Origin of the sequence: Kocuria sabuli, from assembly GCF_040981185.1 — a bacterium.
GTDB lineage: Bacteria > Actinomycetota > Actinomycetes > Actinomycetales > Micrococcaceae > Kocuria > Kocuria sabuli.
On the sequence record NZ_JAVHZE010000011.1, the window covers coordinates 1 to 114330 of the forward strand.

General features: G+C 73.7%; 100 protein-coding genes, 4 tRNA genes and 1 pseudogene (1 of these 105 only partly in view). 69 read left to right on the forward strand and 36 right to left on the reverse strand.

The genetic code is table 11. The annotated features are described in order from the left end of the window. Window positions 1-427: 427 nt before the first annotated feature. A complete protein-coding gene (locus RE027_RS11560) occupies window positions 428-1897 on the reverse strand; it encodes an APC family permease (RefSeq protein WP_368808420.1) in 1470 nt (489 codons plus the stop codon). Window positions 1898-2113: 216 nt separating this feature from the next. Between RE027_RS11560 and RE027_RS11565 the strand changes: the two genes are divergently transcribed. From RE027_RS11565 to RE027_RS11580, 4 genes are all read left to right on the forward strand, one after another. Next, entirely contained in the window at window positions 2114-3811 is a 1698-nt protein-coding gene (locus RE027_RS11565; protein WP_368808421.1) for a dihydroxyacetone kinase family protein, read from the forward strand. Window positions 3812-3904: 93 nt separating this feature from the next. Further along, a complete protein-coding gene (locus RE027_RS11570; protein WP_368808422.1) occupies window positions 3905-4240 on the forward strand; it encodes a rhodanese-like domain-containing protein in 336 nt (111 codons plus the stop codon). After that, entirely contained in the window at window positions 4237-5214 is a 978-nt protein-coding gene (pheA, locus tag RE027_RS11575) for a prephenate dehydratase (RefSeq protein ID WP_368808423.1), read from the forward strand. The genes RE027_RS11570 and pheA overlap by 4 nt, the downstream gene beginning before the upstream one ends. Window positions 5215-5357: 143 nt before the next feature. Further along, complete coding sequence (locus RE027_RS11580) at window positions 5358-5678, forward strand: hypothetical protein (protein WP_368808424.1); 321 nt, start codon at window positions 5358-5360, stop codon at window positions 5676-5678. Window positions 5679-5796: 118 nt separating this feature from the next. Here the strand turns inward: RE027_RS11580 and RE027_RS11585 are convergent, their stop codons facing one another. Further along, window positions 5797-6738, reverse strand: a complete 942-nt coding sequence (locus RE027_RS11585) for a diacylglycerol/lipid kinase family protein (protein ID WP_368808425.1) — start codon at window positions 6736-6738, stop codon at window positions 5797-5799. Between the two features lie 140 nt (window positions 6739-6878). On the opposite strand from RE027_RS11585, the gene serS reads away from it, so the two are divergent. The 6 genes from serS (at window position 6879) to RE027_RS11615 (ending at window position 13121) form a co-directional block, all read left to right on the forward strand. Beyond that, window positions 6879-8183, forward strand: coding sequence for a serine--tRNA ligase (gene serS / locus RE027_RS11590; protein ID WP_368808426.1), 1305 nt, complete (start codon window positions 6879-6881; stop codon window positions 8181-8183). A 74-nt stretch (window positions 8184-8257) separates the two neighbouring features. Next, a complete protein-coding gene (locus RE027_RS11595; RefSeq protein ID WP_368808427.1) occupies window positions 8258-9259 on the forward strand; it encodes an HAD family hydrolase in 1002 nt (333 codons plus the stop codon). Window positions 9260-9459: 200 nt separating this feature from the next. Continuing rightward, complete coding sequence (locus RE027_RS11600) at window positions 9460-10101, forward strand: ABC transporter permease (protein WP_368808428.1); 642 nt, start codon at window positions 9460-9462, stop codon at window positions 10099-10101. Then, window positions 10094-11338 carry an ABC transporter ATP-binding protein gene (locus RE027_RS11605; protein ID WP_368808429.1) on the forward strand — a complete coding sequence of 415 codons (1245 nt, stop codon included), beginning with the start codon at window positions 10094-10096 and terminating at the stop codon, window positions 11336-11338. The genes RE027_RS11600 and RE027_RS11605 overlap by 8 nt, the downstream gene beginning before the upstream one ends. After that, the gene (locus tag RE027_RS11610; protein ID WP_368808430.1) at window positions 11335-12144 is read left to right on the forward strand and encodes an ABC transporter permease; all 810 of its coding nucleotides are present in this window, start codon (window positions 11335-11337) and stop codon (window positions 12142-12144) included. The genes RE027_RS11605 and RE027_RS11610 overlap by 4 nt, the downstream gene beginning before the upstream one ends. Beyond that, the gene (locus RE027_RS11615) at window positions 12141-13121 is read left to right on the forward strand and encodes a glycine betaine ABC transporter substrate-binding protein (RefSeq protein ID WP_368808431.1); all 981 of its coding nucleotides are present in this window, start codon (window positions 12141-12143) and stop codon (window positions 13119-13121) included. The genes RE027_RS11610 and RE027_RS11615 overlap by 4 nt, the downstream gene beginning before the upstream one ends. Here the strand turns inward: RE027_RS11615 and RE027_RS11620 are convergent. The 4 genes from RE027_RS11620 to RE027_RS11635 form a co-directional block, all read right to left on the reverse strand. After that, window positions 13079-13729 (reverse strand): hypothetical protein, encoded by a 651-nt coding sequence (locus RE027_RS11620; protein ID WP_368808432.1) that lies wholly within the window; start codon window positions 13727-13729, stop codon window positions 13079-13081. The genes RE027_RS11615 and RE027_RS11620 overlap by 43 nt on opposite strands. A gap of 53 nt (window positions 13730-13782) precedes the next feature. Next, a complete protein-coding gene (locus RE027_RS11625; protein ID WP_368808433.1) occupies window positions 13783-14454 on the reverse strand; it encodes a hypothetical protein in 672 nt (223 codons plus the stop codon). Further along, window positions 14451-18080, reverse strand: coding sequence for a TM0106 family RecB-like putative nuclease (locus RE027_RS11630; protein ID WP_368808434.1), 3630 nt, complete (start codon window positions 18078-18080; stop codon window positions 14451-14453). The genes RE027_RS11625 and RE027_RS11630 overlap by 4 nt, the downstream gene beginning before the upstream one ends. A 423-nt stretch (window positions 18081-18503) precedes the next feature. Further along, window positions 18504-19031, reverse strand: a complete 528-nt coding sequence (locus tag RE027_RS11635; protein ID WP_368808435.1) for an inorganic diphosphatase — start codon at window positions 19029-19031, stop codon at window positions 18504-18506. A 212-nt stretch (window positions 19032-19243) separates the two neighbouring features. Here RE027_RS11635 and dacB point away from each other — a divergent pair, with 212 nt between their 5' ends. The 20 genes from dacB to RE027_RS11735 all read left to right on the forward strand — a co-directional run bounded on the left by dacB (window position 19244) and on the right by RE027_RS11735 (window position 39650). Then, complete coding sequence (gene dacB / locus RE027_RS11640) at window positions 19244-20695, forward strand: D-alanyl-D-alanine carboxypeptidase/D-alanyl-D-alanine endopeptidase (RefSeq protein WP_368808436.1); 1452 nt, start codon at window positions 19244-19246, stop codon at window positions 20693-20695. A gap of 46 nt (window positions 20696-20741) precedes the next feature. Further along, entirely contained in the window at window positions 20742-21899 is a 1158-nt protein-coding gene (locus RE027_RS11645; RefSeq protein ID WP_368808437.1) for a zinc-dependent metalloprotease, read from the forward strand. Between the two features lie 163 nt (window positions 21900-22062). Next, window positions 22063-22542, forward strand: coding sequence for a DNA-binding protein (locus tag RE027_RS11650; protein WP_368808438.1), 480 nt, complete (start codon window positions 22063-22065; stop codon window positions 22540-22542). Next, window positions 22539-23669 (forward strand): tRNA lysidine(34) synthetase TilS, encoded by a 1131-nt coding sequence (gene tilS, locus RE027_RS11655; protein WP_368808439.1) that lies wholly within the window; start codon window positions 22539-22541, stop codon window positions 23667-23669. Before RE027_RS11650 ends, tilS begins: the two co-directional genes overlap by 4 nt. Further along, a complete protein-coding gene (gene hpt, locus RE027_RS11660; protein ID WP_368808440.1) occupies window positions 23659-24210 on the forward strand; it encodes a hypoxanthine phosphoribosyltransferase in 552 nt (183 codons plus the stop codon). Before tilS ends, hpt begins: the two co-directional genes overlap by 11 nt. Window positions 24211-24414: 204 nt before the next feature. After that, window positions 24415-26526 (forward strand): ATP-dependent zinc metalloprotease FtsH, encoded by a 2112-nt coding sequence (ftsH, locus tag RE027_RS11665; protein WP_368808441.1) that lies wholly within the window; start codon window positions 24415-24417, stop codon window positions 26524-26526. 10 nt (window positions 26527-26536) lie between these two features. Beyond that, complete coding sequence (gene folE / locus RE027_RS11670; protein ID WP_368808442.1) at window positions 26537-27274, forward strand: GTP cyclohydrolase I FolE; 738 nt, start codon at window positions 26537-26539, stop codon at window positions 27272-27274. 4 nt (window positions 27275-27278) lie between these two features. Continuing rightward, window positions 27279-28220, forward strand: coding sequence for a dihydropteroate synthase (gene folP / locus RE027_RS11675; protein WP_368808443.1), 942 nt, complete (start codon window positions 27279-27281; stop codon window positions 28218-28220). After that, on the forward strand, window positions 28217-28678 hold the full coding sequence (folB, locus tag RE027_RS11680) for a dihydroneopterin aldolase (RefSeq protein WP_368808444.1): 462 nt from the start codon (window positions 28217-28219) through the stop codon (window positions 28676-28678). Before folP ends, folB begins: the two co-directional genes overlap by 4 nt. Before the next feature lies 1 nt (window position 28679). Next, complete coding sequence (gene folK, locus RE027_RS11685; RefSeq protein ID WP_368808445.1) at window positions 28680-29207, forward strand: 2-amino-4-hydroxy-6-hydroxymethyldihydropteridine diphosphokinase; 528 nt, start codon at window positions 28680-28682, stop codon at window positions 29205-29207. Window positions 29208-29219: 12 nt separating this feature from the next. Next, on the forward strand, window positions 29220-29789 hold the full coding sequence (locus RE027_RS11690) for a DUF3180 domain-containing protein (RefSeq protein WP_368808446.1): 570 nt from the start codon (window positions 29220-29222) through the stop codon (window positions 29787-29789). Window positions 29790-29799: 10 nt separating this feature from the next. Continuing rightward, the gene (locus RE027_RS11695; RefSeq protein WP_368808519.1) at window positions 29800-30312 is read left to right on the forward strand and encodes a PH domain-containing protein; all 513 of its coding nucleotides are present in this window, start codon (window positions 29800-29802) and stop codon (window positions 30310-30312) included. Continuing rightward, the gene (locus RE027_RS11700) at window positions 30309-31811 is read left to right on the forward strand and encodes a PH domain-containing protein (protein ID WP_368808447.1); all 1503 of its coding nucleotides are present in this window, start codon (window positions 30309-30311) and stop codon (window positions 31809-31811) included. The genes RE027_RS11695 and RE027_RS11700 overlap by 4 nt, the downstream gene beginning before the upstream one ends. After that, on the forward strand, window positions 31808-32728 hold the full coding sequence (locus tag RE027_RS11705; protein WP_368808448.1) for a Rossmann-like and DUF2520 domain-containing protein: 921 nt from the start codon (window positions 31808-31810) through the stop codon (window positions 32726-32728). Before RE027_RS11700 ends, RE027_RS11705 begins: the two co-directional genes overlap by 4 nt. Next, window positions 32725-33585, forward strand: a complete 861-nt coding sequence (panC, locus tag RE027_RS11710) for a pantoate--beta-alanine ligase (RefSeq protein ID WP_368808449.1) — start codon at window positions 32725-32727, stop codon at window positions 33583-33585. The genes RE027_RS11705 and panC overlap by 4 nt, the downstream gene beginning before the upstream one ends. A gap of 60 nt (window positions 33586-33645) precedes the next feature. Beyond that, the gene (lysS, locus tag RE027_RS11715; RefSeq protein ID WP_368808450.1) at window positions 33646-35172 is read left to right on the forward strand and encodes a lysine--tRNA ligase; all 1527 of its coding nucleotides are present in this window, start codon (window positions 33646-33648) and stop codon (window positions 35170-35172) included. 54 nt (window positions 35173-35226) lie between these two features. Next, entirely contained in the window at window positions 35227-35442 is a 216-nt protein-coding gene (locus tag RE027_RS11720) for a hypothetical protein (protein WP_368808451.1), read from the forward strand. Window positions 35443-35744: 302 nt separating this feature from the next. Continuing rightward, window positions 35745-36089 carry a histone-like nucleoid-structuring protein Lsr2 gene (locus RE027_RS11725; protein WP_368808452.1) on the forward strand — a complete coding sequence of 115 codons (345 nt, stop codon included), beginning with the start codon at window positions 35745-35747 and terminating at the stop codon, window positions 36087-36089. Window positions 36090-36425: 336 nt separating this feature from the next. After that, window positions 36426-38990, forward strand: a complete 2565-nt coding sequence (locus RE027_RS11730) for an ATP-dependent Clp protease ATP-binding subunit (RefSeq protein ID WP_368808453.1) — start codon at window positions 36426-36428, stop codon at window positions 38988-38990. 132 nt (window positions 38991-39122) lie between these two features. Then, window positions 39123-39650, forward strand: a complete 528-nt coding sequence (locus RE027_RS11735) for an amino-acid N-acetyltransferase (protein ID WP_368808454.1) — start codon at window positions 39123-39125, stop codon at window positions 39648-39650. Here the strand turns inward: RE027_RS11735 and RE027_RS11740 are convergent. Next, a complete protein-coding gene (locus RE027_RS11740; RefSeq protein WP_368808455.1) occupies window positions 39634-40635 on the reverse strand; it encodes an iron-sulfur binding domain-containing protein in 1002 nt (333 codons plus the stop codon). The genes RE027_RS11735 and RE027_RS11740 overlap by 17 nt on opposite strands. Window positions 40636-40660: 25 nt before the next feature. Here RE027_RS11740 and RE027_RS11745 point away from each other — a divergent pair, with 25 nt between their 5' ends. After that, window positions 40661-41395, forward strand: a complete 735-nt coding sequence (locus RE027_RS11745; protein ID WP_368808456.1) for a hypothetical protein — start codon at window positions 40661-40663, stop codon at window positions 41393-41395. Between the two features lie 16 nt (window positions 41396-41411). On the opposite strand, the gene disA is transcribed toward RE027_RS11745, so the two are convergent. From disA to RE027_RS11760, 3 genes are all read right to left on the reverse strand, one after another. After that, window positions 41412-42488, reverse strand: coding sequence for a DNA integrity scanning diadenylate cyclase DisA (gene disA, locus RE027_RS11750; protein ID WP_368808457.1), 1077 nt, complete (start codon window positions 42486-42488; stop codon window positions 41412-41414). A 7-nt stretch (window positions 42489-42495) separates the two neighbouring features. Beyond that, window positions 42496-43923: a DNA repair protein RadA gene (gene radA, locus RE027_RS11755; RefSeq protein WP_368808458.1), complete on the reverse strand. Its 1428-nt coding sequence runs from the start codon at window positions 43921-43923 to the stop codon at window positions 42496-42498. Between the two features lie 89 nt (window positions 43924-44012). After that, complete coding sequence (locus RE027_RS11760; protein ID WP_368808459.1) at window positions 44013-44387, reverse strand: ArsR/SmtB family transcription factor; 375 nt, start codon at window positions 44385-44387, stop codon at window positions 44013-44015. 84 nt (window positions 44388-44471) lie between these two features. Between RE027_RS11760 and arsB the strand changes: the two genes are divergently transcribed. The 4 genes and pseudogenes from arsB to RE027_RS11780 all read left to right on the forward strand — a co-directional run bounded on the left by arsB (window position 44472) and on the right by RE027_RS11780 (window position 47864). Further along, window positions 44472-45566, forward strand: coding sequence for an ACR3 family arsenite efflux transporter (gene arsB / locus RE027_RS11765; protein ID WP_368808460.1), 1095 nt, complete (start codon window positions 44472-44474; stop codon window positions 45564-45566). 38 nt (window positions 45567-45604) lie between these two features. Continuing rightward, window positions 45605-46003, forward strand: a pseudogene (locus tag RE027_RS11770) (arsenate-mycothiol transferase ArsC); the annotation flags it as partial. 90 nt (window positions 46004-46093) lie between these two features. Beyond that, window positions 46094-46477: an arsenate reductase ArsC gene (locus tag RE027_RS11775; protein WP_438612434.1), complete on the forward strand. Its 384-nt coding sequence runs from the start codon at window positions 46094-46096 to the stop codon at window positions 46475-46477. Then, a complete protein-coding gene (locus tag RE027_RS11780) occupies window positions 46470-47864 on the forward strand; it encodes an FAD-dependent oxidoreductase (protein ID WP_368808461.1) in 1395 nt (464 codons plus the stop codon). Before RE027_RS11775 ends, RE027_RS11780 begins: the two co-directional genes overlap by 8 nt. Window positions 47865-47928: 64 nt before the next feature. Here RE027_RS11780 and RE027_RS11785 read toward each other — a convergent pair whose 3' ends face one another. Then, the gene (locus RE027_RS11785; protein ID WP_368808462.1) at window positions 47929-49077 is read right to left on the reverse strand and encodes an FUSC family protein; all 1149 of its coding nucleotides are present in this window, start codon (window positions 49075-49077) and stop codon (window positions 47929-47931) included. A 307-nt stretch (window positions 49078-49384) separates the two neighbouring features. Here RE027_RS11785 and pstS point away from each other — a divergent pair, with 307 nt between their 5' ends. From pstS to pstB, 4 genes are all read left to right on the forward strand, one after another. Continuing rightward, window positions 49385-50497 (forward strand): phosphate ABC transporter substrate-binding protein PstS, encoded by a 1113-nt coding sequence (gene pstS / locus RE027_RS11790; protein WP_368808463.1) that lies wholly within the window; start codon window positions 49385-49387, stop codon window positions 50495-50497. A gap of 172 nt (window positions 50498-50669) precedes the next feature. Continuing rightward, window positions 50670-51626 (forward strand): phosphate ABC transporter permease subunit PstC, encoded by a 957-nt coding sequence (gene pstC, locus RE027_RS11795; RefSeq protein WP_368808464.1) that lies wholly within the window; start codon window positions 50670-50672, stop codon window positions 51624-51626. Continuing rightward, the gene (gene pstA, locus RE027_RS11800) at window positions 51626-52759 is read left to right on the forward strand and encodes a phosphate ABC transporter permease PstA (RefSeq protein WP_368808465.1); all 1134 of its coding nucleotides are present in this window, start codon (window positions 51626-51628) and stop codon (window positions 52757-52759) included. The genes pstC and pstA overlap by 1 nt, the downstream gene beginning before the upstream one ends. A 45-nt stretch (window positions 52760-52804) precedes the next feature. After that, window positions 52805-53584 (forward strand): phosphate ABC transporter ATP-binding protein PstB, encoded by a 780-nt coding sequence (pstB, locus tag RE027_RS11805; RefSeq protein WP_368808466.1) that lies wholly within the window; start codon window positions 52805-52807, stop codon window positions 53582-53584. A gap of 110 nt (window positions 53585-53694) precedes the next feature. Here the strand turns inward: pstB and RE027_RS11810 are convergent, their stop codons facing one another. The 4 genes from RE027_RS11810 to glsA form a co-directional block, all read right to left on the reverse strand. Further along, complete coding sequence (locus RE027_RS11810; RefSeq protein WP_368808467.1) at window positions 53695-54708, reverse strand: inorganic phosphate transporter; 1014 nt, start codon at window positions 54706-54708, stop codon at window positions 53695-53697. Window positions 54709-54714: 6 nt separating this feature from the next. Next, window positions 54715-55329, reverse strand: coding sequence for a DUF47 domain-containing protein (locus RE027_RS11815; RefSeq protein WP_368808468.1), 615 nt, complete (start codon window positions 55327-55329; stop codon window positions 54715-54717). A gap of 284 nt (window positions 55330-55613) precedes the next feature. Continuing rightward, window positions 55614-56258, reverse strand: a complete 645-nt coding sequence (locus tag RE027_RS11820; RefSeq protein WP_368808469.1) for a hypothetical protein — start codon at window positions 56256-56258, stop codon at window positions 55614-55616. Between the two features lie 43 nt (window positions 56259-56301). Beyond that, complete coding sequence (glsA, locus tag RE027_RS11825) at window positions 56302-58173, reverse strand: glutaminase A (RefSeq protein ID WP_368808470.1); 1872 nt, start codon at window positions 58171-58173, stop codon at window positions 56302-56304. A gap of 178 nt (window positions 58174-58351) precedes the next feature. Between glsA and RE027_RS11830 the strand changes: the two genes are divergently transcribed. Further along, window positions 58352-58424 (forward strand) — tRNA-Lys (locus tag RE027_RS11830). A gap of 410 nt (window positions 58425-58834) precedes the next feature. Here the strand turns inward: RE027_RS11830 and RE027_RS11835 are convergent. Beyond that, window positions 58835-59116: a hypothetical protein gene (locus RE027_RS11835; protein WP_368808471.1), complete on the reverse strand. Its 282-nt coding sequence runs from the start codon at window positions 59114-59116 to the stop codon at window positions 58835-58837. Window positions 59117-59375: 259 nt separating this feature from the next. After that, on the reverse strand, window positions 59376-59639 hold the full coding sequence (locus RE027_RS11840) for a hypothetical protein (protein ID WP_368808472.1): 264 nt from the start codon (window positions 59637-59639) through the stop codon (window positions 59376-59378). 156 nt (window positions 59640-59795) lie between these two features. Between RE027_RS11840 and RE027_RS11845 the strand changes: the two genes are divergently transcribed. Further along, window positions 59796-60020: a hypothetical protein gene (locus RE027_RS11845; protein WP_368808473.1), complete on the forward strand. Its 225-nt coding sequence runs from the start codon at window positions 59796-59798 to the stop codon at window positions 60018-60020. A gap of 65 nt (window positions 60021-60085) precedes the next feature. Next, window positions 60086-61378 (forward strand): DUF2254 domain-containing protein, encoded by a 1293-nt coding sequence (locus RE027_RS11850; protein ID WP_368808474.1) that lies wholly within the window; start codon window positions 60086-60088, stop codon window positions 61376-61378. 5 nt (window positions 61379-61383) lie between these two features. Here the strand turns inward: RE027_RS11850 and RE027_RS11855 are convergent, their stop codons facing one another. Continuing rightward, window positions 61384-62910, reverse strand: coding sequence for an MFS transporter (locus RE027_RS11855; protein ID WP_368808475.1), 1527 nt, complete (start codon window positions 62908-62910; stop codon window positions 61384-61386). A 140-nt stretch (window positions 62911-63050) separates the two neighbouring features. Here RE027_RS11855 and RE027_RS11860 point away from each other — a divergent pair, with 140 nt between their 5' ends. The 4 genes from RE027_RS11860 (at window position 63051) to RE027_RS11875 (ending at window position 70937) form a co-directional block, all read left to right on the forward strand. Beyond that, on the forward strand, window positions 63051-64850 hold the full coding sequence (locus RE027_RS11860; RefSeq protein WP_368808476.1) for an AMP-binding protein: 1800 nt from the start codon (window positions 63051-63053) through the stop codon (window positions 64848-64850). Between the two features lie 620 nt (window positions 64851-65470). Further along, window positions 65471-67654 carry a RecQ family ATP-dependent DNA helicase gene (locus tag RE027_RS11865; RefSeq protein ID WP_368808477.1) on the forward strand — a complete coding sequence of 728 codons (2184 nt, stop codon included), beginning with the start codon at window positions 65471-65473 and terminating at the stop codon, window positions 67652-67654. 54 nt (window positions 67655-67708) lie between these two features. Further along, the gene (locus RE027_RS11870) at window positions 67709-68797 is read left to right on the forward strand and encodes a glycosyltransferase (protein ID WP_368808478.1); all 1089 of its coding nucleotides are present in this window, start codon (window positions 67709-67711) and stop codon (window positions 68795-68797) included. Between the two features lie 49 nt (window positions 68798-68846). Then, window positions 68847-70937 carry an acyltransferase family protein gene (locus tag RE027_RS11875; protein WP_368808479.1) on the forward strand — a complete coding sequence of 697 codons (2091 nt, stop codon included), beginning with the start codon at window positions 68847-68849 and terminating at the stop codon, window positions 70935-70937. Window positions 70938-70953: 16 nt separating this feature from the next. Here the strand turns inward: RE027_RS11875 and RE027_RS11880 are convergent, their stop codons facing one another. Then, window positions 70954-72414, reverse strand: coding sequence for a lipopolysaccharide biosynthesis protein (locus tag RE027_RS11880; protein ID WP_368808480.1), 1461 nt, complete (start codon window positions 72412-72414; stop codon window positions 70954-70956). A 190-nt stretch (window positions 72415-72604) separates the two neighbouring features. On the opposite strand from RE027_RS11880, the gene RE027_RS11885 reads away from it, so the two are divergent. The 4 genes from RE027_RS11885 to RE027_RS11900 all read left to right on the forward strand — a co-directional run bounded on the left by RE027_RS11885 (window position 72605) and on the right by RE027_RS11900 (window position 74891). Beyond that, window positions 72605-73711, forward strand: a complete 1107-nt coding sequence (locus RE027_RS11885) for a glycosyltransferase (protein ID WP_368808481.1) — start codon at window positions 72605-72607, stop codon at window positions 73709-73711. A 63-nt stretch (window positions 73712-73774) separates the two neighbouring features. Then, window positions 73775-73863: transfer RNA gene (locus RE027_RS11890), tRNA-Ser, on the forward strand. A gap of 188 nt (window positions 73864-74051) precedes the next feature. Then, window positions 74052-74468, forward strand: coding sequence for a spore germination protein GerW family protein (locus RE027_RS11895; RefSeq protein WP_368808482.1), 417 nt, complete (start codon window positions 74052-74054; stop codon window positions 74466-74468). A gap of 12 nt (window positions 74469-74480) precedes the next feature. After that, on the forward strand, window positions 74481-74891 hold the full coding sequence (locus tag RE027_RS11900) for a phage holin family protein (protein WP_368808483.1): 411 nt from the start codon (window positions 74481-74483) through the stop codon (window positions 74889-74891). Between the two features lie 12 nt (window positions 74892-74903). Here the strand turns inward: RE027_RS11900 and RE027_RS11905 are convergent, their stop codons facing one another. Next, complete coding sequence (locus tag RE027_RS11905; protein WP_368808484.1) at window positions 74904-77021, reverse strand: prolyl oligopeptidase family serine peptidase; 2118 nt, start codon at window positions 77019-77021, stop codon at window positions 74904-74906. A gap of 63 nt (window positions 77022-77084) precedes the next feature. Between RE027_RS11905 and RE027_RS11910 the strand changes: the two genes are divergently transcribed. Continuing rightward, window positions 77085-79049: an FAD/NAD(P)-binding protein gene (locus RE027_RS11910; protein WP_368808485.1), complete on the forward strand. Its 1965-nt coding sequence runs from the start codon at window positions 77085-77087 to the stop codon at window positions 79047-79049. 105 nt (window positions 79050-79154) lie between these two features. Here the strand turns inward: RE027_RS11910 and RE027_RS11915 are convergent, their stop codons facing one another. The 3 genes from RE027_RS11915 to RE027_RS11925 all read right to left on the reverse strand — a co-directional run bounded on the left by RE027_RS11915 (window position 79155) and on the right by RE027_RS11925 (window position 84330). Further along, window positions 79155-81800, reverse strand: a complete 2646-nt coding sequence (locus RE027_RS11915; protein ID WP_368808486.1) for an ExeM/NucH family extracellular endonuclease — start codon at window positions 81798-81800, stop codon at window positions 79155-79157. 44 nt (window positions 81801-81844) lie between these two features. Beyond that, the gene (locus RE027_RS11920; RefSeq protein WP_368808487.1) at window positions 81845-84070 is read right to left on the reverse strand and encodes a 5'-nucleotidase C-terminal domain-containing protein; all 2226 of its coding nucleotides are present in this window, start codon (window positions 84068-84070) and stop codon (window positions 81845-81847) included. A gap of 172 nt (window positions 84071-84242) precedes the next feature. Beyond that, window positions 84243-84330 (reverse strand) — tRNA-Ser (locus RE027_RS11925). Between the two features lie 99 nt (window positions 84331-84429). Between RE027_RS11925 and RE027_RS11930 the strand changes: the two genes are divergently transcribed. From RE027_RS11930 to RE027_RS11945, 4 genes are all read left to right on the forward strand, one after another. Then, window positions 84430-85866, forward strand: coding sequence for a cryptochrome/photolyase family protein (locus tag RE027_RS11930; protein WP_368808488.1), 1437 nt, complete (start codon window positions 84430-84432; stop codon window positions 85864-85866). A gap of 185 nt (window positions 85867-86051) precedes the next feature. Then, complete coding sequence (locus tag RE027_RS11935; RefSeq protein ID WP_368808489.1) at window positions 86052-87035, forward strand: NAD(P)H-quinone oxidoreductase; 984 nt, start codon at window positions 86052-86054, stop codon at window positions 87033-87035. Between the two features lie 135 nt (window positions 87036-87170). Beyond that, the gene (locus tag RE027_RS11940; RefSeq protein WP_368808490.1) at window positions 87171-87635 is read left to right on the forward strand and encodes a hypothetical protein; all 465 of its coding nucleotides are present in this window, start codon (window positions 87171-87173) and stop codon (window positions 87633-87635) included. A gap of 120 nt (window positions 87636-87755) precedes the next feature. Continuing rightward, window positions 87756-88085, forward strand: coding sequence for a hypothetical protein (locus tag RE027_RS11945; protein ID WP_368808491.1), 330 nt, complete (start codon window positions 87756-87758; stop codon window positions 88083-88085). Window positions 88086-88110: 25 nt separating this feature from the next. Here the strand turns inward: RE027_RS11945 and RE027_RS11950 are convergent, their stop codons facing one another. The 5 genes from RE027_RS11950 to RE027_RS11970 form a co-directional block, all read right to left on the reverse strand. Continuing rightward, window positions 88111-88692: a glycosyltransferase family 2 protein gene (locus tag RE027_RS11950; RefSeq protein ID WP_368808492.1), complete on the reverse strand. Its 582-nt coding sequence runs from the start codon at window positions 88690-88692 to the stop codon at window positions 88111-88113. 208 nt (window positions 88693-88900) lie between these two features. Beyond that, window positions 88901-89332, reverse strand: a complete 432-nt coding sequence (locus tag RE027_RS11955) for an ATP-binding protein (protein ID WP_368808493.1) — start codon at window positions 89330-89332, stop codon at window positions 88901-88903. Beyond that, the gene (locus RE027_RS11960) at window positions 89325-89657 is read right to left on the reverse strand and encodes an STAS domain-containing protein (protein WP_368808494.1); all 333 of its coding nucleotides are present in this window, start codon (window positions 89655-89657) and stop codon (window positions 89325-89327) included. Before RE027_RS11960 ends, RE027_RS11955 begins: the two co-directional genes overlap by 8 nt. Continuing rightward, window positions 89641-91596 carry a glycosyltransferase family 2 protein gene (locus RE027_RS11965; protein ID WP_368808495.1) on the reverse strand — a complete coding sequence of 652 codons (1956 nt, stop codon included), beginning with the start codon at window positions 91594-91596 and terminating at the stop codon, window positions 89641-89643. Before RE027_RS11965 ends, RE027_RS11960 begins: the two co-directional genes overlap by 17 nt. Further along, entirely contained in the window at window positions 91593-92717 is a 1125-nt protein-coding gene (locus RE027_RS11970; RefSeq protein WP_368808496.1) for a PP2C family protein-serine/threonine phosphatase, read from the reverse strand. The genes RE027_RS11965 and RE027_RS11970 overlap by 4 nt, the downstream gene beginning before the upstream one ends. An 88-nt stretch (window positions 92718-92805) precedes the next feature. Here RE027_RS11970 and RE027_RS11975 point away from each other — a divergent pair, with 88 nt between their 5' ends. Then, window positions 92806-94614, forward strand: coding sequence for a sensor histidine kinase (locus RE027_RS11975; protein WP_368808521.1), 1809 nt, complete (start codon window positions 92806-92808; stop codon window positions 94612-94614). A 758-nt stretch (window positions 94615-95372) separates the two neighbouring features. Here RE027_RS11975 and RE027_RS11980 read toward each other — a convergent pair. Further along, complete coding sequence (locus RE027_RS11980; protein ID WP_368808497.1) at window positions 95373-96023, reverse strand: hypothetical protein; 651 nt, start codon at window positions 96021-96023, stop codon at window positions 95373-95375. 520 nt (window positions 96024-96543) lie between these two features. After that, a tRNA-Thr gene (locus RE027_RS11985) sits at window positions 96544-96619 on the reverse strand. A gap of 221 nt (window positions 96620-96840) precedes the next feature. On the opposite strand from RE027_RS11985, the gene RE027_RS11990 reads away from it, so the two are divergent. Together RE027_RS11990 and RE027_RS11995 are read left to right on the forward strand one after the other, a co-directional pair. After that, a complete protein-coding gene (locus RE027_RS11990; RefSeq protein WP_368808498.1) occupies window positions 96841-97548 on the forward strand; it encodes an HAD-IA family hydrolase in 708 nt (235 codons plus the stop codon). Window positions 97549-97677: 129 nt separating this feature from the next. After that, window positions 97678-98316: a hypothetical protein gene (locus RE027_RS11995; protein WP_368808499.1), complete on the forward strand. Its 639-nt coding sequence runs from the start codon at window positions 97678-97680 to the stop codon at window positions 98314-98316. Window positions 98317-98340: 24 nt separating this feature from the next. Here RE027_RS11995 and RE027_RS12000 read toward each other — a convergent pair whose 3' ends face one another. From RE027_RS12000 to tmk, 4 genes are read right to left on the reverse strand one after another with little or no spacing between them, the layout of a single operon-like run. After that, complete coding sequence (locus RE027_RS12000; protein WP_368808500.1) at window positions 98341-98919, reverse strand: HutD family protein; 579 nt, start codon at window positions 98917-98919, stop codon at window positions 98341-98343. Window positions 98920-98950: 31 nt separating this feature from the next. Next, complete coding sequence (locus RE027_RS12005; RefSeq protein WP_368808501.1) at window positions 98951-100531, reverse strand: alpha/beta hydrolase; 1581 nt, start codon at window positions 100529-100531, stop codon at window positions 98951-98953. A 32-nt stretch (window positions 100532-100563) separates the two neighbouring features. Next, entirely contained in the window at window positions 100564-101703 is a 1140-nt protein-coding gene (locus RE027_RS12010) for a DNA polymerase III subunit delta' (RefSeq protein ID WP_368808502.1), read from the reverse strand. Then, on the reverse strand, window positions 101700-102401 hold the full coding sequence (gene tmk / locus RE027_RS12015) for a dTMP kinase (protein WP_368808503.1): 702 nt from the start codon (window positions 102399-102401) through the stop codon (window positions 101700-101702). Before tmk ends, RE027_RS12010 begins: the two co-directional genes overlap by 4 nt. 82 nt (window positions 102402-102483) lie before the next feature. On the opposite strand from tmk, the gene RE027_RS12020 reads away from it, so the two are divergent. Genes RE027_RS12020 through RE027_RS12030 form a run of 3 tightly spaced genes read left to right on the forward strand, consistent with a single transcriptional unit; the run spans window position 102484 to window position 104793 of the window. Then, window positions 102484-103653 (forward strand): trans-sulfuration enzyme family protein, encoded by a 1170-nt coding sequence (locus RE027_RS12020; RefSeq protein WP_368808504.1) that lies wholly within the window; start codon window positions 102484-102486, stop codon window positions 103651-103653. 10 nt (window positions 103654-103663) lie between these two features. Beyond that, a complete protein-coding gene (locus tag RE027_RS12025) occupies window positions 103664-103978 on the forward strand; it encodes a DUF2516 family protein (protein ID WP_368808505.1) in 315 nt (104 codons plus the stop codon). Between the two features lie 56 nt (window positions 103979-104034). Then, window positions 104035-104793 (forward strand): phosphoglyceromutase, encoded by a 759-nt coding sequence (locus RE027_RS12030; RefSeq protein ID WP_368808506.1) that lies wholly within the window; start codon window positions 104035-104037, stop codon window positions 104791-104793. Window positions 104794-104911: 118 nt separating this feature from the next. Here the strand turns inward: RE027_RS12030 and phoU are convergent, their stop codons facing one another. Beyond that, on the reverse strand, window positions 104912-105610 hold the full coding sequence (gene phoU / locus RE027_RS12035; RefSeq protein WP_368808507.1) for a phosphate signaling complex protein PhoU: 699 nt from the start codon (window positions 105608-105610) through the stop codon (window positions 104912-104914). Window positions 105611-105828: 218 nt separating this feature from the next. On the opposite strand from phoU, the gene RE027_RS12040 reads away from it, so the two are divergent. Beyond that, window positions 105829-107097 carry a sensor histidine kinase gene (locus tag RE027_RS12040; protein ID WP_368808508.1) on the forward strand — a complete coding sequence of 423 codons (1269 nt, stop codon included), beginning with the start codon at window positions 105829-105831 and terminating at the stop codon, window positions 107095-107097. Then, window positions 107094-107774 (forward strand): winged helix-turn-helix domain-containing protein, encoded by a 681-nt coding sequence (locus RE027_RS12045; protein ID WP_368808509.1) that lies wholly within the window; start codon window positions 107094-107096, stop codon window positions 107772-107774. The genes RE027_RS12040 and RE027_RS12045 overlap by 4 nt, the downstream gene beginning before the upstream one ends. 69 nt (window positions 107775-107843) lie before the next feature. Here RE027_RS12045 and RE027_RS12050 read toward each other — a convergent pair whose 3' ends face one another. After that, a complete protein-coding gene (locus RE027_RS12050) occupies window positions 107844-108473 on the reverse strand; it encodes a hypothetical protein (RefSeq protein WP_368808510.1) in 630 nt (209 codons plus the stop codon). A 154-nt stretch (window positions 108474-108627) separates the two neighbouring features. Here RE027_RS12050 and RE027_RS12055 point away from each other — a divergent pair, with 154 nt between their 5' ends. The 6 genes in view from RE027_RS12055 to glgX are tightly spaced (at most 35 nt apart) and all read left to right on the forward strand, a layout consistent with a single transcriptional unit that may run on beyond the window. Further along, a complete protein-coding gene (locus RE027_RS12055; protein ID WP_017831963.1) occupies window positions 108628-109110 on the forward strand; it encodes a CarD family transcriptional regulator in 483 nt (160 codons plus the stop codon). Between the two features lie 7 nt (window positions 109111-109117). After that, window positions 109118-109936, forward strand: a complete 819-nt coding sequence (gene ispD / locus RE027_RS12060; protein WP_368808511.1) for a 2-C-methyl-D-erythritol 4-phosphate cytidylyltransferase — start codon at window positions 109118-109120, stop codon at window positions 109934-109936. Between the two features lie 4 nt (window positions 109937-109940). After that, window positions 109941-110432 carry a 2-C-methyl-D-erythritol 2,4-cyclodiphosphate synthase gene (ispF, locus tag RE027_RS12065; RefSeq protein ID WP_368808512.1) on the forward strand — a complete coding sequence of 164 codons (492 nt, stop codon included), beginning with the start codon at window positions 109941-109943 and terminating at the stop codon, window positions 110430-110432. Between the two features lie 35 nt (window positions 110433-110467). Continuing rightward, window positions 110468-111898, forward strand: a complete 1431-nt coding sequence (gene cysS, locus RE027_RS12070; RefSeq protein WP_368808513.1) for a cysteine--tRNA ligase — start codon at window positions 110468-110470, stop codon at window positions 111896-111898. 35 nt (window positions 111899-111933) lie between these two features. Next, window positions 111934-112911, forward strand: coding sequence for a 23S rRNA (guanosine(2251)-2'-O)-methyltransferase RlmB (rlmB, locus tag RE027_RS12075; RefSeq protein ID WP_368808514.1), 978 nt, complete (start codon window positions 111934-111936; stop codon window positions 112909-112911). Continuing rightward, window positions 112898-114330, forward strand: the 5' portion of a protein-coding gene (gene glgX, locus RE027_RS12080) for a glycogen debranching protein GlgX (RefSeq protein ID WP_368808515.1). The gene runs 790 nt beyond the window's last position; only the first 1433 of its 2223 coding nucleotides appear in the window; it begins with the start codon at window positions 112898-112900; the stop codon falls past the right edge of the window. The genes rlmB and glgX overlap by 14 nt, the downstream gene beginning before the upstream one ends.

Sequence of the window (114330 nt, forward strand, 5' to 3'; positions counted from 1 at the left end):
CACGCACCGTCGATCAGCAACCCGGTGGGGGTGGCGGCCAGCACCGCGGCGATGCGGTCCTGGACGGAAGGAGAAGTGGGGGCCTGGTCCGTGATGCTCATGTGTTCTGCCTCTCTGTTCGACGCCGGCCGGGGCACCGGGCGCCGGTGCCCGCTTCGGTGCGTCAACGGGGTGGTCGGACGGGCGGGCGACAGCTCTGGGCCCGCCCGTCCATGGTACGAGTGCGGGTGACGGACGCCACGCGGGCGACGTCACGGTGCGACGCCAGGCTAGGCCCCGGGTGTTGCCGGGAGATGACCGGTGGTACCCCGACAGGCCCAGAGTAGCCCTCCGCCCGGAAGGCAGAGTGCTGAAATTTCCCCTTCGGAATGGGCGGAGTGCACAGGTGCCCGGACCGCTGGGGGCAGCGGCCCGGGCCGTGCAGGGCTCAGGCGGAGCCGCGCCGCCGCTCGACCTCGGCGACGAGGCGGTGCTCGGCGTCGGCGCCGGGTCGGATCCCGGTGGGGATGCGCAGCAGGAAGACCAGCCCGAGCAGCCACCACAGCCCGAAGATGGTCCAGGCGGGCGCACTGAGGAAGGCGGGCATCCCGGGCAGGTACAGGCTGATGAGCCCGAGGCACAGGACCACCGAGAGCACGCCGATCGCTGTGCCGCCGCCGGCGCGGCCGCCGATCCGGAAGGGGCGCGCCATGTCCGGCTCGCGCCGGCGCAGGAGCACGAAGACCACGGAGACCAGCGCGTAGGCGATCACGATCGACGGCGAGCCGGAGTCCACCAGCCAGCCGAGCATCTCGGCGCCGAAGAACGGGGCCACGAAGGAGAGGGCGCCCACGAACAGCAGGGCGTTGGCCGGCGTGCCGTACCTGGGGTGCAGCCGGCCGAACCACCGGGGCACCATGCGGGAGTTGCCGAGCGCCCACAGCAGCCGGGACGCGCCCATGAGCAGGGAGTTCCAGGAGGTGAGGATGCCCGCGAGGCCTCCCGCGATGAGGAGGTTGGCCACGACCGGGCTGCCGAAGACGGAGCCCATGGCGTCGGCCACGGCGATGTCCGCGACGGCCAGGTCCTGGGCGGACATCGACGCGGAGGTGGTCAGGACGACCATGACGTACCAGGCGGCCGCGAGCAGGACGGAGACGATGATGGTCCCGCCGAGCTGCTTGGCCGGCAGGTGCATCTCCTCCGAGACCTGGGGGATGACGTCGAAGCCCACGAAGAGGAACGGGACGGTGACGAGCACCAGGAAGAAGCCGGCGGCACCGGGCGTGAAGAAGGGCTCCATGGTGGCCGCGGAACCCTGCGTGAACGCGCCGAAGAGCATCATCAGACCCACCACGAGCAGGAAGAGGATGACGAAGATCTGCACCACGGAGGCGTGCTTGACCCCCCGGATGTTGATCCCGGTGATCACGACCGCGGCGAGGGAGCCCACGAGCGCCCAGGTCAGGTTGACCTCGAAACCGGCCACCGTCCACAGCGGGATCTGGCTCAGGCCCGGGAAGAGGTACTGCGCGGTGCGTGGCACGGCCACGGCCTCGAAGGCCACGATGGTGATGTACCCGCCCGTGATGGCCCAGGAGCCGACGAAGGCCCAGCGGGCCCCCATGCCGCGCAGCAGGTAGTTGTGCTCCCCGCCCGCGTACGGCATGGCCGAGACGAGCTCGCCGTAGACGAGGCCGACGACGGACATGATCAGCCCACCGGCCACGAGGGCCAGCACGGCGCCCATGGTGCCGGCCTCGGCGAGCCAGTCGCCGGTGAGGATGACCCAGCCGAAGCCGATCATCGCGCCGAAGCCGAGGGCGATGGCGTCCAGGCGGCCGAGGACCTTCTTGAAGCCGTGGTCCTCGCGGTCCGGGACGAGCGGCGTCGCGCCCCGGGATTCGTTGGTGCTCATGGGGGTGGTTCCTTCTGTGGAGGACACCGGGGTGGGTGTCCGGTGCGGAGCGCCGCGCGGGGGTCCGGCGGCGACGGGACAATCTATACAGGCATTGTTTCGCGTCCGTGAGCTGTCCTCCGGCGGCCGCACGGTCGGCAGGGCGCCATTGGCTGCGCGCCCCATCCGTGATCTGCTGGTGCCGGGCAGCCACCGTCCCGCGACCGAAGGACCGCCATGCGCAAGCTGATCAACGACCCCGCCGACGTGGTCGAGGACCTCATTTCCGGGCTCACCGCCCGCAACCGCGAACTCGCCCGGGTGACCGGCCGGCCCGTCGTCGTGCGGGCGCGGCGGGCGGACGGGAAGGTGGCCCTGGTCTCGGGCGGGGGCTCCGGGCACGAGCCGGCCCACGCCGGCTTCGTGGGCCGCGGCATGCTCGACGCCGCCGTGTGCGGGCCGGTGTTCACCTCCCCGTCGGTGGACGCCGTGCAGGCGGCGCTGCAGGCGGTCGGCGAGGACCGGGACGTGCTGCTCGTCGTGAAGAACTACACCGGGGACCGCCTGAACTTCGGGCTGGCCGCGGAGACCGCGCAGGCCGCCGGGCGGACGGTGGCCACGGTCGTCGTGGCCGACGACGTCGCCCTGGGTGACACCGCCGGCGCGGGCCGGCGCGGGATCGGCGGCACGGTGCTCGTGCACAAGATCGCCGGTGCCGCCGCCGAGGCCGGCCGTGGCGTCGCCGAGATCCAGCGCCTGCTCGAGGCGTTCCTGCCGGGCATGGGCACCATGGGCCTCGCCCTGGGCCCGAGCCTCGCCCCCGGGGCCCACGCCCCCAACTTCGACCTCGGCGACGACGAGGTCGAGTGGGGACTGGGCATCCACGGCGAACCCGGCCGGGAGCGCGGCACCGCCGCGTCCGCCCGGCACGTCGCCTCCCGGCTGGTCGACGCCGTCGTGACCGACCGGGGATTGGTCGAGGGGGACCCCGTCGTCGTGCTGGTCAACGGGCTGGGAGCCACGCCGCCGCTGGAGCTGGAGATCCTCGCCGGGGAGGTGCTCGCGGCGGCCCGGGGGCACGGGCTCGACGTTCGCCTGTGCTGGGCCGGGACCCTGCTGACCAGCCTCGACATGCCCGGCGCCTCGGTCACCCTGGCCCGGGTGGACGAGGAGCTGCTGGATCTGCTGGGCGCCGGCACCGACGCCCCGGGCTGGGTGTCGCCCACCGTCCCCGCCGGCTCCCCGCAGGAGATCCCGGTGGACCTGCCCGACCCCCTGGCCGAGCTGACCGGCCCCGAGCCGGTGGACCCCGCGGTGCTCGACGCGCTGTTCCGCGCGGTGGACGCGGTCGGGGAGGCGGAGCCGCGGCTGACCGAGCTCGACCGGAAGGTCGGTGACGGGGACCTGGGCACCAACCTCGCCCGGGGCGCGCAGGCGCTGCGGGCGCACCGGGAGCAGCTCGGCAGCGCCCCGGACCTGCACACCTGGTTCCGGGCGGTCGCCCAGGTCCTGCAGCACGAGGTCGGGGGCACCTCTGGGCCGCTCTACTCCCTGTTCGTCCTGGCCCTCGGCGAGGCCTTCGCCCCCGGGGAGCGGCAGGCCCGGCCCAAGGTCCTCGCCGCCGGGTTCCAGGACGCCGTGGCCCGCCTGCAGGAGCTCGGCGGCGCCCGGGTGGGGGACTCCACCATGATGGACGCCCTCGTCCCCGCCGCGGAGGTCCTGTCCGGGACCGCCGCCGGGGAGCTCGATCCGCACCGGCTCGTGCCCCGGCTCCTGGCCCGGGCCGCGGAGGGGACGGAGGCGACCACCGGGGTGGTCGCCGGACTGGGCCGCTCCAGCTACGTGGGGAAGCGGGCGGTCGGCACCCCGGACCCCGGCGCCGTGGCCGTCACCGTATGGCTCGAGGCCGTCCTGCGGCCGTGGTCGGGCGGCTGAGCCGCGGCCCGTCCCGGTGCCCCGTGCCCGTGGCCGTGCCCTGGGACTAGGCTGGTCACCGCAGACCCGACCCGCAACGAGAGGACCCGGACGATGGACAACCTGGACAACCTGCCCAGCGCCTCGGTGGAGGAGATCCCCGAGGACGCGCGCATCCTGGACGTGCGCGAGGACTCGGAGTGGGAGGCCGGGCACATCGCCGGCGCCCAGCACATCCCGCTGCGCCAGCTCCCCGAGCGCTACGGCGAGGTCCCCGCGGACGAGGACGTGTACGTGATCTGCCGCTCGGGCGGGCGCTCCCTGAAGGCCACCGCCTACCTCCAGCAGTACGGCTTCGACCCGGTCAACGTCCTGGGCGGCATGGGGGCGTGGATGGACGCCGAGAAGCCCATGGTGTCCGAGACGGGCGAGACGCCGACCGTCCGTTGAGGTACGCCTACCTGGGTCCCGCCGGCACCTTCACGGAGGCCGCGCTGCTCGGCGTGGAGGGTGCCCGGCAGGCCGAGCGCCGCCCGGTGTCCTCCGTGCCCGTGGCGCTCGCGGCCGTCCGGGCCGGTGAGGTCGACGCGGCCATGGTCCCCATCGAGAACTCCGTGGAGGGCGGGGTGACCGCGACACTCGACGCCGTGGCCGTCGGCAGCGAGCTGCGCATCGTCCGCGAGGTACTCGTGCCCATCAGCTTCGTCCTCGTGGCCGCCCCGGGCACGGCGCTCGGCGACGTCCGCACCGTGTCCACGCACTCCCACGCCTGGGCGCAGGTGCGCAGCTGGATGGACCAGCACCTGCCGGGCGCGGACTACGTCCCGGCGTCGTCCACGGCCGCCGCGGCGCTGGCGCTGCTGCCCGGTGCGGGAGCGGACGCCGGCTTCGAGGCCGCGGTCTGCTCGCCCGTGGTCGTCGAGCAGCACTCCGAGCTCGAGGTGCTGGCGGAGGACATCGGTGACAACCGGGCCGCGGTGACGCGCTTCGTGCTCGTGGCCCGCCCGGACACGCCCCTGCCGCGGCGCACCGGCGCGGACCGGACCACGCTGGTCGTCCCGCTGTGGGAGGACCGGGCCGGGGCGCTGATGGAGATCCTCGAGCAGTTCGCGACCCGCGGGGTGAACCTCTCGCGGATCGAGTCCCGCCCCACGGGCAACTTCCTCGGGGAGTACTTCTTCAGCATCGACGTGGACGGGCACCTGCACGACGCCCGCGTGGCCGACGCGCTCGTGGGCCTGCGCCGGGTCTGCCCGAGCACCCGGTTCCTCGGCTCCTATCCGCGCGCGGACCACAAGGCCGCCACCGTGGCGCGGCACCACTCCGACGGTGCCTTCCGCGAGGCCGCGGCGTGGGTCGCCGAGCTGCAGGGCGACGGCCCGCACGCGGCGGCGCCGGCGGGGGACGGGCCCGGCACCGCGTAACGCGAGGACCCGCACCCCCCACCGCTTGTTAGCGATTGCGAATACATGCACCATGGGTGGTGCGGGCGCGTCCGTGCCCGCGCTCTTCAGCCGGTGTCGATCGACCCCCCGGGTCGGTGCCGAGCCCGACCGGAGGTGCCACCATGCCTGTTCCCGCCGCCCGCCGTCTCGCCCTCGCCGCCGCGCCCGCCGTCCTGGCCTGCGCGCTCGCCCTCCCGCCGGCCGCGGCCGCCGGGACCCCGGAGGTCCCCGTGGCCGTCCGCGCCGAGCTCGGCCCGGCCCCCGCGGTCGGCGACCCGCGGGAGGTCGGCGAGCTCGTGCCGGCCTCCCGGGTCACCGCCGGGACGAGGTCCTCGCTCCTGGACCGCGGGCAGGGCCCGCTGCTCGCGGTGGGCGGCGCCGTGGTCGCCCTCATGGGCGCGTTCGTGGCGGGCCTCAGCCGCCGGCCCGAGCCCGTCGACTGAGCCGGTCTCCTCGGCCCGCGGGACCGTTCCCGCCGGGCCGTTCCCGCGGGGCGGGCCCGCAGCCGCGGGAACGGCCCCGCGGAGTGGGCTGGTGGGGTGGGCCGTTGGGGCCCGGGCGTCAGTCGGCCTGGGACGGGGGCACCCGCACCGAGAGCGCGCCCGGAAGGATCTCGGACTCGAAGCCCCTGATCAGCCCGGTGCCGTCCCCGTCCACCTGGGACTCGATGGGCTCGTGGAACTCCACGCTCACCTTCTTCCCGGCGAAGAACTCGATCACCGGCAGGTCCCGGCGCTGCCGGAAGACCACCTTGGCGGCCATCATGGCCCACTCGAGCGTGCTGCGCGGGGACATCACCACGAGGTCCAGGACCCCGTCGTTGATCTTCGCCTGGGGCACGAGGATCATGCCCGCCGTGAGGATCCCGCAGTTGGCGGCCATCACGGAGCGCACCCGCCGGCTCTGCCACTCGCCGTCGTCGATCCGGAAGCGGGCCCACCGCGGCGGCGCGAACAGGTGCCGGACGCCGGCCTCCCCGTAGGCGGCCCAGCCGACCAGCTTCTTGAGCTCGTCCCTGGTGTCCGTCATGATCTGCGCGTCGAAGCCCGCCCCGCCCATCACACAGAACGCGTGGTCCTGCACCGTCCCGTCGTGCAGCTCCAGGCGGAACGTCGCCATGTCGATGGCCCGCTCCGCGCCGAAGAGCGCGATGTCCACGTTGCGGTGCGGATCGCCCAGGTCGGCCCCGAGGTTCCGCGCCAGGAGGTTGCCGGTGCCCAGCGGCAGCAGGCCCATCGGGACGTCCCCGTCGACGAGCGCCTCGGCGACGGCCCGCACGGTGCCGTCGCCGCCGGCGGCCAGGACCAGGTCGAAGCCCTGCTCCAGCGCACGGCGGGTCATGGAGGACCCGGGGTCGTCCTCCTCCGTCTCGAAGAAGACGGGATCCGGCAGCCCGCCCTTTCGGCAGCCGATGATGATCGCGTCACGGGCGAGGTCCGCGTCGGCCTTGATGGGGTTGATGACGACGGCGACCCGTTTCGGGGCCACGGGAGTGGCGGTCACGAGAGGACTCCTCGGTTCGGGGGTGGCGGGCGGCGTGCGGGGCACCGCCGCGCGGCGCGGCCGGGTGGATCGCGGTGGTCCTCCAGCCTAACCCGGTGGCCCCGCCGGGCCGTGGCACAGGACTTGGGTACCCTGTCAGGGTGATCGACATCAACCAGCTCCGTGAGAACCCCGACGACTTCCGTGCCTCGCAGCGTGCCCGCGGGGCCGACGTCTCCCTGATCGACCGGATCCTGGAGGCGGACGTCGAACGCCGCAACCTGATCACCGAGTACGAGAACCTGCGGGCCGAGCAGAACGCGTTCGGCAAGCAGGTGGCCCGGGCCCAGGGCGAGGAGAAGCAGGCGCTGCTGGCCGAGGTCAAGCAGCTGGCCGCGCGCGTCAAGGAGGCCCAGGCGGCGTCCGAGGCGGCGCGCTCCCGGCAGGACGAGCTCGTCGCCGTCGTCGAGAACCTCGTCCTCGACGGCGTGCCCTCGGGCGGGGAGGACGACTTCGTCGTGCTCCGGACCGTGGGCACACCGCGGGACTTCGCCGCCGAGGGCCTCGAGCCCCGCGACCACCTCGAGATCGGTGAGCTCGTGGACGGCATCGACATGGAGCGGGGCGCCAAGGTCTCCGGCGCCCGGTTCTACTTCCTCAAGCGCGACGTCGCCCGGCTCGAGACCGCCCTGCTGCTCATGGGCCAGGACCTCGCCCTGGACAACGGCTTCGTCCCCATGACCACGCCCAACCTCGTGCGCCCCGAGATCATGAGCGGCACGGGCTTCGACGTCGCCCACTCGGACGAGATCTACCACGTGGGCAAGGACGAGCTCTACCTCGTGGGCACCTCCGAGGTGCCCCTCGCCGGGTACCACGCCGACGAGATCGTCGACCTCTCGGACGGTCCGCTGCGCTACGCCGGGTGGTCCTCGTGCTACCGCCGCGAGGCCGGCTCCGGGGGCAAGGACACCCGCGGCATCATCCGCGTGCACCAGTTCAACAAGCTCGAGATGTTCGTCTACTGCTCCCCGGAGGACGCGGAGACCGAGCACGCGCGGATGCTCGCCTGGGAGGAGGAGATGCTCGGCAGGTGCGAGCTGGCCTACCGGGTGATCGACACCGCCGCCGGGGACCTCGGCACCTCGGCCGCCCGCAAGTTCGACTGCGAGGCGTGGGTGCCCACGCAGGGCAAGTACCGGGAGCTGACCTCGACCTCGAACTGCACCACCTACCAGGCCCGGCGGCTCAACGTCCGGGAGCGGCTGCCCGAGACCACGGACGCCGCCGGCAAGGCCCGCAAGGGCGGCACCCGCGCGGTGGCCACGCTGAACGGGACGCTCGCGACCACCCGCTGGCTCGCCGCGATCCTGGAGACCCACCAGCAGGCCGACGGGTCCGTGCGGGTCCCGGAGGCGCTGCGCCCGTACCTGCGCGGCCAGGAGGCCATCCCGGTCCGGCGCTGAACCGACGGGCCGCGTTCGGCCCGTGTTCATCTCAAACCGAAATCCTGCTCACCCTGTCGGTGTGATGTGGCACCATGTCCCGCATGACAAAAGAAAAGACGGCTGGCACCGAGGACCAGCACGAACTCGTCAACATCAATTCCACCGTCCCGCTCAAGGTCGAGCACTCGGAGGACCTCAGCGACGCCGTCGGTGGCACGACCGCGCCCGCCCGCTCCGCCGCCGACGTCCGGATCCCATTGAAGGTCCAGCCGCCCCGCTCCAACGGGTGGAAGAAGGAGGCGGGGGTCCGCTACCTCGTGGCCCTCGACGTCGACGGCACGCTGGTGGACCACGACGGCCACATGTCCCCGACGGTGCGCGACGCCGCCCGGGCCGTGCTCGAGGCCGGCCACCACGTGGTCATCTCGACCGGCCGCTCCAAGGGGGCGACCCTGCCCGTGGTCGAGCTCATCGGCCAGGAGCGCGGCTACGCCGTGTGCTCCAACGGCGGCATGACCCTCGAGCTGAACCCGGACCTGCCCGACTTCCACCGGGTCCTCGAGTGCGTCTCGTTCGACCCGAGCCAGGCGCTCAAGGCCCTCCAGCAGCGCCTGCCCACGGCGAAGTTCGCCCTCGAGACCGAGGACGGGTCCTTCTACTCCACGGAGCGCTTCCAGGACGCCTCCTTCGGCATCGAGGCCGTCGGCGTGGGCCTCCACGAGCTCGCCGAGATGCAGGCCGTGCGCATGGTGGTCTACAGCACCGAGCACACCCCGGAGGAGTTCGCCCTGGCCATCGAGGAGGCCGGCCTGCACGGGGTCACCTACTCCGTGGGCTGGAGCGCCTGGCTCGACATCGCCGCCAACGGCGTCTCCAAGGCCAGCGCCCTGGAGCAGGTCCGCCGCCGGCTCGGCGTGGACCCCTCTCACACGGTCGCGGTCGGCGACGGTCGCAACGACATCGAGATGCTCGACTGGGCCGCTCGGGGCGTCGCCATGGGCCAGGCCCCGGACGAGGTCGCGGCCGCGTGCCACGAGGTCACGCACACCGTCTACGAGGACGGGGTCGCCCGGATCCTGCGCTCCCTGGTCTGAGGTCCGCGGCTCGCCGGCCGTGGTCCTCGAGCAGGGGCCGCTCCACCGCGCTGCTCGCGGGCAGTGCGGGCCCGTCCCGTCGATCCGCCGGGCGGTCACCGACTCTGTGATGTGATCCACATCACATTCGGGAATGCGGAGTGGTATGATCACCGGCAGACCGGGTGACCACGTCATCGACGACGACCGAAAGGCGTGCCGTGATCGAGTACGTGTCCGACCGGTGGGAGCAGATCCTCTTCGCCAGCTGGCAGCACTTCTCCCTGGTGGTCCAGTGCCTCGTCCTGGCCACGCTCCTCGCCGTCGCCCTGGCCGCCCTGTGCTACCGCTCGCCCCGGCTCACGACCGTGGCCAACAACGTCTCCGCCGTCGGGCTCACGATCCCCTCCTTCGCCCTCATCGGACTGCTCATCGCCCCGCTGGGCTTCGGGGTCCTCCCCGCCGTCGTGGTCGTCACCTTCTTCGCCGTCCTGCCCGTCCTGCGCAACGCGGTCGTCGGGCTCGCGGGCGTCCCGCCGGCGACCGTCGAGGCCGCCCGCGGTCTCGGCATGGGCCGCGCCGCCACGTTCCTGCGGGTCGAGCTGCCGATGGCCTGGCCCGTCATCCAGGCCGGCATGCGCGTCTCGGCCCAGATGGTCATGGGCGTGGCGGCCGTCGCCGCCTACGTCCTCGGCCCGGGCCTGGGCGGCTTCATCTTCTCGGGCCTGTCCCGGCTCGGCGGCGCCAACTCCCTGGCGTCGGTCGTCACCGGTGTCGTGGCCGTCGTCGTCATCGCCCTCATCCTGGACGGGCTGCTCGTGCTGCTCGGCCGACTCACCACATCGCGAGGTATCCGTGCCTGACTCCGAGACCACCCCCCGAACCGACTCCTCCGTCACCGGGGCCCGGATCCTGCTGGAGAACGTCTCCAAGCGGTACCCCGGACAGGCCAGGGCCGCCGTGGACGGACTGACCCTGGAGATCCCCGCGGGCAGCATCGTCATGCTGGTGGGCCCCTCCGGGTGCGGGAAGACCACCACGCTGAAGATGATCAACCGGCTCATCGAGCCCACCGACGGCCGGATCGTCATCGACGGCCAGGATGTGACCTCGATGAACGGCGACGAGCTCCGCCGGGGGATCGGCTACGTCATCCAGGCCGGCGGGCTCTTCCCGCACATGAGCGTGGCCACCAACATCGGCATGGTCCCGAAGATGCTCGGCTGGGACAGGAAGCGGATCGCCGCGCGCGTGGACGAGCTGCTCGAACTCGTCTCCCTCGACCCGGCCGTGTACCGGGACCGCTACCCCCGGGAGCTCTCGGGCGGGCAGCAGCAGCGCGTGGGGGTGGCCCGCGCCCTGGCCGCGGACCCGCCCGTGCTGCTCATGGACGAGCCGTTCGGCGCCGTGGACCCCATCACCCGGCAGCGGCTGCAGGACGAGCTGATCAACATCCAGCAGGAGCTGCAGAAGACGATCGTGTGCGTGACCCACGACTTCGACGAGGCCGTGAAGCTCGGCGACTGGATCGCGGTCTTCGACGAGGGCGCCCGCGTGGTGCAGTATGACGCCCCCGAGCGCATCCTGGCCGAGCCCGCCGACGCGTTCGTCGAGGACTTCATCGGCTCGGGCGCCGGCCTCAAGCAGCTCACCCTCACCCGGGTCCGGGAGGTCGACCTCGTCCCCTCGGCGACCGCGCGGCCCGGCGAGGACGTGCGGACGGTGCTCGCGCGCGCCGACCGGGCCGGGCACCGGGACGTCGTGGTCCTGGACGACCGGGACCGCCCGCTGTCCTGGCCCGCCCGCCGCCAGCTGGAGCGCCTCGGCACGGTCCCCGACGACCGCAACGAGCGGCTGCCGCTGGTCGGCACGGGCGCCACGCTCAACGACGCCCTGGACACGATGCTCGTCTCGAGCACCGGGGCGGCCCTCGTCGTGGGGCCGCGGGACCGGTTCGAGGGCGTGATCTACGTGGAGACTGTCATGGCGGCGATCACGGAGGCCCGCCGGGCCGTGGACCCCGAGGACGCGCCGCTGGGGCACAACACCGGCGAGATGCCCACCGTGAGCTCGGCCGGTCCCGGGGGCGAGGACCGATGAGCACGCAGGCGGACCGGCCGGCGGCCGCCCAGCAGGAGCCCCAGGACGTTCCGGCACCCCGGGCCGCCGCCGACCCCGACCGCACGAGCTGGCGCGGGCTGCTGCTGCAGCCCGCCGCGATCCTCGTGGGCCTGGGCCTGCTGGCCCTGTGGCTGTCCACCACGGAGCTGACGGAGACCGAGGCGGTGACCCTGAACCCCGGATCGCTGTGGGAACTGACGGTGCAGCACCTGCAGCTCACCGTGGTGGCCACCGCGGTGGTCCTGCTCGTCGCCATCCCGATGGGCGTCCTCCTGACCCGCAAGCCGCTGCGCTTCCTCACCGGCCCGGTGATCACCGTGGCCAACTTCGGCCAGGCCGCCCCCGCGGTGGGCCTGATCGTCCTGTTCGCGTTCTGGCTGGGCTTCGGCTTCCGGGCGTCCGTCGTCGCCCTGATCGTCTACGCGATCCTGCCCGTGCTCAAGAACACCATGGTCGGCCTCGACGGCGTCGACCGCAGCCTCGTGGAGGCCGGGCGCGGCATGGGCATGAGCGCGCTCTCGGTCCTGGTCCGCGTCGAGCTGCCGCTCGCGGTGCCGGTCATGCTGGCCGGTGTGCGGACCGCCCTGATCCTGGTGGTCGGCACCGCCACGCTGGCCACCTTCATCAACGGCGGAGGACTGGGCCTGCTGATCACCACGGGCGTCAACCTCAACCTCGTGCGGGTGCTCGTCGCCGGCTCGATCCTCGTCGCGCTGCTCGCGCTGACCATCGACTGGATCGGCCGCATCGTGGAGCACGTCGCGCGCCCGAAGGGACTGCGATGAGAACGCCACGGACCACCGGCGCCGCCCTGGTGCTCGCCGGTTCCGCGCTGCTGCTGGCGGGGTGCGGCCTGGAGCCCTCCACCGCCTACGTGCCCGCCGCCGACCCGGGCTCGATCCGGCCCGTCGAGGGCGCCGAGGGGACCGAGCTGACGGTGACGTCCAAGAACTTCACCGAGCAGCTGATCCTCGGCAAGATCGCGGTGCTGGCCGTGGAGGCCGCGGGGTTCGAGACCCAGGACATGACCAACGTCCCCGGGTCCCAGCCCGTGCGCGAGCTCATGCTCTCGGGGGACGCGGACCTGACCTACGAGTACACCGGCACGGCGTGGCTCACCTACCTCGGCCACGAACAGGGCATCCCGGACCAGCAGGAGCAGTGGCAGGCCGTCCACGACGAGGACCTCCGCAACGGGCTCACCTGGGGGGCCCCGGCCTCGCTCAACAACACCTACGCCATGGCCGTCCGCTCCGAGTACGCCGAGGCCAACGGGCTGGAGACGGTCTCGGACATCGCGGAGCTGCCGGTGGCGGAGCGCACGTTCTGCGTGGAGTCGGAGTTCAACTCCCGCAGCGACGGGCTGACGCCCCTGCTCGCCCACTACGGCCTCGACCGCGGCAGCGAGGTGCCGGAGGAGAACATCGGGATCTACGACACCGGGGCCATCTACTCGGCCACGGACAACGGCGAGTGCAACTTCGGCGAGGTCTTCTCGACCGACGGGCGCATCCCCGCCCTGGACCTCACCGTCCTCGAGGACGACCGGCAGTTCTTCCCGGCCTACAACGCCGCCCCGGTCTTCAACACGGAGCTGCTGCAGGAGGTCCCGGAGCTCGAACAGGTCCTGGAGCCGATCTCCGAGGCGCTGACCGACGACGTGATGCAGGAGCTCAACCGGCAGGTGGACGTCGAGGGGCGCGACCCGGCCGACGTGGCCTACGAGTGGATGGTCTCCGAGGGGTTCCTCGTCGAGCCTTGAGCCCCGGCCGGCTCGCACAGCTGCAGCAGCCGTGCCGCCGCGGGCCGGGCGTCCCACTCCTCCTGCCACAGGGAGCGCGCCACGGCCTTGGAGACGGCCTGCGGAGTGATGCCCAGCTCGGCGGCCACGACCTTCTGCTGGCCGCGGGCCCCGGGGACGAGGAGGTCGACGACGCGCCACTCCGCGTCGGTGCGCTGGGCCACGATCCGCCCCAGCAGCCGCAGCACGGCCTGGGCCCGGGCCGCGTCCGCGGGATCCGCCGCGGCCACGCACACCGGCACCCGCCCGGCCAGGGCGGCGGCCTCGGCGGCGCGGTGCGCCTGCACCGTCCCGGGGCCGTCGGCGCGCAGGCCCGTCCTGCCCTCGGGGTCGGCCGCGGTCTCGAGCCGGACCGGTCCCACGCCGATCCCCACGCTCCACGCCCCGCCGCGCAGCCCGGCGAGGGCCGCGGCGACGGCCGCGTCCGGGTCCGCGGTGATGCCCTGCACCGTGTGCGGCCGAGCACGCTGGAACGGCACCACGGTCCCGACGTCCCCGAGCCGGCGCAGCAGGGCCGGCACGAGGTCTCCCGCCTCGTGGCGGCGCTGGTCCAGGCTCACGACGTACACGCTCCCAGTATCGGTCACCGGAGCGGCCCGCGGGGCGGCGGCGCGGCCGGAGCTCACTCCCAGAAGCGGGGCTCGATGTCCACCCCGAGGGTGATCAGCTCGTCCTCCAGCGGCTCCCGGCACACCAGGGGCAGGCGCAGGCAGCCGATCCGGTCGTCGGGGCCGAAGTAGGCCGCGAGCCGGTCGAAGCCCTGCCGGAAGCGGGTGAGCTCCTTGGCCGCGGCGGCGACCTCCGTGAGGTCGGCGTCGGAGGCGAGCACCCAGAAGGACGCCGGGTCGGTGAGCTGCAGCAGCCCCACGGACCCCCCGGCGTCGTTGTTCTCCGTGCCGGCCCAGCCGGGGGCGCGCAGCCACCCGCCGGGTTCGGCCGCGCCCAGGGCCGGGGCCACGGGGTCGTACTCCCAGGCACGGGCCCGCTGCAGCCACGGCGGCGGCGCCGGCAGGTAGAGCGGGCCGTCGAGGTCCACCGGCCACCGGGCGGCGGCGAAGGCCCCGGCGTCCACCCGGTCCCAGAAGTGCTCCGCGGTGAGGTCGGTGCCCACGCTGTTCAAGGCCGCGCCCGGGTCGTTCCGCTGCATCCCGTGCCAGTACGTGGGGCGGGTCGCGACGCCCGCGCCGCGGAGCAGGGCGTCCAGCTCCTCGAGGTGGGCCGGTTCCCCGAGCACCACCGTCCTGCTCTCGAAGTGCAGGACGTACGGCACGCGGACCGAGCGCTCGGTGCTCACGGCGTCTCCGGGGCCGTGCCGCGCCGGCACAGCCGGGTGAACCGGCCGAGCAGCTGCAGGCCCTCCGGGGTGGAGGGCAGGTAGTCCGTGAGGGTGGGGGCGCGCACGAGCACGGCGCACCACTGCCCGCGGGAGACCGCCACGTTGAGCCGGTGCGGGGAGAGCAGGAACTCCATGCCGCGGTGCCCCTCGGCGGCGGAGGCGGCCATGGACACGATCACCACGGGCGCCTCCTGGCCCTGGAACCGGTCGACGGTGCCCACCCGGACCCCGCCGCCCTCCTCGTCCCGCAGTCCCGCGGCGCGCAGCTCCCGGCCCACGAGCTCGACCTGGGCGTTGTAGGCGGCGACCACGAGGACGTCCTCGGGGGCCAGGGCCACGGGGTGGGCGTCGGGGCCCGACCGCCACGGGGTGCCGACGAACTCGCGGGCCAGCGCCACGACCTGCCGGGCCTCCTCGGGGGAGGCCGTGCGGTTGCCGACGTGCTCGACGTAGCAGGTGCGCAGGCCCGGGGCCACGCCGATGAGCTCGCGCCGGCCCGCCGCCGGAGCGGCGCCGAGCCGCCCGGCGTAGGACAGCTCGGAGACCGGCTCGCACAGCGCGGGGTGCATCCGCCAGGTGCGGTCCAGGAAGTAGCCGAACTCGGCGGGCAGCGTGGGCGCACCGTGGGAGAGCCAGCCCAGCGCCGACTCGTCGACGGGCAGGGGATGGGTGCCCTGCGAGACCTGCGGCAGCTGCTGGGGGTCGCCGAGCAGCAGCAGGCGGCGCGCGGCCCGGGACACGGCGAGCGTGTTGGCGAGCGAGTACTGCCCGGCCTCGTCGACGACGAGCAGGTCCAGGGCCTCCTCCTCGAGGTACGCGGCGTTGGAGAAGTCCCAGGCCGTGCCGCCGACCACGGCGCCGCCCCCGGCCAGGAACCCTGCGAGGTCCCGGCCGGGGACCGTCTGCCAGGGCACCGCCCGGTCCGTGGGCCGGCCGGCCGGTGCCTTCTTCGCGACGCGCCCGGCGGGGACGCCGCCCTTGCCGATCACCCCGGCCAGCAGGTTCTCCACGACCGCGTGGGATTGCGCCACCACCCCGATCCGCCACCCGTCGGCCACGAGGCGCCCGATCACGTGGGAGCCGAGGAACGTCTTGCCGCTGCCGGGCGGGCCCTGGACGGCGAGGAAGCTGCGGTCCAGGGAGCGCAGGGCCGCGACCACGGCGTCGACCGTCCCGCCGGGACCCGCGGCCGGGACGGGCAGGGGGCCGCCGTCGAATGGCCGCGGCGGCTCGCGCCGGAGCAGCCGCAGGCCCGGCTGCTCGGGCAGCTCCGGCAGGGCGTCGGCGGTGCGGGCGGCCAGCGCCTGCAGCGACTCCTCGAGGGAGACGGTCGCGATCGGCCGCTCCGGGCCCAGCGCGATCGGCAGCTCGGCCCAGGGCGCGGGGGCCGGGGCGTCCTTCGGCTTCCGCAGCCGCTCCCGCACGGTGAGCACGGCCGTGCCGTCATCCAGCTCCTCGAGCTCCTCCAGCGCGGCGCCCCAGTCCTCGGCGCGGCCGCTGCCGCGTCCGGCGGCCTCCTCGGCCAGGTGGGCCGGGACGGGCGGGCCGTAGACGAGGAACAGCCCGGTGGCGCCGGGCCGCAGCGTGGAGCCCTCACCGAACCGGCCCGCGAGGCGCAGGAGACGGGTCGGCGCGGCGTTGCTGCGCTTGGCGGGGTCCCTCGCCCAGTCCTCGAGCACCTCCGCGCGCTGCACCACGAACACGTCGCGGGTGTCCTCCCAGTCCTCGACGGGGCCCTCCAGGCGGTCGAAGTGGGACCACCAGTACTGCTTGCGCTCGCGGCGGTGGTAGCCGGTGGCGGAGGCGACCATCGCCACGGCGGTGCGCTGCCCGGCGCCCGGTCCACCGGCGCTCTCCGGCCGGTCCAGGTACTCGCGCAGCCGCTGCTCCGCGCTCGTCATCTCCGTGCCGGGCAGCTCCTCGGCGGGCGGGAGCGGGGCCCGGGCGGGCCGGTCGGGGTGGTCCGCCGGGTCCGGGGAGATCCCGGCCAGGCCCAGCAGCCAGTCCCGCAGGCGCAGGGTCGAGAGGCAGTCGTAGGCGTTGTAGTCGGCGATGCCCGCCAGGATCCGCTCCGCCTCCTGCACCCGGCCGGCGTCCCGGGCGGTGCAGTGGTCGGCGTAGGCCACCACGGAGGCCCCGGCGTCCACGACCTCCCCGGTGCGCAGGTGCCGGCCCATGTAGAGCGGCTCGAGCCGCTTGAGGGAGTACGAGTTCTCGGACAGCCGCAGGCTGCCCCGCACGGTGTCGTAGAGGTCCACCAGGACGTTCTCGCGCAGCAGCCGGTCCACGGCGTCCTCGCCCACGGCGTGGACGAGCGAGAGCCGGCGCAGGGCGGTCCTCTCGTAGCCGGCGTAGTGGTAGACGTGCATCCCGGGGAAGCGCTCCCGGCGCTCGGCCACGTAGTCCAGGAACTCCCGCAGGGCGTCCCGCTCCTGGGCCCGGGAGTGGGCCCAGAACGGCCGGAACACGGGCTCAGCGCCCGGGACGGCGGGCTGCTCGACGACCCCGAACAGGTACTCGAGCCCCCAGGAGGTCGGGTCCTCGGGATCCTGCCACAGGGGGTCGCCCTCGAAGTCGAAGAACACGTCCCCCGCGTCCGGGGCCGGCAGCCGCCGCAGCGGCTCCCCGGCGGTGATCCGGTAGGCCGTCCGGCGGGTCCTCCCGTCCTTCGTGTACTCGACCGCGCCGTCCTCGCCACCCCGGCCCGTCTGCATCGCGGCCTGGTCCCGCAGCCGCCGCACCGCGGCCGGCAGCCGCGGGCCCTCCAGCCCGGCGAGCTCGTCGATGGTGCGCACCCCGTGCTGCTCCCGCAGCGTGCGGCGCATCCGCACGGACATGCCGGCGGTCAGCAGCAGGTCCCGGTGCTCGGCGACGGCCCGGCCGCAGTGCCCGCACCGGCCGCAGCGGGCGACGCCGTCGTCGTGCCACTGCACGGGCCCCGGACGCGCCCGGTGCGCGGCAGCGGCCGCCACGAACCGCTCCCGGCGCTCGCGGTAGACGGCCAGGTGCTCGGACACGGGGAAGACCGCCTCCCGGCGGTCGCCGAGGACGAGCGTGACCTCGGGGGCCACCGGGGTCCCCGCCCGTTCCAGCTGGTCGGCGTAGGCGGCGAGCTGGAGCAGCGCGGTGACCTTGGCGTGCCGGGCGAGCTTGGTGTCGTGCACGGCGTAGGCGCCGTCCGGGCGGCGGACGAGGAAGTCGGCGCGGCCGTGGAAGCCGCCGTCGAAGAAGGAGGCCTGGAAGACGACGTCCGCCCCGGCGCGCAGGGCGGCCAGGGTCTCCGCGTGCTTGGCCGTCAGCTCGGCCCGGTCCGTGCGGCGGGCCGGCTCGACCTCGTAGACGCCACGGCCGGTGGCCGGGTCCCAGGGCCCGAACGCCGCCAGGTGGGCGGCCAGCACCCGGTGCTCGTGGGCGTCCCCCAGCGCGGCCGTGCGGGTGAGCATCGCGTCCCGCTCCTCGGGGCGCCGCGGCGCCCGGCCGAGCTTCTCGTCCAGGACGCTCAGGCTCGCGAACGGGCACTCGGCCGCGCGCACCAGGTCGCTCGCCGAGAAGACGAGATCCGTCTCGGGGCCCAGCAGGAACATGCGCATCCTTCCCACGGCACCGGGGCCGTCCCGGGTCCGGGACCATCGAACCACAGGGACCGGACGGGCTAAGCCGGGGCGGGCGGGGATCGGCCGGCAGGCCCGAGGACCTGCCGGCCGACTCCCGGCGTCGGCGGGGCCGGTCCGCCGGGATGGACCGGGAGAGATCGGTGGGACGCGGCGGGAATGGGGGGACCCCCGCCGCCACCGGGCACCTCGCGGGTGCTCACCGGCGACCTCGATCCCGGTCGGCGGCCCGGACGCGGATGGGGGGATGCGTCGCGGGCCGTCGGGCCGGCTGAGCCGACCTGTCCAAATATAACGAAATTCATGGATTTTCTGCAGGGTGCCCTGCCCGCCCCCGGGGACGGGCAGGAGCCGGGGACCGTCGTGGTCCCCGGCCCCTGCCGGTGCGCCGTCCGCTCAGTCGGTGGACGCGGCCTTCTCCTCGGCCTCGGCGGCGGAGTCGTAGTGGGACTGCTCGAAGCGCTCGAGGGCCTCGTTGACGAGGCGCTCGGCCGTCTCGCGGCCCTCCCAGCCCTCGCCCTTGACCCACTTGTTCGGCTCGAGGTCCTTGTAGCGCTCGAAGAAGTGCTGGATCTCCTTGAGCTTGAACTCGTCGATGTCGTCCAGGCCCTGGATGTGGTCGTAGCGCTTGTCGGTGGACACGCACAGGATCTTCGCGTCCCCGCCGGCCTCGTCGTTCATGTTGAACACGGCGATGGGCCGCGACTCCACGAGCACGCCCGGGACGATCTCGAAGTCCAGCAGCACGAGGGCGTCCAGGGGGTCGCCGTCCTCGCCCAGGGTGTCCTCGAAGTACCCGTAGTGCGCGGGGTACTGCATCGAGGTGAACAGGACGCGGTCCAGGCGCAGCCGGCCGGTCTCGTGGTCGATCTCGTACTTGACGCGCGATCCCCGCGGGATCTCGATGGTGACGTCCAACTCCATGGTGTTTCTCCTCGTGCTTGCGAAGGCCGGCGACGATCCGGATGGACCCGGGGCGGCCGGAAAGGGCTGACAGCGGCCGGGCGCGGCCGCACCACCCGGTGGGGTGGGGGCAGATCCGTCCCCCACGATAACCGCGGCCGCGCAGGCGGCGGTAACCGCCCGCGCGCGGGACACGCCGGGACAGGGCGGGCGGCCGGGCCACAATGGGGGCCATGCACACGCCCCGGCGCCCCGGTCCCCCCTCCGCCCGGCGGCCGGCGTCCGCGTCCGGCCGCCGGGCCCTGGCCACGCTGCTCGTCGCCGTCTGCGCGGGCCTGGCCGGCTGGTCCTCCCCGGCCTGGCTCCCCGCGCTGCGCCCGGGGGAGGACGGCCCGTCGGCGGCGCGCGTCCTCCCGTCGGCCGTGCCCTCGCCGCACGGGGCCGTGCGTCCGGACCCGGGCGCCCCGCTGCCCGGCGCCGCCGAGGTCGCCGCGGTGGCGGGACCGGCCCTGGAGGCCGCCCCCGCCGGGCGGCGCTCCGTCCTCGTGGCCGACGCCCTGACGGGCGCCCCGCTGTTCGAGCACGACGCTGACTCCGCCCTCGTCCCGGCCTCCAACCAGAAACTCGTCACGCTGCTGTCGCTGCTCACCCACGCCGACCCCGGCGAGCGGCTGCGCACCACCGTCGTCGAGGGGGAGGACCCCGGCACGGTCGTGCTCGTCGCGGGGGGTGACACCCTGCTGCGGCCCGGCCGGTCCGACCCGGACGCGGTCCTGGGCCGCGCCGGCGTCCGGACCCTGGCCCGGGAGACGGCCCGCGCGCTCGCCGCCCGGGGGGCGGGCGCGCCGACCACCGTGCGGTGGGACGCCGGGCTGTTCCCCGGACCGGCCGGCAACGAGGCCTGGGCCGCCGGGGACGTCGCGGCCGGACAGATCGGGCCCGTCGCCCCCATGGCGTTCTGGTCCCACCGCGTGCCGGCCGGGGACGGGTTCTCGCCGGCGCGCCCCGACGACGCGGCGGCGGCCGTCGCCGCGGTCTTCGCCGCCGAGCTCGCGGCGGCACTCGCCGAGGAGGGGATCCCAGCCCCGGCGCCTCTGCTCCTCCCCGGCCCGGCCCCGCGGTCGGCGGCGGAGCTGGCCGCGGTGGAGTCCGCGACCCTCGCGGAGCAGGCCGAACTCATGGTCCAGGACTCCGACAACCACCTCGCGGAGGTCCTGTCCCGGATCGCGGCCCGCGCCGCGGGGCATCCGGGCAGCATCGCCGGCGGGCGCAGCGCCGCGGCCGAGGCGCTCGCGGCCCGGGGGATCGACCCTGCGGGTCTCGAGCTCTCCGACGCGTCCGGGATGTCCCTGGGCAACCGGGCCCCCGCCCGCGCGCTCGAGCACGTGGTGCGGGCCATGGTCGCGGACAGCACGGGCACGCTCGCCCCGGGCGCCCGCGCCCTGCCGGTGGCCGGCGGGTCCGGGACCCTCGCCGAGCGGTTCGACGACGGGTCCGAGGCCGCCGCCCGGGGGCTGGCCCGGGCGAAGACGGGCACGCTGAACTCGGTCGTCTCGCTCAGCGGCCACGTCACCACGCGGGAGGGGCGGCTGCTCACGTTCTCGGTGGTGCTCAACGAGGTCACCGATCCGGCCGCCGCGCGCGACGCCGCCGACCGCGCCGTCGCGGCGCTGGCCGGACTGTGACCCGGTCCGGCGGGGAGCTCCCAGGGGCGTGTGGTTGCATGAGGGCATGAGCGCAGCACACCGCACGCCCGAGACCGACGCGCACGGGGAGGCTCCGGGGATCGTCCGGTGGGACCTCGCCGCCGCCGCCGCCGCCCGGATCACCCCGCCGGGGCCGAAGATGTCCGCCCGTGCCATGCAGACCGCGGTCGCGTCGATGCGCCGCCACGCCGAGGCGTCCGTGTACCACGTCCACCGCATCACCGGGCTCGAGGCGGCCCGGGACCTCCGGGACTCCACGGTCCTGGTCGTGGACCGCGCCGGGTGGTCCCGCGCCAACGCCCAGACCTTCCAGGTGCTCATGGAGCCGGCGGTCGAGGCGCTGCGCCGGCGCCGCCCGGAGCAGTTCGGCGCCGCGGCCACCGCGCTCGGCGGGACGGCCACGGCCATGGAGATGGCCGCGGTGCTCGGCTTCCTCTCGGCGAAGGTCCTCGGTCAGTACGACCCGTACGCCGGGCTCGTCTCCGCCCTCGCCGAGCAGCGCCACCCGGGCGGGCGGCTGATGCTCGTGGCCCCCAACATCCTCACCGTGGAGCGGGAGCTCAACGTCGAGCCCGAGGACTTCCGGCTGTGGGTCTGCCTGCACGAGCAGACGCACCGCGTCCAGTTCGCGGCGGCGCCGTGGCTGCGCACGCACATGGTCGCGCAGATCGACGAGCTCGCCGACTCGCTCATGGGCCAGGCCGAGACGCTCGGCGCCCGGCTCACGGAGGCCGTCCGCGCCCTGCCCGGGCGCGTCTCCGGGCGGGCGCAGCCGCAGGCCTCCCTCGGCGTCGTGGGCCTGCTCATGGGCCCGCGGGAGCGGGAGGTGCTCTCCCACCTCACCGCCGTGATGAGCCTGCTCGAGGGGCACGCGAACTTCGTGATGGACGGGGTGGACGCCTCCGTGGTGCCCACCGTCAAGACCATCCGGCGGCGCTTCGAGCGCCGCTCGGAGCTGCAGGGCAGCCTGGACCGCTTCGTCCGGCGCCTGCTCGGGATGGACGCGAAGATGCGCCAGTACAGCGACGGCCAGCGCTTCGTCTCGGCCGTCGTGGACATCGTGGGGCTGGAGCCCTTCAACCGGATCTGGGAGGCCCCGGAGCATCTTCCCACGGAGGCCGAGATCCACGACCCCGAACGCTGGATCGAGCGCGTGCTGGGCGCGGGCGCGCTGCCCCGCTGAAGCGGTCCGGGCCCGCGGACGGGCAGGATGTGCTACACCGCACCGACCCCCTCCTGACATGCAGATTCATCTAGTTGTGAAGTTGCCCGGAGGGACGCACCGGCGGCGGTCACAGGCCGACACGCGGTAGGTCGGGATCACTGTTGTGTGACAAAATATTTACGTGAGCACAGAAAATATCGAACAGCAGGTCAAGCTGTACGGCCAGCCCCTCTCGGAGCGCTTCGGCACCGTGGTGCAGGCCTACGGCATCACGCAACGGCGACTGGCCGAGGTCCTCGGCCTCTCGGCCCCCATGCTGTCGCAGCTCAACAGCGGCCGCCGGATCAAGATCGGCAACCCCGCGGTCTACGAGCGGCTGGTGATGCTCGAGCAGCGCATCGGCACCCCGGACATCGAGGAGACGCTCTCCGCGGTGGAGGCCTCGCAGCCGGTGCTGTCCACCACGCAGATCCAGGCGGGCATCCACAGCGAGACGAACGCCGTGGCGGCCCTCGCCCACGTGGTCCCGCGGCGGGAGCTCGAGGCGGCCCTCGACCTGCTCGACGAGACCGCCCCGACCCTGGCCAAGGTCGTGCGCCTGGCCGTGCGGGAGGCCCAGAACCAGCAGGCCGCGAGCGACCGCGAGGACGCCCGCCGGTGACCCAGTTCGCCCGCCGCGGCCGGCTGTCCCCGGACGTCGCCGCGGGGCGGCGCCGTGTGCTGGAGGCCGTCCGGCGCCACGTCCCCCGGGAGCGCCCGGAGGTCCCGCTCGTGCTGGTGGCCTGCAGCGGCGGGCCGGACTCCCTCGCCCTGGCCGCGGTGGCCGCCCACTTCGCCCGCCGCGGCGCGCTGCGGGTGGGCGGCGTGGTGGTGGACCACCGCCTCCAGGAGGGCTCGGCGGAGGTGGCGGCCCGCACCGCGCGCACCCTCGAGGAGCTGGGGCTGGACCCCGTCGTCGTGACCGCCGTGACCGTGCGCCGGGAGACGGGCGGGCCCGAGATGGCGGCCCGCACCGCCCGCTACGCGGGGATCGCCGAGGTCGTGGCCCGCACCGGCGCGGACGCCGTGCTGCTGGGGCACACCCTCGACGACCAGGCCGAGTCCGTGCTGCTGGGCCTCGCCCGCGGCTCGGGCACCCGGTCCCTCGCCGGGATGCCTCCCGCGCGCGAGCTCGACGGCGTGACCTACCTCCGGCCCTTCCTCGACCTCTCCCGGGAGCAGACCCTGCAGATCTGCGCGGCCGAGCAGCTCGAGCCCTGGCACGACCCCACGAACCGGGACACCTCCCTGATGCGCTCCCGGGTCCGGCACCGCCTGCTCCCGGTGCTGGAGGACGAGCTCGGCCCGGGCCTGGCCCGCGCCCTGGCCCGTTCCGCGGCGATCCTCGGCCCGGACGCCGACTACCTCGACGGCGCCGCGGGGGAGCTGCTCGAGCGCGCCCGTGCCGCCGCCCCGGAGCTGCCCGGCTCCCTGGCCCTGGACCTGGCGACGCTGCGCGGGGCCCACCCCGCGCTGCGGCGCCGCGCCCTGTCCGCGGCCGTGGTGGCGGCCGGCGGGGAGACCCCCGCCCACGAGCGCCTCGGCGCGCTCGACGCCTTCGCCGAGGAGCACGGTGCCGCGGGGCCCGTGCAGATGGCGGGTAAGGTGTCCGTGTGGCGCCGCCGCCCGCCGGCGGGCGCCCGTGGTCCGGGACACCTGGAGCTCGTCCGCCCGCGATCCGCGGCCGGCCCGGGCCCCGCCCGACCCCATCCGATTGACGCATCACACGAGGAGCGCCGTGAAGGCTGAGGACGTCCAGGGAGACCTCACCGAGGTCCTGTTCACCAAGGAAGAGATCGAGGCGAAGATCGCCGAACTGGCGGCGGCCGTCGACGCCGACTACCGGGGCCGCGACGTCCTGCTCGTGGGGGTGCTCAAGGGCGCGGTGATGGTCATGGCCGACCTGTGCCGGGCGCTCCAGGGCCAGTACCCCATGGACTGGATGGCCGTGTCCTCGTACGGCTCGGGGACGAAGTCCTCCGGGGTGGTCCGCATCCTCAAGGACCTCGACACCGACCTCTCCGGGCGCGACGTGCTGATCGTCGAGGACATCATCGACTCCGGCCTGACCCTGTCCTGGCTGCGGGCGAACCTGGAGTCCCGCCACGCCGCCTCCGTGGAGGTCTGCGCGCTGCTGCGCAAGCCGGAGGCCGCGAAGACCCCCATCGACGTCAAGTACGTGGGCTGGGACATCCCCAACGAGTTCGTCGTGGGCTACGGGCTGGACTACGACGAGAAGTACCGCAACCTCGACTGCATCGCCACGCTCGCCCCGCACGTCTACGAGTGAGCCGGGTGCCCGGCGGGCACCGCCGGGCACCCGCCGCCCGCCCGGTTCCGGGGGTGGTGTCCGCTGACAGGGAACTCCGGGCACGTTCCGGGGGAGTCCCGCCGTGCGGGTTGTACATTGTAGGTCTGCGTCCCCTGGACCCCCGGCCCTGGGCGGGCTCCGGTCCGAGGGGGCCGGACAACCATCCACGGGAGGATCAGCGGCTTGGCCACGGCGAAAAAACCCAACAACTTCTTCAGAGGACCCTGGTTCTGGGTCCTTCTGGCCGTCCTGGTCCTCTTCCCCGTCGTGGGTTCGCTCACGACCGGGGCCGGCAACCGCGTGGACACCAACGTGGGCCTGCAGCTGCTCCGGGAGGGGCAGGTCTCCGAGGCCAAGATCTACGACGGCCAGCAGAAGGTCGAGCTCCAGCTCGAGGAGGACCTCAGCCTCGACGGCCGCGACCTCGGGCGCAGCGTCGAGTTCTACTACGTCACCCCGCGCGGTGACGAGGTCGTCGAGGCGATGAACGCGGCCGACCTCGAGGGCTTCACGGACCAGCCGGTCGAGTCCAACTGGTTCACCAGCCTGCTCGGCTTCCTCCTGCCGTTCCTGATCATCCTGGCCATCTTCTGGTTCGTGCTCTCCCGCATGCAGGGCGGCGGCTCCCAGGTCATGCGCTTCGGGCGCTCGCGGGCCAAGATGTTCGACAAGGACAACCCCACGGTGACCTTCGTCGACGTCGCCGGCGCCGACGAGGCCGTCCAGGAGCTCGACGAGATCAAGCAGTTCCTCGTGGAGCGCGAGCGCTTCACCGCCCTCGGCGCGAAGGTGCCCAAGGGCGTGCTGCTCTACGGCCCGCCCGGCACCGGCAAGACCCTGCTCGCGCGGGCGGTGGCCGGCGAGGCCGGCGTGCCCTTCTTCTCCATCTCCGGCTCCGACTTCGTGGAGATGTTCGTGGGCGTGGGCGCCTCCCGCGTGCGCGACCTGTTCCAGCAGGCGAAGGACAACGCCCCCGCGATCATCTTCGTGGACGAGATCGACGCCGTGGGCCGCCAGCGCGGCGCCGGCATGGGCGGCGGCAACGACGAGCGCGAGCAGACCCTCAACCAGCTGCTCGTCGAGATGGACGGCTTCGACGCCACGACCAACGTCATCCTGATCGCCGCCACCAACCGCCCGGACGTCCTCGACCCGGCCCTGCTGCGCCCGGGCCGCTTCGACCGGCAGATCGGCGTGGAGGCCCCCGACATGAAGGGTCGCCTGCAGATCCTGCGGGTGCACTCCCAGGGCAAGCCGCTCGCGGACAACGTGGACCTCGCCGCCGTGGCCAAGCGCACCCCGGGCTTCACGGGCGCGGAGCTCGCCAACGTGATGAACGAGGCGGCCCTGCTGACCGCGCGGTCCCACGCGCAGCTGATCGACGACCGCGCCGTGGACGAGGCGATCGACCGGGTCATCGCCGGGCCGCAGAAGCGCAGCCGGATCATGAAGGAGCTCGAGCGCAAGGTCACCGCCTACCACGAGGGCGGGCACGCGCTCGTGGCCGCGGCGCTGCGCAACACGGACCCGGTCACCAAGATCACGATCCTGCCCCGCGGCCGCGCCCTCGGCTACACCATGGTGATGCCCCTGGACGACAAGTACTCGACCACCCGCAACGAGCTGCTCGATCAGATGGCCTACGCCATGGGCGGGCGGGCCGCGGAGGAGATCGTGTTCCGGGACCCGTCGACCGGGGCGTCCAACGACATCCAGAAGGCCACCGACACCGCCCGCAAGATGGTCACCCAGTACGGGATGAGCGCCCGCGTGGGCTCCATCAAGCTGGGCGGGGACAGCTCCGAGCCCTTCCTCGGCCGCGACGCCGCCGGCAGCGGACGGGAGTACTCCGAGCGCACCGCCGCCATCGTGGACGAGGAGGTGCGCGCCCTGCTCGAGCAGGCCCACGACGAGGCCCACGAGATCCTGATGGACAACCGGCCCGTCCTCGACCGGCTCGCCCTCGAGCTGCTCGAGAAGGAGACGCTCAACGAGGCGCAGATCGCGGACATCTTCCACGACATCCGCCAGCGGGACCTGCGGCCCGTGTGGCTGTCCAAGGACACGCGCCCCCTCTCGGAGGACCCGCCGGTCGTCACCGAGGCCGAGCGCGAGGAGGCCCGGCGGATCCACGCACAGGACCCCGCGACGCTGGCGCCCCAGGACCAGGCGGCGGCCGCCAAGCCGGAGCACCCCCTGGAGGTCCCCGAACGCGGGCACTCGGTGCCGCAGGAGGAGGGCGCCGGGTCCTCGAGCACCACGGGGAGCACCTCCTCGGAGCCCACGGCCGACTGAGCCGCCTAGGATGGAGCGACACCAGGTCGGGTCCGCCGACCCCCGCGGTGTCCGGCAGACCCGGCAGATCCCGAAGGAGGGCGCGTTGCCCCACGAGGCCAGCACGAACATGCACCACCTGTCCGCGGAGGCGTTCGACCCGCCGTACCCGGACCCCGCCCCGGGGGCCGTGGCGGGGGCGGGCGAGGTGGACCAGCCCCGCGTGGCCGCGGCCGTGCGGGAGATGTTGCTCGCGATCGGGGAGGACCCCGACCGGGACGGCCTGCAGGGCACCCCGGGGCGGGTCGCCCGGGCGTACGCGGAGATGTTCGCGGGCCTGCACCAGGACCCCGCCGAGGTGCTCGGGACGACCTTCGACATCGGCCACTCCGAGATGGTCCTCGTCAAGGACATCCCCTTCTACTCCACCTGCGAGCACCACCTCGTGCCGTTCCACGGCCACGCGCACGTGGGCTACATCCCCGGCCACGACGGGATGGTCACGGGGCTGAGCAAGCTCGCGCGGCTGGTGGACCTCTACGCCCGCCGCCCGCAGGTGCAGGAGCGGCTCACCACCCAGATCGTCGAGGCGATCGTGGAGCACCTCCGGCCCGCCGGCGTGATCGTGGTGATCGAGTGCGAGCACCTGTGCATGTCCATGCGCGGGGTGCGCAAGCCGGGCGCGCTGACCGTGACCTCCGCCGTGCGCGGCCAGCTGCGCGAGACCGCCACCCGCGCCGAGGCCATGAGCCTCATCCTGGGGCGCTGAGCCGGTGGAGACGACATCCCGCGCCGAGCACGGCCTGCGACCCGGCGGCCGGCGCTCCTTCGAGGAGCTGCCCATCGGCCGGACGCTGGTCATGGGCGTCCTCAACGTCACCCCGGACTCCTTCAGCGACGGCGGGCGGCACGCCGGGCACGAGGCCGCGATCGCCCACGGGCTGCAGCTGACGGCCGAGGGCGCCGACGTCGTGGACGTCGGCGGGGAGTCCACCCGGCCGGGCTCCGAGCGGATCACGGCGGCCGAGGAGCAGCGCCGGATCCTGCCCGTGGTGGAGGCCCTCGCCGCGGCGGGCGCGGTGCTCAGCGTGGACACCCTCCACGCCGCCACGGCCGCGGCCGCGCTGGACGCCGGGGCGCACCTCGTCAACGACGTCTCGGGCCTCGCCGTCACCCCGGAGATGGTCGAGCTCGTGGCCGAGCGGCAGACCCCGTACGTGCTCACGCACACCCGGGGCACCCCGGAGACCATGGACGGGCTGGCCGTCTACGACGACGTCGTCGACGACGTCCTGGCCGAGCTGGAGTCGCTGCGGGACCGGTTCGTCGCCGCCGGACTCGCTCCCGAGCGGATCGTGCTGGACCCCGGGCTGGGCTTCGCCAAGCGCGGCGCCCAGAACTGGGAGCTGCTGCGCGCCCTGCCGCGCTTCGTCGCCACGGGCCACCGGGTCCTGGTGGGCGCCTCCCGCAAGCGCTTCCTCGGCACCCTGCTCGAGCAGGACGGCACGTCCCGCCCGGCGACCGGGCGGGACGCCGCGACCGCCGCGATCAGCGCGCTCTCCGCCCACGCGGGCGCGTGGGCGGTGCGGGTGCACGACGTCCGCTCGAGCGCGGACGCGGTGGCCGCCGCGCACGCGTGGCGCGGCACCGAGCAGGCCCTCCTGCACCCCGGTGCGGGTGGCACCGCCCGCACCGCCGGGGGAGGGGACCGATGACCCGGGTGCCGCGCGAGGAGTCCGACCCGGCGCGCATGCGCGCCGGAGACCGTGCCGGCCGCCAGCACGTGCCGGTGGCCTCCGCCCGGGCCCCGGACCGCCGCGACCGGATCAACCTCCTGGGCGTCGGCGCCGTGGGCTACCACGGGGTCTTCGACCAGGAGAAGCGCAGCGGGCAGCCGTTCTTCGTGGACCTCGCCATGTACCTCGACCTCTCCGAGGCGGGGGCCACGGACGACGTCGCGCTGACCGCCCACTACGGCGAGGTCGCCGAGGAGGTGCGGGACATCGTGATCGGCCCCAGCGTGAACCTGCTCGAGACGCTCGCCGACCGGATCGCCCGGCGGCTGCTCGACCGCTTCCCCCTCGAGGCGGTGGAGGTCACGGTGCACAAGCCCAAGGCCCCCATCGAGGTGACCTTCTCCGACGTGTCCGTGACGATCTACCGGGAGCGCTGACATGGGCACCCTGGCCGTCCTCGCCCTCGGCGCCAACCTCGGCGACCGGGAGGACACCCTGCGCCGTGCCGCCCAGGACCTGGCCGCCCACCCCCGCATCACCCTGACCCGCGCGTCGCCCGTGGTGCGCTCCAAGCCGGTCGGCGGCCCGGCGGACCAGGGCGACTACCTCAACGCGGTGGTCGAGGTGGACACGGAGCTCAGCCCCTTCGCCCTGCTCCGAGCCTGCCAGGAGGTCGAGCAGCGCCACCACCGCGTCCGGGCGCAGCGCTGGGGTCCCCGGACCCTGGACATCGACATCGTGGTCTACGGGGCGCTGCACCTGGACGAACCCGACCTGACCGTCCCGCACCTGCGCGCCGCCACGCGCGCGTTCGTGCTGGTGCCGTGGGCCCTGATGGACCCTGCCGCGACCCTCGACGGGCGCCGGGTCGTCGACCTGGCCCGCGAGGCCGCGGACCTCGGCGGTCTCGGCCCCGACACCGTGCCGCTGCTGCCCGCCGGACCCGGCGGCGGGGACCGGGACTGAGGAGGCTCCGCCGTGCACGTGCTCACCGTTCCGGCCCTGCTGATGTGCGCCGCGGTCGCCGGGGCCCTCGGCTGGACCGCCAACCGGCTCTCCACGGGGGCGGGCGGCCCGCTGCTGATCCTGCCGTGGGCCTCGCTCGCCGCCGTCGCGGCCGCCGCCGTGGTCCTGCTCGTGCTGGGCGCGCGGGTCAAGCGCTACCAGGAGGGTGCGCACCCGCAGCGCTTCGACCCGCTGGTGGCGGCCCGCACCGCCGCCGGCGCCCAGGCGGGGGCCTGGGCGGGGGCCGTGCTGGCGGGCTGGCACGCCGCCATCGCCGTCGAGCAGCTGGCCCTGCTGTCCGTGCGCTCGGAGCAGGGGCCGCTGTGGGTGTGCCTGGCCCACGCCGCGGCGGGGCTCGTCCTCGTCGTCGTGGGCTGGATCGTGGAGAGCTTCTGCAAGCTGCCGCCGGACGACCCCGACGCCGGGGAGGACGCCGAGTACCGTAGGGGACGGGAGAAGGAGCTCCCCGAGGGAGAAGGTGGTTATGCCCGAGAGATCCGCGAACGACCCCGTGCCCGGCCCCGCGGCCGGGACGCCCGGTGACCGGACCCCGCTGAGCAACCGGGCGATCGACCCGGAGGGGCTCGTCTGGACCCGGGTGTCCCCCCGCCACGTCCCGGTCGTGATGCTCTCCACCCTGTTCGGCACCCTCTTCTGGCTGGCCGTCGTGGGCTGGCCCGCGGTGCTGGCCGGCACGGGCATCTGGGCCGGCGCGCCCCTGCACTGGCTGCTGCTCCCGCCGGCGGTGGTCCTCGTCGTCGGCCTGGTCTCCCTCCTGCTGGCCCCGCGGCGGGTGCGGGCCATCGGCTACGCCGAGCGCGGGGAGGACCTGCTCGTGCGCCGCGGCCTGCTCTACCAGCGGGTCCTCGTCATCCCCTACGGGCGGATGCAGTACGTGGACGTGTCGGTCTCGCCGCTGCAGCGCAGCTTCGGCCTGGCCACCGTGAAGCTGCACACCGCGGCCGTCGGCAGCCACGCCGAGATCCCCGGCGTGGAGCACGCCGAGGCGTCCCGGCTGCGCGAGCGGCTCACCGCCCGCGGCCAGGCCCTCCTGGCGGGCCTGTGACCGCTGTGCCCGCCCCGGACCCGGCACCGCAGTGGCACCGCGTCCACCCGCTGACCCCGGTGGTCAAGGGGTGGCTGGCGATCGTCGTGCTCGTGGGCGGCTTCGTCAACATCGTGCTCGACGACCTCCTGCGCGCCTACCTCGGCGGCAGGGACTCCCCGGCGCAGGAGCTCGACCCCGGGCAGGTGGGCCCCCTGTTCTGGTGGGCCCTGGCCGGGATCGTGGTCCTCGTGCTCCTGGTGGCCGCCGCGGTCGTGCTCGTCGCGTGGTGGTTCACCCGCTACCAGGTGACGCCCGAGCACGTGCGGGTGCGCTCCGGGGTGCTCTTCCGCCAGGAGCGCCAGGCCCGCCTGGACCGGGTGCAGGCCATCGACATCCACCGTCCCTTCCTGCCCCGCCTGCTGGGCCTGGCCGAGCTGAAGTTCGAGGTGGCCGACGCCGGGCAGTCCGCGGTGTCCCTGTCCTATCTCACGCACCCCCAGGCCCGCGCGCTGCGCGGCGAGCTGCTGGGCCGGCTCGGGCTGGCCGCTCCCGGCCGCGCCGGCCCGCCGGGGGAACCGGCGCGGCGCCCCGCGCCGTGGGCGGCGACCGGCGACGAGGAGCACCCCGTCCTGACGGTGCCCGTGCCGCGGCTGCTCGGATCCGTGCTCGCCTCCGGCTCCGCCGTCGTCCTGGCCGTGCTCCTCGTCGCCGCGCCGGTCGCACTCGTGCTCGACCCCGTCGCCGGGCCGGCCGTGCTCGCGGCCTGGCTGCCCGGGCTGGTCAGCTTCGGCGCCGTGGCCTACCGCCGCTTCGAGCAGGGCTACCACTTCCGGCTGCTGCGCGTCCCGGAGGGCATGCGCGTGCGCTACGGGCTGTTCAGCGTCCGCTCCCAGACGGTCCCCACGGGGCGGATCCAGGCGGTCGGGGTGGATCAGCCGCTGCTGTGGCGTCCCTTCGGCTGGTACCGGATCCGGGCCAACGTGGCCGGCTACGGCCCCGCGGGCGGGGAGAGCGACGCCATGCGCTCCACCCTGCTGCCCGTGGGCACCCTGCCCGAGGTGCGCACGGTCCTGCACCTCGCCCTGCCCGGGGCCCGCGACGGGGACCTCCCGGCGCTGCTCGGGGAGGGCCTGCACGGTCTCGGCGGGCAGGGCCGCTACACCACCTCCCCGCGCCGGGCCCGGTGGCTGGACCCCCTGGTGCACCGGCGCACCGGCTTCGCCGCGACGGAGGACGTCCTGGCGGTCCGGTCGGGGCGGCTGAGCCGGCGCACCGACGTGCTGCCCCACGAGAAGACCCAGTCCGTCGCCGTCTCCCAGGGACCCCTCGAGCGCGCCCTGGGACTCGCCGACGTCGAGCTGCACTCGACCCCCGGGCCGGTGACCGTCGCCGTCGCGCACCTCGACGCCGGGGACGCCCGGGCCCTGGCGGCGGCCCAGACGGCGCACGCCGCCGGCGCCCGTAGACTGGCCGACGGCCCGCGCCACCCCCGAGTCCCCCTGCAGGAGAGAGCATGACCCACCCCTCGGACCGCCCCGGACGCCTCGGGGTGGGGATCGTCAGCGCCGGAAAGGTGGGCGCCGTCCTCGGGGCGGCCCTGCGCGCGGCCGGGCACGCCGTGGTGGGGGTCAACGCGGTCTCCGAGGCCAGCCGGGACCGGGCCGAGGCCCTCCTGCCGGACGTGCCCGTCCTGGACGTCCCCGCCGTCCTGGAGCGGGCCGAGCTCGTGCTCCTGGCCGTGCCCGACGACGAGCTGCCCGGGCTCGTGCAGGGCCTCGCCGACGCGCGGCTGTGGCAGCCGGGCCAGCTCGTGGTGCACACCGCCGGCCGCTGGGGCACCGGGGTCCTCGACCCCGCGCGCCGGCTCGGGACCATCCCGCTGGCGGTCCACCCGGCGATGACCTTCACGGGCATGAGCCTCGACCTCGCCCGGCTGAGCGACTGTTCGTTCGGGATCACCGCACCGGCCCCGGTGCTGCCCATCGCCCAGGCCCTCGTGGTCGAGATGGGTGCCGAGCCGGTCGTGGTCGCCGAGGCCGACCGCCCGCTCTACCACGCGGCCCTGGCCCACGGCGCCAACCACCTGACGACCCTCACCGGGCAGTCGGTGCAGGTGCTGCGGGACATCGGCGTGGAGAACCCGGACCGGATGCTCGGCCCCCTGCTGCGCGCCACCCTGGACAACGCCCTGGCCTCGGGGGAGTCGGCGCTGACCGGGCCCGTCGCCCGCGGCGACGCCGGCACCGTGGCCGCCCACCGCGGCGCCCTCGACGAGTACGCCCACGGCCACCAGGGCGACGACGTCCTGCTGGCCTACCTGGACCTCGCCCGCGTCACCGCCCGCCGCGCCCTGGACCGCGGTCTGCTCGACCGCCCCCGCTACGAGGCCGTGCTCGCGGCCCTCGACCTCACCGACGGGAAGGACACCCCGTGACCACCACCTCCACCACTCCCCGCGTCTGCCGGGGGATCGGGGAGTTCCGCGCCGCCCTCGCCGAGCGCCTCGCCGCGCTGCCGGGCGAGGCGTCGCTGGGCCTGGTGCCCACGATGGGGGCGCTGCACGAGGGACACGGCCACCTGGTGCGGCTCGCGCGGGAGGAGAACGCGCTCGTCGCGGTCTCGGTGTTCGTCAACCCGCTCCAGTTCGGCCCGGACGAGGACTACGAGCGCTATCCCCGCACGCTCGGGGCCGACCTCGAGCTGCTCGCCCGGTTCGGGGCCGACCTCGTGTTCGCCCCCACCGTGGAGCAGATGTACCCCGACGGTGAGCCGCTCGTGCGCGTCACCTCCGGCCGGCTGGGGGCCGTGCTCGACGGCGCGAGCCGCCCGGGCCACTTCGACGGCGCCCTGACGGTGGTCAACAAGCTGCTCAACATCGCCGCCCCGCCCGTGCCGGGACCCTTCCGGGCGTACTTCGGGGAGAAGGACGCGCAGCAGCTGCTGCTGGTGCGCCGGATGGTCGCCGACTTCGACCTGCCCGTCACTGTCCGCCCCGTGCCCATCGTGCGCGATGCCGACGGGCTCGCGCTGTCCTCCCGCAACCGCTACCTCGACGCCGGACAGCGGCGCGCCGCACTCGTGCTCCCCGGCACCCTGCGGGCCCTCGCCGCCGGTGAGCTGGACCTCGAGGCCGCCCGCGCCCGGATCGACGCCGCGGACCAGGTCCGGCTCGACTACCTCGTCGTCGTCGACCCCCGCACGCTGGCCCCCGCGGCCCCCGGCCCGGGCACGCTCGCCCTCGTGGCGGCGCACGTGGGCGGCACGCGGCTGATCGACAACCTGGCCCTGTGACGCCCGGGCCGCAGCCGGCCCCGGCGGCGGATTTGACCCCCCGCGATATCCTGGACAACTGTGACCAACGCGCAGAACACCACCCCGACCGCCCAGGACCAGGCCGCCGAGCAGGCCGAGCTCTCGGACCAGATGCAGTTCCGGCTCGCCAAGCGCGCCAGGCTGCTCGAGTCGGGCCGGGAGGCCTACCCCGTGGGCGTGGAGCGCACGCACACCCTCGCCGAGGTCCGGGCGGCCCACGGCCACCTGGAGCCCGGCGCGGAGACCGGGCAGTTCGTGGGCGTGGCCGGGCGCGTGGTGTTCGTGCGCAACACCGGCAAGCTCTGCTTCGCGACCCTCCAGGAGGGGGACGGCACCCGCCTGCAGGTCATGCTCTCGCTCGCGAAGGTGGGGGAGGAGTCCCTCGGTGAGTGGAAGCAGCTCGTGGACCTCGGCGACTTCGTGGCCGTCCACGGCGAGGTGATCGCCTCCCGCCGCGGCGAGCTCTCCGTGATGGCCGACGCGTGGGCCATGGCCTCGAAGGCCCTGCGCCCCCTGCCCACGATGCACAACGAGCTCAGCGACGAGACCCGGGTGCGCCGGCGCTACCTCGACCTCATCGTCCGGCCCGAGGCCCGCGACGTCGTGGTGAAGCGCGCGCGGATCATCCAGACGGTGCGCAACGTCCTGGTCGAGCAGGGCTACGTGGAGATCGAGACGCCCATCCTGCAGCTGGTGCACGGCGGGGCGAGCGCCCGGCCGTTCGAGACCCACCTCAACGCCTTCGACCAGGACATGACCCTGCGCATCGCCACGGAGCTCTACCTCAAGCGCGCCGTGGTCGGCGGGATCGAGCGGGTCTTCGAGATCGGCCGGGTGTTCCGCAACGAGGGCGTCGACTCCTCCCACAGCCCCGAGTTCACCACGCTGGAGGCCTACGAGGCCTACGCCGACCAGTTCACGATGGCCGAGCGGATCCGGCAGATCATCCTCGCGTGCGCCGACGCCCTGGGCGTGGACACGATCGAGACGGACAGGGGCACGATCGACCTGCGCGGGGAGTGGCGCTGGCTGTCCGTGTACCCGGCGCTGTCCGAGGCCGTGGGGCAGCAGATCACCCCGGGGACGCCCGTGGAGACCCTCCGCAGGATCGCCGAGGAGTGCGAGGTCCCCGTGGACCCGGCCTGGGACGCGGAGAAGCACGTGCTCGAGCTCTTCGGCGAGATCGTCGAGCCCACGCTGATCCAGCCGACCTTCGTGTGCGACTACCCGCCGTCGGCGCAGCCCCTGGCCCGCCAGCACCGCTCCGAGCGCGGGCTGATCGAGGCGTGGGACCTCGTCATCGGCGGCATGGAGCGCGGCACCGCCTTCTCCGAGCTGATCGACCCGGTGGTTCAGCGGGAGCGGCTCACCGAGCAGTCCCACCGCGCGGCCGCCGGCGACGACGAGGCCATGCGCCTGGACGAGGACTTCCTGCGGGCCCTCGAGCACGGCGCCCCGCCCATGGGCGGGCTCGGCCTGGGCCTGGACCGGCTCATCATGCTCTTCACCGACCTCGGGATCCGGGAGACCATCCTCTTCCCCCTCATGAAGCCGGAACAGGACTGAGCCCCGTCCACGGGTCCCCAGCCTCCGTCCAGACCACCCCGGGAGAATCGCCCCATGGAATACATCGCCGTCCTGCTGCCCTCCATCTGCATCGGCATCATCTTCTGGCTGATCCTCCGCTCGATCTTCCGCGGCGACCGCACGGAGCGCGCCATGGAGGCCCGTTCCCAGGACGACGCGGAGCGCTGGTACGAGCAGCTCAGGCAGCGCGACGGCGAGGACGTCCCCTTCGGCCACCGTCCTCGCCGCGGGCGCGGCCCGAAGCGCTGACGCGAGGTCTCCGCTCCGGGCGTCCGCGGGTTTTCCGATGAATTCGAATTGGCGCGGGGATTTCCCCCCGGACTGCTCCCCGGATTCTTCTTCCTTTCCCCGCTGATTCCCTGCTGACGAATTGCCCCGTGGAATTGTAGGATAAAGTCGACAACACCGGGATGAAGAGTTCCCGGGATCGGCCGGAATTCCTGATCCGTGTGTTCCGGGCCGACACGGGGAAATCAGCACCACCTCGGGACGCGCCGGACCGGCGGGTGCCGGGAATGACGAGCGCCGGAAGGCGGAGGAGAGTTTCAACCATGGCACAGACCGTGAAGATCATTCTCGAGGACGACCTCGACGGCGGACCCGCCGAGGAGACCGTCCGGTTCGGGCTGGACGGGACGCAGTACGAGATCGATCTGTCCGAGGAGAACGCGGCGAAGCTGCGCGACGCCGTGCGTCCCTTCATCGCCAAGGCCCGGCGGGCCCAGGCCAAGCAGACCCCGAAGCAGGCCCGCTCCGGAGGCGCCCGTCCCACCGGCAAGTCCAACCCGGACACCGCCGCGATCCGGCAGTGGGCCCGGGAGAACGGCCACCCGGTCTCCGACCGCGGCCGCATCCACCAGGACGTCCAGAAGGCGTACTACGACGCCCACCAGTAAACTCCGGCCGTCAGCGCGCGGAGATCAGAAGGAGGGACCGGTCCGCCGGTCCCTCCTTTTGTGCTCTGCTCCGGCTCTGCGGTCCCCGGATTAGTCGTGGGCCGGTCCGGGGGGAAATGCTGTGCATTGTTTCCTGACCTGCGCATTCGGGGGTTCGGGCGCCGAACCGGATAAACGCCGCGGTCTATTCCCGGGCACCGGACGGGCACGGGACGGGTGCGGGAGGCCCCCGGTGCGGCCCGGGCCACCCGGGGGCGTCTCGCCGGTGGCGAACAGCCCCCCGATCGGGCTCCCGGGTGCGTAGCATCGTCTGCAGACATCGACTGAGGAGTATCCATGTTCGAACGCTTCACCGACCGCGCCCGCCGGGTCGTGGTGCTGGCCCAGGAAGAGGCCAGGATGCTCAACCACAACTACATCGGCACCGAGCACCTGCTGCTCGGGCTGATCCACGAGGGCGAGGGAGTCGCCGCCAAGGCGCTCGACTCGATGGGCATCACCCTCACCGGCGCCCGCGAGCAGGTCCAGGACATCATCGGCCCGGGCCAGCAGGCGCCCTCCGGGCACATCCCGTTCACGCCGCGCGCCAAGAAGGTCCTCGAGCTCTCGCTGCGCGAGGCGCTCCAGCTCGGCCACAACTACATCGGCACCGAGCACATCCTGCTCGGCATCATCCGTGCCGGCGAGGGCGTGGCCGCCCAGGTGCTGACCAAGCTCGGCGCCGAGCCCCAGAAGGTGCGCTCCACCGTGCTGGAGCTCATCTCGGGCTACCAGGGCGGGGGGACCCCCGAGAAGGAGGGTGCCGGCGTGCGCTCCGCCGGGCAGTCCGAGGGCACGCCCGCGGGGTCCGCCGTGCTGGACCAGTTCGGCCGCAACCTCACCGCCGCCGCCCGCGAGGGCAAGCTGGACCCGGTCATCGGGCGCTTCAAGGAGATGGAGCGCGTGATGCAGATCCTCTCCCGCCGCACCAAGAACAACCCGGTGCTGATCGGTGAGCCCGGTGTCGGCAAGACCGCCGTCGTCGAGGGCCTGGCGCAGCAGATCGTGCGCGGGGACGTCCCCGAGACCCTCAAGGACAAGCACCTCTACACCCTGGACCTCGGCTCCCTCGTGGCGGGCTCCCGCTACCGCGGCGACTTCGAGGAGCGGCTCAAGAAGGTGCTCAAGGAGATCCGCACCCGCGGGGACATCATCCTGTTCATCGACGAGATCCACACGCTCGTGGGCGCCGGTGCCGCCGAGGGCGCGATCGACGCCGCCTCGATCCTCAAGCCCATGCTGGCCCGCGGCGAGCTGCAGACCATCGGTGCCACCACGCTCGACGAGTACCGCAAGCACATCGAGAAGGACGCCGCCCTGGAGCGCCGCTTCCAGCCGATCCAGGTGGACGAGCCCTCCGAGGCGCACGCCGTCGAGATCCTCAAGGGCCTGCGCGACAAGTACGAGGCGCACCACCGTGTCACCATCTCGGACGAGGCGCTCGAGGCGGCCGTGCACATGTCGGCGCGCTACGTCTCGGACCGCTTCCTCCCGGACAAGGCGATCGACCTGATCGACGAGGCCGGGGCGCGGCTGCGGATCAAGCGGATGACCGCGCCGCCGGAGATCAAGGAGCTCGACGACCGCATCGTCGAGGTGAAGCGGCTCAAGGAGGCCGCCATCGACGGCCAGGACTACGAGAAGGCCGCCTCGCTGCGCGACAACGAGCAGAAGCTCATCGCCGAGCGGGACGACAAGGACCGGGCCTGGCGCGACGGCGGCGACGAGCTCGCCGAGGTGAACCCCGAGGTGATCTCCGACGTGCTCTCCGCCTCCACCGGTGTGCCCGTCTACAAGCTCACCGAGGAGGAGACGGGCCGCCTCCTGCACATGGAGGACGAGCTGCACAAGCGCATCATCGGCCAGAACGACGCCATCAAGGCGCTTTCCCGCTCGATGCGGCGCACCCGCGCGGGGCTGAAGGACCCCAAGCGTCCCGGCGGCTCGTTCATCTTCGCCGGCCCCACCGGCGTGGGCAAGACCGAGCTCGCGAAGGCGCTCGCGGAGTTCCTGTTCGGGGACGAGGACGCCCTCATCACCCTGGACATGTCCGAGTACCAGGAGAAGCACACGGTTTCGCGCCTCTTCGGAGCGCCTCCGGGCTACGTGGGCTACGAGGAGGGCGGCCAGCTCACCGAGAAGGTGCGCCGCAAGCCGTTCTCCGTGGTCCTCTTCGACGAGGTCGAGAAGGCGCACCAGGACCTGTTCAACTCCCTGCTGCAGATCCTCGAGGACGGCCGCCTGACCGACTCGCAGGGCCGCGTGGTGGACTTCAAGAACACCGTGATCATCATGACCACGAACCTGGGCACCAAGGACATCTCCCGGGCCGTGCCGGTGGGCTTCCAGACCGGTGTGGACTCCGCCTCCAGCTACGAGCGCATGCAGGCGAAGGTCCAGGACGAGCTCAAGGAGCACTTCCGCCCCGAGTTCCTCAACCGCGTGGACGAGATCATCGTGTTCCCGCAGCTGACGGAGCCCGAGATCGTCCAGATCGTGGACCTGTTCGTGGCGCGGCTGCAGGAGCGCCTGCGGGACCAGGGCATGTCGATCGAGCTCACCGACGCCGCCAAGGTGTGGGTCAGCCGCAAGGGCTACGACCCCGCGATGGGCGCCCGCCCGCTGCGCCGGACCATGCAGCGGGAGATCGAGGACCGGCTCTCCGAGAAGATCCTCTTCGGCGAGATCAACTCCGGCGAGAAGATCACGGTGGGCACCGAGGGCGAGGGCGACCAGGAGGTCCTGACCTTCTCCTCCACGCCCATGTACGACCTCACGGGCGACGGCATGGTCGACCCGATGGGCGGCTTCGAGGACGTCGAGGCCGTCCGCGGGGACGGGGACGCCGGCACCGAGGGCTGAGCCCCTCCCGGCTCCCCGAGGAGGGCCCATCGCGCACTCGCGCGGCGGGCCCTTCCGCGTCCCCGGGGGCGAGGCCGTTCGCGGGGCGACATGCTCGGGGGCCGGCCGATTTCGCACGCGTACACTTGCCGCGTGACCGACCTTCGACTGCGACCCGCCCGCACCTCCGACGTCCCTGCCATCAAGGAGCTGGTGGCTCCGCTGGCCCGGGCCGGGGTGCTCATCAATAAGGACACGGTCGCCTACTACGAGGGCATCCAGGAGTTCCTGGTCGTGGAGACGGCCGACGGCGGTCCCGCCCGTCTCGTCGGCTGCGGGGCCCTGCACGTGATGTGGGAGGATCTGGGGGAGGTGCGCACCCTGGCCACCTCCGACGACTGGCGAGGCCGCGGGGTGGGGCACACGCTGCTGGCCGGGCTGATCGAGCGGGCCCGGGCGGTGGGGGTGACCCGCGTGTTCTGCCTGACCTTCGAGGTCGACTTCTTCCACCGGTACGGCTTCGAGGTGATGCCCAACCAGGAGCAGCTGGACCCGGACGTCTTCGCGGAGCTGATGCGCTCCCACGACGAGGGCGTGGCCGAGTACCTCGACCTCGCGCGGGTGAAGCCGAACACGCTCGGCAACACGAGGATGATCCTCGAGCTCAGCCCGGAAGGCTGATCCCGGCGGGGCCGCGCACCGCCAGCCCGTCCTGGAGCAGCCCGTCCAGCGCGCGCCGGCGCTGGTCCTCCGGGGCCCTGAGCCCGTGCAGCGCGTCCAGCGCGCGCAGGGCCTCCGGTCCCAGCCCGGTGCCCGTCGCGACGTCCACCGGGCCCGTGAGGTGCGGGCCCGGCACGGGGTCGTGGCCGGCCCGGAGCACCGCCATGATCGCGCCCCGGACCTGCCGGTCCGTGCCGTGCCAGCTCTGCCCCCGGGGGGCCTCGGCGGGCTCGGGCCTGCCCGCGGCCACCCACGCGCACGCGTGCCGGACGGGGCACTGCTCGCAGCGCGGAGAGCGGGCGGTGCAGACGAGGGCGCCCAGCTCCATCACCGCCTTGTTCCAGCGCACGGCGAGGGCGTCGTCCTCCGGCATGAGCTCCTCGGCGAGCCGGGCCTCCGCGGCGGTCAGGGACCGGGACGGCAGGGCCCGCCCCGAGACCACGCGGGCCTGCACGCGCCGGATGTTGGTGTCGACCACGACCTGCCGGTCCCCGAAGGCGAACACGGCGATCGCGGCGGCCGTGTAGGCGCCCACTCCCGGCAGGGCCAGCAGCTCGTCGTGCCCGGCCGGCACCCGTCCGCCGTGGCGCTCGGTGATCTCCACGGCGGCCGCGTGCAGGCGCAGGGCCCGCCGCGGGTAGCCCAGCCGGCCCCAGGCCCGCACCGCCTCGCCCGTGCTCTCGGCCGCGAGGTCGGCGGGGCGCGGCCAGCGCTGCAGCCAGACCCGCCACACCGGCAGCACGCGCACCACGGGGGTCTGCTGGAGCATGAACTCGCTGACCATGACACCCCACGGGGAGCAGTGCGGGTCCCGCCACGGGAGGTCCCGGGCGGCGGCGTCGAACCAGTCGGTCACGGACCGGTGCAGCTCCGGCAGGCCGAGGTCCGCGGCGGGACCGGGAGGGGGGCCGGGAACGGGGTCGGGGGTGGTGTCGGCGGTGGTCATCGCCACCCACTGTAGCCTTGGGGGCATGGCGCAGAGAGGTACCGGGAGCACCCCCCACGGACGGTCGGGCAGCGGTCACGACGACGGCGGGCGGGCTCCCCGCTCCGCCGACTCCCGGCGGCAGAGCCCCGAGGTCTACCGGCGTCGGCGGATCGTGGCGGCGGTCGTGGCCGGGGTGCTGCTGCTGCTCGTGGCCGTGGGCATGCTCTCGGCCGTCGCGTCCATGCTGGGCCCCGACGAGCCGGAGGGCACCCCCGCCCCCGGGGCGGCGGCCTCCGCCCCCGCGGCCTCCCAGGAGCCCTTCGCCGACTTCACGCCGCGGCCCGACGAGAGCGACTCACCCTCCGCGTCCCCGACCGCCACGGAGGGGCCCGTCGAGGAGTGCGGCCCCGCCCTGGCCGTGCGGGCGTCCACGGACCGGGAGAGCTACCCCGAGGGCGAGGAGCCCGTGCTCGTGCTCACCCTGGAGAACACGGGGGAGGAGACCTGCACGGTCGACGCGGGCACCTCCCGGATGGCCTACGAGGTGAGCTCGGGCTCGGACACCGTCTTCGACAGCCGGCACTGCCAGGCGGGCTCCGAGGACGCGCAGCGCACGCTCGAGCCGGGGCAGGAGGAGAGCGCGCGGCTGACGTGGAACCTGCTGCGCACCGCCGAGGGCTGCGAGGAGGCGGGTGGCGAGGCCCAGCCCGGGTACTACCGCCTGGTGGTCTCCCTCGGGGAGCGAACGAGCGACCCCGCCGCGTTCGTCCTCGAGTGAACGGGCCCCCCGCGGCTCACATGAAGCGTTCGAGCAGGCTGGTCTCGGCCATCCGGGACAGGGACTCGCGGACCGTGCGGGCCCGCTGCTCCCCGATGCCCTCGACCGCCTTGAGGTCCTCGAGGTTGGCGGCCATGAGGGACTGCAGGCCGTCGAACTGGCGCACGAGCCGGTTGGCGACCGCCCGCGGCATCGACTTGATGCCCTCCAGCAGCCGGTAGCCGTGCGGGTGCAGGTCCGTCTCGAGACTGCCCTGCGGCTCGATCAGCCCCACCGACACCGCGATCCGCTGGAGGTCGATGAGCTCCGTGGGGGTGAGCTCGGCGAGGCTCTCCAGTCCCCGCTCGATACCCTCCAGCGGGGTGCCGTCGGGCAGGTAGTCGCGCAGCACGACGTCGGGGCCCGGGCCCGAGCCCGCGGTCAGCTCCTCGAGCTGCAGGGCGATCAGCCGCCCGTCCACGCCCAGTTCGAGGACGTACCAGCCGATCTCGGAGGAGATCCGCCGCACCATCTCCATGCGCTGCAGGGTCAGGGCCACGTCCCGCACGGCGACGGACGCCTCGATCTCCAGGGAGGAGAGATTGCCCAGGACCTGCTCCATCCGGTGGCTGTAGTGCTCCAGCGTCTGCAGGGCCTGGTTGGCGCGGGCCATGATCGACTGCGAGCCCTCGATCGCGTACCGGGTCTCGCCCACGTAGATGGTGATGACGCTCATGGACTGGCTCACGGAGATCACCGGGACCCCGGTCTCCTTGGCGGTGCGCTCCGCGGAGCGGTGCCGGGTGCCGGACTCCGTGGTGTCGATCGAGGCGTCGGGCACGAGCTGGACCCCGGCCTTGAGGATGCGCGTCGCGTCCCGGTCGCAGATGATGGCGCCGTCCATCTTGGCCAGCTCCCGCAGCTTGGGCGCGGAGAAGTCGGTGTTGATGTCGAAGCCCCCGGAGCAGATCGCCTCCACGGAGCGGTCGAAGCCGAGCACCAGCAGCCCGCCGGTGCGGCCGCGCAGGATCCGTTCGAGACCGGTGCGCAGCTCGGTGCCCGGCGCGATCCGGGCCAGCGTCTTGCGCAGTGCGTTCTCAGGGGTCTTCGCCACGCTCACATCATACGGCCGCGGCCGTCCGCCCCTTCTGCCCGGAACCGGCCGCCGAGCGGGGGAAGAGCAGCTCCATGGCCTCCTGGATGGTGGTCACCTCGCGCACCGTGAAACCCGCCGGGACCGGGCCCGGGCCGGTCGGGCTGGCGGGCACGACCGCGTGGGTGAAGCCGAGCCGGGCGACCTCCTGGATCCGGCGGCCGATGCCCGGGACGGGCCGCACCTCGCCGGCCAGGCCCACCTCCCCGAAGCACACGAGCCGCTGCGGGAGGGGCCGGTCCTGGGCGGCGGAGGCCAGGGCCATGGCCACGGCGAGGTCGGTGGAGGGCTCGGTGAGCCTGACCCCGCCGACGGTCGAGACGTAGCAGTCCAGCCCGTTCAGGTTCACCCCGGCCCGGCGCTGCAGGACGGCGAGCAGCATCGCGACCCGTGAGGAGTCCAGACCGGCGGTGGCCCGCCGGGGCTGTGCGGTGGAGGAGCGGTCCAGCAGCGCCTGCACCTCGGCGAGCAGGGGCCGGCGGCCCTCGAGGGTGACCGTCAGGCAGGTCCCGGACACCGGCATGGCCGTGCGCGAGACGAACAGGCCCGAGGGGTCCTCCACGCTCGTGATGCCGGTCTCGGTGAGGTCGAAGCAGCCGACCTCGTCGGTGGGGCCGTAGCGGTTCTTCACCGCCCGCAGCAGCCGGATCCGGGAGTGCTTCTCGCCCTCGAACTGGCACACGACGTCCACGAGGTGCTCGAGCAGGCGGGGCCCCGCGATGGAGCCGTCCTTGGTCACGTGGCCGACGAGCAGCGTGGTCATGTTCCGCTTCTTGGCCGCGGCGATGAGCGAGGCCGCGACCTCGCGCACCTGCGTGACCCCGCCGGCGGAGCCCTCGACCTCCGCGCTGGCCAGGGTCTGCACGGAGTCGACCACGAGCAGGCGGGGGGAGACGGTCTCGATGTGGCCCAGGGCCGTGGCGAGGTCGGTCTCCGCGGTGAGGTAGAGGGTGGGCGCCACGGCGCCGATCCGGTCCGCGCGCAGCTTCACCTGGGCGGCGGACTCCTCCCCGGTGACGTAGAGGACGTCGCGGGTGCCCTCGCCGGTGCCCTCCGCGAAGCGGGCGGCGACGTCGAGCAGCAGCGTCGACTTGCCGACCCCGGGCTCCCCGGCCATCAGCACGACCGCGCCGGGGACGAGCCCGCCGCCGAGGACCCGGTCCAGCTCCGGCACGCCGGTGGGAGCGGAGGCCGCGACGGTGGCGTCGACCTGGGCGATGGGACGGGCGGGCTCGGCGATGGAGCGGGCCGCGGTGGTGCGGGCCCTGTGCTCGCCGATCTCCTCGACCGTGCCCCACGCCTGGCACTCGCCGCACCGCCCCACCCACTTGGCCGTGCTCCAGCCGCACTCGGTGCAGCGGTAGGCGGGAGAGTTGCGGCGGGTGCGGGTGCTCATGGCGTCCAGGCTATCGGCCGCGGCGGACGGCCTAGGCGCACCGGTGCGGCGCCGCCGACCCCGCCCGCCGGCGGGGCCGGCGGGCGGGGTCAGCCGAGGTCGAGGAAGGAGCGCAGCTCCGCGAAGGCCCCGGGCACCACGCTGTAGTGCGCCCACTTGCCCCGCTGCTCGCGGGCGAGCAGCCCGGCGTCGACGAGCTTCTTCATGTGGTGGCTGACCGTGGGCTGGCTGATGCCGAGGACGTCGGTCAGGTCGCAGGCGCACACGGTCTCGCAGCCCTGGGCCGCGACGTGGGAGAGCAGCCGCAGCCGGGTGGGGTCCGCCAGGGCCTTGAGCAGGCCGGCGGCGCGCTGGGCGTCCTCGGCGTCCATGGGACCGCGGGACAGCGAGCAGCACCCGTCCCGCGCCGCGCCCTGGACGCACTGGTCGTCCGCGGCGGCCTGGCGATCGGGTGCGAGAGTCATGCCTCCACTCTACATTGACGGTCGTCGATGTGACCCCTACTGTGTGGCATAGACGACCGTCGATACGAAGGGGATGCCCCGCCCATGAGCGCCACCACGACCACCGCCGCACCGCACCAGGGGGTGATGAAGGACCTGTCCTTCCTCGACCGCTGGCTGCCCGCCTGGATCATCGCCGCCATGGTCGCCGGGCTGCTCCTGGGCCGCTTCGTCCCCGGCCTGGACACCGCCCTGGAGGCCGTGCGGATCGGGGAGGTGTCCGTGCCCATCGCGATCGGGCTGCTGGTGATGATGTACCCGGTGCTCGCCAAGGTCCGCTACGACGAGACGCACCGGGTGGCCGGCGACAAGCGCCTGCTGGGCGCGTCCCTGGTGCTGAACTGGATCGTCGGACCCGGGCTGATGTTCGCCCTGGCCTGGATCTTCCTTCCCGACCTGCCCGAGTACCGGACCGGGCTGATCATCGTCGGGCTGGCCCGATGCATCGCCATGGTGCTGATCTGGAACGACCTCGCCTGCGGGGACCGCGAGGCGGCGGCCGTGCTGGTGGCGATCAACTCGGTCTTCCAGGTCATCGCCTTCGGCGCCCTGGGCTGGTTCTACCTCCAGGTCCTCCCGTCCTGGCTGGGCCTGCCCACCACCTCCGCCGAGTTCTCCGTGTGGTCCATCGTCGTCTCGGTGCTGGTGTTCCTCGGCATCCCCCTGGTGGCCGGGTTCCTCACCCGCACCCTGGGCGAGAAGGCCAGGGGCCGCGACTGGTACGAGGGCACGTTCCTGCCGAAGCTGGGCCCGTGGGCGCTCTACGGCCTGCTGTTCACCATCGTGCTGCTCTTCGCCCTGCAGGGGGACGCGATCACCTCGAACCCCTGGGACGTGGTCCGGATCGCGTGGCCGCTGCTGGTCTACTTCTTCCTCATGTTCGGCATCGGCCTGCTCGCCTCCCGCGCCCTGGGCCTGAACTACGCGAAGTCCACCACCGTGGCGTTCACCGCCGCCGGCAACAACTTCGAGCTCGCCATCGCCGTGGCCATCGGCACCTTCGGGGTCACCTCCGGGCAGGCCCTCGCCGGGGTGGTCGGCCCGCTGATCGAGGTCCCCGTCCTGGTCGCCCTGGTCTACGTCTCGCTGTGGGCCGGGCGCAGGCTCTTCCCGCACGACGCCACCGTCCCGGCCCGCTGACCGGGCCCCGTCCCCGCTCCCTCTCACAGGAGGTCCCGATGACCGACAGCAAGCCCTCCGTCCTGTTCGTGTGCGCCAAGAACGGCGGCAAGTCCCAGATGGCCGCCGCCCTGATGGAGCACCACGCCCACGGGACGGTGGTGGTCCACTCCGCCGGGACCAGACCCGGCAGCAAGATCAACGCCCTGTCCGCCGAGGTCATCGCCGAGGTCGGGGCGGACATGTCCTCCGGCGTGCCGAAGCCGGTCGACCCCGAGCTGCTGCGCCGCGTGGACCGCGTGGTCGTGCTGGGCGACGAGGCGAAGGTCGGGTCCGTCGAGGGCATGGCCGGCACCGTCGAGACCTGGCACACCGACGAGCCCTCCACCCGCGGGATCGAGGGTGCCGAGCGGATGCGGCTGGTCCGCGACGACATCGACGCCCGGGTCCGGGCGCTGCTGGGCGAGCTCACCGGCGCCGAGGACGTGCACGCGCCCGGCCGGCCCAGCGTCCTGTTCGTGTGCGTGCACAACGCCGGCCGGTCGCAGATGGCCGCCGCCTACCTCGGCCACCTCTCCGGCGGGCGCATCGAGGTGCGCTCCGCCGGGTCCGCCCCGGGCGACACCGTCAACCCCGTCGCGGTGCAGGCCATGGCCGAGGAGGGCATCGACATGAGCGCCGAGCAGCCCAAGGTGCTCACCGACGAGGACGTCCAGGCCTCCGACGTGGTGATCACCATGGGCTGCGGCGACGCCTGCCCGTTCCACCCCGGCAAGCGCTACGAGGACTGGGCGCTCGAGGACCCCGCCGGGCAGGGACTCGAGGCCGTCCGGCCGATCCGCGACGAGATCCGGAGACGGATCGAGGCCCTGGTCGCCGAGCTGCTGCCCGCCGGGGCCCCCGCCGGGACCGAGGGCGCCTCCCGTGGCTGAGCAGCTGCCCGTCGTCGTCGTCGGGGCCGGGCCCGTGGGGCTGGCCGCGGCCGCCCACCTGGCCGAGCGCGGCCTGGCCCCGCTGGTGCTGGAGGCCGGGCCGGAGGTGGGCAGCGCGATCCGGGCGTGGGGCCACGTCCGGCTGTTCTCCCCGTGGCGCTACGACGTCGACGCCGCGGCCCGCCGCCTGCTCCGGGGCACCGGCTGGACCGAGCCCGACCCGGAGGACCTGCCCACCGGCGCCGAGTTCGTCGAGCAGTACCTGGCGCCCCTCGCCGCCGCGCTGCCCGGCCGGATCCGCACCGGCGTGCGCGTGCTGGCCGTGTCCCGGCTCGGCATGGACAGGACGCGCACCGCGGACCGGGCGCGGACCCCGTTCCTGGTCCGCGTGGAGCACGCCGACGGCGCCCTGGCGGACGTGCCGGCCGCCGCGGTCCTCGACGCCTCCGGCACCTGGGGCCGGTCCAACCCGCTGGGCCGGGCGGGACTGCCCGCCCCCGGGGAGGCCGAGGCGCTCGCCGCCGGGCGGATCACCGTCCCGCTGCCCGACGTCACCGGACGCGACCGCCGCCGCTTCGCCGGCCGCCACGTGCTCGTGGTCGGGGCCGGCCACTCGGCCGCCAACACCCTGCTCGAGCTCGGCGCCCTCGCCGAGGAGGAGCCGGGCACCCGGATCACCTGGGCGGTGCGCTCGCCGGACGTCGCCCGCGTCTACGGCGGGGAGGAGCGCGACGGGCTGGCCGCCCGCGGCGCCCTGGGCGCCCGGCTGCGCCGGCTGGTGGACTCCGGCACGGTCCGGGTGCACCCCTCCTTCGCCGTCACCGGCCTGATCGCCGGCGAGGACGGGCTGACGGTCCGCGCCACCACCCCGGCCGGGGAGCAGGAGCTGGCCGTGGACCTGGTGGTCCCGGCCACCGGGTTCCGCCCCGACCTCGGCATGCTGTCGGAGCTGCGCCTGGAGCTGGACCCCGCCGTGGAGGCCCCGCGGAAGCTGGGCCCGCTGATCGACCCGGAGTTCCACTCCTGCGGCTCCGTGGCCCCGCACGGGGAGAGGCTGCTGGCCCATCCCGAGCCGGACTTCTACATCGTGGGCGCGAAGAGCTACGGGCGGGCCCCGACGTTCCTGATGGCCACCGGCCACGAGCAGGTCCGTTCCGTCGCCGCAGCCCTGGCCGGGGACCGTGCCGCGGCCGACGACGTGCAGCTGGTGCTGCCCGAGACCGGGGTCTGCTCCACCGACCTCGGCGGCTCCTGCGACCTGCCCGCCCCCGAGGCCGCCGGATGCTGCGGGGAGCCGGCCGGGGTGCCGGCCGATGCCTGCTCCGGGCCCCGGCCGGTCACCATCGGGCCGATCCCGTCCGGGACCGGGGCCTCCACCTGCTGCTGAGCGCCCCGCCCCGCCCGCGCGGGAGCCGCCGGGTCCCGCGCGTCGGCAGCGAGGAGCGCGGTGCTCAGGCGCGGTCCCAGCCCTCGAGCCGGGGGAGCTGGTCGCGCGCCTCCTCGTGGGTCATCCCGGCCGCCTCGAGGAGGTCCACGACCATGGGGCGCATGTCCAGCACGAGGGTCTCGCCCTCCATGGTGCGCACCCCCATCTCGCCGGGGTGCAGGCGCCCGGCCACGTTCGCCAGCTGGTTGCGGGCCTGGCGCAGATAGCTCTCCCGGGAGCCGGGAGCGGCCACCGCGAGCGCGTTGCCCAGGGTGGTGACGGCGTCCGCGAGGTCCTCGAGGGCATCGGTCAGGGAGGCCACGGCCTCGTCGGAGAGGGTCACATGGTTGAGCACCGACGCGAGCCGGCGGGTGAGCACCCGGGCGTTGCGCACGGCGAGGTCGAGGAAGCGGATGGAGTGCGCGATCGTCTCGACCTCCGCGCGGCGGCCGCGGTACATCGGGGAGGCCGTCACGATCTCGAGGGAGGCCTTGAGCCCGGTGGTCACCGAGTCCACGAGCGGCTGCGTCTGGCGGCAGCGCACGAGGGCGTGCCAGGCGGCGGTGGCGTCGTAGTCCTCGACGGCGCGGCTCGCCTCCCGCAGCACCCCGGCGAACTCGTCGACGAGCGCCCGCAGGTCCTGGCGCGGCTGGCGCCGCGGGTCCGTGGGCACGAAGTACGCCAGGGCCAGGGCGCACAGCCCGCCCACGACCGCGTCGGCGGAGCGGGCGAACACGCCGTCCTGGGAGGGCGGCAGCAGGACCACCAGCACGGACTGCAGACCCATCTGGGTGGTGAACAGCGTGCCGTTGTCGAGGAAGCGGGCGAGCAGCAGGGAGGTCATGAGCACGACGGCGGCCTGCCACGCCCCGGCGCCCAGGACGTGGATGAGGGCGTCCCCCACGGCGATGCCGAGGGTGCAGCCGATCGAGACCTCGAGCACGCGCCGGTAGCGGACCTCGCCCTTCGCGAAGCCCAGGGAGACCAGGGCGGCCGTGGCGGCGAAGATGGGACCGGAGTGGCCCAGCAGGTGCTCGGCGATCGTGTACGCCCCGACGCTCGCCACCGTCATCTGGAAGCTCTGGAGCACCCCCGTGCGGACCCGCGTGAGGCCCACCCGGGTGCGGGCGCGCACCGCGCGGGCCGCGGCTCGCGCACGGTCGCCTGGCTGCATGGGGCCATCCTAGGGGAGCGGCCGGGACCGTCCCGCCGGGCGCCGGGGCGGCGACGGCGGGCGTGTGCGGGACCCGATCCCGGGCCCGCGTGTGAGCTTGCCGACAGCGGGCCGGGCTTCCCGGGACTGTTCACCCTCCGTTCACTTTCCCGGGGCACGCTGGTCAGGTGCGATTCCTAGCGTCTCCCTGTGTGGGGGCGCCGCATCGACTCGCGAACCTCACACCTCGCCGGGCGCGGATCCATCCCTGCCGCCCGAAGACCACGGCCCCTCGACGGGCCACGACCGTGATTTTGAAGGGGCAACAGTGAAGGCATCCCAGTTCGGCCGTTCCGCCGCCGTCCTCACCATCGGCGCTCTCGCGCTGACCGCGTGCGGGTCCGACAACGCCACGGGGGAGACCGCCTCCGGGGAGACCGCCGGGGGTGGGGCCGGTGTCTCGGGCACGCTGACCGGCATCGGGGCGTCCTCGCAGCAGGCGGCCATGACGGCCTGGCAGAACGGCTTCCAGGGAGCCAACCCCGAGGCGCAGGTGCAGTACTCCCCGGACGGCTCCGGGGCCGGGCGCGAGGCCTTCACCGCCGGCGGCGCGGACTTCGCCGGCACCGACGCCTACCTCGACGAGGAGGAGTACGAGGCCTCCAAGGAGGTCTGCGGCCCCGACGGCGGCTTCCACATCCCGGCCTACATCTCCCCGATCGCGGTGGCCTTCAACCTGCCCGGCCTCGACACCGTGAACATGGACGGCGAGACCATCGCCCAGGTCTTCACCGGCGAGATCACCACCTGGAACGACCCGGCCATCGCCGAGCAGAACCCGGACGCCGAGCTGCCCGACACCCCGATCACCGTGGTGCACCGCAACGACGAGTCCGGCACCACCGAGAACTTCCAGGAGTACCTGGCCGCGGCCGCCCCCGAGGTGTGGACCGCGGAGGTCTCCGGCAACTGGCCCTCCCAGTGGGCCTCGGAGAACAACAAGGGCACCGCCGGGGTGGTCTCCTCGACCAGCTCCACCGAGGGCGCGATCACCTACGCCGACGCCTCCGCGATCGGTGACCTCGGCACCGTGGCCGTGGGCGTGGGCGAGGAGTACGTCGAGTACTCCTCCGAGGCCGCCTCCAAGGCCGTCGAGACCTCGACCCCGGTCGAGGGCCGCGCCGAGTACGACATGGCGATGGACCTCGAGCGCGACACCACCGAGTCCGGCTCCTACCCGATCGTGCTCGTGTCCTACCACCTGTACTGCAGCCAGTACGACTCCCAGGAGACCGCCGACCTGGCCAAGGCCTTCGGCGAGTACGTGATCAGCGAGGAGGGCCAGCAGGCCGCGGCGGACTCGGCCGGTTCCGCGCCGATGTCCGAGAACCTGCGCACCTCCGCGCAGGAGGCTCTGAGCAACATCACGGCGGCGGGCTGATCCCGTCCACTTGATCCCGTTCGGTGCGGGACCGGCTCAGGCCCGGCCCCGCACCGAACGGGACATTTGTGTGTGAGGCGCCTCGAGCGTGAGCTGCCTCACCGGACCCACGCGGCGGGACACGGTCCGGTCCCGGCGCAATCCGTGTCAGGCAATCGAAGGGGCACCCGACATGTCCACCACCGTCACCACCAAGGAACCGGCCTCCGGCCTCCGCAGAGCCGCAGCGGGCGGCCAGGCGGGCGACTCCGTCTTCTCCGGTCTGAGCCTCGGCGCCGGCGTACTGATCCTCGCGGTGCTGGCCGCCGTCGCGGTGTTCCTGTCCCTGCAGGCCCTGCCCACGTTCCGGGCGCCCGCGGAGGAGATCTCCGGCGGCGCCGGCTTCTTCTCGTACATCTGGCCCCTGGTCATCGGCACGATCGTCGCGGCGCTCATCGCCCTGGTCATCGCGACCCCCCTGGGCATCCTCGTGGCGCTGTACATCTCCCACTACGCGCCGGCCCGCATCGCGAAGCCGGTGGGCTACATCATCGACCTCCTGGCGGCCATTCCCTCGGTCGTCTACGGCGCCTGGGGCACCACGGTCCTGGCGTCCTCCCTCGTGCCGTTCTACACGTGGGCCGCCGAGCACCTCGGCTTCATCCCGATCTTCTCCGGGCCGGCCTCCCAGACCGGCAAGACCATGTTCACGGCCGGGATCGTGCTGGCCATCATGGTCCTGCCGATCATCACGGCGATGTCCCGGGAGATCTTCATCCAGACGCCGAAGCTCCACGAGGAGGCGGCCCTGGCCCTCGGCGCCACCCGGTGGGAGATGATCCGGATGACGGTGCTCCCCTTCGCCCGTCCCGGGATCATCTCCTCGGTGATGCTGGCCCTCGGGCGAGCGCTGGGCGAGACCATGGCCGTGGCGCTGGTGCTCTCCAGCGGACCGCTGATGGCCTCGCTCATCCAGTCCGGCAACCAGACCATCGCGGCGGAGATCGCTCTGAACTTCCCGGAGGCCTACGGGCTGCGGCTGTCCGAGCTGATCGCCGCGGGCCTGATCCTGTTCCTGATCACCCTGGTCGTGAACATGATCGCCCGCGCCATCATCGCCCGCTACAAGGAATTCTCGGGAGCAAACTGATGTTCAACACCGCCTCCAGCGCCCCGGTCGCGACGCCCTCCTCCGGCGCGCGCAAGGCCCGTCTGACGAGCAACCAGCGCCCCAAGTGGCTGGTGCCCGCCGTCGGCGTCGCGTCGATCGTCGCCGGCGCCGCGCTCTCCGCGCTCGTCGGCTTCAACGTGGCCCTCTGGGCCGTGTTCGCGGCCGTGCTGTTCCTCGTGGCCGCGACGCTCGCCGTGAGCCTGGTCGAAGGGCCCCGGAACGCTGCCGACTCGCTGGTGACCTACCTCGTCTACACGGCCTTCGCGCTCGCGGTCGTGCCCCTGATCTCGGTGATCTGGACCGTCCTGGCCAACGGCCTCCCGGGCCTCAACGCCAACCTCCTGCTCACCTCGATGAACGGCGTCACCGGCGCGACGGACAACGCCGCGGCCTCGGGGGAGGCCCCGGTGCTCGGCGGGGCCTACCACGCGATCGTCGGCACCGTGTCCATCACGTTCTGGGCCACCCTCATGTCCGTGCCGATCGGCCTGCTCACGGCGATCTACCTGGTGGAGTACTCGAAGGGCGCCTGGCTCGGGCGCTCCATCACGTTCTTCGTGGACGTCATGACGGGAATCCCCTCGATCGTGGCCGGTCTGTTCGCGGCGGCGCTGTTCGGCCTGCTGTTCGGCCCGTCCACCCGCTTCGGCTTCGTCGCCGCGGTCGCCCTGACCGTGCTGATGATCCCGACCGTGGTGAAGAACACCGAGGAGATGCTCAAGATCGTCCCCAACGAGCTGCGCGAGGCCTCCTACGCCCTCGGCGTGCGCAAGTGGCGGACCATCACCAAGGTGGTCATCCCCACCGCGATCTCGGGCATCGCCTCCGGCGTGACGCTGGCGATCGCGCGCGTGATCGGCGAGACGGCGCCCCTGCTCGTGACCGCGGGCTTCGCGACCTCCATCAACTGGAACTCGTTCTCCGGCTGGATGACCACGCTGCCGACCTACATCTACTACCAGATCCTCACGCCCACGTCCCCCACGAACCCGGACCCGTCCCTGCAGCGGGCGTGGGCGGCGGCACTGATCCTCATCGTCATCGTGATGCTGCTCAACCTGATCGCCCGCCTCGTCGCACGCGCCTTCGCGCCCAAGACCGCCGGCCGCTGATCAGCCCGTACGCACCGCCCTCGAGAAAGTAGCAAGGAACCCACCATGTCCAAGCGAATCGACGTCGACAACCTGAACGTCTACTACGGCGACTTCCTGGCCGTGGAGGACGTGCGGATGGGGATCGACGCCCGGTCGGTGACCGCGTTCATCGGCCCGTCCGGTTGCGGCAAGTCGACCTTCCTCCGCACCCTCAACCGCATGCACGAGGTCATCCCCGGCGCCCGCGCCGAGGGCCAGGTCCTCCTGGACGGGGAGGACCTCTACGGCCCGGGTGTGGACCCGGTCGTGGTGCGCTCGATGATCGGCATGGTCTTCCAGCGCCCGAACCCGTTCCCCACCATGTCCATCCGCGACAACGTGCTCGCGGGCGTGAAGCTCAACAGCAAGCGGATCTCCCGGGGCGACGCGGACGCCCTGGTGGAGAGCTCCCTGCAGGGGGCCAACCTGTGGAACGAGGTCAAGGACCGCCTGGACAAGCCGGGGTCGGGCCTCTCCGGCGGCCAGCAGCAGCGCCTGTGCATCGCCCGGGCGATCGCGGTGAAGCCGGACGTCATCCTGATGGACGAGCCGGCGTCCGCGCTGGACCCGATCTCCACCCTCGCGATCGAGGACCTGATCAACGAGCTCAAGCAGGACTACACCGTGGTGATCGTGACCCACAACATGCAGCAGGCCTCCCGGATCTCGGACCGGACGGCCTTCTTCAACATCCAGGGCACGGGCAAGCCGGGCAAGCTCATCGAGTACGGTCCCACCTCGGAGATCTTCAGCAACCCGAAGCAGCAGCAGACCGAGGACTACGTCTCCGGCCGCTTCGGCTGAGCCGCCGCGCCACGACGACGGGCGCCGTTCCCCCGCACCGGGGGACGGCGCCCGTCGTCGTCGGGGGCCCGCAGGCGGGGAGCCTGGGCTGCGGCGCGGCGGCGGAGGCGCTACAGGAGGGGTGAGAGCGCCAGCAGGAGGGTGCCGGAGACGGTCCCGCACACCGGGACCGTCACGAGCCACACGAGGAGCACCCGCCGCACCACACGGGGGTTGATCGTGTGGAAGCGCTGCTGCCGCCCCGCCCCGAGGATCGCGGCCGCGGCCGTCTGCGACGTGGACATCGGCACCGGGATCAGCGTCCCGCCCAGGAACAGCAGCCCGCCGGCCACGCCCTGGGCCACGGCGCCGCGGAAGGGGTCGATCGTGATCATCCGGGAGGACAGCGTGTAGGCGATCCGCCACGCCCCGAACAGGGTCCCCGTGGCCAGCCCGGCCGCGACCAGCACCACGATCCACGGCTCGCGGCCCGGCGGCGCGACGGGCAGGCCGGCGCACAGCAGCAGCGTGGTGAACACCCAGACGGCCCGCCGCCCGTGGGTGATGCCGTGGCCGAAGGAGATGGCCGCGGCGCCGGTGGCCTGGGCCACCTGGGCGTGGAAGGTCGTGGTGCCGGGCTCGGAGTGGCGCAGGAGGTGCAGGAGGGGCACCACCAGCGCCCAGGCGATCCCGTAGGCCAGCAGGGGCGCGACCAGGAGGGGGACGGCCAGGTGGGACAGCACCGTCGTGCTCAGGGGGCTCTGCTCGACCAGGCCCACCGCGTGGGCGCCGAGCATCGCCCCGAGCAGACCGCCCAGCAGGGCGGTCGTGGACGACGACGGCATGCCCAGCCACCACGTGAGGACGTTCCAGGCGATCGTGCTCAGCAGCGCGCACACCAGCGCGGCCGAGCCCACGTGGTTCAGCGGCACGGGCGTCGCCGGGATGAGCCAGTCGGTCAGCAGCCAGCCGGCGGTCAGCACGCCCGCCGCGTTGACCAGGGCGCTCAGCACCAGACCCACCTTCGGGGTCAGGGCCCGGGAGCGCACGGGCAGGGCGAGGGCGTTGGGGGCGTCGTGGAACCCGTTGACCACCGTGTGGGCGGCGGCGAGGAGCAGGCCCAGGACCGTGAGCAGCACCAGCACCGCGGCTCAGGACTCCGCCACGACGATGCGGCCCACCTCGGTGGACACGCGCACCAGCGCCCTGGCGGCCTGCGCGAAACGGTGGGCGGTCTGCTGGCGGCGCAGGGCCGGCACCGCCTTGTGGTGCTCCAGCACGTGCACCATGTGCAGCTGGTGGATCCGCTCCGCCTGCTTGCCGAGCCGCAGCATCTCGTACCAGTAGTCGTCGAGGCCCTGCAGGTTGCCGAGGTCGCGCATGGCCCGGGTGGTCAGCTCCGACATCCGCACGATGACCCCGAGCTGGTCGGTGGCGTACGCGGGCGGCCGGCCGAGGCCGTGGGCGACGTGCGCCTCCGCGACGGCCAGGAGCTCCTCCGCGGCCTTGTTGAGCCAGTGCCCCAGGACGTAGACGTCCTGCCGGGGGATCGGGATCACGAACGTGGAGCGCACCGTGGTCATGACGGAGAAGTAGAGGTCGGTCGACCGGGCCTCGCACTCGCGGATCGCGTCGAGGGTCGCGGTGTCCACCTGGGGGGAGCCGATCAGCTCGGAGAGGAGCCGGACGGACTCCGTCACCTGTCCCGACATGTCGGCGAGCAGGTCCAGGACCAGCTCGTCCTCCGGGAAGATGCGAAGCGCCATCTGTTGACCATCCTGGGCGTCGGGACCAGCGCCGCGGAGCACGGCGGGCTTCACTGTACACCGGGCGGTTGAACGGTCCGCGGCCGCGCTGGGCCACGACGCGGGGAAGGGAAAGGGGCGGTGCCGGACCGGGAGCGCCTCTCGGCGGAAGGCCGCTCGTGGCGGCTATGAGATGGAGCCCGGGGCTGCCGCGGCCCGGCACCTGCGTTCCATGGTAGTCGACCTGTCCCGCAGGCCAAGTCCGCCGGATGTGGGCTCCGGCACGGCCCGGCGTGCGCCGGAGCTCAGTCCAGGTGCCCCCGGCGCCAGGCGCCCGCAGCGGCCTCGAGCTCCTCCGCGGTGCGCTCGAGGCGCTGGGTGAGGGCCACGGTGCTCGAGCCCCGGGCCGTGCGCGCGTCCACGACCGGCAGCTGCCCCGTGTCGGCCAGCCGGATCCGGCCCAGGGCGATCACGCGGCAGAAGGCCGCGAACCGGTCGAGGGCGACGTCGAACTCGCCGTTGAACGCCCCGGACAGGATGGTGTCCGCCATCGTGGTGATCTCGTCGGCCCCGGGGGGCTCCGCGACCCCGGCGACCACGTGGGAGACCTGCGCGGTGTTCCGGCCCGCCGCGAAGTAGCGGCCCATCCGCACCGGGTCCTGGCGGACCCCGGCCCGCAGCGCGTAGAGCCGCCACAGCGCCCCGGGGAGTGAGACCGCGGGGGCCTCCGCCCACATCTCGGCGATGCCCTCCAGGCCCTGCTCGTCCGTGAGCTCGATGAGCCGCCGGCTGATCTCCGGGTCGTCGCTGGCCCGGCCGCGCGAGACGAGGGCGTGGGCGGCGAGGTGCGCCGCCTCGGAGACGCGCGCCGGGTCCGGGCCGCCCTCGTGGGCGTCGAACTTCTCGGGGGAGAACCTCACCGGCTTGTGGTGGCGGGGGACGTCGGTCATGCGTCCAGGGTACGGCCGTGCTCCCCGGCGGGCCACGCGCTGCTCACCAGTCGCTGGCCGAGGCGTGCACCGCCGCGTCCCGCCACTGCTGGTCGGCCCGCTCGAAGCCGTCCCGGGCCAGCGCCTTCCACAGCCGCAGGCCCAGCGCCGGGTCCTCCTGCTCGATCCCGGTCAGCGTCTGCGGGGACAGCACCCGGGCGGTGACGTCGGTGACGGCGCTGAGGGTCACGTGCTGCTTGTCGCCGGTGCCCAGGGCGAGCTCGCCGAAGCTCATTCCCGGGCCCAGCACCTGGAGCTCCACGCGCTCCCCGGTCGGCGTGCGCAGGGACATCGACACGTCCCCGCTGACGATCAGGTGGATGCCGGCGAAGTTCTGGCCGGCCCGCAGGATGTTCTCCCCGGCCGCCCACGTGCGCTCCACGGTGTGCGCCCGCAGCGCGCGGGCGTCGTCGGGCCCCAGCCGGGAGAACAGCTCCGACTCCACGGGCTTCACCCGGGACGGGGTGCACTCCGGTCCGCCGTGCTCCTCGAGCAGCGCGTCCTCGACCCACTTGATGGCCGCGGCCCGGCTCGGGAAGACCTCGAGCGGCGGGTCGGCGTCGACGGCCCGGGCGAAGTCGGGGTCGCTGGCGACCACGACCACCGTCCGCCCCGCAGCGTGCAGCTCCTCCCGCGTGCGGGCCAGCATCGGGATCGCGTAGTCGGCGATGACGTCCACCCGGCGCAGGTCCACCACCACGTAGGAGGCCTCGTAGGCGATGTCGCGGACCGTGCGGATCGCGGTCTCCGTGCCCGTGAACAGCAGGTCCCCCTGGAGCTCGACGACGACGGCGTCCGTCCCGTGCTCGGCCAGCACGGCCTCGGCCTCGGCGTTGCGCCGGACCAGGGACGGGGACTGGTCGACCGGGTAGCTGGCCCGCACCGTGGAGCGGGCCACCCGGGCGGTGTGCGTGAAGTGCAGGTCCAGGTCCTGGGAGAGCCGCTCGCACGCGAGCACCCCGCGCACGCTGTTGCCGTGCCGGTCCAGGGCGGGGGAGAAGGTGGCCACCGCGAGCTCGCCGGGCAGGACGGCCACGATGCCGCCGCCCACCCCGGACTTGGCGGGCAGGCCCACCCGCACCATCCACTCGCCGGCGTCGTCGTACATCCCGCAGGAGCTCATGACGGACAGGACCCGGGAGACGGTCCCGGCGTCGAAGACCTCGTCCCCGGTGAGCGGGTTGGTCCCCGCGTTGGCCAGGGTCGCGCCCATCAGGGCGAGGTCGCGGCAGGTGACCAGCACGGAGCACTGGGCGAAGTAGTCCTCGAGGGCCTGCGCCGGGTCTCCCTCGATGATCCCGGCGGAGGCCAGGAGGTAGCCGAGGGCGCGGTTGCGGTCCCCGGCGTCGTGCTCCTGGGCGAGGACCTCGGGACTGATCGCCAGGTCCCGGCCCGCGCAGCGCGAGTAGGCCTCGCGGATCCGGTCCCGGCGCAGGTCGCGGTCGCTGTCCGGGACCAGCCACGTGGAGGCGACCGCCCCGGCGTTGATCATCGGGTTGGCGGGGCGCCCGGTCCCGGGCTGCAGAGAGATCTCGTTGTAGGCGTCCCCGCTGGGCTCCACGTCGATCTTCGCGTGCACGGCCTCCGCTCCGAGGTCGGACAGGGCGAGGGCGTAGGTGAAGGCCTTGGAGATCGACTGGAGGCTGAACTCGTCCTGCGTGCTGCCCGCCTCGTAGACGTGGCCGTCCGCGGTGGCGATGACGATGCCGAAGGGCTCCGGGTCCGCCTGCTCCAGGGCCGGGATGGAGGAGCTCGGTGCGCCGCCGCGCTCGTCCCGCAGCTGCTCCACCACCTGCTCGAGGTACACGGTGACGGCCGAGGGGCCGAAGACCCCTGTCTCGGCGCGCTCTTCTTCCTCGGTGCTCGGGTGCGGCACGGATGGTCCTCCGGTCGGGTCGGGGTCGGTGTCATGGTGCTGGTGCCCACTCTAGGCGGGCCGTCCCGGGTGCTCGTGGCCCCTGCCCCCGTGGGTGGTCCCCGGGTGCACCGGGGACCGTGCGGTAGAGTGGTGCCCGCTCCGGACCGGCCGGGCCCTGTGCCTGCCGACGGGGCGGGGGCCTCTAGCTCAGTTGGTAGAGCAGTGGACTTTTAATCCATGGGTCGTGGGTTCGAGCCCCACGGGGCCTACAGCACAGGAAGGCCCCCACTTCCCGGCGACCGCAGGGGAGTGGGGGCCTTCCTCATGCCCGGCCGCCCGTCCCTGCCCGTGGAGCGGCGTCGTCCGGCGCGGACTTCCTCCGTTCCCCGGCGTCGCGGGCCTCCTCCGGACTCCCCGGTAATCCATGCATCCGCACGGAGTGCGGCCGACTCGATTACTGGCTGGTAGCTTTAGGGTCGGCACTGGCTCACGCGGGTGCCGCGGCCCGGTCGTCCGTTCCCCGGCGGACCCGGTCCGCACCATGCGCCCCGGGCGCAGCGAAGCGCCTCCGCCCTCTCCCGGGCGGGGGCGTTCTCGTTCTGCGCGGGTCCCGGGGGTGCGGTGCCGGGGCGAGCTCCGTCGTCGCGCGCGGCGTCGTCCCGAGACCAGGGGGGCGCGCCTACTCCAGGAGGCCGAGCGCCTCGCCGATGCGGTCGCGCAGCGCCCTGGCCTGCTCCACGGTCCAGGCCTCGTGGCCGATGTGCAGGACCACGCCGTCCGGGTGGGCGTAGGTCCCGTCCGGGGTCGTGATGACTTCCCACGTCTCGAGCAGGGCCACGGGCGACGGGCCGGCGAGGGACCGGGCCGGCAGCTCCCGCGAGTTGGTGACCGTTTCGGGGTCGGTCATCTCCTGACGGGTGGCCCAGCGGGGACGGGGGACGAGAGCGGTGTTCTCGTGCATGGGGGGTGCCTTCCACGGAAGAGGGGGTATTCCCATGGTCTTGCATGTTCGGGCCGAAGTCTGCGACCGGGCCGTGTGTGTTGCTCCGCGAGCCCAGGAGTAGACGTCTGTCCGCGCCTGCTGCACTTTCGTCGTGTCCGCGCGTCCGCACCGTGCGCCGACCCCGACTCCGACCCGGTTCCCGCTCTCGGGCACCGTGCCGGGCGGAGCGGGGAGGCCCGCCGGCGTCCGGCTCGGCCCGGGGCGGGCCGGACGCCGGCTACCCTGCCTCGAGCTGCTCGGAGGGGGTGGGCACCGACTCGGGCCCCGGCTGGTCCGGGGCCGGCGCCTCGGACCCGATCTGCGGATCGCTGGGCAGGCCTTCGGGTGTCGGTGTGGTGGTGACGGGCGGTGGCGGGCTGAAGGTGCTCGTGGGCGAGACGGCGGGGGACGTCGCGGGGGCGTTCGTCACGTCCTCCCGGGGGTCGTCGCAGCCGGTCAGCGCGAGGGCGAGCAGTGCCGCGGCGGGGATGGTCCGGCGCATTCGGAAAGTCCTCTCGGTCGGTGACCACTCCACGGTATCCGGGCCGGGGGCGATCCGCAGGGGCCCGGCCCCGATCTCCCGAGCCGCGGGACGGGACGGGAGCGCCGGTGATGTGCGAGGATCCCTGCACCGGGACACCGAACAGCAGGAGCCACCATGTCCGACAGGCGCAGCGAGCGGACCGCCCTCCTCCTCCTCTCGGCGACCGCGGTCCTCCTGATCGGGGGCCAGCTGCTCACCTGGTCCTCGGAGGACGGGGCGTTCAGCGTCCTGGTCCTCCTGCTCCTGCTGATCTGGGCCGGGGTGATCGGGGTCCGCGTGCTCCGCTTCCTCCGGCGGGACGACGGGCCGGAGGAACGGCGCCCCGACGGTCCCGCGTAGCGGACGGAGGCACCGGCGGGCGGGTCCGCGTCCGGGTGCCCGGGCCGTCTCCTAGGGTGGGTCCCATGGAGAAGCTGTCCGGCTCGTGGACCCGGGTGTTCAACAAGTTCTGGTTCGTCCCCGCCGTGTGCGTGGTGGCCGCCGTGGTACTGGCCCAGTCCGTGGTGGCCGTGGACCGGTGGCTGCCCGAGAACCTGGACTCGCCCTGGATCTCGTGGCTCTACGCGGTGGGCATCGACGGGTCCCGGGGGATGCTCTCGGCCATCGGCGGGTCGATGCTCGCGGTGGCCGCGACCGCCTTCTCCATCACCATCTCGGTGGTCGCCACGGCCAGTTCCACGTACGGCCCGCGGCTGGTGCGCAACTTCATGGCGGACCGCGGCAACCAGGTGGTGCTGGGCGTGCTCGTCTCCACCTTCATCTACAGCCTGCTGGTGCTGCGCACGATCCGCTCCGCCTCGGACGACCTGGCGCAGCCGTTCGTCCCGCACCTGGCGGTCAACCTGGCCGTCGTGCTGGCCGTGGCCGACGTGGCACTGGTCGTGTACTTCATCCACCACATCGCCGACTCCGTCCAGGTGGACACCCTCGTGCACGGGGTGCGGCGCCGTCTGCTGGCCGTGATCGAACGGTGGCACCCGGAGGAGAGTCCCGAGGAGCTGGTGCGGACCGCCGGCGGCCGGCGCGGCGGCGGGCAGGTCAGCGCGGGCGCCGTCGGCTACGTCATCACCGTGAACTTCGGGCGCCTGGGCTCGTTCGCCGCGGAGCAGGACGTCTTCGTGGAGCTGGTTCCGCGGGTGGGCGACCACGTCCTGCCGGAGGAGCCCCTGTTCCGCGTCTGGCCCGAGCACCGGGCGGAGGAGCTGGCGGACCGGCTGCGGCGCACCGTGGCGCTGGGCGACTCCCGCTCCGCGGACCAGGACGTGCGCTTCGCGGAGCAGCAGGTCGTGGAGCTGGCGGTGCGGGCGCTGTCGCCGAGCACGAACGACCCCTACACCGCGGTCAACGCCATCGAGGAGGTCGCGGCGGGGATCGTCGCGGCCGTCTCCCGCCCGCTGCCCGGCGACACGGTGCAGGTGGACGGGGTGCGCCGCCTCCGGTACGGCGTGGTGGGACTCGACGAGATCGTGGACATGCCCTTCGACCAGATCCGCCCCCACGCCACCGGGCACGTCAGCGTCCTGTTCGCACTCGTCGACCTCGCCGCCCGGATCGGGTCCGCCACCGTGCACCCCGCCGTGGAGCGGCAGGTCCGCGAGCACGTCGACGTGCTGCTCGAGCAGTTCCGGGACAGCGCGCCGAACCCCCGCGACCTCGCCCGGGCGGAGCGCCACGTCGCGGCCCGGCTGGGCGGCTGAGCCGGCTACCTGCGGCGCAGCCGGGGCACGCGGCGCAGCAGCAGGGCCACGACGACGGAGGTCCCGGCCAGCAGGACGGCGCCGATCCCGGCGGACAGGTGCACCCCGGCCTCGAAGGCGGCCACCGCCGAGGCCAGCAGCTCGTCGGCCGCCGCCGGGTCCAGGGCCGCCGCGACGTCGACCGCCCCGCCCAGGGTCTCGGACGCGGTGGCGGCCTGCTCCGCGTCCAGGCCCGGCGGCGGCGTCACCCGGTGGACGTAGCTGGCCGTGACCGCCGTGCCCAGCACGGCCACGCCCAGTCCCGCGCCCAGCTCGTAGGCGGTCTCGGAGATCGCCGAGGCCGCGCCGGCCTGCTCCGGGGCGACCTCGGTGAGGATCAGGTCGCCCGCGATCGTCTGGGCCGCCCCCGAGCCCAGGCCGATGACGACGAGGGCGACGACGAGGACCGCTCCGCCGGAGAGGTCCCCGACCAGCACCAGCAGGAAGCCGGAGGCCATCACGAGCAGCCCGCCCCCGAGCACGAGCGCCGGGGGCACGAAGCCCACCACGTGCACCACCAGCAGCCCCGAGACGATCGTGACCGCGGCCCCCGGCAGCAGGGCCAGGCCCGCCTGCAGGGGCGGCATGCCCTCCACGAGCTGGAGGTACTGGGAGACGAAGAAGAGGAAGCCGATGAAGGTGGTCGAGGCCACCAGGTTGTTGACCAGCCCGCCCGTGAACGGCGCGTGCCGGAACAGCCTCAGGTCCAGCATCGGCACCGGCTGCCGCAGCTGGCGGCGCACGAACAGGGTCCCGGCGGCGGCGGCCAGCAGGACCGCCCCCGCCACGACGGGGGTGGGCCCGTGCGAGCCGAGGTCCTTGATCCCGTAGACGAGCGCGACCATCGCCGTCATGATCAGCGCCGCGCTGGGCACGTCCACCGGTCCCGGCGCCGGGTTGCGGGACTCCGGCACCAGCACCGGGGCCAGGACCAGCAGGGGCAGCAGCACCGGCACCGCGATGAGGAACACGGAGCCCCACCAGAAGTGCTGCAGCAGGAACCCGCCCACGACGGGTCCCAGGGCCCCGCCCGCGGAGAAGCCCGTGGCCCAGACCGCGATGGCGGTGCGCCGCTGCGTGGGGTCGTGGAAGAGGTTGCGCAGCAGGGACAGCGTGGCGGGCATGAGCATGGACCCGAAGAGCCCCAGCAGCGCCCGGGCCGCCACGAGCACGGCCCCGGTGGGCGCGAACGCGGCCAGCGCGGACACGGCCGCGAACCCGGTGCTGCCCACCAGCAGCAGCCGGCGCCGCCCCACCCGGTCACCGAGGGACCCCATCGGCACGAGCAGGCCGGCCAGCACCAGCGGATAGGCGTCCACCGTCCACAGCAGCTGCGTGCCGGTGGGACGCAGCTCCCGGGAGATCTCCGGCAGCGCGAAGTTCAGCACCGTGTTGTCCACGGAGATCAGCAGCACCGGCAGCATCAGGACCACGAGGGCCGCCCACTCGCGGGCGCCGGCGCGCACGGCGGCTTCGGGGGCTCGGGAGGGCATGGCGGGGCGGGATCTCCTCACAGGACGGCAGGTGCGGGCTCCATCCTCGCAGAGGGCGCCCGGGAGGCCCGCCGCTAGACTGCTCGGGAAGGTCGGCCGGACGAGCCCGCCCGGCCCGCAGCGTCAGAAAGAGGTCCCCGATGGTCGAGCCGGTTCCCACGAGTGCGATGTCCGACGCCGCCCCCGGTGTCTCCGCGCAGTACGAGGCGGTCCGGGACCGTGTCCTGGAGCTGCGCGAGGACTACGACCGGGCCCGTGAGGAGTTCCGCTGGCCGCGGATGGAGCACTTCAACTACGCCCTGGACTGGTTCGACCACGTGGCCCGCGACCCCGGGCGGGGGGCCCGCGACGCGCTGTGGATCGTGGGCGCCGACGGCACGGAGCTCCGGCGCACCTTCGCGCAGCTGGCCGAGTCGTCCTCCCGCACCGCCACCTGGCTGCGCGGCCTCGGGGTCCGGCGCGGCGACCGGATCCTGCTGATGCTGGGCAACCAGCTCGAGCTGTGGGAGACCCAGCTCGCGGGCATGAAGCTGGGGGCTCCGCTGATCCCGACCGCCGTCATGATGCCGCCCGCCGACCTGCTGGACCGGGTGCGGCGGGGCCGGGTCTCCTGGGTCGTCACGGACGCCGCCAACGCCCCCAAGTTCGCCGAGGTGGACGGGGACTACGGGCTCGTCGTGGTGGGCGGCGCCGAGGAGGTCGCGGCGGTCCGCGAGCAGCTGCCCGGACGGTCCGTGCACTCCTACGCCGACTCCGCCGACGCGGACGCCCTGTTCGTCCCGGACGGGGTCACCCGCTCCCGGGACCCCCTGCTCCTGTACTTCACCTCGGGGACCACGTCCCAGGCCAAGCTCGTGGAGCACACCCACTACTCGTACTCCTTCGGCCACCTCTCCACCGTCTACTGGATGGGCCTGCGTCCGGGGGACGTCCACCTGAACATCGCCTCCCCGGGGTGGGGCAAGCACTCGTGGTCGAACTTCTTCGCACCGTGGATCGCGGAGGCCACCGTGTTCATCCACAACCAGGAGCGCTTCGACGCGGTGGGCCTGATGGAGCAGATGGGCCGGGCCGGGGTCACCAGCTTCTGCGCCCCGCCCACCGTGTGGCGGATGCTCATCCAGGCCGACCTGCACCGCGTCCAGGACCCGCCCACGTCCGCCGTCTCCGCCGGCGAGCCGCTCAACCCCGAGGTGATCCGCCGGGTCCAGGACGCGTGGGGCGTGACCATCCGGGACGGCTACGGGCAGACCGAGACCACGCTGCAGATCGCCAACACCCCCGGCCAGCCGGTCGTCCCGGGCGCCATGGGCAAGCCGCTGCCGGGCTTCGTCGTCGAGCTCTTCGACCCCCAGACGGGCGCGCCCGCCGAGGAGGGCGAGATCTGCCTCAAGGTGGACGACGACCCGCCCGGGATCATGGCCGGCTACATCGACGAGCCCGAGCGCACCGCCGAGGTGGTCCAGGACGGCTGGTACCACACCCGGGACATCGCCCGCCGGGACGAGCACGGCGTCTACACCTACGTGGGGCGCACGGACGACGTCTTCAAGGCCTCCGACTACCGGATCTCCCCGTTCGAGCTCGAGTCGGTGCTGATCGAGCACCCCGCGGTCGCCGAGGCGGCCGTGGTCCCGGCCCCCGACCCCGTCCGGCACGCCGTGCCGAAGGCCTACCTGGTGCTCGCCGCCGGGACCGAGCCCACCCGGGAGCTCGCGGGCGAGATCCTGCGCTTCGCCCGGGAGAACCTCGCTCCCTACAAGCGGGTGCGCAAGGTCGAGTTCACCGACCTGCCGAAGACGATCTCCGGCAAGATCCGCCGCGTGGTGCTGCGCGAGCGCGAGCAGGCGGCGGACCGCACCGGGGCGGCCGCGGCGCCCCCCGCCGACGGGCTCGGTGTCGAGTACACCGAGGCCGACTTCCCGGGCCTGCGCGGCTGACCGGCGCCCGCGCCGGGAGCCGGGTGCGCAACGTGGCGTCATCCGGGGCCCGGCGCGTGCGCCCAACGGGGGACATCCCGCGCGCGAGCTGTCCCCACTTCGTGCCACGCTTGCCGGGGCAAATAAATGCCGAGGACCTCCCGATGCCGCCACAACGCCGGTGTGGCCAGCGCAAATAAATGAATAAACGTCGATGTCCACCCTTTTGAATATGACTTCGGCGGCCGTGACAGGTCCTGGAAACCCTGCCACCATGGAGGCAATTGGTTCACCCGATGGGGCGGAACCAACTGGTCCGCCGGGGGGCGGACCGACAGCGGTTCATCGGGGGATGGGCTGCGTGCACGCAGGCATCGGGGGGTGCCGGTGCGACCGGTTCATCGGGGGGTGAACCGAATGGGAGCACCGCTGGGGGGCGGTACTCCCGACAGGCGAGTCTCTGCTCGCCACCGGCCGTCAGGCCGGTCGATGCGCCCGTTGCGGGGGCCGTCCGTTCCGACGGACGGGGCAACGGGCGCATCGCTCTGTCCGGGCCCGGCAGGCGCCGCACCGGCGGTGCCGCACCGCACCGCCGGCCTCCGCGGCGGAACGGCGTCGGTGGACCCTGGAAGACTGGGGCCATGACGACCTCCCCGGCCTCCGAGACCGCCCACGACACCGTGCAGGACCCCGCCCTGCACGAGGACGCGCTCGGGCTGCTGCGCGCGCTCACCGACCGCGCGGACGCCGGCTTCCACCCCGGCCAGTTCGAGGCGATCGAGGCCCTCGTGGGGCACGGCCGGCGGGCCCTCGTGGTGCAGCGCACCGGGTGGGGCAAGTCCGCGGTCTACTTCCTCTCCGCCCTGCTGCTGCGCGCGCGGGGCCGGGGCCCCACCCTGATCGTCTCCCCGCTGCTGGCCCTGATGCGGGACCAGGTCGCCGCCGCGGCCCGTGCGGGGGTGCGCGCGGCCGCGATCAACTCCGCCAACGCCACGGAGTGGGGGCAGATCGCCGCCCAGCTGCAGGCCGACGAGCTCGACGTCCTGCTGGTCTCCCCGGAGCGGCTGAACAACCCCGTGTTCCGGGAGCAGCAGCTGCCGCAGCTGGTGGCCCGGCTCGGACTGCTCGTGGTGGACGAGGCGCACTGCATCTCCGACTGGGGCCACGACTTCCGCCCCGACTACCGGCGCATCCGCGACCTGATCGCGCGGCTGCCCGAGCAGGTCCCCGTCCTGGCCACCACCGCCACCGCGAACGAGCGGGTGGTCGCCGACGTCGAGGAGCAGCTGGGCGTGCGCCCGGGCGGCACGAGCACGGGGGAGGTCTTCACCCTCCGGGGCCCGCTCTCCCGGGCGTCCCTGCGGCTGGGCGTCCTGGAGCTGCCCTCGGCCACGGCGCGGCTCGCCTGGCTGCTCGAGCACGTGGAGTCCCTCCCGGGCAGCGGGATCATCTACGCGCTCACGGTCGGGGCCGCCGAGGACACCGCCCAGGCGCTCTCCGACGCCGGCCTGCCGGTGCGGGCCTACACCGGGCGCACGGACCAGGGCGAGCGCGAGGAGCTCGAGACCGCGCTCAAGGAGAACCGGGTCAAGGCCCTGGTGGCCACCTCCGCGCTCGGCATGGGGTTCGACAAGCCCGACCTCGGGTTCGTGGTCCACCTGGGCGCGCCGTCCTCGCCCGTGGCCTACTACCAGCAGGTGGGCCGTGCCGGCCGCGCCACCGACAACGCCGACGTCCTGCTCCTGCCCGGGACGGAGGACCGGCAGATCTGGGAGTACTTCGCCACCGCGTCGATGCCCACGGAGCAGAAGGCCACCGCCGTCCTCGGCGAGCTGGAGGCCGCCGGGGGGTCCCTGTCCGTGGCCGTCCTGGAGTCCCGCGTGGACGTCCGGCGCAGCCCCCTCGAGCTGCTGCTGAAGGTCCTCGCCGTCGAGGGCGCCGTGGAGCGCGTCCAGGGCGGGTGGCAGGCCACGGGCGCGCCGTGGCGCTACGACGCCGAGCGCTACCGGCGGATCGCCGCCGCCCGGGTCGACGAGCAGAACGCCATGCTCGGCTACGAGCGGACCACCGGGTGCCGCATGGAGTTTCTCGCCCGGCAGCTGGACGACCCCACGGCCGCCCCGTGCGGGCGCTGCGACACCTGCGCCGGTCCGTGGTACCCCACGACCGTCGACGAGACCGCCACCGACTCCGCCGGGGCCGCCCTGACCCGCGTGGGCGTCGTCGTGGAACCCCGCGCCCAGTGGCCCACCGGGATGCCGCGGCTCGGGGTGGACGTCAAGGGCCGCATCCCGGAGGAGGAGCGGTACGCCGAGGGCCGCGCGCTCGCCCGGCTCACCGACCTCGGCTGGGGCAACCGGCTGCGCGAGGTGTTCCGCACCGACGAGGAGGGGGCGCCCGTCGACGGCCCGGTGGACCAGGCGCTCGGCCGGGCCTGCGTCCAGGTCCTCGCCGAGTGGCGCTGGGCGCACCGCCCGGCGGCGGTCGTCTCGATCCCGTCCCGTTCCCGCCCGCAGCTCGTGCGCTCGCTGGCGGAGGGCATGGCGGGGGTCGGCCACCTGCCCTATCTCGGGGAGCTCGACGTCCCCGAGGGTTTCCCCTCCGGCGGGCACGGCGGCAACAGCGCCTACCGGCTGGCAGCCGTGTGGGAGAAGTTCGGGGTGGGCCCGCAGCTCGCGGAGGGACTGGAACGGCTCGGCGGGCAGCCCGTGCTGCTCGTCGACGACCTCGTGGACAGCCGCTGGACGCTGGCCGTGGCCGCCCGCGCCCTGCGGCAGGCCGGCTCCGGGCCCGTGCTGCCGTTCGTGCTGGCCTCCCAGGCCTGACCTGCGGCGTCGCACGGGGGACCGGCCCGGTTCCGCTTGTGTACGCTGTCCTGCGTGCCTTCTGCTCCCACACCGCTCGTCGACGTCATCATCCCGGTGCACACCACCGCGCGACCCGTCGACCGCACCGTCCGCTCGGTGGTGGCCGGCGGGCTCCCGATCAGCGACTCGGGCGGGGTGCACATCACGGTGGTCTGCCACAACGTCGGCGCTGACCTGATCCGTGACCGTCTCGCCCCGGAGCACCGCCCGCTCGTGGAGCTCGTGGAGTGCTCCGACGGCACCGGCAACCCGGCCGGTCCCCGCAATCTGGCCCTGGAGCGCTCGTCCGCCCGGTACGTCTCTTTCGTGGACAGCGACGACACCCTCGCTCCCGGGGCCCTGGCGGCCTGGACGGCGGTCGCAGAACGCCAGGGCTCGGCGGCGGTGCTGCCTCGCCTGGTCCGCAGCGCGGGCGGGGTGCTCCGCACCCCCGTGCCGCGCCCGTTCCGCCGCGCGGATCTCGACCCGGTCAAGGACCGGCTGGCCTACCGCACCACCAGCCTGGGGCTGATCCGCCGGGAGGTGCTGACCGGCCGCGGGCTGCGCTTCCAGGGCCAGTACGCGACCGGGGAGGACCAGGGACTCACCGCTCGTGCCTGGTTCGGAGGCGGCCGCATCGACCTGGCGCCCCGGCGGGCGCACTACATCGTGCACGACGACGCCGCGGCGCGGATCAGCCGCGGACAGCGGCCTCTCGCCGATGACCTCGCGGCGTTCACCGACCTGCTCGGCGGATCCTGGTACGGCGGACTGGCCGCGGAGCAGCGCGCGGCGATCGCCGCCAAGGTCCTGCGGGTCCAGCTGTTCTCGGGCGTCCACGCCCGCGCCCCGCAGTGGTCCCCGGCGGACGCGCAGGCGTGCCGCGAGCTCACCGACCTCGTGGCCGCCGTCGCGGCCCCGGCCCTCGACGTGCTCTCCCGGGCCGACCGGGACCTGCTGGAGCTGATCGTGCGGCCGGGCGCCACCGCGGCCGAGGTCGTCGCGGCGTCCGCCCGGCGCCGGCGTTTCGGCCGGCCGGCCACGCTGCTGACCCGGGACCTGCGCACGGTCCTGCACCGGGACGCGCCGCCGAGGTTCATGGCGGCCTCCCTCGTGGTGTGACAATGAGGTCCTGACCATCGTCTGACCCCCCTCCTGACGAGAGAAATCCATGAGCCGTCTCCTGCCAGCCGCCCTTTCCCCCGGGGCCGCGCCCACCACCGGGCCCCGGCCGGGCGAGTCCCCGGCCGTCCACCGCTTCCGCCCCGAGGTCCAGGGGCTGCGCACCGTCGCCGTCCTGCTGGTCGCCGTCTACCACGTGTGGATCGGCGGGGTCTCGGGCGGGGTGGACGTGTTCCTGTTCATCTCGGCGTTCCTCATGACCCTCTCCTTCGTCCGGAGGCTCGAGGCGGGCCGGGGTCCCGAGCTGGGCTCCTACTGGGCCAGGACCTTCTCGCGGCTGCTGCCCCCCGTCGTCGTCACCGTCCTGGGCACCCTCGTGGCGGTGCGGCTGCTGTTCCCCTCCGACCGGTGGTACGCCGCGATCGAGGAGGCGGCGGCGACGGTGCTGTACTCCCAGAACTGGGTGCTCGCGTTCAACGCGGTGGACTACTACGCCGCGGACTCCTCCCGGGCCAGCCCCTTCCAGCACTTCTGGTCCCTGTCCGTGCAGGGCCAGGTGTTCCTCCTCTGGCCGCTGCTGCTGGCCCTGTGCGGCCTGCTGGCACGGCGCACCGGGTGGTCCGTCGGCGCGGTCGCGACCGGGGTCTTCGGCGCCGTCTTCGCCCTCTCGTTCGCCTTCTCGGTGGTCTCCACCCGGGAGACCCAGGCGTTCGCCTACTTCGACACCCGGGCCCGGCTGTGGGAGTTCGCCCTCGGCTCGCTGCTGGCGCTGGCCGTGCTGCGGGGCTTCACCCTGCCCGGCGCCGTGCGCCTCGTCCTCGGCTGGACGGGCCTGGTGGCCATCGCCGTGTGCGGTCTGGTGCTGGACGTCCAGGGGTCCTTCCCCGGCTGGGCGGCGCTGTGGCCGCTGGCCGGGGCCGCCCTGGTGATCCTCGCCGGGCACACCGGCGATCCCCGCGGGGCCGACGCCCTGCTCAGCCGGCGTCCCCTGCTGGTCCTCGGCGAGGCGTCGTACGCCGTCTACCTCGTGCACTGGCCCGTGCTCGTGACCTACCTGGTGGTCACGGACCGGGAGAAGGCCACGCTGCTGCACGGCCTGGCCATCCTCGTCGGCAGCATCGTCCTGGGCGTGCTGGTGCAGCGGCTCGTCGAGCGCCCGCTGCGCCCCGCGGCGGGGACCGTCGCGCGCCAGCTCGGGCTGATCGTGCTGTGCGTGGCCCTCGTGCTGGTGCCCGCGGCGGGCGCCCGGACCGTCCTGGACCGGCACGCCCAGCAGGCCGCGGAGCGGGCGGCGGTGGAGAACCCGGGCGCCGCCGTCCTCGCCGAGGGCTTCGACCGGGAGCAGGACCCGCAGGTCCCCACGATCCCGAACCCGCTGGTCCGGGAGGGCCAGTGGTCCGCCCTGCCGGAGGACTGCGACGCGGCGACGGAGGACTGGTTCGGCGACTACGTGGTGGCCTGCACGGCCCTGCCGGTGGACCCGGACGCGGAGGTCGACGCGATGGTGATCGGCAACTCGCACGCCGAGCAGTGGCTGCCGGCGTTCCAGCGAGTGGCCGAGGACCGCGGCTGGAACCTGCTCTCCGCTGTCAAGGGCGCCTGCCGCTACCAGCCGGTGGAGACCACCGACAACACCGAGTGCCAGGAGCTGATCCGGCTCACGGACCGGTACATCGAGGAGCAGGGCATCGACGTCGTGTTCACCACCTCCACCGTGACCTCGACCGACGGGCCCGACGAGCGCATCGCCCCGGGCTTCGACCAGGTCCTCGAGGACCTCGGCTCGCGGGGCATCACGGTGGTCGGCATCCGGGACACCCCGCGCTTCCCCTTCAACATGGTCACCTGCATCGACCAGGAGGGCCCCGACGCCGAGCGCTGCAACCCGCCGCGGGACCAGAAGCTCGCCCCGCGGAACCCGGCGGACGCGCTGGAGGCGGAGCACGAGAACTTCGTCAACATCGACATGAGCGACTGGGTCTGCCCCGGCGGCACGTGCCCGTCCCGGATCGGCAACCGCTGGGTCTACATGGACGACAACCACATGCCCCGCGACTACGTGCTCACGATGGCGCCCGCCTACGCGGAGCAGTTCGAGCAGCAGGTCGAGGGCCGGGTGCCGCAGCTCCCCGGCGGCTGAGCCGCGGGCCGGCGGCTCAGCGCCGGAACCTGCCCCCGACGGCGCGCACCATGGGCCGCAGGTCCCGGGCGCTGAGCCCGGCCCAGACCGCCAGGAACACGGCGGTCACCCCGAGCGCGGGCAGCACGCGGAACTCCGGGCCGAGCACCTGGAGCCCGCCCAGGACCATCGCGTAGCCGACGGCGATGCGCAGCACGACCCCGCCCCACCGCATCCGGTCCAGCCGCCAGACCACCAGCAGCGGCAGGAGCGCGCTGAGCAGCGAGCCCACGAGGTAGCCGAGGGCCGAGGCCATGATCCCGAGCTCCGGGCCCAGCAGGAGCATCGTGCCCACCCCCGCGGCCAGGCCGAGGCCGTTGGCCGCGGCGAGGGCTTTGATGCCCCAGGCCTCGGTGCCGTTGAGCCGGGCGTTCGCGGCGTTGAAGCTCGTGGCCGAGACCGCGAAGAACAGCACCACCAGCAGCGGCTCGGCGTCCTGGAACTCCTCCCCGAAGATCAGCAGCACGGGCTCGGCCCACAGGATGCCCACCCCGAAGACCGGCAGGAACACGGTGACCATGGTGCGCAGGATGGCGTCCACCTGCCGGGTCAGCCCGGCGGTGTCCCCGGCGGAAAACATCCGCGCCACGCTGGGGGACAGGGCCGTGAGCATGGCCCCGGAGAGCATGCTGGCGGGGGTCGCGAGGGACACGGCGGCGGCGTAGAGACCGACCTCGGGCTTCGAGGCGAAGTGGTCGCCGATGACGAGGGACAGCTGCATCAGCCCGCTGGCCGCCATGATGTGGGCGGAGCCCCAGGCCGTGAAGCGCAGGATCTCCCGGCGCTGGGCCGGGTCGAGGCGGGCGCGGCTGCGCCGGGGCCACGCGGGCAGCGCGTAGACCGCGTAGCCGGTGATCAGCGGCAGCAGCAGGACCCAGTGCCAGCCGGCCAGGAGCACCAGCAGCAGCAGGGTGAGGGTGAGGAAGGAGCTGATGGTGTCCCACGCCGTCGTGGTGACGAACTGGTTGTTGCCCGTGCGCACGCCGCGCACGAAGTTGTAGGCGGACAGGGAGAGCAGGAGCAGTCCCGACGAGACCGCGTACCCCCACGAGAGCCCCATCACGAAGGCGGCGTAGAGCACCGCCGAGACCGAGAGCACCGCCATGCCCGCCGACGCGCTGGTCGCCGTGAACGACGCCGTGGCGGCCTGCGCGTCCCGGTCCTGGCGACCCCGAGCCATCGCGATGAACTTCGAGGCCGCAGTGCCCGAGGCCTGCGGCCACAGCAGCACGAGGAACAGGGCGAGGGAGATCGTGAGGTTCACCTCGGCCAGGACCTCCTGGCCGAGCAGGCGCCCCACCAGGACGCTGTAGCCGAAGCGGGACAGGCCCTGCACGAACACGGCCACCACGGTCAGCGCGAATGCCGACCCGAGGGGGTTGTCGACGTTCGCGTGGTTGGGGGCCGGGAAGAGGATCGAGCGCAACTGGGACATCATGCGGCCGACCCGGGGGCTGGGCTGGTCATCGCGCCCGAGTCTACTCGGGGCCGGTCCACCCGCCCGGCGCTCCGGGGCGGGCCCGGGCGCGTCGCTAGGCTGGGTCCATGACCTCCCGCGCCGCCGCACCCAACTGCCCCGTGCCCGTCGACGTCCCCGCCCGCCCGGGGACCGGGCGGGGCTGAGCGCCGTGCGCGTCCTGGTCGTCACCACCTGGTACCCCTCCGCCCAACGACCGGGGGAGACACCGTTCGTGCCCCGGCACGTCCGTGCGATCGCCCGCCACCACGACGTCCGCGTGCTGCACGTGCGGCTGCTGCGCACCGGGGCGGCCGTCCAGGAGCGGTGGGACGGCGTGCCCGTGCTCCGGCTCCCGTTCCACCCCCTGCACCCGGCCACGGTGCTGCGCGCCTACGCCGGGATCCGCCGTCACCTCGCGGGCGCGGACGTCCTGCACACGATGCCCTTCTCGGCCGCGCTCGTCTGCCTGCCCTTCGCCCGGCGCCGCCCGTGGGTGCACACCGAGCACTGGAACGGCGTGCTCACGCCCGAGCAGAACGGGCCGCTGTGGCGGCGCCTGGCGTGGAGCCGCCGGATCCTGCGGGCGCCCGACCGCGTCACCGGGGTCAGCTCCATGATGTGCGAGGTGCTGCGCCGCTTCGCCCCGGCGTCGAGGGTCGAGCGGATCGGCAACGTGGTGGACCACGCCGAGCACGTCACGGCCCCTCCGCGCGGGAGCACGCTCGAGCTCGTGGCCGTCGGCGCCCTGCGCGCCCTCAAGGACCCGCTCCTGGCCGTCGACACGGTCGCCTGGCTCCGGGACGCCGGCCACGACGTCCGTCTCACCTGGTGCGGGGCCGGGGCCCTCGAGGCGGACGTCCGGGACCGGGTGCGCGAGCTCGGCCTCGAGGGCAGGGTGCTGCTCGCGGGCACCGTGGGGGCCGAGGAGGTCCAGCAGCGCCTGGCCGCCTCCGACGTCTTCCTGCTGCCCAGCCGCTCCGAGACCTTCTGCGTGGCGGCGGCCGAGGCGCTCGCGGCCGGCCGGCCCGTGGTCATGGGCGCCGTGGGCGGGCAGCGGGACTTCGTGCACCCGCGCAACGGGCGGCTCGTGGCCGAGCGCACCCCGGAGGCCTTCGGCCGGGCCGTGCTCGACGTCGTCGCGGCCCCGGACCTGCTCGGCCCGGAGGAGATGGCGCACGAGGTCCGCTCCGTCTACGGCGCCCAGCGGGTCGCCGCGGACCTCGACCGGCTCTACCGGTCGGTGGCCCCGCGGCCGGCCGCGCACGACCGGCTTTGACCCCGCGCCCGGTCCTCGCTTAAGCTGGCCTGTGTTGTCCACCCGGCGCGGTGGGCGACGGATGGAGACGTGCCAGAGCGGCCGAATGGACTTCACTGCTAATGAAGGGTCGGGGTTAAACTCGACCGGGGGTTCAAATCCCCCCGTCTCCGCACGCACGGCGTCCCAGGACGCCGGGAACACCCCGGACCGGTCGGTCCGGGGTGTTCCGCGTTCCGGGGCCCGCGGAGCGCCCACCCCGGTGCCGCCCGTCATCTGCGGGCGAGCCCGTGACCGCCCGCGGAGCGCTTCCTAGACTGGTGGACAGCGTCGCCGACGGTCCGACCCCGGGGGGAACACCATGTCCGAGCACCAGCCCGACGTCCCGTCCGGCCCGGCCGCCGGGCGGACCGCACCGCGGTGGGAGCCCGGTGCCACCGACCGCTCCGTCCTCGAGCAGGCCGTCGACGCCGTCACCGTGCGCCGGGTCTTCGGCGAGGCCTACGAGACGGACGGCGCCACGATCGTCCCCGTGGCGCGCGTCCGCGGCTGGGGCGGCGGGGGCGGCGGCGCGGGCCAGGAGAAGGACAGCTCCGGCAGCGGCTCGGGCGTGGGCTACGGCGTCCGCGCCGAACCGGCCGGGGTCTACGTGGTCAAGGGGGAGTGCGTCACCTGGCGGCCCGCCGTGGACGCGGAGCGGATCGCCCTCACGCTGGGCCTGGCGCTGTGCGGGGCGGCCGCTCTCGTCGGATGGGCCGCCGTGACCCGCCGCGCCTGACAGGATGGTGCCATGTCCTTCCTGCTCCGCGTCCTCGTCAACGCGCTCGCCATCTGGGTGGCCGCCTGGATCCTGCCCGGGATGGAGCTGACGGCGGACCCGTCCGTGGTCTCGGCCGTCGGCGGCGGGACCGCGGCGTCGGTCCTGGCGCACCTGTTCATCGGCCTGGTCTTCGGCGTCGTGAACGCGGTCGTGCGCCCCGTGCTGTCGATCCTGTCCCTGCCGATCACCTGCCTCACGCTGGGACTGTTCGCCGTCGTGGTCAACGCGGCGATGCTGTGGCTGACGTCCTGGCTGAGCTCCTTCACCCCGCTGCGGCTGGAGATCGACTCCTTCCTCTGGACGGCGGTGCTCGCCACCCTGATCATCGGGGTGGTCTCCCTCGTGATGGGCTGGATCGTCCCCGACCGCGAGAGGCGCTGAGCCGCCCCGGGCTCAGTCCCGGTGCAGCGCCGCCCAGAGGAACTCGTGGGAGAGGGCGTGCAGACGGGCGGCCTGCTTGTTGTCGCCCGCGCCCGCGTGCCCGCCCTCGGTGGCCTCGTAGAACCACGCGTCCTCGTGGCCCAGCCCCAGCATCCGGGCCGCCGTCTTGCGGGCCTGCACGGGGCCCACGCGGTCGTCGCTCGTGGCGGTCCAGAACAGGACCGGCGGGTAGTCCTGCCCCTCGCGCAGCAGGTGGTACGGGGAGAACGTGCGCACGGACTCCCACTGCTCGGGGTCGTCCGGGTCGCCGTACTCGGCGATCCAGGAGTAGCCGGCGGAGAGCTTCGTGTAGCGGCGCATGTCCAGCAGCGGCACCCCGCACGAGACCGCGCCGAACAGCTCCGGCCACCGGGTGAGCATGTTGCCCACGAGCAGCCCGCCGTTGGACCCGCCCGAGCACGCCAGGCGCCGCCGCGAGCACACGCCGCGGGCCTGCAGGTCCGCCGCCACCGCGGCGAAGTCCTCGTAGGCGCGGTGCCGGTGCTCCCGCAGCGCGGCCCGGTGCCACGCCGGGCCGTACTCCCCGCCGCCGCGGATGTTGGCGAGCACGTAGACCCCGGAGCGGCCGGCGGCGTCGGTGCGGGTCAGCCAGGACCGCCCGAGCGCCCCGGAGTAGGCGGGGGTGCGGGAGACCTCGAAGCCGCCGTAGCCGGAGAGCAGCGTCGGGTTCCCGCCGTCGAGGGCGAGGTCGGCGGGGCCCACCTGGAAGTAGGGCACCCGGGTGCCGTCCGCCGAGACCGCGAAGTGCTGCTCGACGCTCAGGCCCGCCGCGTCGAAGAACGCGGGCGCGGTCCGCGCCACGCGCGGCGGCGCCCCGGCGCCCGGACCCGCCGGAAGGGTGCCCCGGGAGACGGTGGTCGGGGTGAGGAACCCGGTGGCCACGAGCCAGTAGTCGTTGCCCGCCTCCGGGTCCTCGTCGTCGACGGCGTAGGCGTCCAGGCTGGACAGCGCCGGCGCCCCCGGCAGCTCGGTGGTGGTCCACGGGCCCGGTTCGGCGATCCGCACCACCGAGGACACGTCACGCAGCAGGTTGAGGATCAGCCGGTCGGCCGTCCAGGACCAGGACTGCAGCGCGGTGCGCTCGTCCGGGACGAACACGGGCGTCACGGACCGGTCCCCGGCCAGGAAGGCCTCGAGCTCGGCCGCCAGGAGGCAGCCCGCGGGGTGGACGGTCCCGTCCAGCTCCAGCTCCTCCTGGGGCCGCAGCAGCAGCCACTGCCGGTGCAGGTCCACCGTGACGCTGTCGGGCACGTCGACGTGGACCAGCTCGTCCTCCCGCACCAGGTAGGTGCGGGAGGAGAAGAAGTCGACCACGTCCACGGCCAGGTCACGGACGAACCCGGGGGTGTGGTCGCGCACGAAAACCGCCTGGACGTGCTGCTCGTCCACCTCGAACACCTGGCGGGCCTGCGCCAGCTCCTGGCCCCGGCGCAGCACCCGCACCGTGCGGGGATACGAGGACGTGGTCATCGAGCCGGGGCCGACGTCGGTGCCCACGTGCACGGTGTCCGCGTCGACCCAGCTGACCGAGGACTTCGCCGTGGGGACGTCGAAGCCGCCGGGCACGAACCGCTTCTGCTCGAGGTCGAACTCGCGCACCCGCTTGGCGTCGCCGCCGTCGGGGGAGAGGCTGATCAGCGCCCGCCGGTGCTCCCCGCCGGTGTACTGCGGGCGCAGCAGCCGGGCGCCGCCGTAGACCCACTCCACGCCCTCCTCGGCGGCCAGCGCGTCGACGTCGAGCAGGAGCTCCCACTGCGGGTCCTCGCTCAGCCAGGACTCCCAGGTGGTGCGGCGGAGGACGCCGCGGGGGTGCTCGGCGTCGCGCCAGAAGTTGTAGTAGAGCGGCCCGTGCTTGGCGACCATGGGGATCCGCTCGGTCGAGTCCATGACCGCGAGCACGTCCGCCTCGAGCCGGCGCAGCGTGGGGCCCTCGAGCGCCGCCAGGGTGCGGGCGTTCTGCCGGGCGACCCACTGCAGGGGTGCCTCGCCGGTGATCTCCTCCAGCCACAAGTTCTCGTCGTGCGGCTGCTCGGCGGTCGGGTGGGCTGCGGGCTCAGCGGTCTCGGTCATGTCCGCCATCGTAGGCGCCGCCCCGGTCCGGCGCTCCTCGTGCGGGTCGATACCCTGGTGGGCATGGGAACGACGGGCAGGACAGGGACCGAACGACGCGTCACGGTGATCGGGGCCGGCCCGCGCGGGCTCTCCGTGGTGGAGCGGCTCGCGGCCCGCTCGGCGGCGTCGGGCACCCGGGTGCGCATCGACGTCGTCGATCCCTTCCCGCCCGGGCCCGGACACGTGTGGCGCCCGAACCAGTCCCCGCTGTACCTGATGAACACTCCGTCGCTGTTCCCCACGGTGATCGCCGACGACGGCGTGCTCCCCGTGGACCCGGTGGGGCCGCTGCGGAACATGAGCTTCGAGCACTGGCGGCTCGCGGCCGTGTCCGGGGAGATCGCCGTGGACCCCGACGACGCCGCGCACCTGACCCGGATGACCTCCACGTCCTACCCCTCCCGGCGGATCTACGGGGTGTACCTCGACTGGATCTTCCGCACCCTGCGGGACGCCCTGCCGGGCTCGGCGGAGCTGACCGTGCACCGGGCCGAGGCCGTGGGCGTGCACGTGCGCGAGCAGGCCCGGCACCGCTACGACGTGGAGATCAGCGGCGGGCAGAACCTGCCGGCCGACGCCGTGGTGCTCGCCCTCGGCCACCTCGACGCCGACCTGCGCCCGGACCAGCAGGAGCTCGTGGACGGCGCCGCGGAGTTGGGGCTGACCTACTGGCCGCCGGCCGTGCCCGCCGACGTCCACTGGGACGACCTGCCGGCCGGGCGGACCGTGCTGGTGCGCGGGATGGGGCTGAACTTCTGCGACGTCCTGGCCCAGGTCACCGAGGGCCGGGGCGGGATCTACACCCAGGAGGGGGAGCGCTACGTCTACCACCCGTCCGGGCGGGAGCCCGTGATCGTGGCCGGCTCCCGCCGCGGCGTCCCCTACCGTTCCAAGTCCGTGCTCGAGGGCTACTACGCGAGGACCCTGACGACCCGGTTCTTCACCCTCGACGCCGTGCGGGCGCTCGCGGTGCGGGCGGACGGGCCCCTGTCCTTCGAGACGGACCTCTACCCGCTGATCCGCAAGGACGCCCAGTGGAACTACTACACGGTCCTGGCCCGGACCGACCCGGACGCCTTCGAGGCCGACCCGCAGGACTTCCTGGCGCGCTTCGACGAGGTGCTCAGCGGCGGCGACGAGCACCCGGAGGGGCCCTGGACCTCCCGCGCCGAGCGGCTCATCGCGTCCGCGGTGGTGCCGGGCCGGCAGCTCAACGCGATCCGGCTCGCCCGGCCGTTCGAGGGGGTCGGCTTCGACTCCCACGACGAGTACGCGGCCGCCGTGGTCCACCACCTGGACCGGGACGTGCACGGCGCCCTCGCCGGGGAGGACGACCCGCTGCAGATGGCGATCGCCTCGCTCAACGCCGCGCGCACCGTGCTGAAGGCCGTGCTCGCCGACCTCGGCATCGCCGACGCCTCCTGGACCGACGAGCTGCGCCGCACCTTCGAGCCCTTCGTGGAGGGTCTCGCCTCCGGGCCGCCCGTGCTGCGGACCCAGCAGCTCGCGGCCCTGGCCCGCGCGGGCGTGGTCCGCTTCCTGGGCCCGGACCCGCAGTTCCTCGTGGACGAGGAGGAGGGCCGGTTCGTGGCCGGCTCGCCCTGGGTCAAGGGGGAGCCGTTCCACGCCGAGCACCTGGTGGAGGCGATGTCCCCGCCCAACGACGTCCGCCGCAACATCTCGCCGCTGCTGTCCTCGATGCACCGGGAGGGCCTGGCGCGGGTCCGGGCGATGGAGACCCGGGACGGCGTCGCGACCGTCCCCAGCACCGGCCTCGACGTCAGCCGGCCCCCGTACCGGGCCGTGCGGGTCGACGGCGGCGTGGAGCCCGGCGTCCACGTGCTCGGGCTCCAGCTGTCCGCCGTGCAGTGGGGCGTGGCGATCGCAGCCGAGGCCGGCGCCCCGGCGGAGCTCGGCGCCCGGACGCTGGCGGACGCCGACCGCGTCGCCGAGGCGGTGCTGGGCCCCGCTCCTCTCCGCGGGTGACCCCGCCGTCCCCGGGTGACCAGGGTCTGCCGTGGTCGCCGGAGGACAACGGGGTCGGTCGGCGCACGAGGAGCTCAGCGCGGAGTCGCTCGGCGCGGCAGGAGCTCAGCCGAAGCGGCCCTGCAGGACCACCCGGGCACGGTCGCTCGCGTGCTCCCGGACGCCCTTGCCGGGGTGCTCCCCGGGCTTGCCCCTGCCGGGGTGCTCCCCGGAGTTGCCCCTGCCCGGCTTCTGCGGCTCGGCGGGTTCCGCGGCGGCGAAGGCCAGGCCCACGACCTCCGGGTTGTGGTCGGAGGCACGGTACGGGTCCGCCGCGTAGAGGTCCACCACGTTGTAGTTGTGCCGGCTGTACTCCAGGGCCACGGACTCGTGGGCGTTGATCTCCCAGATGTCCGACCCCGTGACGAGCTCGGCCGCCGAGGGGGAGGCCAGCACGTGGTCGAGGGAGCCGACCATGCCGCCGAAGGCGTAGGAGTACTCGCCCTCGGGGGCCAGGTTCACGTAGCCGGCGTCGTGCACGACCCGCATCGGGTGCTCCTGGTCGTAGGAGTTGAAGTCGCCGGTCAGGAGGACGCGGTCCGTGCCCTGCGAGGTCTTCAGCTGCTCGGCGAAGGCCACCAGCGCCCGGGCCTGCGCGGTGCGGTCGGCGTTCCAGGCACCGGCGCCGTCCCCGGCGTCGGCGTTCGGCCCGGAGCTGGGCGCGGAGCCCTTGGACTTGAAGTGGTTGACCACCACCGTGAAGTCGTCGTCGGCGGTCCCGCCGGCGGGGCGGAACGTCTGGGCCAGCGGCTCCCGGGCGTTGTCGAAGTTCTCCTCGTCCTGCAGGATCACGGACTCGCCCACGGTGCCGACCGCGTCGGGCCGGTAGATGAACGCCGTGCGGATGACGTCCTCGTCCTGGAGCGCGGGCCGGTCCGCCGGCGACGGCACGAAGGCCCAGACCTCGGCCCCCGCCGCGGCGTTGAGGGCGTCGACCAGGTCGGAGAGGGCCTGGTCCCGGTCCTTGCCGAACTTCGCGGAGTTCTCGATCTCCTCGAGGGAGACCACCTCGGCGCCGAGGGCGTTGATCGCGGCCACGATCTTGACCTGCTGGCGCTCCAGGTCCTCCTGCTCGGCCGCGCCGCGGGCGAGGCAGCCCCCGCGCACGGTGATCGGGTCCCCGGCGCGGTCGGTGTAGTAGGAGCAGCCGGAGAGCTCCTCGCCGGTGGTCGTGAAGTAGTTCAGCACGTTGAACGTGGCGAGCTGGAGGTCGCCGCCCACGTCCTCCGGGGCGGCGGTGCGGGTGTTCTCGGCCAGGACCGGGGCGTCCTCGGGGTTCTCGCCGGTCACGTGCGTCGTGGGCTGGAGACGCCACTCGTCGAAGGAGTAGCCGAGCACCACCGGCGCCACGAAGTCGACGGGCGCGCCGATCCGCATCGGGGTGTCCGGGGTCAGGTAGGGCAGCGGCACCGACGCGTTGGCGGGCCTGCCGTAGTCGGTGGTCGCGCCGTCGTCGAGCAGGACCCTGCGGGCGGCGTTGTCGGCGGCCTGGGCGGCGGCCTCCGGGGAGCCGGGGGCGCCGACGGCGGTGGGCTGCAGCAACGGCGTGGTGCCCGCGGCCAGTCCGATCTCCCCGTAGGTGCTGAGGCCGTAGTTGTCCGTGATCACGAACTCGCCGGCCGGATCGAGCAGCATGCCCTCGAGGGTCTCGCGCCCGGCGTCGTCGGCGGGCCAGCGGACCGCGGCCGGCTTGACGGCCTCGGCGGTCTCGTCCAGGACCGTCAGCCCGTCGGGGCGCACGCTGATCTGCGTCTGGCCGAAGTACTCGGCGACCGTCCCCGTGACCTCCACGTACTGGCCGAGCTCCACGTCCGCCACGGCCGAGGGCGAGTACACGAAGACGCCGTCCGACGCCTCGTGCTGCCCGAGCTCGAGGTCGCCGCCGGTGCCGGGGGTCTGGATGTACCAGCCGTCGAGGCCTCCGGTGGCGTAGACGGCGGTGACGACGCCGCGGGTGGTCACGGTCCGCCCGTTCACCGGAGAGACGTCCCCGGTGCCCTGGATCTCCCGGACGGGGAGGCTGACGGGCGGGGCCGTGGGCGTGGGCTCGGGAGTCGGCGCGGGCTCCGGAGCCGGGGTGCTGCCGCCGGAGCCCTGCGGGGTCACGGTGCCGGTGGCGGTGAAGTCGGCGGAGTTGTCGTCGGTGTCCACGCCGTTGGTGCGGGTCATGGACTTCGGGTCGTTGTTCGCGGCCGGGCCCGTGGCGGGGGTGGTCTCGAACGTGTTGGACGTGCCGTAGCCGAGCAGGTCCACGATCCGGTCCGCACCGGTCACGGAGCCGGTGGGCGCGGTCAGGGGCTCGGCGCCGTCGGAGAGCACGATGGTTCCGGAGACGCCTCCGGGGTTGAACGACGTGGCCAGGTCGGAGGCGGGCAGAGCCTCGCCGTTGTCCGCGTTGGAACTGCCCTGGACCAGGAAGTAGCCGCCCGGGGCGATGGTCCCGGACAGCGCGACAGGGGCGGCCGGCCCGGCGCCGCCCGCGGCCCGGTACTGCAGCGTCCAGCCGGTGAGGTCCACGGGTTCGGAGGTGGGGTTGTAGAGCTCGACGAACTTGTGCCGGTAGACGGCGTTGGCCGAGCCGCCGTTGGTGTAGGCCTCGTTGATGACCACGTCCGTCCCGTCCGGGGCGGCGTGCACGGGCACGGTCAGCGGGGCGGCGAGCAGCGCCGCCGCCAGGGCCCCGCTCAGGGGCAGGGAGAGCAGCTTCTTCACGGTGGGAGGGTCCCTTCGGTCAGGGGGGAGAGAATCAGCGGAGGTCAGCCGAGCCGGCCGAAGAGCGACTGGACGAGCTGGGCCAGCCAGGACCGGACCTGCTGCCACAGGTCGCGGAACAGGTCGGCGGGGGTCTGCGGCTCCTGGGTGGGCTCGTCGGTGGGCTCCTCGGTCGGCTGCTGCGTCGGCTCGTCGGTGGGTGCCTGTGCGGGCTGCTCGGTGGGCTCCTCGGTCGGCTGCTGCGTCGGCTCCTCGCTGGGCTCCTGCGTGGGCTCCTGCGCCGGCTGCTCGGTGGGCTCCGGCTCCGTGGCGCAGTCCGCGGCCAGGTCCAGGACGGCGTCCGGCACGCGCACCCGGGTGCCGCTGGGATCGGCGACCAGCCACACGGCCGCGTCGTCGACCGGCCCGGTCGTGTCGATGCGGACCGATGCCGCGCCGTCGGAGACCGGCACCGTGCTGAGCTCCGTCCCGTCCGGCCCGCCCGCGCGCACGGACAGCGAGGTGTTGTCCGGAGCGCCCAGGGAGGTCATGTCGAGGGAGGAGACGTCGAAGCCCACGGTGCAGCCCTCGGCGGCGGCGCCGGTGAGCTGGACCGAGCGTCGGTCGAACTGCGGGCTGAGCGGCGAGCTCGCGGCGATGTGGCTCGCGAGGGCCTCGCGGTCGATCCGGCCGGTGTCGGTGAGGTCCGTGCCCTCGGCGAGCGCGGTGAAGTTGTCGCCGCCCGAGGTCAGGAAGGAGACGGAGCCGACGACGTAGCCGGCCGCGGGGTCGTAGGGCGCGCCGTCGACCGTGATGGAGGTGATCCGGTCACCGGCCGGCCGGGAGGGGTCGGCGGTGTAGGAGACGTTGTCCGACAGCCCCAGCTGCAGATAGGCCCGGGACGAGCCCTCGGGCTGCCACTGCTGCTCGAGGACCTGCTTGAACTGTTCGCCGGTGAGGGTGACGGTGTTGAGGTTGTTGGCGAAGGGCATCACCTGGTTCACCTCGGCCTCGGTGACCTGGCCGTCGCGGTCGCCATCGACGGCCTCGCCGGGGTCGTCCGCCCAGATCAGGTCCGCGCGCAGGCCGCCGGGGTTGATCAGGCCGATCTGCACGCCGTCGGACTCCTGGAGGGTGGAGCGGATGGACTCGGCCACGAGGTTGCCCAGGCTGGACTCCGCGCCGCGGTCGTCGCGGGCCGGCTGCCCGTCCCGGAGCCCGTAGGCGGTGGTGATGTCCCCGGTGATCTGCCCGACCGGGGTGCTGCCCCGCTCGACGGCCTCGGCCTCGGCCGCGGCCACGATCTCGGCGACCCGGGCGACGCGGGGGTACTGGGCCACCAGCTCGTCCTCGGTCGCGGTGACGGTCTCGCCGACGTCGAGCACCTCGGTGGTGAGGTCGACGTCGTCGGCCTCCCGGTCGTAGCTGAAGGAGACCCGGCCGAGGCTGCCGCCGTAGGAGCCGGCCTGCAGCACGGCGCGCTCGAAGTCGCCGTCGCCGTCGAGGTCGACGGCCTCGTCGTAGACGTCGTGGGTGTGGCCGTTGAACACCACGTCCACGGTCTCCGAGGTGCCGGCCACCAGCCGGTCTGCCAGGACGTCGGAGGCGTCCGCGACGCCCTCGTGGTACAGGGCCACGACGACGTCGGCCCCCGCCGCCTCGAGCCGCTCGGCCTCGGCGTTGACCGCCTCGACGGGATCGCCGAAGGTGATGCCCTCGATCCCGGCGGGCGAGACGAGCGTGGCGGTCTGCTGGGTGACGGCGCCGACCACGCCGATGCTCACGCCGTCGACCTCGAAGGTCGCGGAGGCGTCGGTGACGGGCGCACCGTCGGGGCCGAGGACGTTGGCCGCGAGGTAGGGGAAGTCGGCGCGCTCGGTGATCCGTCCGGTGAGGTCGTCGACGCCCTGGTCGAACTCGTGGTTGCCCACGGCGGAGGCGTCCAGCTCCAGGGCGTTGAGCACGTCCAGGGTGGGGTTGTCCTGCTGGACGGCCGAGACGTACTCCGAGGCGCCCACGTTGTCGCCGCCGGACAGCAGCAGCGTGCCGTCCTCGTTCTCGGCGCGCAGCTGCTCGATCGCACCCGCGAAGAGCACCGGGTCCGAGGCGAGCCGGCCGTGGTAGTCGTTGAAGTAGAGCAGGTCGACGTCCGTCTGCCCGTCCGTAGCCGAGCTGGGCGGCGCGACCACGGTCTCGTCGGCGTACGCCGCGGGGAGGACCAGGACGGACGAGGTGACGACGCCGGCGGCCAGGGCCGCGTGCAGGGCAGGACTGTGCTTCTTGAGGATCATGAGAGGCTCCTCCGGGAGCGGGGTGACGGGTCGATGTCCCCATTTGAGCACGCACACGTGAACGCCGGGCGTCGTGGCGGGCACATTTCGGCGGCGTGCCGGAAGCCGGGCGCAGGAGCCCTGCGGCAGCACCACGGCCCCCGGCGCGGGGCGCCGGGGGCCGTGGCAGGAGCGGAAGGTAAGGGATTTGAACCCTTGGTACGGGGTCACCGCACACCGGTTTTCAAGACCGGCTCCTTAGGCCGCTCGGACAACCTTCCTCGCGCTCGCCGGGGCCGTGGAGGAACGGGCGGCGGAGCGCGCCGCCCATTCTTCCACGGAGCTGGGAACGCCAGCAAAGCCCCGGCTAGGGTGGGCGCGTGAGCGCACCCGAGAGCCCCGCCCACGGGACGACGACGATCGTGTGGTTCCGGGACGACCTGCGCGTCACCGACCACCCCGCCCTCGAGGCCGCGTGCCGGCGGGGCGAGGTGGTGGCCCTCTACGTCCTGGACGAGGAGTCGGCGGGCGTGCGCGCACCGGGCACGGCGTCGAGGTGGTGGCTGCACGGGTCGCTGCGGTCCCTGCGGGCCTCCCTCGACGAGCTGGGCATCCCGCTCGTGCTGCGCCGAGGACCCGCGGGCGAGGTGGTCCCCGAGCTCCTCGGCCGCACCGGTGCGGGAGGAATCACCTGGAACCGCCGGTACGGCGGCCCCGAGCTCGCCGTGGACGCCGGGGTGAAGCAGTGGTGCGCGGAGCACGGGGTGGAGGCCCACTCCTTCCAGGCGTCGCTGCTGCACGAGCCGTGGGCCCTGCGCACCGGGGCCGGCGGGCCCTACAAGGTGTTCACCCCCTTCTGGAAGGCCCTGCGCACCCTGGAGATCCGCCAGCCGCTGCCCGCCCCGCCGGCGGGGCGGGGCGCGGACCCGGCCGTCGCGGCACGTGCCGCCGGCGAGGACCCGGAGGACTGGGGCCTGCTGCCCCCCGCCCGGCGCGCGGCCGGACTGGCCGGGGCGTGGACGCCGGGCGAGGCCGCCGCGTGGGAGCGGCTGGACGACTTCCTCGACCGCGCCGAGGACTACGACGAGGGCCACGACCGGCCCGACCGCGACGGCACGAGCCGGCTCTCCCCGCACCTGCGCTGGGGGGAGATCAGCCCCTTCGCGGTGTGGGACGCGGCGCTGCGGCACCGCGCCGAGCACGGGAGCACCCCGGGGCTGGAGAAGTTCCTGACGGAGCTGGGCTGGCGGGAGTTCAACTGGCACCTGCTCCACCAGGTCCCGGAGCTGCACGTGCGCCACGTCCGCCCGGCGTTCGACGCGTTCCCGTGGCGGGACCCGGCCGAGGCCACCGGGGACCTGGGGGCGTGGCAGGAGGGGCGCACCGGCTTCCCGCTGGCCGACGCGGGGATGCGGCAGATGCTCGCCACGGGCTGGATGCACAACCGGGTCAGGATGGTCGCCGGGTCCCTGCTCACCAAGAACCTGCTGGTCGACTGGCGCAGCGGGGAGCAGTGGTTCTGGGACCACCTCGTGGACGCCTGCCCCGCGACCGGGCCCGGAAACTGGCAGTGGGTCGCCGGGTCCGGCGCGGACGCCAGCCCGTTCTTCCGGATCTTCAACCCGCTCACGCAGGGGCGCAAGTTCGACCCCGAGGCCCGCTACATCCGGCGCTGGATCCCGGAGCTAGCCGGGGACACCGGCGTGGACCCGCACGAGCCGGGCCTGCTCGGTCCCTCGGTGGGCTACCCTGCCCCGGTCGTGGACCTGCCCGCCAGCCGCGCACGCGCCCTGGACGCCTACGCCTCCATCCGCTGAGCGCCGCGGCCGGCCGCCGGCGGCCGTCGGGCACCACCGGGCACCGCCGCGGGCCGCCGCCCGCCATGGACACCGGGGTCTGCCGGTGTTCGCCGGTGGGCGACGGCCGACGGCTGCGGGTGCCCCCGGCCGCACGCGGGGAGACAATGGGGAGCGCACGTCGTCCCCCACAGGAAGGCCCCCTGATGCGCGCAGTGCTCGAGACCACCCCCGGCGGGCCGGAGGTGCTCGCCGTGACCGACGTCCCCGCCCCCGAGCTCACGCCCGACGGCGTGCGGATCCGCGTCCGCGCGGCCGGCATCAACCGGGCCGACGTCATGCAGCGCCAGGGCCGGTACCCGGTCCCCCCGGGTGCCTCGAAGGTCTTCGGGCTCGAGGTCTCGGGCACGGTGGAGGAGCTCGGGCCCTCGGTCCCGGCCGGGTCCGGGCCGGCGGTCGGGGACGAGGTCGTCGCGCTGCTGGACTCCGGGGGCTACGCCGAGGAGGTCGTGGTCCCCGCCGCGCAGGTCCTGCCCGTCCCGGCGGGCGTGGACCCGCAGGCGGCGGCCGGGCTGCCCGAGGTGTGCGCCACCGTGTTCTCCAACGTCTTCATGGCGGCCGCCGCCCGGCAGGGCGAGACCGTCCTCGTCCACGGCGGCACCGGCGGGATCGGCACCAACGCCATCCAGATGTGCCGGGCCCTGGGCCTGCGGGTGCTGACCACGGTCGGCAGCCCGGAGAAGGCGGACGCCGCCCGGGAGCTCGGCGCCGAGACGGTCGACTACCGCGAGGAGGACTTCGTCGAGCGCGTCCGGGAGCTGACCGACGGCCACGGCGCGGACATCGTCCTCGACGTGGTGGGCGGGGCGTACCTCGACCGGAACCTCGACGCGCTGGCCGTGAACGGACGGATCGTCGTCATCGGCCTGCAGGGCGGGCGCACGGGGGAGCTGGACCTGAGCAAGCTCATGGCCAAGCGCGCCGCCGTCATCGGCACGACCCTGCGCGCCCGGCCCGCGGGGGAGAAGGCCCGGATCATGGCCGCGCTCCGCGAGCACGTCTGGCCCGAGGTCGAGGCCGGACGGATCGTCCCGGTGGTCAACCGGACCTTCCCGCTGGACGAGGTGGCGCAGGCCCACGAGTACTTCGACTCCGGCACGCACATCGGCAAGGTCCTGCTCACCCCCTGAGCACCCGTGCCGTCCCCGCCCCCGGGCCGCCCGTGCCCGGGGGCGCCCCGCGCGTCCCGCACCCCGGTGTCCCGGCGCGCGGGGCGCCGCACCGATCCCCTTAGGATGGACTGTTCCCTCCCGAAAGGACCGCCCGTGGCATTCCTGCGCGACTACCGCGCCGCTCGCCGTGACGAGGCCGAACTGGGTCTGGGCGTGTGGCGCCGCGCCCACGACCGGTTCCGACGAGGTCTGGACCGTTTCCACCAGATCCTCGAGACCCTTCCCGACAAGGCGCTCGCCCAGTCCGTGGTGCCCACGGCCAACGAGCTCGCCGACCTGCTGCCGGAGGTGCGGGCGATCTGCACCGCGGCGCAGCGCACGGCACCCAGCACCAGCCACGACATCCCCGCCTCCACGGGCGGCTACCTCAACGACGTCCACCGTGAGCTCTCCCGGGCCGGCAACGCGATGGCCCAGGCCGCGGAGGCGCTCACCATGGCGCGGTTCATGCGCGCCGACGAGGAGACCGCGGCCCATCGACTGGACGCGGTGGTCCGCCGGGCCGAGGCGGTGCGGGGGCACGTAGAGCGGGCGCGGGAGCTGCTGGAACGGGGCTGAGCACCACCGGCTGCACCGGCGCCCGGGCCCGCTGCGCAGGACCCGGCCGTCCCCGACGATCTCCGGGAGCCGCGGGCCAGGGGATGGACCCAACAGCCTGCTGATGGTTTGATGGACGACATGAACGCTTCAGGGTTCGACTACCGCGCGGCCGACGACGACTTCGACTCCCGCTGGGCCCGCTCGAGGCTCGGCCGCCCCGGTCCGCGAGGGCCCGGCCACGGTGCCCCCGGCTACGACCTGCCCGGCTACCGGGGCGGGCCCTACGGCCGCGGCGGTCACCGATCCGGTCTGCGGATGCTGCCGTTCCCGCGCTACACGACCCGCACCCGGCGGGGCACGAACGTCTCGGTGGGCGGGTGCTGCCTGCCCATCCCGATCGGGTGCCTGACCACCACGGTGCTGGCCGGGGCGGCGGCCGTGGTCGTCGGACGCGCCGCCCGGCCCTGAGCGGCCGGTCGGGACCGCCTGCGGCTCAGGCGGCCGCCGGCTGTGCCCGGGCGTCTCGGAGCAGCCCGACCGGAATGACGGGGGCGGCGTCCTGCTCGGCCTCCAGCGGCGTGCACAGGCGCCAGCCGACCGCCTCCAGGTCCAGGGCGAGGCGCATCTGCCCGGTCACCGGCCCCTCGTCGCAGTAGCGGCCGAACGACCGGTGGACGTCCTCGAGCGCGCGCCACCGGATCAGAGCCGCGACGCCTCCGGCGGCGGCGGCCCGGGCGGAGACGGCGCCCACGTTCCGGTCCTCCAGCGCCGTCAGGGCGCGGGCCAGGAAGCCCGGCGGCAGCTGGACGTCCGGGTCGAGCAGCAGGACGAGGTCGTCGGCCTCCATCCGGACGGTGCCCAGGGCCTGGTTGAGCGCCCCGGCCCGGTGGTGCAGGTTGTCGACGGTGAGCAGGACCTCGGCCCCGGCCTGGAGGGCCACGTCCACCGTGGCGTCCGTGGAGCCGTCCGACATGACGAGGATGCGCTCCGGCGGGCGGGTCTGGCGGTGGAGCGAGGTCACCGCGTGCTCGACGCGGCCGGCCGCGTCGTGGGCGGGAATGATGGCGGCGATCATGACGAGCTGCCCCTGTTCGTCCTGTGCGCGTCCCGCCGCCGGAACTCCCCGCGGCGGGAGGCCGGACCGGCCCCCCGGATCGGTGCTGAAGATGACAACGGTAGCCCCCTGACTTGCTGTCCTGCCGCCAATTCTAGGCGTCACGACGGACAATTCACATAGGCAAATCAGGGGACATTGCGTCCGCCGGGCCACTCCCGAGAGAGGGCTACGACCCGTCCGGACCGCACTCCCGGCACAGCTTCCAGACGTTCGTGTCCCCGTGCCGCTCGAACACCACCCGGCTCACGAGGGCCTGGATCATGGCCAGTCCCCGGCCGGACTCGAGGTGCTCCCCGGCCATGGCCCGGTCGAGGTCCACCTCGGCCGCAGCGGCGCCGATCTCGTAGATCCTCGCCTCCAGCCGGTGCGGGCCGGCGGCGAGTTCCACCTCGAGCTCGATGGGCGCCTCCGCGGCGGGCACCGCGTGGACCACCACGTTGCCGGCCGCCTCCATGACCGCCAGCGTGAAGGCCATCCGGTCGGTGTCGGGCACGTGAGGGGCTTCCTCCCACAGGGCGTCGAGGTCCTCGTGCAGGGCGTCCACGGTCCGGGCGGTGGCGGGACCGCGCCGGGAGCGCCGGGGCGAGGTCTCAGTCATCGGCGAACGCAGCGTCGGCGCTGTCGTAGGGGGTGAGCACGCGGTTCATGCTCGTCAGCTCGAGGACCATGCGCACCTGGGGCCGGACGTTCGCGATCCGCAGGTCGCCGCCGGCCTGGCGGGCCAGCTTCAGGCACCCGATGAGGGCGCCCAGACCGGAGGAGTCCATGAACTCGGTGCCCCCGAGGTCGACGACCACGTGGTTGCTCCCGTCGCTGACGACCTGGGTCACCACCTCCCGGAGCTTCGGGGCCCCCACCATGTTGAGCCGTCCGGTGCCCGTGATGTGGGCGAACGTCGGCTTCTGCTCAACCGTGAACTGCATCGGCATTCCTCTCCTGCGGGTCGTGACCCGTGTATCTCGCGGCGGTGACGAGCACGCTCAGCACCACCAGGTCGAAGGCGACCCAGGCCACGTTGACCAGGGTGCCCACCGGTTCGTTCAGCCCCACCGCCAGGCGGACCGTGCCCACCACGAGAGCCGCCGTGAGCAGTCCCATCACCACCAGCTGCGGGCGGATCAGGTGCCACGCGGGGCCGCTGTCCTGCCGGACCTTCGGGGTCACGGCGAAGCCGAGCGGGCGGCCGAACCACACGTTGCGCGCGGCCGTGGTGCACGCCCTGATCCAGACGGGGAACAGGGCGAGGCTGTACTGCTGTCCGCGCCACGTGGGGATGCCGCGGCCCACCACCAGGAACAGCAGCTGGTTCACCACCATGAAGGGGATGAACCGGACGAAGAAGTCCGCGCTGAGGCTGGTGACGGGCAGCACGCCCAGGACCAGGTAGACGATCGGGGCGGCGAAGTAGACCACGGCCGCGAAGCCGCTGAGGTAGCTCCACATGGTGGCGAAGTACATCAGCCGCTGTCCCGCCCCGAGCCGGCGCTGCAGCAGCGGGTTCTCGCGCAGCAGCACCTGGATGGTGCCCTGCGCCCAGCGCAGGCGCTGGGTGAGCATGGTCCCCAGGTCCTCGGGGGCCAGCCCGTGGGCGAGCACCTCGTGGTGGTAGACGCTGCGCCAGCCCAGGCCGTGCAGGCGCATCGCGGTGGCCATGTCCTCGGTGACCGAGATCGTGGCCAGGGGCATCACCGGCAGGGCCTCCCCGGGGCGCTCCACGGAGATCGCCTCGAGGACCTGGCGGACCGGCTCCACGGCCGCCAGCGGGGACAGGTCGCGGCGTGACATCCGGTCCACCGCCGAGGCGAGATCGTCCGGCCACACCATGCCGTCCTCGGGGGGCAGGTCCAGGGCCGCGATCGAGGCGAGGTCCGCCTCGATTTGGGAGAAGTCCTGCGTGACGGTCCGCCGGGCGGCGGCGTCCACCTCCCGCTGCAGGCGGTAGGTCAGCTCGGTGAGCGGGGCGCCGGCCTTGAGCTCGGCACGGGCACGGCGGGCGGCGGCCTCGACGTCGTCGAGCATGCCCGCGACCACGGGATGGGCAGCCTCGGGGGACTTCCGGGCCCGGCGCAGGGCCGCCCGGGTGCGGGCCAGGGAGTCCTTCACGTCCTGCTCGACCTCCCGGACGTAGCCGGAGAGCCCGAGCTGCATGAGCGCCTCGCGGCGCAGGATCGCGTTGGAGCCGCAGAAGAAGGCGGCGTTCCAGCCGTCCTTGCCCTGCTGGATGGGGCCGTAGAACAGCGGGGCCTGGCTGCCCAGCGGGTCGTGCTCCGGGACGTTGACGAACCACTGGGGCGTCTGGACGAGCGCCACCTTGCGGTCGTTGAACCAGCCGAGGGTCTTGTCCAGGATCCGCGGGTCCGGCACCTGGTCGGCGTCGAGGATGAGCAGGAACTCGCCCTGGGTGAGCATCAGGGCGTTGTTGAGGTTGCCGGCCTTGGCGTGCCGGGGCCGGTCGGCCCAGTCCGCGCTGCGGGTCAGGTAGCCCAGCCCGTGCCGTGCGGCGAGCGCCTCCAGCTCGGGCCGGGCGCCGTCGTCGAGGATCCAGGTCTCGTGCGGGTGGCGGATCCGCTGCGCCGCCAGCGCCGTGTCCATGACCATCTCCAGCGGCTCGTTGTACGTGGTGATGAAGACGTCCACCGTGGCGCCCGGGGGCGGGGGAGGGGCGTCCCCCCGGCGCCGGAGCCGCCACACGGTCGTCCCGAACAGGCACACATCGATCAGGCTGTACGTCTCGGCCAGCACCAGCGGCACCGCGATCCACCACGCCGACCAGTTCAGCGACTCGAGCCAGCGCCAGGTCACGTAGTTGACGCCCAGCAGCACCGTCAGCAGGACCAGCAGCCGGACGAGGAAGCGGTTCATGCCACGTCTCCCGGCGCCGGCAGCCTCCGGAGGACCACCGCGGTCACGTCGTCGCCCGCGACCTCCTCGCCCGGGACGTCGCCGCGGGCGAGGTCGAGCACGGCCGTGCAGACCGCCTGGGCGTCCGCGCCGCGGGCCGCCGCCTCCGCCACGGCGCGCACGGCCTCGTCCACGTCCTCGTAGGCGTCGAGGAGCCCGTCGCTGACGACGACGAGGGCGTCGCCGGGCGCCAGGACGAAGCGGCCGGGCGTCCAGTGCGTGCCGGGCACCGCGCCCACGGGCGGGCCGCCCGGGCGGAGCCGGTCGACGCCGTCCGCGCGGACGTGCAGTCCCAGGCCGTGGCCCGCGTCGACGTAGTCGACGACCCCGCGGGCGGTGTCCAGGCGGGCGTGGAAGAGCGTCACGAAGGAGTCGGAGTGGGCGAGGTCGCTCTCGAGGTGGCGGCAGGTGTCCCGGAAGGCCTGCTCCATGTCGGGCTGCCCGGCGGCCGAGCGCAGCACCGCCCGGACCGTGGCGGCGATGAGCGCGGCGCCCATGCCCTTGCCCATGGCGTCGGCCAGGGAGACCTGCAGCCCGCCCCCGGTGGCGTACCAGTCGAAGAAGTCCCCGCCCACGCTGCGGGAGGGCCGGCACGCGCCGGCGACGTCGTAGCCGGCCACGACCGGGGCGGACGCGGGCAGGAGGCTGCGCTGGACCTCGGCCGCGCGGCGCAGCTCCTCCGCGTCGGCCTGCTCGGCCCGGGCGCGCGGGCGGCGGAACATCGCCTCGATCCGCGCCTGCAGCTCGCGGGGGCTGAACGGTTTGCTGATGTAGTCGTCGGCCCCGAGCTCCAGGCCCTCGAGCCGGTCGATCTCCCCCGGGCGGGCGGTGACCATGAGGAGGTAGGCGTCCGAGAACTCCCGCACCCGCCGGCAGACCTCCAGGCCGTCGAGGTCCGGCAGGTTCAGGTCGAGGGTGATGAGGTCGGCGCCGTCCCGGCGGACGGCCTCGATCCCCTCACGGCCGGTGGCGGCCGTGGTCACGGCGAAACCGCGCATGCCGATGGTCTGGGCGAGGAGGTTGCGGATGTCGTCGTGATCTTCGATGACGACGGCTCGGCGACCCTGGGGGGAGGGGGTCATGGCCCCATTAAGCCGCTAATCTTTGCAAATGTCATCCCGACCCTCCGGGGATGGCCCGCCCCCGTCGGAAGTGATTCCCGTGGACCGCATGCTCACCGTCCTGTCCCTCGACCGGCTCAGCTTCCACGAACTGTCGATGCGCCGGCGCGTGCTGCTGAGCCAGCTGCCGTTCACCGTCACCACGGTCGTGCTCGTCCTCGGTCTCTGGGTGGCGCACGAGCCCCTGCGGGACGACCTGCTGATCCACCTGGCGCTGGGACTGACACTGGTGCTGACCGCCCTGTGCGTGCTCGTGCCGTGGGATCGGCTGCCCGACGGGGCGTTCCTGGCCGTCCCCGTCCTCGACTTCGTCCCCCTCACACTGCTCCGGGAGGCGACCCTGACCTGGGTGACCGGGGTGGGCATCATGGCGGCGTTCCCCGTCGTCTGGCTCGCCGGCTCGGGGCGGCTGCCCCGGGCCGCCGCCCCGCTCGGCTTCCTGCTGACCCTCGCCATGGTCTGGGTGCCGCTCTTCGCCCCGCCGCGGCCGCTCACCGCGCAGGTGCTCACGGCGCCGCTGCTGATCCCGCTCATGCTCCTGAGCATCGGGCTCACCGTCCAGGTGCTCTCCAACAGCATGGAGGGCCAGAACGCCGAGCTCGAGGCCAAGGACGCGGAGCTGCGCCGTCTGCTGGCCGAGACAGCGCGCCGGGAACGACTGCTCCACGCGATCGTGGAGGCCGTGGACGTGGGGGTGCTCGCCGTCGACGAGGGCGGCCACGACGTCCTGATGAACCGCCGGCAGCGCCGGATCCACGAGCTCTCCATGCCGGACGGGATGCACGACGGCGCCGAGGCGGACCTGCACGTCCACGCGGACGGGGACGGGACGCCGCTGCCCGCGGAGCAGCGCCCGGCCGCCCGGGCCGTGCGTGGGGAGTCCTTCTCGGACTACCTGGTCTGGGCCGGTCAACCGCCCGTCCAGCGCGTGCTCTCCGTCTCGGCGCGGGTCATGCGCGACGACGAGGGACGCCCGGAGGGCTCCGTCCTGTCCTTCAACGACGTCACGGAGCTCGTGGCGGCGCTGCAGGCCAAGGACGACTTCCTGGCCGGGGTCTCGCACGAGCTGCGCACGCCGCTGACCTCGATCCGGGGCTACACCGAGCTGCTGGCCATGGACGACGGGCTGCCCGGGCACGTCCGCTCCGGTCTGGAGGTCATCGAGCGCAACGCGGACCAGCTGCTCGTCCTGGTGGAGGACCTGCTCCGCACGGCAAGCTCGGCGCTGGAGCCGCAGCCGGTGCCCACCGACCTCGTCCAGGTGGTCGAACAGTCCGTCGCCGCGGCCGGGCCCCGGGCCGCCGGTGGAGGGGTCGACCTGCACGTCGAGGCGCCGCCGCGCCTCGTCCTGGACTGCGACCCCGTGCGCATCGGCCAGGTGCTGGACAACCTGTTCTCGAACGCGATCAAGTACTCGCCCTCCGGCGGGCCCGTCACGGTGCACGTCACCCCCGGCGAGTCGTCCGTGCAGCTCCGGGTGGCCGACCGGGGCATGGGCATGCGGCCGGAGGACGCCGAGGAGGTGTTCGGCCGCTTCTTCCGCAGCACCAACGCCCGGATGAGCGCGATCCCGGGGCTGGGCCTGGGCCTGGCGGTCGCGCGCGAGATCGTCGAGCGCCACGGCGGCACCATCCGCTGCGACAGCGTCCTGGGGGAGGGCACCGTCTTCACGGTCACTCTGCCGGTGGGCGGTCCCACCGCCGTGGGCGACGGTGCCCGGACGGAGCAGGCAGGATCATCGGCTGTACTCGAGGCGGATCGAGTCGTCGTCGGGCAGCACCAGGACCTCGCTGTCGTCGACGGTCCAGTTCTCGGGCAGGAGGAAGTACCGGCCGCCCCGCAGGGTGAGCAGCCGTAGCCCGTCGTAGCGGTAGAGCGGGTCGTCCGCGCCGCCCAGTTCCTGCACACGGACCCGTTCGAGACCAATGTGCAGGGGCTCCTCGCTGTAGACGGTCGTCCGCGGCATTCTCTCCAGCTTGTCCTCCAGGTCGTAGGCCATGTCCCTGCCCATGGTCTCGGCGAAGGAGGACGTGCCCCAGAAGACCAGAAGGGCGACCACGGACACCAGCGCGACGCCCCCCAGGAACTGCCGGTCCGGTGAAGCGGGCCGCTCGTCAGAAGCGGTGAGGCGCCGCCGGATGCCTGCGGCCCATATGGCACCCAGGACGCACAGCACCATGGGGAAGACAATGAGCCAGGCATCCTCCCTCAGGAAGTCGTGGCCGAGGACCCGGATCGCGAGGGCCAGGCCGATGAAGAACCACATCCCCCGGCGCGCCCACCGCACCATCGGCGCGCTTCCGGACCTGCGGACACGGGCGTCGATGCGGTCGCGGATCCTGCGGTCCACCCACACGCCGCCGAGGACGGCCACGGCGATCCAGAAGAGCTGGACGTACAGGGAACTGATGCTCAGCAGGAGGTAGTCCTGGGTGGTGTACCCGAAGAGGTTCACGTCCAGGCCCATCTTCTCGGCCTGGGCGCGAGCGCGGACCCAGCCGTAGTAGAGGAGCAGGGCGGTGAGCAGACTCACCGCCACACCCAGCTCCGAGACCACCTGGAGCACGCGTGCCCAGAGCGGCGACTGCTCCGGTTTCTGCTGCGCCACTGTGGACTCTAGGACGCGGGCGTCGGCACGGCTGTCGGCGGGACGGGACAGGCGGTGGCCGGCACCTCGTACACGAGGTAGCCCTGTCCACCGACGGACCAGTCCGCGTCCGAGACGGAGACCGGGACATGGCCGACCACGTCGGACGGAGGGGCGCGGAAGAACAGGCCCCCGTTGCCCTCCTGCACCGGCACGCTCGTGGTGCCCACCGACACGGCGCGGATGCCCTCGGGCGGCACCCATTCGATGTTGCCCTGCAGGAAGACCGGAGCACCCCCACAGGTCGAGACAGGGATCTCCAGTCCCTCGACCCCGGGGGCCAGGGGGGACACGAGACCATCCAGGACGAGGGGGCAGGCGGTGCCAGCGGGGACCTGGAGGTCGGGAACCGCCTCCGGTTCCCGGCGGTGGAACTCGACCAGCCGCTGCAGGCCCGACACGGTCTCCTCCTCCCAGCAGCTGCCGGGTGCCGGAGCGGCGGCCAGAGCCTCTTCACCCTGGCGCCACAGCTCGGGGTCGTTGGTCATGGCGGCCTCGCACAGGATGGCGCCGGCTCGAGGTATGGGCTGGACACGGGAGGCAAGCAACTGCTCGTCGCCGCAGTTGCCGTCCTTCAGGGGGTCGTACCACAGTGGGGTGCCCTCCCCGACGGGTCCCATGCGGAGCCAGTTCAGGATGCGTGACGCCGGGGGCTCGTCCGATTCGCTGGCCCGAGGGGTCGGGGAGTTCGCCGGGGGCGCCGAGCCCGACGAGGTCGGGGCGGGGGCGGCCGGGGGAGGGTCGGAGGACGAAGCGTCGCAGGCCGACGTGGCCAGTGCCGCTCCGGCCAGGACGAGCGTGCAGAGCTGCTGTCGGGAACGGAGTTGCATGCTGCACCGCCAAAGTCGTTCGTCGTGGCCGATCGCCCGGAATTGCCTCAGCGTACGGCCGGGTCCATGCCACATACAGGGCGGTGACCTGCGGTGACGCGACTGTGACGTCTGGCCGCACCGTACGTCGTGGGGACCGCCCGGGTGGTGTCCGCACTGCCGTGCTGAGGCGTCCCGAAGGTGTCCGGCGTCTGGTGCATGGTCCCGGAACGAGCGGAGCGCATGGGCGCGCCAGGAGGTCAGGTCAGACAGATGACAAGCAGTGGAAAAACCCCGCCTCCCCGACGAGCGGGAGACGGGGTTCTTCTCGTGGAGCCTCCTGTCGGAATCGAACCGACGACCTTTTCATTACGAGTGAAACGCTCTACCGACTGAGCTAAGGAGGCGCGCACGTCGCCGTCGAGGACGGGATCAGTGCAGATGAAACTGTAGCAGAGAGCGCCGGGGCGTCCCCAATCCGGCCCGCACCGGTGCGTTGCGGACGTTCCCCGCGTGTTCATCCGCTCTTCGGCCGGGGCGCCTACCGGCTCCGCGGCGCGGGGCGCAGCATGGACGGACACGACGACGGGGCGGGCCGCTGGTGCTTCCCCGGAACAGGAGGGCCCCGGTGGGCGAGACGGCGCAGGACCTCGAGCTGGCGTTCCTGGACATGTCCGGGACCGTGTTCCACGACAACGGGATCATGGAGCGGGCCTTCGAGCGGACGGTGACCGGTCTGGGCGTCGACGCGGGCTCGGAGCGGTTCGGGCGGATGCTCGACCACGTCCGCGGCACCCTGGGGCAGTCGAAGGCCGGGGTGCTCGAGCAGCTCTTCGCCGCGGAGCCCGAGCGGGCGCGGCGGGCCGTGCGCGACTTCGAGCGTCACCTCGACGAACTCCTGGCCACGGAGGGCGTGTGCCCCGTCGAGGGCGCGGAGCAGGCGATCACGGAGCTGCGCGAGGCCGGGCTGCGGGTGTGCCTGGCCACCGGCTACAACCGGCACAGCATGAACACGATCCTGGAACGGCTGGGCTGGATGGGCCTCGCCGACCTCAGCCTGTGCCCCTCGGACGCGGGACGCGGACGGCCCTGGCCGGACATGGTCCTCACCGCGGTGCTGGCGCTGGACCTCGGCGACGTCCGCCGGGTCATGGTCGTCGGGGACACGGCAGCGGACATGCAGGCCGGCCTGCGCGCCGGGTCGGCCGCCGTCGTCGGGGTCCGCACGGGCGCGCACTCCGCCGACGCCCTGCGGGCGGCCGGTGCGCACGTCGTGGTGGACTCCGTCCGGGACCTCCCCGGTCTCGTCGGGGTGCCCCCGCTCCGGTCCGGCTGAGCCGCTGCCGCCCGGAGGGCCTTCCCGACACGCCGGCAGGACCTCGACCCGGTGCCCTGGCATGCTGGTCGGGGGTCGTCGGCTCGCCGCTCCCCGTCGTCGTCCGCCAGCACCTTTCCAGAGGACCCCATGGAACGCCCAGTCCCGTCCCCCCGCCGCTCGTGGCGGACCTCGCAGCGCGTGCTCCTCCTGGGGCTGCTGGTCTCGTTCGGGGTGCTCGGGCTGCTCGTCCTGCTGGCCGGGGTCCAGGCCGGGGTGAGTGCTCGGCACGGCCGGGCGGACCTGTGGCTGGAGGCCGCGGCGGTGACCGCCCCCGACGTCCGGGATCTGGCCCCGGGGCTCAGCTCGGAGGGCTACGACCTGGTCCACGTGGGCGTCACGGGGGCGGAGCCCTCGAGCATGGTCCTCTACGTGCTGACCCTGGCCCTGGGCACCGCGGTCTTCGCCGGCATCTGCTTCTTCCTCGCCTACCTGTGCCACCGCATCCACATCGGCAAGCCGTTCGAGCGGGTCCTGACCTCGGGGCTCGCGGTCTGCTCGCTCGCGCTCGTGGCACTGTCCCTGCTGGGCCCGTTCCTGTTCGCCGCGGCGCAGGGCAGGATCTTCGCCGACCTCGGGGTGGAGCTCGGCCGCGCGCCGTTCGTCAACGGCTACTCCTTCGGGGACAGCGACGGCGTGCTGCTGGTCGTCGGGGTGTTCCTCGGCCTGCTGGCACTGGCCTTCCGCGCGGGGGCCCGGTACCAGCGCGAGGCGCCGGCGGAGGTCTGACCGGACGCGCCCGGGCGCCGGCGCTCAGTCCGGCGCGGGCGGATCCAGGGAGACGACCGCGAGGAAGCCGCGGCCGGTGAGCTCGGGGCTTTCCGGCTCGGCGCCGCGCACGGTGTCGTGGACCCCGACGTCCTCCGTCGTCCCGCCCGCCGTCAGCACGGCACGGCCGGAGAGCAGTACCGCCAGCTGGTCCGCGAAGACCGGGTGCGGCCTTTTCCTGGACAGCTCGAGGACCACCACGTGCGCCCGGGCCGTCCCGCGCGCCGCCAGGACCTCGAGCGCGCGGACCGGGCCCGTGGGCAGTGCGGCGCCGACGGGCGCGTCGGCGGGGAGCCGGAAGGGCCGGTGCCGCTCCAGCCCCTGTTCCCGCCCGTCGACGTCGAGCACGAGCAGCTCGCCGTCGACGACGGTCAGCACGCGCTCCGCCCCTGCGGTGGCGGGCAGGACGCCGGGGCGCTCGAGGTCGAGCAGGGACACCGTCCAGCCGCCGCCGGGCGGGCCCCCGGCGGCGATCCGGCGCACCGGCCGGTCTCCGCTGCGGGTGACGGGCAGGTCGCCGGCGCGCAGCAGGACGGGGCCGGGAACGGGGGTCGGATCGGTCACGGGAGCCTCCGGTCGGGGGTCGCGGGCGGGATCAGGAACACGTCGTCCCCTCATCGGGCAGCTCGCCGTCGAGCAGGTAGGCGTCGACGGCGTCCTGCACGCACTCGTCGCCGGACGTGTAGGCCGTGTGGCCGTAGCTGTCGTAGGTCAGCAGCCGCGCGTTCTCCAGCTGCTCCACGAGGGCCTCGGACCAGTGGTGCGGGGTCGCGGGGTCGTGGGTGGTGCCCACGACCAGGATCGGGTCGGCGCCCGCCGCGTCCACCGGAGCCTGCTCCGCCGGCGCCGCCGGCCAGCCCTGGCAGGCGGCGGCGCCGTGGCCGAGGTAGGGACCGAAGGTCGGCGCGACCTGTTCGAGCTGCTCCTGATGGCGGGCCATCTGCTCGGCGGTGACCGTCTCGGCGGAGCGGTCGAGGCAGGTGACCGCCGTGAAGGCCATGGTGGTGTTGTTCGTGTACCGGCCCTCGGCGTCGCGCCCGTGGGTGGCGTCGGACAGGGCCAGCAGCCGGGAGAAGTCCCCGTCGAAGGCCTTCCCGAGGGCCTCGTTGAGCTGCGGGTAGCTCGTGGTCGTGTACAGCGGGGTCAGGATGCCCTCGACCACGTTCGTGGCGGTGACCCGGCGCCCGTCCGCCGCGGTCACGGTGCCCTCCTCGACCGAGGCGATGAGGTCCTGGATCCGGGCCGTCGCCTCGTCCACGCCCGACCCGTCGACCACGCAGCCGCGCATCTCGTCCTGGCACACTTGCACCCAGTGCCGCAGGTTCTCCTCGAAGCCCGCGGCCTGGTCCGCGGTGGCCTCCATGTCGCTGAGGGTGGGGTCCACGCCGCCGTCGAGCACGAGCCGCCCCACCCGCTCCGGGAACAGGTCGGCGTACACGGCGCCCAGGTGCGTGCCGTAGGAGAAGCCCAGGTAGGTGGTCCGCTCGTCGCCGAGGACCGCCCGCAGGACGTCCATGTCCCGGGCGGCGCTCGCGGTGTCCATCTCGGCCACCAGCTCGCCGGAGTTCTGCACGCACTGCGCACCGAGGCGCCCGTACTCCTCGCGGATCTCGTCCGCGGGCCGCGACTGCGGGTCGAACATCGGCTCGGCGCGCCACGCGTCCAGCTCGGCGTCGTCGAGGCACTCGATCCCCGCGGAGCGGCCCACGCCGCGCGGGTCGAAGCCCACCACGTCGTAGGCCCGCCGCACGTCGCGCGTGACCGTGTGCTCGGCGTAGAGCATCGCGTCCACTCCGGAGGCGCCGGGTCCGCCCGGGTTGATGAGCAGGCTGCCGCGGGCGTCCCCGTCGGCGGCCAGCCGGGACATCACCACGGTGGTGGTCTCCCCGGCGGGGTTCTCGTAGTCCAGGGGCACCTCGACCTCGGCACACCGGAGGTCGTCCTCCGCGCCGTTCGTCTGGACCTCGAACTCGCAGGCCCCCCAGTCGACCGCCTGGGTGTAGTACCGCTGGAGCTCCTCGGGAGCGCCCTCCACGACGGCGCCGCTCGCGCCCCCCGAGGTGGGGCCGGCCGTGGCGCCGGGGGACGAGCAGCCGCTCAGGAGCAGGCCCGCCGCGGTCAGCGCGGCCGCGGCGGGCAGGGAAACGCGGCGCGGTGACGCGGTGCGGCGGATCATGGGGCTCCTCGGGGGACGGGAGTCGGACGGGGTCAGAGGAGGGAGACGGCCATCGCCTCGAAGGCGAGCTGGGCGCTGACGTTGGTGCGGATCCGGTCGCGGGTCCGGCTGATCGCGTCGATGCGCTGCAGGGTCTGCTCGGGGGTCGCGTTGGACGCGTGGTCCTGCAGCTGCTGGGCCAGGTGCTCGTTGACCAGACCGGAGCCCGTGCGCAGCTGCAGGGTCAGGACGTCGCGGTAGAAGGTGGTGAGGTCGATGAGGAAGCGGTCGAGGGTGTCCGTCTGGATCCGCCGGGACCGCCGCTTCTGGTCCGCCTCGAGCCGGTTCAGGGCCCCGCGGATGGCCGGCGGGACCCGGCCCGACTCCGGGGCGCCGAGCGCCACGAGCAGCTGCTGGCGCTCCGACTCGTTGCGGGCCTCGGCGTCCGCCTGGGACTCCTCGACCGCGATCTTGTGCAGCCGGTCCGCGGCGCGCACGGCGTCCGGCACCCCGGAGAGCTTCAGCGGCATGGACACGACCTCCTGCCGCCGCGTCCGGGCGTCGTCGTAGAGGGCGAGCCGCTTGGCGATCCCCACGTGGGACTGGGCCAGCCGGGCGCTCTCCTGCGCGCGCTGCCGGGGCACCCCGTGCCGGCGGATGAGCAGCTCCGCCACGTCCTCCACCGCGGGCACCTTCAGGGTGGCGGGACGGCAGCGGGAGCGGATGGTCACGAGCACGTCCATCGGGCTCGGGGCGCACAGCAGCCAGATCGTGTTCGGCGGGGGCTCCTCGATGGCCTTGAGCATGACGTTCGAGGTGCGCTCCACCATCCGGTCGGCGTCCTCGATCACCATCACGCGCCAGCGGCCCACCGAGGGCCGGTCCTGGGCGCGGACCACGAGCTCCCGGGCCTCGTCGATGGTGATCTGCGGGTTCTCGGTGACGAAGTGGGTCAGGTCCGCGTGCGAGCTGGCCAGGACCGTGCGGCACGCGCGGCAGTGCCCGCAGCCGCGGTCCGCGGGGTCCTCCTGCTCGCACAGCAGCGCCGCCGCGAAGGCGAGGGCCGCGTTGGAGCGGCCGGAGCCGGGCGGGCCGGTGAACAGCCACGCGTGGGTGGGCCGGTCCTCCTGCGCGGCGCGGCGCAGCTGCGCCACCACGGCGTCCTGGCCGAGCAGCTGGTCCCACACGCTCACGACGCCGCCTCCGCGGCCGCGGCGGACCGGGGCAGCCCGGCGAGACGGTCCCGGACGGCGGCCGCGAGCTCCTCGGCCGGCCGGGTCGCGTCGAGCACGAGGTAGCGGCCCGGGTCCCGGCCCGCCAGCTCGAGGAAGGCCTCGCGGTTGGCGTCGTGGAAGGCGTCGGGCTCGAGCTCCAGGCGGTCGCCGGGGGTGCCGTCGCGGGCCTCACGGCGGGCGCGGCCCGTGCCGGCCGGGACGTCGAGGAGGACGGTGAGGTCCGGGACGAGCCCGCTGGTGGCCCAGGCGTTGAGCTCCGCGACGCGGTCCACCCCGAGGCCTCGGCCGGCGCCCTGGTAGGCGGCGGAGGAGTCGGCGAACCGGTCGCAGACCACGGTCCGCCCGGCGGCGAGGGCGGGGCGGATCAGCTGCTCGACGTGGGCGGCCCGGGCCGCCGCGAACAGCAGGGCCTCGGTGCGGGCGTCGACCGGGCCGTGCACCGGGTCGAGCACGAGGGCCCGCAGCCGCTCGCCCAGCGGGGTGCCCCCCGGCTCCCGGGTGCGCACGACGTCGTGCCCCTCCGCGCGCAGGGCGTCCGCGAGCCGGCTGGCCTGCGTGGACTTCCCGGCGCCGTCCCCGCCCTCGAACACGACGAAGACCCCGCGCCCGGACGGTGCGGGGGAGGACGGCGGAGCGGGAGCCGGTCGGGGAGTCACCCCCTCAGCCTATCGACCGCGGGGGACAGCGGGGGCCCGGCCGTCCGCCGCCGGGGAGCCGGCGGGCCGATAACCTGTGACCATGACTGCGCGTCCCGAGATCCCGCCCGCCCACTCCACCGCCTCCCTGCGCCCGGACACCGTGGTGGTGGCCGGCGGGCGGCCCGCCCCCGAGCACGACGCCCCGGTGGGGCCCTCCATCGTCCTGACCTCGACCTACCGGGGGGCCGGCGGCCTCGACGGCGCCGACCGCGCCTACGGGCGCTACACCAACCCCACGTGGGAGGACGTCGAGGAGGTCCTGGCCCGGCTCGAGCAGGCCCAGCAGCCCGGACTGCTCTACGCCTCGGGGCTGGCCGCGATCGCGTCCGTGCTCGCCCTGGTTCCGGCGGGCGGGTGCCTGGTCATGCCCCGGCACAGCTACCAGGGCTCCCTGGCCCTGGCCGCCGACCTCGAGTCCCGCGGCCTGCTGACGGTCGTCACCGTGGACGTCGCGGACACCGGGGAGGTGGTGGCCGCCCTCGACGCCGCGGACCTGCTCTGGCTCGAGAGCCCCACCAATCCCATGCTCGAGGTCGCCGACCTCCCGGCGCTGCTCGCGGCGGCCCGGGAGCGCGGCGTGCTCACGTGCGTGGACAACACCTTCGCGACGCCCCTCGTGCAGCGCCCGCTCGAGCACGGCGCCGACGTGGTGGTGCACTCCGTGACCAAGTACCTGGCCGGGCACTCCGACGTCGTCCTGGGGGCGGCCGTCACCTCCGACCCCGGCCTGCGGGACCGGCTGAAGGCGCACCGCTCGCTGCACGGGGCGATCCCCGGCCCCTTCGAGGCCTGGCTCGCGCTGCGGGGGATGCGCACCCTCGCGCTGCGGATCGAGCGCTCCTCGGCCAGCGCGGGGGAGCTCGCCCGCCGGCTGCAGGAGCACCCGGCCGTGCTGGAGGTCCGCTACCCGGGTCTGCCCGGGGACCCGGGGCACGAGCGTGCCGCCGCGCAGATGGACGGCTTCGGCTCCGTCGTGGCGATCGTGCCCGCCGGGGACGTCGGCGCCGTCGAGGCGGCGGTGGACGGCCTGCGCGTGTGGACCCCCGCGACCTCCCTCGGCGGCGTGGAGTCGCTGATCGAGCGCCGGCGCCGACACCACGAGGAGCCGCGCAGCGTGCCGGAGACGCTGCTGCGGCTGTCGGTGGGCATCGAGAACGTCGAGGACCTCTGGGAGGACCTCGACCGCGCCCTGCGCGCGATCGACCGGTAGGCTGGGCCTCGTGGATTATCCCTGGGTCTTCTCAATCGTGCGTCTCATCGACATCGCTCTCGCGCTGGTCGTCGCGGGCCTCGCCGTCTGGGCCTTCGTCGACTGCCTGTCCAAGGCGCCGGAGCAGTTCCAGCGCGCCTTCAAGCGCACCAAGGGCTTCTGGCTCGCGCTCACCGGGGGCTCCCTCGCGTTCACGGTGTTCACGCTGCTGCTGCTGAACCCCAGCCTGTTCATCCTGCTCATCGCGGGCACGGCCGTGGGTGTCTACCTGGCGGACGTCCGCCCGGCCGTGGGCCTGGAGTCCAAGGGCCCCAACAACTGGTGACCGGTCCCGGGGCGCCCGCTTGTCCTGCGCCGCCGGCCGGATGGAAGAATGGGGCCATGGCTACCGAATCAGCACCGCACAAGCTCGTCCTGCTCCGCCACGGACAGTCCGACTGGAACGAGAAGAACCTGTTCACCGGGTGGGTCGACGTGGACCTGACCGAGAAGGGGCGGGAGGAGGCCGTCCGCGGCGGCGAGCTGCTCGTCGAGAAGGGCATCGCCCCCGACGTCCTGCACACGTCCCTGCTCCGCCGGGCGATCTCCACCGCGCACCTGGCGCTGGACCGGGCGGACCGGCACTGGATCCCCGTCAAGCGGTCGTGGCGGCTCAACGAGCGCCACTACGGTGCGCTGCAGGGCAAGGACAAGAGCCAGATCCGCGAGGAGTACGGCGACGAGCAGTTCATGACCTGGCGCCGCTCCTACGACGTCCCGCCGCCCGAGCTGGAGGACGCCTCCGAGTTCTCGCAGGCCGGCGACCCGCGCTACGCGGACGTGGACGGCGCGCCCCGCACCGAGTGCCTCAAGGACGTCCTGGAGCGCTTCATGCCCTACTGGGAGCAGGAGATCGCCCCCGACCTGCAGGCCGGGAGGACGGTGCTCGTCGCGGCCCACGGCAACTCCCTGCGGGCGCTGGTGAAGCACCTCGACGACATCTCGGACCAGGACATCGCGGCATTGAACATCCCCACGGGCATCCCGCTCTACTACGAGCTGGACGAGGACCTGCGCCCGCTCGTGCACGGCGGCACCTACCTCGACCCGGAGGCCGCCGCGAGCTCGATCCAGGCGGTCGCCAACCAGGGCAAGAAGTAGCCCCGGCCGGCACCGGGCACGACCACCGGGCACGACGAAGGGCCGGTCCCGCCGCGCAGCGGCGGGACCGGCCCTTCGTCGTGCCCGGGCGCGGACGGCTCCGCGCCCGGGGCGGCGGTCACTCGCCGCCGTCGCGGCCCACGTGCCCGTGGCCGGTCGGGTGGTCGGAGCTGGCGGGGGCCCAGTCCCCGGTCACGAGGTAGGAGACCTTGCGGGTCACCGAGACGCCGTGGTCGCCGATCCGCTCGAGGTAGCGGGAGCACAGGGTGATGTCCACGGCGGAGGGCACCGGGCAGTCCCACGTCGGGGCGGCGAGCGCGTCGAACACGGACCGGTGCAGCTCGTTGACCTCGCCCTTGAGTGCGTAGATGTCGTCGGCGAGGGTGAGGTCGCGGGTCTGGAGCACCTGGATGACCCGGTCCACGATCTGCAGGTCGAGATCGAACATGCGGGTGAACGTCTCCACGAGCGGCTCGGGGATGACGGGGGCGGGGTAGCGCAGGCGCACGGCCTGGGCCAGGTGGCGGGCGAGGTCCCCGGCGCGCTCGAGGGAGGCGCTCATCCGCAGGGCGCCCACGATCATCCGCAGGTCCGAGGCCACGGGGCTCTGCAGGGCGAGGATGTCGATCGAGCGCTCGTCGAGGTCGTTCTGCAGGAAGTCGATCCGGGCGTCGTTGGAGATGACCTCCTCGGCGAGCTGGATGTCCGCGTCGAGGAGGGCGTCCTTGGCCCGGGCGAGGGCCTCGCGCACGAGCGTCGCGATCTGGATGAGCTCCTCCCCGACCTGGTGGAGTTCTGCCTGGAAAACCTTGCGCACGGATGCGTCCTTTCGAGATGCGGCACGTCCGCGGGCCCGCGGCCGGGGTGCGGCACGGAGCGGAACGGATGACGAGGGGGCTGGGTGCGAGCACACCCGCCGCCACGGTCACAGCCAGGGGTGAACTTTCGCTCATCCTAAGGTGAACGTTCGTTGAACCTGTAGCTCGTGACGCCGGGGGCGGCGTCCGGACCGCGGCGTGAGCCTAAGCTGGATCCGTGAGTCCAACTGCCATCGCCGTCGTCGCGGGTCTGCTCGGTTTCGCGCTGGGCGTGAGCGGTCTGATCGGCCTGCGGCTGAGCGGCCGCGGCCGCCGGGCGCACGCCGACGTCCAGGAGCCCACCCTGCCGGACGGCACCGCGGACGTGCTCGCCGTCATCGGCCGCGCCTACGTGGTGGTGGACGGCGTCGACGGCGTCGTGCGCGCCTCCCCGGCCGCCTACGCCTTCGGCCTGGTGCGGGGGCACACCGTGGTGCACGAGCAGATGCTGGAGATGATCCGCCGGGCCCGGCGCAGCGGCGTGATCGAGGAGCGGCGCGTCGAGCTGACCCGTGGGCCCTTCCAGACCGGAACCGTGGTGCTCGACGTCCGGGTCGCGCCCATCGCGGAGGAGTACATCCTGCTCCTCGCCGACGACCAGACGGAGATCGCCCGGGCCCAGTCGATCCGCAACGACTTCGTCGCCAACGTCTCGCACGAGCTGAAGACCCCCGTGGGGGCGATCGGGCTGCTCGCCGAGGCGATCGAGGGCGCGGCGGAGGACGAAGAGGCCGTGCGCCGCTTCGCCCAGCGGCTGCACAAGGAGTCCGCCCGGCTGACCGCCCTGGTGCAGGACATCATCGAGCTCTCCCGCCTGCAGAGCGCGGACGTCGTCACCGAGGGGCGGCCCGTGGACCTCAACCAGGTCATCGCCGACGCCGTGGACCGCAACCGGTTCCCGGCCGAGAACAAGAGGATCGAGCTGCTGGTGGGCGGCCACGTCAGCCGGCCCGTCTTCGGCGATCCCGACCTGCTCGTCACGGCGCTGCGCAACCTCATCGACAACGCGGTGCACTACTCCCCGGAGGGCACGCGCGTGGGCGTCGGCGTCCGCGAGCGCGACGGCATGGCGCAGATCTCGGTCACCGACCAGGGACCGGGCATCCCCGAGGACGAGCAGGACCGGATCTTCGAGCGCTTCTACCGCGTGGACGTGGCCCGCTCCCGGCGCACGGGCGGGACCGGACTGGGCCTGAGCATCGTCAAGCACGTCATGTCCCAGCACGGCGGCGAGGCGAGCGTGTGGTCGCAGCCGGGCCGCGGATCGACGTTCACGCTGAGCATCCCCCAGATCGAGGGCGCCGACGACGCCGAGGACCCCGCTGCGGCGGCTCCCGGCGGGTCCGCCCGACCGGCGCCGGTGCAGGCGCCACCCGCCCCCCTGACCACGACCCCACGGACGGGCGCCTCCGCGGCGCCCGCCGGGAGCACGGAGGACCGACAGTGACCCGCATCCTGATCGTCGAGGACGAGGAATCCCTCAGCGACCCCCTCTCCTACCTGCTGGGGAAGGAGGGGTTCGAGGTGCAGGTCGTGGACAACGGCGTCGACGCCGTGACGGAGTTCGACCGGGCCGGGGCCGACCTGATGCTGCTGGACCTCATGCTCCCCGGGCAGTCCGGCACCGAGGTGTGCCGGCAGGTGCGGCAGCGCTCCTCGGTGCCGATCATCATGCTCACCGCCAAGGACGCCGAGATCGACAAGGTGGTGGGGCTGGAGCTGGGCGCCGACGACTACGTCACCAAGCCCTACTCCTCGCGCGAGCTCGTGGCCCGGATCCGGGCGGTGCTGCGACGCCAGGCGGAGCCCGAGGAGCTCGTCACGGCCACCGTGCAGGCCGGTCCGGTGCGGATGGACGTGGAGCGCCACGTGGTCAGCGTCAGCGGGGAGCAGGTCGCCATGCCGCTCAAGGAGTTCGAGCTGCTGGAGATGCTCCTGCGCAACGCGGGGCGCGTGCTGACCCGCGGGCAGCTCATCGACCGGGTCTGGGGCTCGGACTACGTGGGGGACACCAAGACCCTCGACGTCCACGTCAAGCGGCTGCGCTCGAAGATCGAGCCCGACCCCTCCGCCCCCCGGCACCTCGTCACCGTGCGGGGCCTGGGCTACAAGTTCGAGGCCTGAGCGGGGCGGCCGGACGGCGAAGGGCCCGGGACCCCGAGGGGTCCCGGGCCCTTCCCGTGCGGGGGAGCGTCAGTGGCCGCCGCCCTGCGCGTCCTCCTCGCCGGAGGCGCTGCCCGTCCCGGTGGCGCTGCCCTCGGAGCCGTGGAGCTCCTCGCCGCCGCCCTCGCCGACGTGACCGTCGACGGCCCCGGGCGTGTTCGACGGGTTGGCCGGGGTGGACGGGGCCCCGCCGGGGATGAACTCGGCGTAGCGCGGGAAGGTGTGGTCGAGCACCGGCACGGACTTGGTCACGGACTCCCCCGCGGCCCGGATCTCGGTCTCGACCATGCGGCCGGGGATGGCCCCGGCGGGGTCGAGGATCACGGGGTCGGTCTCCTCGAGCATCACGGTGGTCCCGGAGGGAACAGCGATCTCGCCCGTGGCGGCGCCCGTGTCGACCGTGACGGTGATGTCCTGCTCGGCGTTGTTGGTGAGGCTGCCCAGGAGGCGGCCCTCGGTGTCGGCGTCCTCGGCCACGATGAGCAGGTTGGTGACCTTGAGCTCGCCCATCTCCACCACGATGCCGTCCGCCGGCGCGTACCCCACCTCGGCGGTGGCCACCGGGTTGATGGCACTGCACCCGGTGGCGGTGAGCAGGGCGGCCACGGCGGCGGCACTGAGGCCTGCGCGCTTCAGGGACTTGCGGGCGGCGATCTTCACGGCGCGTACTCCTCGGGAGCTCAGGACGGTGTCCCGGCCAGCTTATCCGTTTGCCGACGGATCGTCCGCATCGCCGGGTCGCGGGCGGCCGGTGGGCCGGATCGGCGAATCCTACACCGTGTTAGAATGGACATTCTGAAAGGGGTATTTCCATATGGTTTTTGAGGTTGGCGAGACGGTTGTCTATCCGCACCACGGCGCGGCGACCATCGAGGAGATCAAGACTCGCACCGTCAAGGGCGAAGAGAAGATGTATCTCAAGCTCAAGGTGACCCAGGGCGATCTGGTCATCGAGGTCCCCGCGGAGAACGTGGACCTGGTGGGCGTGCGGGACGTCGTCGACGAGGACGGACTGAAGAAGGTCATCTCGGTCCTGCAGGCGAAGGACACCGAGGAGGCCAGCAACTGGTCCCGGCGCTACAAGGCCAACCTCGAGAAGCTCGCCTCGGGCGACGTGCTGAAGGTCGCCGAGGTCGTGCGCGACCTGTGGCGCCGCGACCGCGACCGCGGTCTCTCGGCAGGGGAGAAGCGGATGCTGACGAAGGCCCGCCAGATCCTCACCTCCGAGCTCGCCCTCGCCAAGAAGATCGACGAGGAAGAGGCCGAGAAGCGCCTCGACGACATCCTGGCGTCCTGACCTCCCCGTGACCGGGAACGGACCACGATCCACGACGGCGGACCCGCCCTCCTCGAAGGGCGGGTTCGCCGTCGTCGTCGTGGCGGCCGGTTCCGGCACCCGGCTCGGGCACGGCATCCCCAAGGCCCTGGTCCCCCTCGGCGGTCGGACCCTCCTCGAGCACGCCCTGCGCGGCGTCGCCGAGGCGGGGATCGCGGACCGCGTGCTGGTGACGGTCCCCGCGGGGGACGTCGAGCTGTCCGCCCTGGCCCGCAGGCACGGCGCGCTGCCCGTCACGGGCGGGGCCTCCCGCACGGCGTCGGTCCGGGCGGCCCTGGCCGAGCTCGGGCGCACCGGCCCCTCCTGCGCCGGGGTGCTGGTCCACGACGCCGCGCGGTGCCTGACTCCGCCCACGGTCTTCCGGTCCGTGGCGCAGCACGTCCGTTCCGGCGGTCGCGCCGTGGTGCCCGTGCTCCCCGTCGCGGACACCATGCGCCGGGTCGACGAGACGGGCCGCTCCCTCGGGACCGTGGACCGCACCGCACTGCGCGCGGTGCAGACCCCCCAGGGCTTCGACCTCGCCCTGCTGCGGGCGGTCGACCTCGCCGCGGCCGAGGCCGGCGTGGACCCGGAGACCGTCACGGACGACGCCTCGCTCGTCGAGGCGCACGCCCCGGACGTCGTCGTCCGGACGGTCCCGGGGCACGAGCACGCCTTCAAGATCACCCGGCCCCTCGACCTCGTGCTGGCGGAGGCCGTGCTCCGGGACCGCGCCCCCGGCACGGCCGGCACGGTCTCCGTCGCCGCGGGCCCCCCGTCCGTGACCGCCACCTCCCAGGAGCGCTGAACCCGTGAACCTGCCCCGCACCGGCATCGCCGTGGACGTCCACGCCTTCGGGCCGGAGGGCACCCCCCTGTGGGTGGCCGGGCTGGAATGGCCGGGGGAGCGGGGCCTCGCCGGGCACTCGGACGGCGACGTCGTGGCGCACGCGGCCGCCGACGCGCTGTTCTCCGCGTCCGGCACCGGGGACCTCGGCTCCAACTTCGGCGTGGACCGTCCCGGGATGCAGGGGGCCTCCGGCGTGCGGATCCTCGCCGAGGCGGCCCGGATCGTGCGGGACGCCGGCTTCGAGATCGGCAACGTCGCCGTGCAGCTGATCGGCGAGCGGCCGCGCTTCGCGCCCCGCCGGGCCGAGGCCGAGGCCGCCCTCAGCGCGGCGGCCGGCGCCCCCGTGACGGTCAGCGCCACGACGTCGGACCACCTCGGGTTCCCCGGCCGGGGCGAGGGCCTCGCGGCCGTGGCCACGGCACTGGTCGTCGCCGCGGACGCGGGCGGGGCCTGACCGGCCCGCCACCGCCCGCCCTTATGATGGGCCGTGTGACTCTGCGCTTCTACGACACCGCCACCGCCACCGTGCGGGACTTCGAGCCCGTCCACCCCGGTGAGGCCCGTCTGTACTACTGCGGTGCCACCGTCCAGGGCATGCCGCACATCGGGCACGTGCGCTCCGCGCTCGTGTTCGACCAGCTCGCGCGCTGGCTGGACTTCCGCGGCTACCGGGTCACCACCGTGCGCAACGTCACCGACATCGACGACAAGATCCTCGCCAACGCCGCGGCCTCGTTCGCCGTCGACTACGCCGGCGACCACCCCCGCGAGCAGTGGTGGGCGCTGGCCTACCGGTTCGAGCAGGTCTTCAACGCCGCCTACGACGCCATCGGCATCGCCCGGCCCACCTACGAGCCCCGCGCCACGGGCCACGTCCCGGAGATGCACGCCCTCATCCGGGCCCTGGTCGACGCCGGCCACGCCTATCCCGCCCCGGACGGCTCCGGGGACGTCTACTTCGACGTCCGCTCCTGGCAGCGCTACGGGGAGCTCACCCACCAGTCGGTGGACGACATGCAGGACGCCCCCGACGCCGACCCGCGCGGCAAGCGCGATCCCCGCGACTTCGCCCTGTGGAAGGGGCACAAGGCCGGCGAGCCCGAGACGGCACGGTGGGACTCGCCGTGGGGCGCGGGCCGGCCCGGCTGGCACCTCGAGTGCTCCGCGATGGCCGGGAAGTACCTCGGGGACTCCTTCGACATCCACGGCGGCGGCCTCGACCTGCGCTTCCCCCACCACGAGAACGAGCTCGCCCAGTCCGCCGCGGCCGGGCAGGACTTCGCCAGCTTCTGGCTGCACAACGGCCTGGTCACCTACGCGGGCGAGAAGATGTCCAAGTCGATCGGCAACACGGTCTCCCCGGCGGACATGCTCGCCGAGGCCCGACCGCTGGCCGTGCGCTACTACCTGGGCCAGGCCCACTACCGCTCCGTGCTGGACTACCGGCCCACCTCGCTGACCGAGTCGGCCGCCGCCGTCGAGCGCGTGGAGTCCTTCCTGCGCAGCGCCGTAGAGTCGGGCGTCGACCCCGACTGGACCCCGGACGACGTGCCGCAGGCCTTCCGGGACGCCATGGACGACGACCTCAACGTCCCCCAGGCCCTCGCGGCCCTGCACGAGTCCGTGCGGGCGGGCAACTCCGCGCTCGCGGAGGGCCGGGACCCGGCCGCGCCCGCCCGCGCCGTCCGGGCCATGACCGACGTCCTGGGACTGACCGGGCTCATGGACCTCGGCGGAGCCGCGGGCAACGCCGCCGAGCACGCCGCCCTCGACGTCCTCGTGCGCTCCCTGCTGGCCCAGCGCGAGCAGGCCCGCGCCGCCAAGGACTGGACGCGGGCCGACGCCATCCGGGACGAGCTCTCCGCGGCCGGCGTCGCGGTCCGCGACGGCGCCGACGGCGCCGCCTGGTCCGTGGCCTGAGCCGCCCCCACCACCCCGACCGAACAGAGGAACCCATGCCAGCCCCCAAGCAGCGCCCCGGCGCGATCCGCAAGAACAAGAAGGGCCCCCTGGTCGGCACCGGCGGCCACGGCCGCAAGGCCCTCGAAGGGCGGGGACCCACCCCCAAGGCGGAGGACCGCCCGTACCACAAGGCGCACAAGATGAAGAAGGCCGCCGAGCGCCGTCAGGGCTCGGGCGGGCGCACCGCGACCCGCACCCGCGGCAAGGTCCAGGAGGACCTCGTGACCGGGCGGAACTCGGTGGTCGAGGCGCTGCGCGCGGAGGTCCCCGCGAAGGCCCTGCACGCGGCCAGCAAGATCGACGTCGACGACCGCGTCCGCGAGATCCTGCAGATCTGCGCGGAGCGGGGGATCACGATCCTCGAGGCCTCGAAGGCCGAGCTCGACCGGCTGACCAGCGACGCCGTGCACCAGGGCGTGGCCCTGCAGGTGCCCGCCTACGAGTACCAGGACGCGGTGGACACCGCCCGCAAGCTCATGACCCAGTGGGAGAAGCGGCACATCCGCCGGCCCCCGCTGATGGTGGCCCTCGACGGGATCACGGACCCCCGCAACCTCGGCGCCATCATCCGCAGCGTCTCCGCGTTCTCGGGCAATGCCGTGATCGTCCCCGAGCGCCGCTCCGTGGGTGTCACCGCCTCCGCCTGGAAGACCAGCGCCGGCGCCGCCGCCCGTGTGCCCGTGGCGAAGGCGGCCAACCTCAACCGCACGCTCGAGGAGCTCAAGGGCATGGGCTACTTCGTGGTCGGCCTCGACGGGGACGGCGACGTCGAGCTGCCCGGCCTCGAGCTCGCCACCGAACCGCTCGTCGTCGTGGTCGGTTCCGAGGGCAAGGGCCTGTCCCGCCTGGTCACCGAGAACTGCGACCAGATCGTCTCCATCCCCATCGACTCCACGATGGAGTCCCTCAACGCCTCGATGGCCGTGGGCATCACCCTGTACGAGGTGTCACGACGCCGTGCTGGTTCCTGAGCCCCGGCGGCAGGACACCGATCGGCCCTACGTCTCCCAGCCCTACCCGCTCGGCGTGCACCCCTCGCACGAGCGGGACGGCAGCGCCAACGTGGCCGTCTACGCCCCGGGGGTGCCCGACCTCGACATCGTCTTCCGGCTGCCCGGCGGGCGCTGGCAGCGGCGACGGCTCACGGGCCGCACCGGCGGGGTGCACCACGGGACGGTCCCGCCGGCCGAGCAGCAGCGGCTCTCGGAGACGGGCTTCGGCTACATGCTGCACCGGGACGAGGCCCCCGCCCTGCCCGCCGGCACCGAGTACGGCTTCGTGCCGGCGGACTCCCCGGTGGCCGCCCGCCACCGCTCCCCGGACCCCTCCGACCAGCAGATCCTGCTCGACCCCTACGGCAAGGGGCTGCGCCGGGTGGCCCCGCCGCACGACGTCGAGGACCCCGGTCCCGACGCCTACGGGGGGCGCTACGTCTCCGTGGTCGCCCAGCAGGACTTCGACTGGGACGAGGACCGGCCGCCGGCCACCCCGTGGCGCGACACCGTCATCTACGAGGCGCACGTCAAGGGGCTCACCGCCCTGCACCCCGACGTCCCGGAGCACCTCCGGGGCACGTACGCGGGGCTCGCCCACCCGGCGATGACCGAGTACCTCACCTCGCTGGGCGTCACGGCCGTGGAGCTGCTGCCCGTGCACGCCCACCTGGACGAGCCGCACCTCACCGGTCTGGGGCTGAGCAACTACTGGGGCTACAACACGCTGGGCTTCTTCGCCCCGCACGCCGCCTACGCCACCGAGGCCGCCCGGGCCCGGGGCGCCCAGGGCGTGCTGGACGAGTTCAAGGCCATGGTCCGGGACCTGCACCGCGCCGGCCTCGAGGTCTACCTCGACGTCGTCTACAACCACACGGCCGAGGCCGGGCAGGACGAGCCCGCCTACTGCTGGCGGGGCCTCGGCGACGAGGCGTACTACCGGCACGGCGACGACGGCCGCTACGTGGACGTGACCGGGTGCGGCAACTCGGTGAACTTCGGCAACCCGCGCGTCGTGCAGATGGCCCTGGACTCCCTGCGCTACTGGGTCGAGCGCTGCCACGTGGACGGGTTCCGCTTCGACCTCGCCCCCGAGCTGGCCCGCGACGAGCGCCACCGCTTCACCCGCAACCACCCCTTCCTGGTGGCCGTCAACGCGGACCCGGCCCTGTTCGGCACCAAGCTCATCGCCGAGCCCTGGGACGTGGGCATGGGCGGCTGGCAGACCGGGCACTTCCCCGAGGGCTGGGCCGACTGGAACGACCGCTTCCGGGACACCGTCCGCGACTTCTGGCTCACCGGCCCGCGCAGCATGAGCCTGGGCGGGGACGGGGGCAACGCCTCCCGCCTGGCGGGGGCGCTCGCCGGGTCCGCGGACCTGTTCGCCGCCTCCGGGCG

Excerpts from the sequence above, each read along its gene's own strand:
- RE027_RS11900 (WP_368808483.1), top strand. The coding sequence starts at position 74,481 with ATGTCCTTCCTGCTCCGCGTCCTCGTCAACGCGCTCGCCATCTGGGTG.
- RE027_RS11880 (WP_368808480.1), bottom strand. The coding sequence starts at position 72,414 with ATGATGTCCCAGTTGCGCTCGATCCTCTTCCCGGCCCCCAACCACGCG.
- RE027_RS11615 (WP_368808431.1), top strand. The coding sequence starts at position 12,141 with ATGAGAACGCCACGGACCACCGGCGCCGCCCTGGTGCTCGCCGGTTCC.
- RE027_RS12055 (WP_017831963.1), top strand. The coding sequence starts at position 108,628 with ATGGTTTTTGAGGTTGGCGAGACGGTTGTCTATCCGCACCACGGCGCG.
- pstC (WP_368808464.1), top strand. The coding sequence starts at position 50,670 with ATGTCCACCACCGTCACCACCAAGGAACCGGCCTCCGGCCTCCGCAGA.
- folB (WP_368808444.1), top strand. The coding sequence starts at position 28,217 with ATGACCCGGGTGCCGCGCGAGGAGTCCGACCCGGCGCGCATGCGCGCC.
- RE027_RS11835 (WP_368808471.1), bottom strand. The coding sequence starts at position 59,116 with ATGCACGAGAACACCGCTCTCGTCCCCCGTCCCCGCTGGGCCACCCGT.
- RE027_RS11630 (WP_368808434.1), bottom strand. The coding sequence starts at position 18,080 with ATGTTCCTGCTGGGCCCCGAGACGGATCTCGTCTTCTCGGCGAGCGAC.
- RE027_RS12020 (WP_368808504.1), top strand. The coding sequence starts at position 102,484 with ATGACTGCGCGTCCCGAGATCCCGCCCGCCCACTCCACCGCCTCCCTG.
- RE027_RS11995 (WP_368808499.1), top strand. The coding sequence starts at position 97,678 with ATGGAACGCCCAGTCCCGTCCCCCCGCCGCTCGTGGCGGACCTCGCAG.
- RE027_RS11845 (WP_368808473.1), top strand. The coding sequence starts at position 59,796 with ATGTCCGACAGGCGCAGCGAGCGGACCGCCCTCCTCCTCCTCTCGGCG.
- RE027_RS11850 (WP_368808474.1), top strand. The coding sequence starts at position 60,086 with ATGGAGAAGCTGTCCGGCTCGTGGACCCGGGTGTTCAACAAGTTCTGG.
- RE027_RS11840 (WP_368808472.1), bottom strand. The coding sequence starts at position 59,639 with ATGCGCCGGACCATCCCCGCCGCGGCACTGCTCGCCCTCGCGCTGACC.
- RE027_RS11730 (WP_368808453.1), top strand. The coding sequence starts at position 36,426 with ATGTTCGAACGCTTCACCGACCGCGCCCGCCGGGTCGTGGTGCTGGCC.
- RE027_RS11745 (WP_368808456.1), top strand. The coding sequence starts at position 40,661 with ATGGCGCAGAGAGGTACCGGGAGCACCCCCCACGGACGGTCGGGCAGC.
- RE027_RS11705 (WP_368808448.1), top strand. The coding sequence starts at position 31,808 with ATGACCCACCCCTCGGACCGCCCCGGACGCCTCGGGGTGGGGATCGTC.
- RE027_RS11610 (WP_368808430.1), top strand. The coding sequence starts at position 11,335 with ATGAGCACGCAGGCGGACCGGCCGGCGGCCGCCCAGCAGGAGCCCCAG.
- RE027_RS12005 (WP_368808501.1), bottom strand. The coding sequence starts at position 100,531 with ATGATCCGCCGCACCGCGTCACCGCGCCGCGTTTCCCTGCCCGCCGCG.
- RE027_RS11875 (WP_368808479.1), top strand. The coding sequence starts at position 68,847 with ATGAGCCGTCTCCTGCCAGCCGCCCTTTCCCCCGGGGCCGCGCCCACC.
- RE027_RS11905 (WP_368808484.1), bottom strand. The coding sequence starts at position 77,021 with ATGACCGAGACCGCTGAGCCCGCAGCCCACCCGACCGCCGAGCAGCCG.
- RE027_RS11865 (WP_368808477.1), top strand. The coding sequence starts at position 65,471 with ATGACGACCTCCCCGGCCTCCGAGACCGCCCACGACACCGTGCAGGAC.
- folE (WP_368808442.1), top strand. The coding sequence starts at position 26,537 with ATGGAGCGACACCAGGTCGGGTCCGCCGACCCCCGCGGTGTCCGGCAG.
- RE027_RS11955 (WP_368808493.1), bottom strand. The coding sequence starts at position 89,332 with ATGACTGAGACCTCGCCCCGGCGCTCCCGGCGCGGTCCCGCCACCGCC.
- RE027_RS11970 (WP_368808496.1), bottom strand. The coding sequence starts at position 92,717 with ATGACCCCCTCCCCCCAGGGTCGCCGAGCCGTCGTCATCGAAGATCAC.
- RE027_RS11725 (WP_368808452.1), top strand. The coding sequence starts at position 35,745 with ATGGCACAGACCGTGAAGATCATTCTCGAGGACGACCTCGACGGCGGA.
- RE027_RS11595 (WP_368808427.1), top strand. The coding sequence starts at position 8,258 with ATGTCCCGCATGACAAAAGAAAAGACGGCTGGCACCGAGGACCAGCAC.
- RE027_RS11760 (WP_368808459.1), bottom strand. The coding sequence starts at position 44,387 with ATGACTCTCGCACCCGATCGCCAGGCCGCCGCGGACGACCAGTGCGTC.
- folK (WP_368808445.1), top strand. The coding sequence starts at position 28,680 with ATGGGCACCCTGGCCGTCCTCGCCCTCGGCGCCAACCTCGGCGACCGG.
- RE027_RS11635 (WP_368808435.1), bottom strand. The coding sequence starts at position 19,031 with ATGGAGTTGGACGTCACCATCGAGATCCCGCGGGGATCGCGCGTCAAG.
- RE027_RS11965 (WP_368808495.1), bottom strand. The coding sequence starts at position 91,596 with ATGAACCGCTTCCTCGTCCGGCTGCTGGTCCTGCTGACGGTGCTGCTG.
- RE027_RS11860 (WP_368808476.1), top strand. The coding sequence starts at position 63,051 with ATGGTCGAGCCGGTTCCCACGAGTGCGATGTCCGACGCCGCCCCCGGT.
- RE027_RS11645 (WP_368808437.1), top strand. The coding sequence starts at position 20,742 with ATGAGCGCAGCACACCGCACGCCCGAGACCGACGCGCACGGGGAGGCT.
- arsB (WP_368808460.1), top strand. The coding sequence starts at position 44,472 with ATGAGCGCCACCACGACCACCGCCGCACCGCACCAGGGGGTGATGAAG.
- dacB (WP_368808436.1), top strand. The coding sequence starts at position 19,244 with ATGCACACGCCCCGGCGCCCCGGTCCCCCCTCCGCCCGGCGGCCGGCG.
- rlmB (WP_368808514.1), top strand. The coding sequence starts at position 111,934 with ATGCCAGCCCCCAAGCAGCGCCCCGGCGCGATCCGCAAGAACAAGAAG.
- pstB (WP_368808466.1), top strand. The coding sequence starts at position 52,805 with ATGTCCAAGCGAATCGACGTCGACAACCTGAACGTCTACTACGGCGAC.
- RE027_RS11560 (WP_368808420.1), bottom strand. The coding sequence starts at position 1,897 with ATGAGCACCAACGAATCCCGGGGCGCGACGCCGCTCGTCCCGGACCGC.
- RE027_RS11580 (WP_368808424.1), top strand. The coding sequence starts at position 5,358 with ATGCCTGTTCCCGCCGCCCGCCGTCTCGCCCTCGCCGCCGCGCCCGCC.
- RE027_RS11975 (WP_368808521.1), top strand. The coding sequence starts at position 92,806 with ATGCTCACCGTCCTGTCCCTCGACCGGCTCAGCTTCCACGAACTGTCG.
- RE027_RS11820 (WP_368808469.1), bottom strand. The coding sequence starts at position 56,258 with ATGACCGACGTCCCCCGCCACCACAAGCCGGTGAGGTTCTCCCCCGAG.
- RE027_RS12030 (WP_368808506.1), top strand. The coding sequence starts at position 104,035 with ATGGCTACCGAATCAGCACCGCACAAGCTCGTCCTGCTCCGCCACGGA.
- pstA (WP_368808465.1), top strand. The coding sequence starts at position 51,626 with ATGTTCAACACCGCCTCCAGCGCCCCGGTCGCGACGCCCTCCTCCGGC.
- RE027_RS11775 (WP_438612434.1), top strand. The coding sequence starts at position 46,094 with ATGGCCGCCGCCTACCTCGGCCACCTCTCCGGCGGGCGCATCGAGGTG.
- RE027_RS11960 (WP_368808494.1), bottom strand. The coding sequence starts at position 89,657 with ATGCAGTTCACGGTTGAGCAGAAGCCGACGTTCGCCCACATCACGGGC.
- RE027_RS11815 (WP_368808468.1), bottom strand. The coding sequence starts at position 55,329 with ATGGCGCTTCGCATCTTCCCGGAGGACGAGCTGGTCCTGGACCTGCTC.
- RE027_RS11945 (WP_368808491.1), top strand. The coding sequence starts at position 87,756 with ATGAACGCTTCAGGGTTCGACTACCGCGCGGCCGACGACGACTTCGAC.
- RE027_RS11895 (WP_368808482.1), top strand. The coding sequence starts at position 74,052 with ATGTCCGAGCACCAGCCCGACGTCCCGTCCGGCCCGGCCGCCGGGCGG.
- RE027_RS11935 (WP_368808489.1), top strand. The coding sequence starts at position 86,052 with ATGCGCGCAGTGCTCGAGACCACCCCCGGCGGGCCGGAGGTGCTCGCC.
- RE027_RS11910 (WP_368808485.1), top strand. The coding sequence starts at position 77,085 with ATGGGAACGACGGGCAGGACAGGGACCGAACGACGCGTCACGGTGATC.
- RE027_RS11565 (WP_368808421.1), top strand. The coding sequence starts at position 2,114 with ATGCGCAAGCTGATCAACGACCCCGCCGACGTGGTCGAGGACCTCATT.
- RE027_RS11855 (WP_368808475.1), bottom strand. The coding sequence starts at position 62,910 with ATGCCCTCCCGAGCCCCCGAAGCCGCCGTGCGCGCCGGCGCCCGCGAG.
- RE027_RS11950 (WP_368808492.1), bottom strand. The coding sequence starts at position 88,692 with ATGATCGCCGCCATCATTCCCGCCCACGACGCGGCCGGCCGCGTCGAG.
- RE027_RS11920 (WP_368808487.1), bottom strand. The coding sequence starts at position 84,070 with ATGATCCTCAAGAAGCACAGTCCTGCCCTGCACGCGGCCCTGGCCGCC.
- RE027_RS11785 (WP_368808462.1), bottom strand. The coding sequence starts at position 49,077 with ATGCAGCCAGGCGACCGTGCGCGAGCCGCGGCCCGCGCGGTGCGCGCC.
- RE027_RS11720 (WP_368808451.1), top strand. The coding sequence starts at position 35,227 with ATGGAATACATCGCCGTCCTGCTGCCCTCCATCTGCATCGGCATCATC.
- RE027_RS11570 (WP_368808422.1), top strand. The coding sequence starts at position 3,905 with ATGGACAACCTGGACAACCTGCCCAGCGCCTCGGTGGAGGAGATCCCC.
- RE027_RS11740 (WP_368808455.1), bottom strand. The coding sequence starts at position 40,635 with ATGACCACCGCCGACACCACCCCCGACCCCGTTCCCGGCCCCCCTCCC.
- radA (WP_368808458.1), bottom strand. The coding sequence starts at position 43,923 with ATGAGCACCCGCACCCGCCGCAACTCTCCCGCCTACCGCTGCACCGAG.
- RE027_RS11980 (WP_368808497.1), bottom strand. The coding sequence starts at position 96,023 with ATGGGACCCGTCGGGGAGGGCACCCCACTGTGGTACGACCCCCTGAAG.